Annotated in this window: 84 protein-coding genes (1 of these 84 running past the window's edge); 46 read left to right on the top strand and 38 right to left on the bottom strand. The window is 49.8% G+C overall.

The window, feature by feature from the left end; translation table 11 throughout:
• The 13 genes from CLV60_RS05740 to CLV60_RS05800 form a co-directional block, all read right to left on the bottom strand.
• On the bottom strand, positions 1-496 hold the 5' portion of the coding sequence (locus tag CLV60_RS05740) for a Uma2 family endonuclease (RefSeq protein WP_106594394.1). 98 nt of this gene lie to the left of the window's left edge; only the first 496 of its 594 coding nucleotides appear in the window; its start codon is at positions 494-496; the stop codon falls past the left edge of the window.
• 30 nt (positions 497-526) lie between these two features.
• Positions 527-856, bottom strand: a complete 330-nt coding sequence (locus CLV60_RS05745; protein WP_106594395.1) for a HigA family addiction module antitoxin — start codon at positions 854-856, stop codon at positions 527-529.
• Positions 857-869: 13 nt separating this feature from the next.
• Positions 870-1,148, bottom strand: a complete 279-nt coding sequence (locus CLV60_RS05750; RefSeq protein WP_106594396.1) for a type II toxin-antitoxin system RelE/ParE family toxin — start codon at positions 1,146-1,148, stop codon at positions 870-872.
• A gap of 126 nt (positions 1,149-1,274) precedes the next feature.
• Complete coding sequence (locus tag CLV60_RS05755; protein WP_106594397.1) at positions 1,275-2,660, bottom strand: putative oxidoreductase C-terminal domain-containing protein; 1,386 nt, start codon at positions 2,658-2,660, stop codon at positions 1,275-1,277.
• A gap of 46 nt (positions 2,661-2,706) precedes the next feature.
• The gene (locus CLV60_RS05760; RefSeq protein ID WP_106594398.1) at positions 2,707-3,483 is read right to left on the bottom strand and encodes a glucosamine-6-phosphate deaminase; all 777 of its coding nucleotides are present in this window, start codon (positions 3,481-3,483) and stop codon (positions 2,707-2,709) included.
• 13 nt (positions 3,484-3,496) lie between these two features.
• A complete protein-coding gene (gene nagA / locus CLV60_RS05765; protein WP_106594399.1) occupies positions 3,497-4,687 on the bottom strand; it encodes an N-acetylglucosamine-6-phosphate deacetylase in 1,191 nt (396 codons plus the stop codon).
• A gap of 176 nt (positions 4,688-4,863) precedes the next feature.
• Positions 4,864-6,186: a sugar MFS transporter gene (locus CLV60_RS05770; protein WP_106594400.1), complete on the bottom strand. Its 1,323-nt coding sequence runs from the start codon at positions 6,184-6,186 to the stop codon at positions 4,864-4,866.
• Positions 6,187-6,386: 200 nt separating this feature from the next.
• On the bottom strand, positions 6,387-7,763 hold the full coding sequence (locus CLV60_RS05775) for a Gfo/Idh/MocA family oxidoreductase (RefSeq protein ID WP_106594401.1): 1,377 nt from the start codon (positions 7,761-7,763) through the stop codon (positions 6,387-6,389).
• 29 nt (positions 7,764-7,792) lie between these two features.
• The gene (locus CLV60_RS05780; RefSeq protein ID WP_106594402.1) at positions 7,793-9,109 is read right to left on the bottom strand and encodes a hypothetical protein; all 1,317 of its coding nucleotides are present in this window, start codon (positions 9,107-9,109) and stop codon (positions 7,793-7,795) included.
• Positions 9,110-9,135: 26 nt separating this feature from the next.
• Entirely contained in the window at positions 9,136-10,503 is a 1,368-nt protein-coding gene (locus CLV60_RS05785) for a neutral/alkaline non-lysosomal ceramidase N-terminal domain-containing protein (protein WP_106594403.1), read from the bottom strand.
• Positions 10,500-11,888 (bottom strand): DegT/DnrJ/EryC1/StrS family aminotransferase, encoded by a 1,389-nt coding sequence (locus tag CLV60_RS05790; protein ID WP_106594404.1) that lies wholly within the window; start codon positions 11,886-11,888, stop codon positions 10,500-10,502. Before CLV60_RS05790 ends, CLV60_RS05785 begins: the two co-directional genes overlap by 4 nt.
• Before the next feature lie 32 nt (positions 11,889-11,920).
• On the bottom strand, positions 11,921-12,940 hold the full coding sequence (locus CLV60_RS05795; protein ID WP_106594508.1) for a Gfo/Idh/MocA family protein: 1,020 nt from the start codon (positions 12,938-12,940) through the stop codon (positions 11,921-11,923).
• Between the two features lie 532 nt (positions 12,941-13,472).
• Complete coding sequence (locus CLV60_RS05800; RefSeq protein WP_106594405.1) at positions 13,473-14,531, bottom strand: LacI family DNA-binding transcriptional regulator; 1,059 nt, start codon at positions 14,529-14,531, stop codon at positions 13,473-13,475.
• A 185-nt stretch (positions 14,532-14,716) separates the two neighbouring features.
• Between CLV60_RS05800 and CLV60_RS05805 the strand changes: the two genes are divergently transcribed.
• The 9 genes from CLV60_RS05805 (at position 14,717) to CLV60_RS05845 (ending at position 25,427) form a co-directional block, all read left to right on the top strand.
• Positions 14,717-15,925 (top strand): sterol desaturase family protein, encoded by a 1,209-nt coding sequence (locus tag CLV60_RS05805; protein ID WP_106594406.1) that lies wholly within the window; start codon positions 14,717-14,719, stop codon positions 15,923-15,925.
• A 212-nt stretch (positions 15,926-16,137) separates the two neighbouring features.
• Positions 16,138-19,233, top strand: coding sequence for a SusC/RagA family TonB-linked outer membrane protein (locus CLV60_RS05810; protein ID WP_106594407.1), 3,096 nt, complete (start codon positions 16,138-16,140; stop codon positions 19,231-19,233).
• Between the two features lie 13 nt (positions 19,234-19,246).
• On the top strand, positions 19,247-20,842 hold the full coding sequence (locus tag CLV60_RS05815; protein WP_106594408.1) for a RagB/SusD family nutrient uptake outer membrane protein: 1,596 nt from the start codon (positions 19,247-19,249) through the stop codon (positions 20,840-20,842).
• Between the two features lie 148 nt (positions 20,843-20,990).
• Positions 20,991-22,430, top strand: coding sequence for a sulfatase family protein (locus CLV60_RS05820; RefSeq protein ID WP_445438689.1), 1,440 nt, complete (start codon positions 20,991-20,993; stop codon positions 22,428-22,430).
• A gap of 55 nt (positions 22,431-22,485) precedes the next feature.
• On the top strand, positions 22,486-22,734 hold the full coding sequence (locus CLV60_RS05825; protein WP_106594409.1) for a hypothetical protein: 249 nt from the start codon (positions 22,486-22,488) through the stop codon (positions 22,732-22,734).
• On the top strand, positions 22,731-23,102 hold the full coding sequence (locus tag CLV60_RS05830) for a type II toxin-antitoxin system VapC family toxin (protein WP_106594410.1): 372 nt from the start codon (positions 22,731-22,733) through the stop codon (positions 23,100-23,102). Before CLV60_RS05825 ends, CLV60_RS05830 begins: the two co-directional genes overlap by 4 nt.
• A 314-nt stretch (positions 23,103-23,416) precedes the next feature.
• On the top strand, positions 23,417-24,862 hold the full coding sequence (locus tag CLV60_RS05835; protein ID WP_106594411.1) for an arylsulfatase: 1,446 nt from the start codon (positions 23,417-23,419) through the stop codon (positions 24,860-24,862).
• Between the two features lie 101 nt (positions 24,863-24,963).
• Positions 24,964-25,173, top strand: a complete 210-nt coding sequence (locus CLV60_RS05840; RefSeq protein ID WP_106594412.1) for a hypothetical protein — start codon at positions 24,964-24,966, stop codon at positions 25,171-25,173.
• Positions 25,164-25,427, top strand: a complete 264-nt coding sequence (locus tag CLV60_RS05845; protein WP_106594413.1) for a Txe/YoeB family addiction module toxin — start codon at positions 25,164-25,166, stop codon at positions 25,425-25,427. The genes CLV60_RS05840 and CLV60_RS05845 overlap by 10 nt, the downstream gene beginning before the upstream one ends.
• A gap of 5 nt (positions 25,428-25,432) precedes the next feature.
• On the opposite strand, the gene CLV60_RS05850 is transcribed toward CLV60_RS05845, so the two are convergent.
• Together CLV60_RS05850 and CLV60_RS05855 are read right to left on the bottom strand one after the other, a co-directional pair.
• Entirely contained in the window at positions 25,433-26,050 is a 618-nt protein-coding gene (locus tag CLV60_RS05850; RefSeq protein ID WP_106594510.1) for a response regulator, read from the bottom strand.
• Between the two features lie 50 nt (positions 26,051-26,100).
• Positions 26,101-28,008, bottom strand: a complete 1,908-nt coding sequence (locus CLV60_RS05855; RefSeq protein WP_229210830.1) for a tetratricopeptide repeat-containing sensor histidine kinase — start codon at positions 28,006-28,008, stop codon at positions 26,101-26,103.
• A 228-nt stretch (positions 28,009-28,236) separates the two neighbouring features.
• On the opposite strand from CLV60_RS05855, the gene CLV60_RS05860 reads away from it, so the two are divergent.
• From CLV60_RS05860 to CLV60_RS05870, 4 genes are all read left to right on the top strand, one after another.
• Complete coding sequence (locus CLV60_RS05860; protein ID WP_106594415.1) at positions 28,237-28,662, top strand: hypothetical protein; 426 nt, start codon at positions 28,237-28,239, stop codon at positions 28,660-28,662.
• A gap of 40 nt (positions 28,663-28,702) precedes the next feature.
• Positions 28,703-29,608: a hypothetical protein gene (locus tag CLV60_RS05865; protein WP_106594416.1), complete on the top strand. Its 906-nt coding sequence runs from the start codon at positions 28,703-28,705 to the stop codon at positions 29,606-29,608.
• Between the two features lie 499 nt (positions 29,609-30,107).
• Positions 30,108-30,230 carry a hypothetical protein gene (locus tag CLV60_RS34845; RefSeq protein WP_262510530.1) on the top strand — a complete coding sequence of 41 codons (123 nt, stop codon included), beginning with the start codon at positions 30,108-30,110 and terminating at the stop codon, positions 30,228-30,230.
• A 33-nt stretch (positions 30,231-30,263) separates the two neighbouring features.
• Positions 30,264-31,343: a sterol desaturase family protein gene (locus tag CLV60_RS05870; protein WP_106594417.1), complete on the top strand. Its 1,080-nt coding sequence runs from the start codon at positions 30,264-30,266 to the stop codon at positions 31,341-31,343.
• Between the two features lie 61 nt (positions 31,344-31,404).
• On the opposite strand, the gene CLV60_RS05875 is transcribed toward CLV60_RS05870, so the two are convergent.
• Both CLV60_RS05875 and CLV60_RS05880 read right to left on the bottom strand, forming a co-directional pair.
• Entirely contained in the window at positions 31,405-32,088 is a 684-nt protein-coding gene (locus CLV60_RS05875) for a DUF4932 domain-containing protein (protein WP_170118713.1), read from the bottom strand.
• Positions 32,046-32,819 (bottom strand): hypothetical protein, encoded by a 774-nt coding sequence (locus CLV60_RS05880; protein WP_106594419.1) that lies wholly within the window; start codon positions 32,817-32,819, stop codon positions 32,046-32,048. The genes CLV60_RS05875 and CLV60_RS05880 overlap by 43 nt, the downstream gene beginning before the upstream one ends.
• Before the next feature lie 140 nt (positions 32,820-32,959).
• Between CLV60_RS05880 and CLV60_RS05885 the strand changes: the two genes are divergently transcribed.
• Positions 32,960-33,397: a DUF1016 N-terminal domain-containing protein gene (locus tag CLV60_RS05885; RefSeq protein ID WP_229210836.1), complete on the top strand. Its 438-nt coding sequence runs from the start codon at positions 32,960-32,962 to the stop codon at positions 33,395-33,397.
• Here CLV60_RS05885 and CLV60_RS05890 read toward each other — a convergent pair.
• Positions 33,324-33,821 carry a DUF1579 domain-containing protein gene (locus CLV60_RS05890; RefSeq protein WP_106594421.1) on the bottom strand — a complete coding sequence of 166 codons (498 nt, stop codon included), beginning with the start codon at positions 33,819-33,821 and terminating at the stop codon, positions 33,324-33,326. The two genes, CLV60_RS05885 and CLV60_RS05890, sit on opposite strands and share 74 nt — an antisense overlap.
• Positions 33,822-34,021: 200 nt before the next feature.
• Here CLV60_RS05890 and CLV60_RS05895 point away from each other — a divergent pair, with 200 nt between their 5' ends.
• The gene (locus CLV60_RS05895; protein ID WP_106594422.1) at positions 34,022-35,041 is read left to right on the top strand and encodes a GlxA family transcriptional regulator; all 1,020 of its coding nucleotides are present in this window, start codon (positions 34,022-34,024) and stop codon (positions 35,039-35,041) included.
• Positions 35,042-35,097: 56 nt separating this feature from the next.
• Here CLV60_RS05895 and CLV60_RS05900 read toward each other — a convergent pair whose 3' ends face one another.
• Both CLV60_RS05900 and CLV60_RS05905 read right to left on the bottom strand, forming a co-directional pair.
• A complete protein-coding gene (locus CLV60_RS05900) occupies positions 35,098-39,273 on the bottom strand; it encodes a carbohydrate-binding protein (protein ID WP_106594423.1) in 4,176 nt (1,391 codons plus the stop codon).
• Between the two features lie 145 nt (positions 39,274-39,418).
• Positions 39,419-39,679: a filamentous hemagglutinin gene (locus CLV60_RS05905; protein ID WP_106594511.1), complete on the bottom strand. Its 261-nt coding sequence runs from the start codon at positions 39,677-39,679 to the stop codon at positions 39,419-39,421.
• Between the two features lie 161 nt (positions 39,680-39,840).
• Here CLV60_RS05905 and CLV60_RS05910 point away from each other — a divergent pair, with 161 nt between their 5' ends.
• Both CLV60_RS05910 and CLV60_RS05915 read left to right on the top strand, forming a co-directional pair.
• Positions 39,841-40,794, top strand: a complete 954-nt coding sequence (locus CLV60_RS05910) for a YjgN family protein (protein ID WP_106594424.1) — start codon at positions 39,841-39,843, stop codon at positions 40,792-40,794.
• A 17-nt stretch (positions 40,795-40,811) separates the two neighbouring features.
• The gene (locus CLV60_RS05915; protein ID WP_106594425.1) at positions 40,812-41,897 is read left to right on the top strand and encodes a M48 family metallopeptidase; all 1,086 of its coding nucleotides are present in this window, start codon (positions 40,812-40,814) and stop codon (positions 41,895-41,897) included.
• Between the two features lie 43 nt (positions 41,898-41,940).
• On the opposite strand, the gene CLV60_RS05920 is transcribed toward CLV60_RS05915, so the two are convergent.
• The 3 genes from CLV60_RS05920 to CLV60_RS05930 all read right to left on the bottom strand — a co-directional run bounded on the left by CLV60_RS05920 (position 41,941) and on the right by CLV60_RS05930 (position 44,821).
• Positions 41,941-42,780: a hypothetical protein gene (locus tag CLV60_RS05920; protein ID WP_106594426.1), complete on the bottom strand. Its 840-nt coding sequence runs from the start codon at positions 42,778-42,780 to the stop codon at positions 41,941-41,943.
• Between the two features lie 195 nt (positions 42,781-42,975).
• A complete protein-coding gene (locus CLV60_RS05925) occupies positions 42,976-43,848 on the bottom strand; it encodes a hypothetical protein (RefSeq protein WP_106594427.1) in 873 nt (290 codons plus the stop codon).
• Positions 43,849-43,981: 133 nt separating this feature from the next.
• Positions 43,982-44,821 (bottom strand): hypothetical protein, encoded by an 840-nt coding sequence (locus tag CLV60_RS05930; RefSeq protein ID WP_106594428.1) that lies wholly within the window; start codon positions 44,819-44,821, stop codon positions 43,982-43,984.
• A gap of 167 nt (positions 44,822-44,988) precedes the next feature.
• On the opposite strand from CLV60_RS05930, the gene CLV60_RS05935 reads away from it, so the two are divergent.
• The gene (locus CLV60_RS05935; protein WP_106594429.1) at positions 44,989-45,780 is read left to right on the top strand and encodes an SHOCT domain-containing protein; all 792 of its coding nucleotides are present in this window, start codon (positions 44,989-44,991) and stop codon (positions 45,778-45,780) included.
• 58 nt (positions 45,781-45,838) lie between these two features.
• On the opposite strand, the gene CLV60_RS05940 is transcribed toward CLV60_RS05935, so the two are convergent.
• Positions 45,839-46,666: a hypothetical protein gene (locus CLV60_RS05940; RefSeq protein WP_146151522.1), complete on the bottom strand. Its 828-nt coding sequence runs from the start codon at positions 46,664-46,666 to the stop codon at positions 45,839-45,841.
• Positions 46,667-46,913: 247 nt separating this feature from the next.
• On the opposite strand from CLV60_RS05940, the gene CLV60_RS05945 reads away from it, so the two are divergent.
• Positions 46,914-47,789 carry a mechanosensitive ion channel family protein gene (locus CLV60_RS05945; RefSeq protein WP_106594431.1) on the top strand — a complete coding sequence of 292 codons (876 nt, stop codon included), beginning with the start codon at positions 46,914-46,916 and terminating at the stop codon, positions 47,787-47,789.
• Between the two features lie 92 nt (positions 47,790-47,881).
• Here CLV60_RS05945 and ahcY read toward each other — a convergent pair whose 3' ends face one another.
• Entirely contained in the window at positions 47,882-49,198 is a 1,317-nt protein-coding gene (gene ahcY / locus CLV60_RS05950) for an adenosylhomocysteinase (protein ID WP_106594432.1), read from the bottom strand.
• A 351-nt stretch (positions 49,199-49,549) separates the two neighbouring features.
• On the opposite strand from ahcY, the gene CLV60_RS05955 reads away from it, so the two are divergent.
• The 6 genes from CLV60_RS05955 (at position 49,550) to CLV60_RS05980 (ending at position 54,865) form a co-directional block, all read left to right on the top strand.
• A complete protein-coding gene (locus CLV60_RS05955; RefSeq protein ID WP_229210831.1) occupies positions 49,550-50,596 on the top strand; it encodes a sensor histidine kinase in 1,047 nt (348 codons plus the stop codon).
• 4 nt (positions 50,597-50,600) lie between these two features.
• Positions 50,601-51,323, top strand: coding sequence for a LytR/AlgR family response regulator transcription factor (locus tag CLV60_RS05960; protein ID WP_106594433.1), 723 nt, complete (start codon positions 50,601-50,603; stop codon positions 51,321-51,323).
• Between the two features lie 149 nt (positions 51,324-51,472).
• Positions 51,473-52,942, top strand: coding sequence for a PKD domain-containing protein (locus CLV60_RS05965; RefSeq protein WP_106594434.1), 1,470 nt, complete (start codon positions 51,473-51,475; stop codon positions 52,940-52,942).
• A gap of 9 nt (positions 52,943-52,951) precedes the next feature.
• On the top strand, positions 52,952-53,683 hold the full coding sequence (locus CLV60_RS05970) for a DUF8737 domain-containing protein (RefSeq protein WP_106594435.1): 732 nt from the start codon (positions 52,952-52,954) through the stop codon (positions 53,681-53,683).
• Between the two features lie 9 nt (positions 53,684-53,692).
• Complete coding sequence (locus CLV60_RS05975; RefSeq protein WP_106594436.1) at positions 53,693-54,016, top strand: hypothetical protein; 324 nt, start codon at positions 53,693-53,695, stop codon at positions 54,014-54,016.
• 24 nt (positions 54,017-54,040) lie between these two features.
• A complete protein-coding gene (locus CLV60_RS05980; protein ID WP_106594437.1) occupies positions 54,041-54,865 on the top strand; it encodes a TapB family protein in 825 nt (274 codons plus the stop codon).
• A 128-nt stretch (positions 54,866-54,993) separates the two neighbouring features.
• On the opposite strand, the gene CLV60_RS05985 is transcribed toward CLV60_RS05980, so the two are convergent.
• The 3 genes from CLV60_RS05985 to CLV60_RS05995 form a co-directional block, all read right to left on the bottom strand.
• Positions 54,994-55,584: a carboxymuconolactone decarboxylase family protein gene (locus CLV60_RS05985; protein WP_106594438.1), complete on the bottom strand. Its 591-nt coding sequence runs from the start codon at positions 55,582-55,584 to the stop codon at positions 54,994-54,996.
• 108 nt (positions 55,585-55,692) lie between these two features.
• The gene (locus CLV60_RS05990) at positions 55,693-56,244 is read right to left on the bottom strand and encodes a peroxiredoxin (protein ID WP_106594439.1); all 552 of its coding nucleotides are present in this window, start codon (positions 56,242-56,244) and stop codon (positions 55,693-55,695) included.
• Between the two features lie 216 nt (positions 56,245-56,460).
• Positions 56,461-57,768 (bottom strand): UDP-N-acetylmuramoyl-tripeptide--D-alanyl-D-alanine ligase, encoded by a 1,308-nt coding sequence (locus CLV60_RS05995; RefSeq protein ID WP_106594440.1) that lies wholly within the window; start codon positions 57,766-57,768, stop codon positions 56,461-56,463.
• A gap of 98 nt (positions 57,769-57,866) precedes the next feature.
• On the opposite strand from CLV60_RS05995, the gene CLV60_RS06000 reads away from it, so the two are divergent.
• From CLV60_RS06000 to CLV60_RS06085, 18 genes are all read left to right on the top strand, one after another.
• Positions 57,867-60,134 carry an FG-GAP-like repeat-containing protein gene (locus CLV60_RS06000; protein WP_106594441.1) on the top strand — a complete coding sequence of 756 codons (2,268 nt, stop codon included), beginning with the start codon at positions 57,867-57,869 and terminating at the stop codon, positions 60,132-60,134.
• 86 nt (positions 60,135-60,220) lie between these two features.
• On the top strand, positions 60,221-61,303 hold the full coding sequence (gene rhaT, locus CLV60_RS06005; protein WP_106594442.1) for an L-rhamnose/proton symporter RhaT: 1,083 nt from the start codon (positions 60,221-60,223) through the stop codon (positions 61,301-61,303).
• Between the two features lie 2 nt (positions 61,304-61,305).
• Positions 61,306-62,544 carry a DUF6786 family protein gene (locus tag CLV60_RS06010; RefSeq protein ID WP_106594443.1) on the top strand — a complete coding sequence of 413 codons (1,239 nt, stop codon included), beginning with the start codon at positions 61,306-61,308 and terminating at the stop codon, positions 62,542-62,544.
• A gap of 119 nt (positions 62,545-62,663) precedes the next feature.
• The gene (locus tag CLV60_RS06015) at positions 62,664-63,263 is read left to right on the top strand and encodes an RNA polymerase sigma factor (protein WP_170118714.1); all 600 of its coding nucleotides are present in this window, start codon (positions 62,664-62,666) and stop codon (positions 63,261-63,263) included.
• A gap of 86 nt (positions 63,264-63,349) precedes the next feature.
• Positions 63,350-64,432: a FecR family protein gene (locus tag CLV60_RS06020; protein ID WP_106594445.1), complete on the top strand. Its 1,083-nt coding sequence runs from the start codon at positions 63,350-63,352 to the stop codon at positions 64,430-64,432.
• 21 nt (positions 64,433-64,453) lie between these two features.
• A complete protein-coding gene (locus CLV60_RS06025) occupies positions 64,454-67,954 on the top strand; it encodes a TonB-dependent receptor (RefSeq protein WP_211302193.1) in 3,501 nt (1,166 codons plus the stop codon).
• Between the two features lie 18 nt (positions 67,955-67,972).
• A complete protein-coding gene (locus CLV60_RS06030) occupies positions 67,973-69,865 on the top strand; it encodes a RagB/SusD family nutrient uptake outer membrane protein (protein WP_211302194.1) in 1,893 nt (630 codons plus the stop codon).
• Between the two features lie 30 nt (positions 69,866-69,895).
• Positions 69,896-73,003: a SusC/RagA family TonB-linked outer membrane protein gene (locus tag CLV60_RS06035; protein WP_170118715.1), complete on the top strand. Its 3,108-nt coding sequence runs from the start codon at positions 69,896-69,898 to the stop codon at positions 73,001-73,003.
• Between the two features lie 15 nt (positions 73,004-73,018).
• Positions 73,019-74,788 (top strand): RagB/SusD family nutrient uptake outer membrane protein, encoded by a 1,770-nt coding sequence (locus CLV60_RS06040; protein ID WP_106594448.1) that lies wholly within the window; start codon positions 73,019-73,021, stop codon positions 74,786-74,788.
• 154 nt (positions 74,789-74,942) lie between these two features.
• Positions 74,943-76,679 carry a hypothetical protein gene (locus tag CLV60_RS06045; RefSeq protein WP_106594449.1) on the top strand — a complete coding sequence of 579 codons (1,737 nt, stop codon included), beginning with the start codon at positions 74,943-74,945 and terminating at the stop codon, positions 76,677-76,679.
• A 273-nt stretch (positions 76,680-76,952) separates the two neighbouring features.
• A complete protein-coding gene (locus CLV60_RS06050; RefSeq protein ID WP_211302195.1) occupies positions 76,953-78,743 on the top strand; it encodes a hypothetical protein in 1,791 nt (596 codons plus the stop codon).
• Positions 78,744-78,857: 114 nt separating this feature from the next.
• Positions 78,858-79,895, top strand: coding sequence for a tail fiber domain-containing protein (locus CLV60_RS06055; RefSeq protein WP_106594450.1), 1,038 nt, complete (start codon positions 78,858-78,860; stop codon positions 79,893-79,895).
• Between the two features lie 270 nt (positions 79,896-80,165).
• Complete coding sequence (locus tag CLV60_RS06060; protein ID WP_229210832.1) at positions 80,166-81,167, top strand: tail fiber domain-containing protein; 1,002 nt, start codon at positions 80,166-80,168, stop codon at positions 81,165-81,167.
• 22 nt (positions 81,168-81,189) lie between these two features.
• Positions 81,190-82,185, top strand: a complete 996-nt coding sequence (locus CLV60_RS06065; protein ID WP_229210833.1) for a T9SS type A sorting domain-containing protein — start codon at positions 81,190-81,192, stop codon at positions 82,183-82,185.
• Between the two features lie 159 nt (positions 82,186-82,344).
• The gene (locus tag CLV60_RS06070) at positions 82,345-85,914 is read left to right on the top strand and encodes a PVC-type heme-binding CxxCH protein (protein WP_106594452.1); all 3,570 of its coding nucleotides are present in this window, start codon (positions 82,345-82,347) and stop codon (positions 85,912-85,914) included.
• Between the two features lie 68 nt (positions 85,915-85,982).
• Positions 85,983-87,155: an FG-GAP repeat domain-containing protein gene (locus CLV60_RS06075; protein ID WP_229210834.1), complete on the top strand. Its 1,173-nt coding sequence runs from the start codon at positions 85,983-85,985 to the stop codon at positions 87,153-87,155.
• A gap of 6 nt (positions 87,156-87,161) precedes the next feature.
• Positions 87,162-88,007, top strand: coding sequence for a sugar phosphate isomerase/epimerase family protein (locus CLV60_RS06080; protein WP_106594454.1), 846 nt, complete (start codon positions 87,162-87,164; stop codon positions 88,005-88,007).
• A 108-nt stretch (positions 88,008-88,115) separates the two neighbouring features.
• Positions 88,116-88,706 (top strand): Uma2 family endonuclease, encoded by a 591-nt coding sequence (locus tag CLV60_RS06085; protein WP_106594455.1) that lies wholly within the window; start codon positions 88,116-88,118, stop codon positions 88,704-88,706.
• A gap of 53 nt (positions 88,707-88,759) precedes the next feature.
• Here CLV60_RS06085 and CLV60_RS06090 read toward each other — a convergent pair whose 3' ends face one another.
• The gene (locus tag CLV60_RS06090) at positions 88,760-90,286 is read right to left on the bottom strand and encodes a malate:quinone oxidoreductase (protein WP_106594515.1); all 1,527 of its coding nucleotides are present in this window, start codon (positions 90,284-90,286) and stop codon (positions 88,760-88,762) included.
• 243 nt (positions 90,287-90,529) lie between these two features.
• Positions 90,530-91,123, bottom strand: coding sequence for a collagen-like protein (locus tag CLV60_RS34470; protein ID WP_211302196.1), 594 nt, complete (start codon positions 91,121-91,123; stop codon positions 90,530-90,532).
• Between the two features lie 287 nt (positions 91,124-91,410).
• Here CLV60_RS34470 and porU2 (CLV60_RS06100) point away from each other — a divergent pair, with 287 nt between their 5' ends.
• Both porU2 (CLV60_RS06100) and porU2 (CLV60_RS06105) read left to right on the top strand, forming a co-directional pair.
• Positions 91,411-94,365, top strand: a complete 2,955-nt coding sequence (porU2, locus tag CLV60_RS06100; RefSeq protein WP_106594456.1) for a putative type IX secretion system sortase PorU2 — start codon at positions 91,411-91,413, stop codon at positions 94,363-94,365.
• Positions 94,366-94,415: 50 nt separating this feature from the next.
• On the top strand, positions 94,416-97,724 hold the full coding sequence (porU2, locus tag CLV60_RS06105) for a putative type IX secretion system sortase PorU2 (protein ID WP_106594457.1): 3,309 nt from the start codon (positions 94,416-94,418) through the stop codon (positions 97,722-97,724).
• Between the two features lie 16 nt (positions 97,725-97,740).
• Here the strand turns inward: porU2 (CLV60_RS06105) and CLV60_RS06110 are convergent, their stop codons facing one another.
• The 8 genes from CLV60_RS06110 to gcvT all read right to left on the bottom strand — a co-directional run bounded on the left by CLV60_RS06110 (position 97,741) and on the right by gcvT (position 107,091).
• Positions 97,741-99,675 (bottom strand): asparagine synthase-related protein, encoded by a 1,935-nt coding sequence (locus CLV60_RS06110; protein ID WP_106594458.1) that lies wholly within the window; start codon positions 99,673-99,675, stop codon positions 97,741-97,743.
• A 41-nt stretch (positions 99,676-99,716) separates the two neighbouring features.
• On the bottom strand, positions 99,717-99,872 hold the full coding sequence (locus CLV60_RS34965; protein WP_106594459.1) for a lasso RiPP family leader peptide-containing protein: 156 nt from the start codon (positions 99,870-99,872) through the stop codon (positions 99,717-99,719).
• Between the two features lie 135 nt (positions 99,873-100,007).
• Entirely contained in the window at positions 100,008-100,724 is a 717-nt protein-coding gene (locus CLV60_RS06120; RefSeq protein WP_106594460.1) for a hypothetical protein, read from the bottom strand.
• A 22-nt stretch (positions 100,725-100,746) separates the two neighbouring features.
• Positions 100,747-101,400: a uridine kinase gene (gene udk, locus CLV60_RS06125; protein ID WP_106594461.1), complete on the bottom strand. Its 654-nt coding sequence runs from the start codon at positions 101,398-101,400 to the stop codon at positions 100,747-100,749.
• A gap of 48 nt (positions 101,401-101,448) precedes the next feature.
• Complete coding sequence (locus CLV60_RS06130) at positions 101,449-103,275, bottom strand: PorZ beta-propeller-like domain-containing protein (protein ID WP_106594462.1); 1,827 nt, start codon at positions 103,273-103,275, stop codon at positions 101,449-101,451.
• Positions 103,276-103,284: 9 nt separating this feature from the next.
• Complete coding sequence (locus CLV60_RS06135) at positions 103,285-105,246, bottom strand: PDZ domain-containing protein (RefSeq protein WP_106594463.1); 1,962 nt, start codon at positions 105,244-105,246, stop codon at positions 103,285-103,287.
• Positions 105,247-105,267: 21 nt separating this feature from the next.
• On the bottom strand, positions 105,268-105,978 hold the full coding sequence (locus tag CLV60_RS06140; RefSeq protein WP_106594464.1) for a 2-phosphosulfolactate phosphatase: 711 nt from the start codon (positions 105,976-105,978) through the stop codon (positions 105,268-105,270).
• Positions 105,979-106,008: 30 nt separating this feature from the next.
• A complete protein-coding gene (gene gcvT / locus CLV60_RS06145; RefSeq protein ID WP_106594465.1) occupies positions 106,009-107,091 on the bottom strand; it encodes a glycine cleavage system aminomethyltransferase GcvT in 1,083 nt (360 codons plus the stop codon).
• A gap of 184 nt (positions 107,092-107,275) precedes the next feature.
• Between gcvT and CLV60_RS06150 the strand changes: the two genes are divergently transcribed.
• Entirely contained in the window at positions 107,276-108,421 is a 1,146-nt protein-coding gene (locus CLV60_RS06150) for an FG-GAP repeat domain-containing protein (RefSeq protein WP_170118716.1), read from the top strand.
• Positions 108,422-108,550 lie beyond the last annotated feature (129 nt).

Below are 108,550 nucleotides of genomic sequence, written 5' to 3' on the forward strand. Positions count from 1 at the left end.
TGCCGGTTTCATCGAGCAGGTACACTAGCACAATGCGGTCATTCGGCTCCACCAGCCAATATTCTTTCACGCCATTTTCCTGGTAGATTTCAAACTTCTCGTTCATCTCCCGGTCCGTGTTTCCGGGAGAGAGCACTTCCACGATCAGGTCCGGCGCGCCGATGCAGCCTTTTGCGTCGATTTTGGCCGGGTCGCATACTACGCATACGTCCGGTTGCACGACGGTGTAAATCTTGTCCGATTCGGCTTTGTGAATGGGTGTCAGGCGCACATCGAAAGGTGCCACGAATGCTTTGCAGGAGCTGCGATGCACGTGGTTGCTAATCTGCCGGAATATCTCGCCGACGTATTGCTGGTGCTTGGTCGCAGGTGCAGGCGACATTTTGAAAATCTTGCCTCTGATCAACTCAATGCGCTCCTCGAACTGCCATTTCAGGTAGTCGGCGTAGGAGTAGGATGCATTTAAATCAAGCTGATTCAGGTTTGTGATCGTCATGGCCGCAATTTCTAGTTGATATAGTATGTGTCAGGCCGGCTGTAATGCATTGCTCTGCAAGGGCCGAAAGTGTTGAATCGTTTTACGCTCTACGGCTCTCTCGGCATGCCATAGATCATAATTACGTTGAATATCCAGCCAGAACTCCGCGCTGGTGCCGAAAGCTTCTGAGAGCCTTACACACATTTCGGAACTGATCCCTTGGTGTTCATTCAAAATATTTGAGAGTGTTTTGCGAGTGATTCCAAGGCCCTTTGCAATTTCAGCCTGGGTGTAGTCGTGACCGGTCTCCTCTTTTAGTCCCTCGATAGTTTCCTTTATCAATGCCCCAGGGTGTGCTGGTCTCATTCCTCTTTTCATAATTCTACTGTTGTTAATGATAATCCAGATAGTCGACATCGAAAACGTTGCCATCGTCAAATCTGAATATGATCCGCCAGTTGCCGGATACGTTTACGGCGTGGAATCCTTTCAGTTTGCCCGACAATGGGTGCAGCCGCGATCCAGGCGTGCCGATATCGTCTAGCGATTTCGCAAATTCTAACCGAGTCAGAACATTGCGAATTCTTATAATGTGTGTAGCGGGTAATTTGGTAATGTCTTCATCTTCAAAAAACAACCGTAACCCTTTGTGTCGGAAGCTTTTTATCATTAACACAAATGTAACAGGGTATGTTACATTTTGCAAAAATGGCACGCAACAAAAAAGGACGAGCAGCAATGCGCCGCTCGTCCCCCAAAATCCATTTCCGTCGTCTTAAGACGACGGCTAAAGGGATTATTTCCCGCCCTTCGCCTGCTTCAACGCCTCGGTCGTCAACCAATACTTGGCAATCATATTAGGCACCTCCCATTCAGGCAACTTGCCTGCTTTGAGATACTCCATATATTTATTGGCCACCTGCGCGAAGTGAGATTCGTGACCGGTATCGTATTTGGCATCAATAACCACTTCCCAACCAGCAGCAGTCTTTTTCAGCTCCACACCGGGGAATTTGGCTTGTACGGTTTTGAATGCAGCCGCAACAGCGTCTTCATAAGCCTTGCTCTTGTCGGCAGTTTCAATGTAAAGGACAGGCTTATACTTCTGGTCTTTGCCCTGGCGGACGATCAGGTTGGCTTTGGAGCCTTTCATGATCGAGTAATGCGTGTCGCCGGTGCCTTCGGGGGCCTGGAAGTTCCAGATCACGGAAACTTTCGCGTGGACGCCTTTCAGGGTATAGTTCATTTCGCCATTGGAATACACATTCAGCAAAGTGTCCTTAATGTCCTTTTTAAGGAAATCGGGATAGGTTTCGCTTTTGGTGACGAGCTTGAACTGCGACGGCGTGAGCTGGGTAGCGGTGCGCTTGGTCGATAGCAGTTGAATGTCCTTTTGATAATCCAGGGATACATTCGGGAAACAGCTCCATTGCACGAGGTCCACGAGGTGGGTCGTCACATCTACCATTCCTTCGCCTTGTTGGTTTACATCAAAAAACCAGGTAGGGCGCACGAGCGGTTCGCCGGAGATGTATTTGAAGAAGTGGTGCACGCTTTCTTTCGATACCGCGGGGTTCTCGGGCGTGCCTTTTTGCAGTTCGCCGAAGATCTCGGGTAGCAATGCGAGCTCGCGTTGCAGAGTGTTGGTGATCTCGTAACGCTCGGTCATGATGTCGTACAGGAGCACCTTGTTCTTGTCGGCGCTGGCGAATGCTTCTTTCAGCTTGTCGAAGCCTGCTGCATCGATGGCCATTGGTTTGTCGGCCAATACGTTCAGACCTGCGTCGACGGATTTTTTGATGAAATCGGTCTTTTTCTGGTTGTTACCGGCCAGTACCACCACGTTACCTTTTTTCTCCGAAATCATTTTTTCGAAGAAATCGGTGCCGGTGTACACTTCTTCTTTCCAATGCGTCGGGTCCTCGGGGCGGGTGTTGTACTTCTCCACCTTGTCGAGGTAGGCCTTCACATCCGGGCCTTCGGACGCGTACACGTGCACGACGGAATCAACGTCGGCATACATGGATTTCTGAACCAGCGCCGCATGGAAGTGGCCGGGCTCCACCACGATCAGGCTCAGCGGTTTCTTCTCCTCATTCTTGGCCTCCTCTTTCTTCGAATTACATCCCTGATTGAATACCATTGCGCTCAATAAAGCGATTGTCAAGAGTTCTTTTCTCATTTGAATGGGTTGAGGTAATACATTGCAAGATAGCTCCGGTGCGGAACTATGCCTGCGAGTATGACGAAATTTCTTTGAGCTTCCCTGAACTAGCCTGGTCGATGAACAGGATCGCGTGCGGGTGCTTGCGGAGGATGGTCGACGGGTAGGCTTCCTGGATGTCTTCGGCAACGGTGTGGTAAATGGCTTGTGCCTTTTTCTCGCCGGGGACGATGCAGAAGGCATATTTGGCCTTCATCAGGGTCGGAATGGTGAGGGTCAATGCGGTTTGCGGTACTTCGTCGAAGGCGTCGAAGCATTCATCATTTACCTGCTGCTGGCGGCAGGCGTCGTCGAGTTCCACCACTTTCACTTCCAACGGATCATCGAAAAACGCCACATGCGGGTCGTTGAATGCCAAATGTCCATTCTCGCCGATACCGAGGCATACAATATCGATCGGGTTATCGCGGAGCAGCTTTGCGTAATGTTCGCATTCCGCAGCAGGGTCGGTAGCGTTACCGTCGAGATAGGAAACTGAATGCACGGGCACGTGATCGAACAGCCGTACTTTCAGGAAGTACCCGAAGTTCTGCGGCGCGTCGGCGGCGATGCCGATGTACTCGTCCATATGAAATGCATTGATTTTCTCCCATTGAATGCCCGGCTCGTCCTTCAACGTTGCGAGAAACTCGTTCTGCGAAGGCGCGGAGGCGAAGATGATATTCACAAACTCTTTGGTATCCTGTATCTCCCGGATTTTGTCCGCCACGGCTTTGGCAGCGGCTTCGCCCATTTGCTGGCGGGTTTCGGAGATATTGATTTCCAGTTGGTCGACTTTCATTTTTTGTGGTAGGTTAAGATTGGGGTATCGCGTTTAGGTATATGGTTTTTCCTTTAATAATGGTCCTGTGAATGCGGATATCGGCATCGAAAATGACGATATCGGCGTCTTTGCCTGCCACGAGCGTGCCCTTTCGGTCGTGTACGCCCATAATGCGTGCGGGCGTGGCGCTGGCCATACGCACGGCGTCGAGCAGCGACACATCGGCCATATTCACCATCGTGCGCACGAGGCGATCGGCCGTGGAAACGCTTCCGGCGAAGGAAGTACGGTCGGGCAGCTTGGCTACGCCGTCTTCGACGATCACTTTCAACCCATTTTTGAGCGAGCCGAGCGTACTTTCGCCTTCCGGCATCCCGGCGGCGCGCATGGCGTCGGTGATCAATGCAATGCGGTCGGGACCTTTGATTTTAACAATGAGTTTCAATAGTGGCGCAGGCAAATGCACGCCGTCGGCGATGATTTCTACGTCCATATCGAGCAAAAAGGCGCTCTCGATCGTGCCTGCGTACCGGAAGGCATTCCTGCGCGTCACGCCCGACATGGCCGAGTACAGGTGCGTCGCGAGCGTGTAGCCGTTTTCATAGGCTTCCAGCACATCTTCATAAATAGCGTCCGTATGCGCTACCGCCGCCAGAATGCCTTTTTGTTTTAATCTTTTTCCAAAATCAATGGCCCCCGGCAGCTCCGGTGCGGCGCTCCATCGGGTAATGGAGTTGGAGTATGCCAACACTTCCTCATATTCGGCAGGATCGGGATTGCGGATGTACCTCGGGTCCTGTGCGCCCCGCTGGCTCAATGCGAAATACGGGCCTTCCAAATGCATTCCGAGGAATTGGGCGCCATTTGTATTGGCTGCATTGGCCTTTTCATAGAAATCCAGGGTTTCCAGTAAATCCTCTTTTTCGGCTGTCAGGGTGGTCGGCACCATAGCGGTGGTACCATATTGGGCGTGTGTTTCGGCAATTTTCAGAAATGCTTCTGCGCTTCCGTCCATGAAATCATGCCCGCCGCCGCCGTGGATATGCAGGTCGATAAAGCCCGGCGCTACATAATGTCCCTCAGCGTCTATCACCTCCGCGCCCGGGAAATCGGCATCCCGCGTTTCAATCCCCACAATCACCCCGTTTTCAATCAGAACCGTTCCGTTCCGGATGTAGCGGTAGGGGGTGATAATGGTTCCGTTTGTTATTTTAAGTCTCATTTGTTTCTAAATATTTTACTTCGCTGAATTGGCAGTAATGTCACGCTGAGCGAAGTCGAAGCGCATGCACCATGTCACCGTACGGCCCGTCTTCGACTGCGCTCAGACTGACATCCTTCGCATTCATCCTCTCATTCTTTTATCCTCCCTTTCCTCCATCCTCGTTCCTCCCAAATTCAAATACGCCACTTCCGCAACTTGTGCCCCTTCACCGCATAAAAAACCAGATACAAATAGCAAGGAAACAACACCCAATAAGCCTCCCGAACATTCACCGTATCGGCGAAATGTCCATAGAAAAGCGGCATAATGGCATTTCCGCAAAGCCCCATGATCATCACCGATGCGCCGAGTTTGGTAAACCGGCCCAGATCGTCGAGCGCGAGCGGCCATATGCCCGCCCATACGAGCGAGTTAGCGAGCCCGAGCAGCACCACGAACCAGATGGAAATGTCGGTGGTGTGGCCGAGGAAGTTGACTTGTCCGTGCGTGAAAATGATCAGTAATGTAAAAATGGTCCCCAGCAATGTGCAGATCCGCAGCGCATTCACCTGGCTGATGAATTTTGGAATAACAGTGATGCCAATCAAATACCCGCAAATGGTGCAAAACAGCGTGTAGGAAGGAAATACCTTCGCTTCCAGCAAATCAATACCCATGGAATTGGCATAACCTATAATGGTATCGATCGCGATTACCTGGGTACCTACGTGCAGGAAGATCGCCAATGCACCGAGAATAAGGTGCGGGAAGTCGAAAATGCTCTTCTTACCCGCATTAGCCGAGGCTATTTCCTGGCTTTCGTGCTCGGTATCGATCTCAGGTAATGGGGATTTGAATACCAGATAACCTAAAACAAAAAGGAATGTCCCGAGGCCGATATAAGGATTGATCACCCGCCGGATCAGCTCGTCCAACGCCGCGCTGCGTTCGGCGTCGCTCATGGTGCCGAGCTGGGCAAACAGGTCGGTGTCGGTAGGTTTCAATATCACGGCTGCGAAGACGATCGGGGAGAGGATACCGGCGGCTTTGTTGCAAATCCCCATCATGCTGATCCGCTGCGCCGCGCGTTCTTTTGCGCCAAGAATGGTAATGTACGGGTTAGCAGCAGTTTGGAGAATGGCCAGGCCGATCCCGATCGTGAAAAGGCCCATCAGGAATATCTCGTAGGTCCGCGACATGGCGGCGGGTACGAATATAAATGCCCCCAAAGCCATCGCCCAGAAGCCGATCATCATGCCCTTTTTGAAACCCACAGCCTTCAACAAATACGACGAAGGCACCGACATCACGAAGTAGGCAATGTAAAAGGCAAATGCGACGAGGTAAGCCTGAAAGCTCGTCAGTTCACAAGCGATTTTGAAATAGGGGATCAATATCGAATTGACCCACGACACAAAACCGAAAATAAAGAACATCAGGCCGATCAGGAAGATCGAGATTGTCGTTTCCCGCTTCGTCAGGTTTTCTACTTTGATGGCAATGGCTTCGCTTTTCATTAAGGTTTTTGGGTTTGGCTAGGACCAGGGGTTGAAACCCCTGGTTAAAAAATAGGGTTGCCTTTTCTAGTCTTTTCCGCCGGGTAGGCCAACGGTAATTAATTTCCTAGTCTTTTCCGTCGGCTAAAGTCGACGGTAACTGATTTTTGCTGATTAATCTATTTCCGTCGACTTAGTCGACGGGAGGCGGCTTGCTCCTTCTACACCGTCGGTTCCCAGCCCTTCTGATACTCTCGTTTCCAGAACTTCTCAGCCGCTTTGCTACCCTTGATATGCCCGTTCGTCGGGTCAATATTGAGCGTCTCGCCGGAGCGGATCGCGATATTGCCCAGCTGGGCGAGCAATGTGCTCTGGTGCCCGCCTACGATCTCCGCTGCCAGCGGTGTGCCTTTCTTGATACCATCAAAGAAGTTCTGGATATGGAATGCGTCGAGGCTTTGCGAAGGATTCATCTTATTGCGCGGGTCGATCACCAGGTCGTTCTTTACCTCTTTTACCAGCTTGTTATCGAGGTCGTAAATTTTGTAATTATTACCCTCGCCGATTTGTACCGAACCTTTTTCACCATAAAATACCACACCCACAGAGCTGCCTTCGATCGTGCGGCCATTGCAGCTGCGGCCTTCCCAGGTCATACCGGTGTTATTCGCGAATTCGAGGTTGATCACTTGCGTGTCCGGCGTTTCCCAGTCGTCTTTGTAGCGAAAACGGCCGCCTGAGGAAGTTACACGTGTTGGAAAATCGACCTGCAAGCCCCAGCGCATGAGGTCGAGCATGTGGGTGCCGTTGTTGAGTGCCTCACCGGTACCCCAGTTCCAGAACCAGTGCCAGTTATAATGCACCACGTTGTCCTTGAAAGCGCGGCGCGGCGCAGGGCCCTGCCATAGTTCGTAGTCCAGCCAGGAAGGAACGGCGGTTTCTTTGCCTATTCCAATGGAAGCGCGGTTGTTGGTATACCAGCCTTTGGCAAAATACGCCCGGCCGATCACGCCGTCGTGGACCTCCTTAATACCCGCAGCCACATTCGGCCAGGAGCGGCGCTGGTTACCCATTTGGATCACATTCTTGTATTTTTTCGCTACCGCCACAAGCAGTTCGCCCTCGTGCGGGTTATGGCTGCAAGGCTTTTCGAGGTAAACGTGCTTGCCTGCTTTGGAAGCCAGAATAGCCGCCGGTGCGTGCCAGTGATCCGGTGCGGCCACCACCAATGCGTCCATATCCTTGTTTTCGAGTGCCTTGCGGAAGTCCGGGATGTTAGCGGGTTTTGACTTTTGGGTATCATTCACAACGCCAATGCATTTCTCCGCAGCGCGGGTATCGACGTCCGAAATGGACACCACTTCGCAGTTCGGCTGCAAGGCATAGTTGGTCGCCAATGCGAGCCCGCGGCTATTCACGCCCATCATGCCCACGCGTACCTTCTCGTTTGCGCCGATGATTTTGGCATAGCTTTTCGGACTGAAACCGGGTAATACGCCGCCGAATGTGAGCAATGCGCTTCCGGCCAGTGATTTTTTAAGAAAGTCGCGGCGGTCGTCGTTACCACTACGGTCGTTATTTGAGTTTAGATTTTCCATTGAGAAAAAGGTTAATATCTGGTTTAGTATTAAAACGGGCTTGGGATCCTGACGAGGTCCTGGATAATCTTGCCCTCATGCTCGAACCTTGCGAGTGTATAAACAGTACCATCGGCACCGACGGCAATAGAGTTTACATAAGTAGGCCGCTCGCCGTCTTCATAAAAGATCACCCCGTGGTCTTTATAAGTATGGGTAGGCAAATGATAGGTAATTAAATGCAGATTTTCCAGTCCGCGCGCTGCCCCTTTGGCGATCTGATCCTCACCTTTGACGCGTTTGCCTTCCTGATAAATGGGTCCGCCAGTAAGATAATAGATCGTTTCCCCATCCGGACCGAGCTGGAAACCTAGGTAACCATAGCTGAACTGATCGAACATCCCGCTTTTGCGTGAGGGTTCGGAAGTAATGCGTTCCACGATTTCGATTTTTTCCTGACGCGGGTCAAAACGGAACAGGTATCCCGAATTACCATGCACGCCGTAGGCAACCTGCTCTTTGGGGTGCCAGAATATCTTCCGCCAGTTGTAGCACATGCTTCCCGGCCGTGTCGGGTCATATTTGCCGAAATAATCCAGGCGCAGGTCTACGTTTTCGAGTTTGTGCAGGATTTGGGTTTCAGGATTATAGGTGAAAATATCCCCGTCGGCGGTTGAGAAATACACATCGCCCAGCTCCGCGTCGACAAACAACGACCGGCATAGCGAACGGAAATCGCTGCCCGGCGTACCTGCTTCACCTTTGTGCGAAATGGGGCCGAGGTTTTTCAGGACATTGTTTTCAACATCATAATGGACAAAATTGCCATAAGGCCAGCTAATGCCATACAAATGCCCCCGGTCACGGTCCATGGTCATCGATACCATGCCTTCTCCATTCGGAACAATGGCCAGGTCTTCGAATGCGCCGGTTTGCAGGTCATAGGAAAGGAAATGGCCGCCCGGATACAATGCATAACCCTCGGGTGCCTGCTCGGGAAGGCGGTCCATGCCGTCGATGAGCTGGTAATAGCCCACGTGGGTCGAGAAATAGAGCTTTCCGTTCCGTTCATAAAAACGCACGTGGCTTTTTCCTTGCGGAATGGCTTTCAGATCCTTTTCGCCACAAATGTCGGTCAGGTCGCCGAGGAAAGTAATATCATCGCTCGCCGGGTCGTAGACGAACATTTGCCCGCCGATTTCATGGTTGTCGGAGGACAGCAGGTAGTAAATCTTCCCGTCGCTCGCGGCCGAGAGCGCGTTATATGTGTCGTGCGCGCGTGAGAAGCCGGAGTAGTAATGTTTGGCAATCAATGGTTTCGGGTCGGTCAGGGGCTCGAAGGCTATGGAATAATCGATACTGTTCACGGGTAGAGGCACACTTTGGGTAAACACTAATTTTTAATAACCTTCGATTCCGGTTTGACGACCCCGGCTTGTTTGGCCAGTTGCACCATTCCATTTAATATTTCAATTTCGACGTCCGATGCCCAGGTGGCGGGCAGGCCGTACACAATGGCGGCTACTTCGCCCTCATACCCGCCCTCGCGGAGGATAGTCGTGCTGGGAATGTAGGTCATCACATCATTGGAATAGCCCATTACAAACGTGTCCTGGCCGAATATCTTTTTCAGATTGATCGCGTAATCCACCACCAATTCGCCGCCGAGCGTCATAATAGCCTGATTGCCGAGCTTCCATACTTGCAAGGGGAAAGGGTAGGTGGTTTGAAACGGCTTCTTTGAGTCGATCTGCGCGATCATCCGTTTGGCCCATCTTTGCTGGAAGCCGGTTGCTTTTTCGGCCATTGTTGAAAGTTGCTCACGGGTGGGAGCGGTGGTTAATGAGAGCGTCACTTCGTTATATGCTGTCGAAAGTTGCGGTGCCAAAGGCTTCATTTCTTCACTCAATACCCTTTCCACTGCCGCTGCGAGCGTTTTCCCATATTGAATGGCGAGCGGAACCGTGTGGCGCGGTAATGGATTCTGGTCGGCGCCTGCTCCCTGAAAAAACAATGCGGTAGCGCCCGGGTAGAGTTTTTCCAGCTCGATCTGCGCCCAGCCGGGGTAATCTCCCGACCACTGGTAACCGTCCAGAACGGTAGGATGGCAGGCATAGCCGAATGCAATGGCGATCATTTTTCCTTTTGCGTCCGATACTTTCAGCACAGGCACAGCCGGATCGCCAGGACCGGTGATTTCGGTGAGCCTTTCCAATGTGGCCGCGTCGTTGTTCCGGCGGTTCACCTGGAAGCGCGTCACGCCATTGCGCGTTTCGATAGTCGCGGGTTGCAATGCTTTCAAAGCATCGCCGGTCAGCGTTACGATTTGCTCGATGAGTCTGGCCGAGTATTGATCGATCTTCTTCTGGTCACTTTCATTAATAGGGTAAATATCCGACAGCGCAGCCCCGAGCACCGGCCCGGAATGCGTATGCGAGCTGTTGAGGATAATCTGCGCCTTGGTCAATTTATAGCGGTCATTGATTTTCGTCCGAATCTCGTCTGACATCGCTTTCGGAAAACCCAGTAAATCGGTCGTGATCAATACCGCCTGCTTGCCGCCGGCATCCTGAATGGCCAATGCTTTGGCCCAAATATCGTGCAGCTTACCCTCGGACGCGTGCGTGCGCGCGGCGAAGCCCGCCATCCACATCGGTTCGGCCGGGGTAATCGCTACTTTGGCAACGCCCGCTTTCCAGCCCTGCGCATATGCAGGGAGAAGCGTCCAGAGCAGCAGCGACAATGTGAAGGCTATCCTCATTTCTGTCCGAGCGTTTTGATCTTGTCGACGTTGTGGTGCACTTTTTCAATAGCCGAGGCGATCGCTTTCATGTCGTCTTTCGTGCCGAGGAGCATGTTTTGGGTAAGCCAAACAGCCTCTTCGTTACAGATCGTATCATTCACGGGGCATTTGTTATGCTCGTTGTATTGGTTGATGTCGAGCATTTCGTTCGGGTACATTCTCCGGTAGTTCTCCGTTTTGAAAGTTTCTCCTAAAAACGGCTGGGTATTCAAAGTTGAATAGCCACTCATGCAAGGCACACCTTCGGCCTTTACCGCTTTGATGAAGCTTTCACGGGAAAGCCCTTTGAACCCATCCTTATGGTACCGGAATGCAAATAAATGGAAAGCACCGCGGTTGACCTTATCATATAACTTATAAGGAACAATGCCGGGAATGTCTTTGATCAGTGATTTTAAATATGCTGCATTTTCATTGCGCGTAGTCGTTTGTGCATCCAGCCGTTTCAATTGTGCAAGGCCAATGGCCGCCTGGTATTCCGAAAACCTCAGCTTGGTACCCGGCATCACGCTGCCGGTACTCACCGAGCCGACAGCCGTACCATACGGGTTCCCGAAATTGTGATAGGAATAGCACAAGTCCATGAAATGCTCATCATTGCTCACAATAGACCCACCTTCGCCAATAGGAAGGTTTTTGGAATTCTGAAAGCTGAAACAGCCGACGTTGCCAATCGTGCCTACCTTCTTTTTATCATATTCGGCTAAATGCGCCTGGCAGGCATCTTCGATCACCAGCAGCTTATGCTTTTTGGCAATAGCCATAATGCGATCCATATCTACCGGCAAGCCGAGCACGTGCACCGCCATAATAGCTTTGGTACGAGGCGTGATTTTGGCCTCAATTTTCACAGGGTCAATCTGAAATGTTTCGGCATCGATATCGACAAAAACCGGCATCGCGCCATTTGACAAAATCGAGGAAACCGATGCGATAAACGTGTAGGGTGGCACCAATACTTCATCGCCCGCCCCGATACCGAGTTGGTTAATCGCGATCACGAGTGCATTGGTGCCGTTGACCACCGCAAGACTTCTTTTGACATTCAGAGCTGCCGCCCATTCCTTTTCAAATTGTGTTACCACATTCGCCCGCGACCAAACCCCGCTCCTTACCACTTCCAGCAGCTGCTTTTCGTCCGTCGCCGGGTTCCATTGCGGCCATATGGGCCATTTATCTTCCGCCCAGGCCGACGGCCCGCCGAGTATTGCCGGCAACTGCGCCGACTTCGACCCGATCACCGGCAGCGCCACGGATGAGGAAGCGAGGGCCACACCCAGCCCTGCCAGTGAATTCTGTTTCAAAAACGTTCTTCGCGACAATCGGGAGCTGAATGCTTTCATGGGACAATGGATAAAAGGTTGATTTTGGGAGCTTATTTCTTACTGGCTTTGGCGAGCACACTTTCCAGCGTCACGCTCTTACCGCCCTGGCGTTTGCTTTCATCGGCAGCTTCCATGAAAGCGAATATTTCAATGGTTTCTTCGGGCGTAACCGGTACCTCGCCGGTTTTGAAATACTTGATAATATCGACTAAAAGCGGTTCATAACCGCCATAAGGACCTAAAACTTTGTTGCCGTCTTCGGTGAAAACGGTGCCGCCGTAGTCGTGCTTGCCTGTGCGGGTGCCGCGGAAGGTGCCCGTGCGGCCGTCGCCCCAGATGCCTACGACGATGTCCGTATTAGGCGTATTCACACGCGTTACGCTTTTACAGCCCGTGCCCATCACGGTGTAAAGTGTCTCGACACCGTGGATGCCGTACCAGAAGAAATCAGGGTGTGTTTTTTCGAGAACGGCAGGGCTATACGTATCGGCGCCAAGGACCTTTTTCTTATCAATACTCTCGATGCCTTTAATGTAGCGGAGTGAGGATGCCGTGAAAATGGGGATATTGTATTTTTTAGATGCCTCGTAAATTTTCAGGGTGTCCGACAATGAAGCTGCTACGGGCTTGTCGATGAACATCCGTTTTCCCGCTTTGAAAACTTCCAGCGCCTGCTCCAAATGCAGGCGGCCGTCGTTGGTTTCAAGCAATATCACATCCGTTTTACCCAACAACTCCTTGATCGAACCGACGATCTCGACACCCATTTTCTTTACTTCCTCAATGTAGCCGGGAATGCGTTTCGCGCTCGATTCGATATCCTTGCTGCCGTAAGGGTAGGCGGCCACCACTTTATAGCCATCATAGACCGGGTTCGGCTGTTCGGCATTCAGTGCTTTCGCAAATGCGATGGCATGCGAGGTATCCAGCCCGATAATTCCGACTCTTTTACCGTCCGCCGCGCTGGCCAACACAGGCCGCGCCAGTGCAGGCAACTGATTAATCAAACCCAGACTGATACCGGCTGTTGCCGATTGAAAAATAAACTTTCGTCTGCTAAGCGAATGCATAAAACAAAGGGAAAAGAGTTCAGGAATAGCCAGCCCGTTTTTGATTTCGGGTACGTACCCGTAAATATACACACATATTTTAATTTACAAGTATTCGGGGTTATTGTTTACAGGAAATTTTGTGATGTGGACAATGCGGGGAAGTAAATATGGTTGAGGGTGCAAATTGCGATGTTTGTGGGGCGGTAGGGGATTCGCTGTTTTGTTGTGACATGCCTGACGGCATTTACCGGAATGACCCTGAATGATTGTTTGCTACCAATGTTATATGCCTAACGGCATTGCCTCTGTACTTCAACAGCAACGGAATCGCGTAGCGATGTAACATTGGTAGTTACCCGGATTAGTCCCGATTCGTAAATCCCGTAGGGGTGGAACAGCATAACGGTAACCGGTCTTTGGTACAAATCTCAGGAATTTGTACCTACTATTCGCAGGCCTCTGGGCGGTCGGAGATGCCATATCGTTTTTTCGGCGCTGACCGGCCGGAGGCCTGCGAATAGTTGGCACGAAGGTGACCTTCGCGCCATTGCTAGTTCTGATAAAACGCCTGGTTCTCTTTCGTCACAATATCGATCGGCATGAAATGCGTCTTTTCCACCGGTGCGCCAAGGACGAGCGTCTGGTAAAGCGCCATGAGGCCGCGGTAGCCCTGTTCCTCGGGTTTGTGACAGATCAGGAAGTCGATGAACTCCTTGTTCAGGTAGGCGATGTTTTCTTTTAAATAGTCGTAACCAATCAGCGAAATGTCGGAGCGCTTGTTTTTTTCCAGGAATGCGGCGACGGAGAAAACGCGGGAGTTGGTGACGAAAATCGCTTCAATATCCTCGTGCTCGTGCAATGCGCGCGTGAGGTCGCGGGTGACCGACAGGCTGTCGGTATCTTTAATATCGATCCGTATGATTTCGATCGGCAGGTTGCGGTCCTTGAAATAGCTCCGGAAACCTTCCTCGATTTGCAGGTAATTGTAGCTGTCGGTCTCCTTGGAAATATTCACGACGGCCACTTTGTGCTTCTCTTTCAGGCGGTAAGTCGACAGTTTCGCTCCTACATAACCGCTCTGAAACAAATGCGGGCCGATGTAGCAAAGGTTATCCTCGTCGGGCACGTCGGAGTCGATGAATACGAACGGTACTTTTTTCTCCCGGCACGCACGGACAAACTTCCGGGACTCCTCGATGAACGACGGGGCCAGCAATACCCCTTTGAAATGACCGTCGAGAATGGCTGCGGCCTGTTCGTTGAATGTCGCGGGATCGTTGAGGTCGAAATAGAAAGTGCTTACCTGTACACCATACTTTTTGATCTCCGAATCGGCGCGGGAAATACCTTTCATCGGCGCTTCCCAGAAATCGGTTTCCTCCGAAACGCGTGGTATGAGCACGGCCAGCGAAATGATTTTCTTCGAAGCGAGGCGGCTGGCGAGGATATTGGGCTGGTAGTCGAGCTCCTTGATAATGTCGTTGATCTTCTTCTTCGTCTTTTCCGAAACGCCCGAGCGGTTGTGCAATACGCGATCAACCGTCGCGATGGAGACGTTGGCACGGCGGGCGATTTCCTTCACGCCGTAGTAGGTATTTTCTTTTTCCATCCGGAAAAGGGAGGTTTGGTATCAGTGGTTAGTCCGGCAGGCTGACGTACCTGCGTTGTAAAAGCACGAATAAAAGGGTTTTAGATTTTATTTAATGGTTTTCCCTCAAATTTTTGGCAAATACAATCGCGCATTCAATATTTGTATATATAATCTATTAATTAAATATAGTAAAAGAATCGGTTATGGCGCTGAACTACATGGCATTGGCCGTTCCATTGTTCCTATTGCTGATCGGTATAGAATACTGGATATCAAAGCGGCTGGGGCGGCAATTGTTCAATTTCAACAGTTCTATCGCCAATATGAATGTGGGGGTAGCCGAGCGGCTGATCGATATGTTTACGGCCGGGTCGTTCTTCTTTTTTTACGATTACCTCCAAAAGAATTATGGGTTGTTCGAGATCCGTCCGACGTTACTGGTCTGGATCGCATTGATACTGGCGACCGATTTTGTGTGGTACTGGTATCACCGTGCCGGGCACAAAATCAACCTCTTCTGGGGATTTCACGTCGTGCACCATACGAGCGAAGAGTTCAACTACACAGCCGGCACGCGCATTACAATTTTCCAGGCGGTTGTGCGGACGGCCTTTTGGTCGGTGCTGCCGCTGATCGGCTTCCCGGCGCCGATGATCACGACGATGCTCATCGTGCACGGCCTCTACCCGTTTTTCACGCACACGCAGGTGATCGGCAAGCTCGGCATTTTGGAATACATATTGGTAACGCCCTCGCATCACCGCGTGCATCATGCGAGTAACGAAGCTTACCTCGACAAGAATTTCGGAGATATGTTTATCATCTGGGACAAGCTTTTCGGCACATTCGCAGAGGAGAAGGAGCAGCCGGTTTTTGGCCTTACTAAGCAGCTCGACAGTTACAGTTTCCTTTGGCAGCATTTCCATTTCCTGGTCGAAATCTGGTATTCGGCACAGCAGCAAAAAGGCATCATCGCGAAGCTGAAAGTCATTTTCGGGAGCCCTGAAAATTTTGACCCAACCGTGAGGCGGATTGTCGAAAAGCGATTTTTATCTAAAAACAAAGTTCGCGTACGCTCGCAGAAGTTCAGGCGTTACGTGCTGGTGCAGTTTACGGTGACGGTTATCACATTGTTCTTCCTGCTGCTTTTCGAACATCAAGAGGAAACATTCCTGCAAGTAATGGTCGCGCTCGTGATATTTGTGACCCTCATCAACTGCGGGGCCATCCTCGAACAGCGCCGCTGGGTATTCTACCTCGAATTCGCCCGTGGCGCATTGGTATTTATCACCGCCTACCATTATTTCCCGCACCCCACGCTGCTGTTCCTGATCTGGGCTGTACTCATTGGAGGCGTGCTGTACTTTTCGACACTCCAAAAGCAATATCTGCAAACGATCTATGGCCGATGAGTAAAATAGGTATTCTTGTATTTTTTACATAACAAGTAGCAGTAATCCTTAAAAATCGCCCGATTTGTGCAGAATAAGTTAACACAGGTTGCTTGTTGCTGATTCTGTATTTTACTTTGCCTATATATTTAATAGGATTTATAGTTTATTCTGAACCCATTTACAACCACCAACCCCGCTGCCAGATCCCGGCACCATTTTTACTAATTACTATGTTCCAAAATCTATCCAGAAACTCTCTTTTGAGCAGAGGCCGGCTACTTGTGGCCTTGCTGCTCTTCGGCCTCAGCGCCGTCGCCCAGAACCTCACCGTGAAGGGCACCTTTACGTCCGCAACCGATAATGGTTCGCTGCCGGGCGTCAATATTGTGGTTAAAAATACGCTTACCGGCACATCGACCGACGCCGATGGTAAGTTCGAGATCAATGCGCCGTCGAATGGCACCCTCGTTTTCTCCGGAATCGGGTACGTTACCCAGGAAGTGGCTGTGAATGGCCGCGCTACGATCGACATCAAACTGGCTGCGGATACGAAGCAGTTGGAAGAAGTGGTCGTGGTGGGTTACGGCACTCAGAAACGCAACAGCATGACCAATTCCGTGTCCCAGATCAGCGGAGTAGCCATTACCAAACGGCCGGTATCGAATATCCAGCAATCCATGCAGGGGCTCATGCCGGGGGTAACGGTACTCGACCAGGGCGGTTCGCCGGGTAAGTCGAATACCAACATCAGGGTGCGAGGTATTACCACATTCAACATCAATGGCAGCAGCACCAGCGGTTATGACCTGGGTAAGAATGATGCATTGGTGATCGTGGATGGTATCGAGCAGCGTTTGAGCGACATTAACCCGGACGATATCGAGTCGGTTTCGGTTTTGAAAGACGCTTCTTCGACTGCCATTTACGGTTCGCGTGCGACAAACGGGGTTATCCTCGTAACGACCAAACGCGCCAAAGGAGGCAAAGTGCAAGTGGATTACAATGGGTACTATGCCATTCAGAAGTCGAATAATGTGCCTAAAATGATGGGAATAGAGGCTTACATGCGCGAGCAGGTGGCTGCGTACACGAATGCGGGCCTGGCGGTTCCGGCGCGGTTTACCGAGGAATCCATTCAGGCATATGTAAACGCGACCGACCGCGAGAAGTATCCGATGCCTAACACCTGGTTTGAAACCATGCTCCGTTCGGCTCCCCAGCAGAACCATACCATTTCCGTAGCGGGCGGAACGGACGTGATCCGCACCCGTCTGAGCGCCCGTTTCCAGGATCAGCAAGGTGTCATTGCAGGTTATTCCAATAAAATCGGAGAGTTTCGCTTGAATACGGATTATACGGTTTCGAAACGCATCCGGGTGAGCGGAGATATCAACTACCGTTACGCCCGCGCATTAAACCCGACGGTGAACAACACCGGCAACAACCCGCAGCCTTTGAACAACTTCTTCCACGGTACATTGTGGGCGGTTCCCAAGTATGCGGATGGCACGTACGGGTTGAGTACACAGGGAAACAACCCTTTGATGTTTAACGAAATCGGCGGGCAGTCGCGGCAGGTGACCGATTACCTGGCGGGTTATGTCAAAGCGGAATTCGATATTGCGGAGGGGCTGACGTTCTCCACGCAAATCGCAGGCCGGGGTACATTCACGAATCAGAAGAACTACACCAACGCCTATACCAATACTGATAAGAACACTAATATCACCAAAACCGTCGCCATTAATTCACTCACAGAGGTTCGTAACACGCTGCGCGAGTATACGATCAACAACTTGCTTACCTATGAAAAGAGCTTTGGCGATCATGGTCTGAAAGCATTGGTGGGGTATTCGCAAATCGGGAACACGCAGACGTTCCTTTCTGCTTACCGTGAGCGATTCTATAATAATGATATCGGGTCGATCGGCCAGGGAGCAAACGATGGTACCAAAAGCAATACCGGTAACGATGCCGAGTATGGCCTGCGTTCGTATTTCGGTCGTGTGAACTACGATTACAAAGAGAAATACCTGTTTGAAGCGAATGGCCGCTATGACGGCTCTTCCAAATTCACCGGTCCCAAGCAATACAGCTTTTTCCCTTCCTTCTCGGCGGGATGGCGTATCTCGAAGGAAAACTTCTGGCAGGGACTGGATAAGACGGTCAATGATCTGAAACTCCGCGGCTCGTGGGGTATTACCGGAAACCAGTCGGTAGATTTGTACAGCTACTACTCCGCATTGACCTCCCTCGGTTACAGCTTCGGCGGTACGCCCGTGCAAGGTTACCGCCCGACGACATTGGCCAATACCAATCTCGGCTGGGAATCGACCACCCAGCTTGACCTGGGTATCGACGCGACGTTCCTGAACAAGCGGTTGACATTTACGGCCGACTATTACCGCAAGCTTACCGACGACATTCTCCTGAACCTCGACATTCCTGCCACGATCGGTCTGAAAGCACCGCCGCAGAATGCCGGATCGGTAGAAAACAAGGGTTGGGAGTTCAGTTTGAACTACCGCGGTGCAGCCAGTGCTTCCGGCTTCCGTTACACATTGGGTGGGAATTTGAGTATTAATGAAAACAAAGTGGTGGACCTGAAAGGGACCGGGCCGTATATCACCGGTTCGGATATCGACCCTCGCTATATCATTGCGAAAGGGCTGCCGATCAACACGCTGTGGGGGTACCAAACCGACGGTCTGTTCCAAACCCAGCAGGAAATTACCGAATACAAGGCTACTTATGCGGCCAATACCAAGCCCGGCGACGTAAAATATGTTGATCGCAACGGAGATAAGAAGATCAATGCCGACGATATGACGGCGATCGGTAACTCGTTCCCGAAATACACATTCGGCTTGAATGGCGATTTCTCCTACAAGGGTTTCGACCTGAGCATTCTCTTCCAGGGCGCAGCGAAAGTGGATGCGCGCCTCGCAGGCGCATTGGCCGAAATGGGGAACCAGGAAGGTTTTACCCACGAGATTTACACCAATGATTACTGGACGCCCGAAAATACCGGTGCACGCTTCCCGCGTCCGGTGAAATTCGACCTCCGCAACGTGGCGACCTCGGACCGGCTGGTGATCGACGGCTCTTACCTGCGCCTTAAAAACGTGCAGCTGGCCTATAACATTCCGGCGGAAATCGTGAGCAAGCTGCGTGTGAGCCGCATTCGCGTTTACACATCGGCTACCAATCTGCTGACATTCTCGAAACTGAATGAATGGAACCTCGACCCCGAGGTTCCCTCAGGCCGCGCGGTATACTTCCCGCAAACAGCCTTGTACACATTTGGGTTGAACCTCTCATTCTGACCGCATTGATTTTATGAAAACAAATACATTCAAACATACCATTTACGCAGGTATCGCTGCGCTTACGCTCGGTCTTGCCTCCTGCGATTCCGGCCTGCTGGAAACCGTTCCCAACGATCGCCTTTCCGAAGATCTGTTCTGGAAAACCGAAAGCGATGCCAAACTGGCTGTTAACTCACTTTACACTGACCTCGACAGCACCACGGCTGTCACCTGGGACGGTATTACTGACCTTGCGCACACCAACCAGAGCTTCAACGTGGCTGCGTACATCGAGGCGGGGAGCTATGATGCCACGAGTTCAGTGATTTACGACGAATGGAAAAGGGCCTACCGCGGTATTCGTGGTGTGAATTACTTTCTTGAAAATGTGGATAAAGTGCCCAGCACCAATACCGCATTGATTAATCAACTCAAAGGCGAGGCGAAGGCATTACGCGCTTACCATTACCTGAGACTGGTCGGATTGTTTGGACCGGTACCGCTTGTTACTTCTTCCATCAGCATCGATGAAGGCCGCGCATTGACCAATACGCCGGTGGAGGAAATCTGGAATTTTGTGGAAAAGGAACTGACAGAAGCTGCGGCATTATTGCCGACAACCTATGGTGCTGCCGACAAAGGCCGCTTTACCAAAGGCGCTGCATTAGGTCTGCTCGCGCGTGCGGACCTGTATGCGGGACGTTACCAAAAAGCCGCCGATGCCGCGGATCAGGTGATCAAGCTGGGCATATATAACTTGTATGACTCCTACGAAAAGTTGTACAGTTATGCAGCGGAAAATAACAAGGAAGTGCTTCTGGATAAACAATATTTGAAAGATGTTTATCAAAACAATGTCTTTAACTTGCTCGCACCGTACAGCCAGAAGAATGCGCAGAGCACCTATGTTCCGACAAAAGCATTGGTAGATACCTATGAAACACTCGAAGGCAAGAAAATCACCGATCCTTCGAGCGGGTATGATCCGGCAAAACCCTATGCTAACCGTGATCCGCGTCTGAAATTCTCGGTATTTCTGGAAGGCGACGCATTGCCAAGCGGTATCACCTTCCAGCCCCGCCCGACGAGCTCCACCGCGGACGCGATCGGAAGTACTTACATAGCTTCCACGACAGGTTTTAACATTAAAAAGTATATCAATACCGAAGATTTCGCGAACCCGACCAACAGTGGCATCAATATTATCCTGCTGCGCTACGCCGAAGTACTGCTGACTTACGCCGAAGCGAAGATCGAGCTCGGGCAGACCGACGCGACCGTGCTGGCGGCGATTAACCAGGTTAGAAATGGCCGTACGGATGTGAAGCAACCTTCGGTAACGGCTACCACCCAAGCCGCATTGCGCGAGATCGTGCGCCGCGAGCGGACGGTGGAGCTGGCATTTGAAGGGCAGCGTTTGTATGATATCCGTCGCTGGAAGGTTGGCGAGCAGGTGATGAACGGGCCGGTATACGGTATTACCTATCCGGATGCTACCGGTAAATTGGTTACCGTACAGGCTGCGTCGTCTGATCGTGTTTTCGATGCAGGCAGGCATTATCTCTGGCCAATGCCGCAAAAAGAGCGGGATTTGAATCCGAACCTGAAACAAAATCCGAACTGGTAATTACTTTTGAGGATATGGCGCCAAGCTTAGCTTGGTGCCGCCTATTATTCAGCCTCCGGCTGACGGACACAACTCCGGCCAGAGGCCTGCGAATAGTAAGCACCAAGCAGGAGCTTGGCGCCATTTTACCTAAAACCACCTTAAAAATATGTTTAGAGTACTCTCTCTGCTGCTGGTAACAACAGGCCTTTGCCTGCTGATGGCCTTTCAATCCGGGAAACCGGCAGCAAAAACACCCAACATCGTTCTGTTTTTTATCGACGACCTCGGTTACGGCGATTTGTCCGTGAATGGCGCATTGGGCTACAAAACGCCTAATCTTGACAAAATGGCCACAGAAGGCACGCGTTTTACCAACTTTATGGCTGCACAAGCCGTGTGTAGCGCATCCCGTGCCGCATTGCTCACAGGTTGCTATCCCAATCGCTTGGGCATTTCAGGGGCATTCGGGCCAAATGCTGGTGTGGGCCTCAATCCCAAAGAAGAAACCATTGCCGAACTCGTGAAAGCACAGGGTTATGCGACAGGTATTTTCGGGAAATGGCACTTGGGAAGTGATCAGGAGTTTTTGCCTTTGCAGCAGGGCTTCGATGAATACTATGGTGTACCTTATTCGCACGATATGTGGCCGCTACACCCGTGGCAGGAGAGAGCCAAATACCCGCCGCTGCACTGGATCGACGGAAACAAGCAGGTGAAGGAGATTAAGAACCTGGAAGATGCCAGCGAACTGACACCGGTAATTACCGAAAAGGCGATATCATTTATCAAAAGAAACAAAAACAAGCCTTTCTTCCTCTACGTGCCGCACCCGCTTCCGCACGTGCCGTTGGCTGCTTCGGCCAAATTCCGCGGTAAAAGCGAAAGAGGCATTTTCGGCGATGTGATGATGGAGCTCGACTGGTCGGTAGGGGAGATTATGAAAGAACTCAAAGCGCAGGGGCTGGATAACAATACGCTCGTGATCTTCACCAGCGACAATGGTCCGTGGCTCAATTATGGCGACCACGCAGGTTCTGCGGGCGGTTTCCGCGAAGGCAAAGGAACCTCTTTCGAAGGCGGCCAACGCGAGCCATGCATCATGCGCTGGCCAGGTGTAATTCCGGCGGGAAGGGTTTCCAATAAACTCCTCTCGACGCTCGACGTCCTTCCTACCATCGCCAAGCTGACGGGCGCCAAGTTACCGAAGGAGAAAATAGACGGCCTCGATTTTACCGCATTGCTCAAAGGCGACGAAAGCCAGACACCGCGCGAAAGTTTCCTTTATTATTACCGCAAAAACAGCCTCGAAGCCGTCCGCAAAGGCGATTGGAAACTCGTGTTCGCTCACCCGGGCCGTACCTATGAAGGCTCATTACCCGGAAAAAATGGCCAGCCTGGCCCGGCACCGGAGGACCATCAGTTCCCGAAAGCGCTCTACAACCTCGCCCGCGACCCAAGCGAGCGTTACGATGTACTGGAACAGAACCCGGAAATCGTAGCGGAACTCGAAAAAATCGCCGACGCGGCGCGTGAGGATATGGGAGATGATTTGCAGCAAAAGACGGGGAAAAACGTTCGGGAGATAGGACGTACCGTTCGCAAATAGGGATTGGATTTCAGGAGTACTTATCTTAAATTTACTTAACATGTAAATTCAAGCCATGGGTACTTCTGTCATTTCTCGAAAAGATTTCGATGCGTTGAAAAAGGAAAATGAATTGCTTAAAAAGCAATTGGAAGCCTTGCACGACAAAGAATTTAGAGATAAACTGGAATGGGCATATCACCTATTTCAGGAGTCTTCGAATGCGTCAAAACTGGAATTGAAAAGAGGCTCTGGCAAAAGCATTATATCTCGCGTTCCCGATAATTTCACGGATGAGCTAACGGATTTTAATGCACTTGAATGAGAATACTGCTTGATACCCACATTCTTCTCTGGTTCTTGACAGACGACGACATGTTGAGCCAAACACAAATCGATCTTATTGAGGATCGTCAAAACGAATTGTTTTTCAGTATCGGTTCACTTTGGGAAATTGCTATTAAAGCCGGTTTGCTGAAACTCTCAATTCCAAGTCCTATCGATTGCCTCGTGCCGGCGGAAGTCCAGTTGATTGACATTAAGATTCCACACCTGGGCGCATACCAGCAACTTCCGCTGATCCACAAAGATCCTTTTGACAGGTTGTTGATCGCGCAATCGCAGGTAGAAGACTTGTGGCTGCTGACAGACGATCGTAAATTCGACGACTACCCGGTGAAATTGCTTAAATAGGCAAAGATTAACCGTCAAAAAAACACAAATTCTTTTTGGAAGCATTTGCTTGTTCAAAGTATTTATCCTTACTTTGTCTATCAAACAAGTAGATTATATATAGCTCCTGCTTCACAATATTTCAGAACGTATCTGTTTTCCGATACCCTAAGAGACAGTCCAGGCGCGACTTGCCGGAATTTTCGGTGGTTGTCAATTCATGCCAGTCGTCCGGGCTGTCGTAGGGTATCGGGAACAAAGATACGGCCCCCGCGTTAAATTCAAGTAATCCAAGGGTTGCAATGTCTTTCTGAAGTGTATTAATCTACTCCACAATGAAAAAGTATCGTTTTCTGGTTTCCCTCCTTGCCACATCGTTCTTCTGCCACCATTCCCAAGCACAGGCGCCAAAACCGGCGCGCCCGAATATTGTGTTCATTCTCGCCGACGACCTTGGTTACGGCGATGTAGGTTTCAATGGACAAAAGCTCATTAAAACACCCAATATCGATCGTCTTGCAAGGGAAGGGATGATTTTTAACCAGTTTTATGCCGGTACTTCCGTGTGCGCGCCTTCGCGATCGTCGCTCCTGACGGGCCAGCATACGGGTCACACGTATATCCGCGGGAACAAAAGCGTTGAGCCGGAAGGGCAGCAACCGATTGCTGATTCTGTTTTAACGGTTGCAGAAGTCCTTAAAAAATCGGGATACGTGACCGCGGCTTTCGGGAAATGGGGGCTGGGGCCTGTTGGCTCGGAAGGTGATCCCAATAAGCAGGGCTTTGATCGTTTTTATGGTTATAATTGCCAGAGCCTGGCACATCGTTACTATCCTGAGCACCTTTGGGATAACAGTAAGAAAATACTACTGGAAGGAAACAAAGGCCTCATCCATAATAAGGAATATGCTCCTGATCTGATCCAGAAAAAGGCACTCAGCTTTGTAGATGCGCAGGATGGTAAGCAGCCTTTCTTTTTGTTTTTACCTTACATTCTTCCCCACGCCGAGCTGATGGTGCCGGATGATAGCCTGTTCAGATATTACAAGGGCAAGTTTGAGGAGAAACCATACAGAGGAGCCGATTACGGCCAGGGTGCCACAGATGGCGGCTATGCATCACAGGAATTTCCCCATGCGACTTTCGCGGCAATGGTGGCACGTCTGGACTTGTACGTAGGACAGGTAGTAAACAAATTGAAGGAAAAAGGTCTCGACAAAAACACACTGATCATTTTCACAAGCGACAATGGTCCGCATATCGAAGGCGGCGCTGATCCGAATTTCTTCAACAGCAGTGCAGGCTTCAGGGGTGTGAAAAGGGATTTGTATGAAGGCGGTATCCGGGAGCCATTCGCAGCCCGCTGGCCGGCGGTTATCAAACCCGGTTCCAAAAGCGACTACATAGGCGCATTCTGGGATATACTTCCCACTTTCGCGGAGCTGGCCAATGCGCCGACGTCCCGCAATATTGATGGCATTTCATTTACGGATGCATTGAAAGGCAAGCCTACCCAGAAAAAACATGACTACCTGTATTGGGAATTCCATGAGCAGGGAGGCCGACAAGCCGTGCGGCAGGGTAACTGGAAAGCGGTTCGGTTGAAGGCAGCCGGTAATCCCGACGCCCTGGTAGAGCTTTATGATCTTTCAAAAGACCCGCAGGAAAAAACTAACCTGACCCCGCAATTCCCTGATAAAGCCAAAGAGCTCGGCCAGATCATGAACCGGGCGCATGTGTCATCGGCCATTTTTCCGTTCGGGAGTTTGGCTACTAACTGATTTGTACAACAATGCCTGATCCATTCAGGATAGATCAGGCATTGTTGCGTTAAGTTTGATTGTGGTAAAATTGGTATATTTGATTTTCAATCGAATGCGCTATGGCAACATTGATTATCGAAGGCGACAACGATCAGATCGCAACCGTCAAGGCTTTTTTGAAATCGGTCGGGATCAGTTTCCGGACTGAACAGGATGCCACCGATTACCTACTCAGCAATTCTTCTAATAAAACCGAATTATTAGACTCTATCAAAGAGGCCCGGGACAATAATACCCGAAAAATTGGCCTCGATGATATATGGAAATAGAGTTTACTCCCAAGGCACTATCTCAACTTGATTATTGGAAACAGACAGGGAATGAGGCCATTCTGCGCAGGATCCGTGCCCTGCTGGAATCAATAGCATACTCTCCTTTTTCTGGAATAGGCAAACCGGAGGCGCTGAAACATCAACTTTCAGGTTTTTGGTCACGTCGCATTAATGACGAACATCGATTAGTATACACGATTAAGGATGATAAAGTTATCGTCGTTCAATGCCGGTTTCATTATTCGAAATAACACTATTATATTAACCCCAATCCCGCAGCGAGCTTGATCAATGATGCGGTGTTCGATACTTCGAATTTGATCAGGAGGTTCTGGCGGTGGCTGTTCACGGTTGTGACGCTGATGAACAGTTGTTCGGCAATCTGGGGATTGGTAAGCCCCTCAGCGATTAACACCAGTACTTCTTTTTCGCGCCTGGTCAGAAACGGTACCGTCTTCGGCGCGGTAGCGGGGGTTACCTGGTCGAATTGGACATTCATAAAATAGCCGCCTGCCTGCACCTGCGCAATGGCTTCGAGGATGTCTTCCTTCCCCGAGCTTTTGATCAGATAGCCCGATGCGCCGTTCTGGATCATACGTGATACGTACGCGCGCTCGTTGAATGTGCTCAATGCGAGTGTTTTCACCTCCGGGAACTGGTCTTTTACCTTTTTGCAAAGGTCGATACCGCTGATGTCCGGCAGGTTGATATCGAGAAATGCGATGTCTACTTCGTTGTTTTTCAGGAATGCGATCGCCTCAATGGCGTTGGTAGCGGTTCCGACAACCTGCACCTCTTCCACGTCGGCGAGCAGCGATTTTAATCCTTCCAATACCAGCGGATGATCGTCCACGATGAGGATTCTGACACTCATAATTTCTTGTTTATTTAGGTTAAAGCCATTTCTGGCATTGATATCGGTCATTAAAGCACAATTTCAACCAGTACCGATGTTCCTTCGCCCGGTTTCGACTGGATGTCGAGTGTACCGTTCAGGTAATCCACGCGGGCCTGCACGTTGCGAAGGCCGGCACCTTTATTCTGTTCGAGGTTTTTAATGTCAAAACCTTTGCCATTATCCTCCACCGTTACACTCACATGGTTTTCGACCCAGGTAAGTTGTACCTGCGCTTCACTGGCATCGGCGTATTTGAGTACATTGTTGAGCAGCTCCTGGATGATCCGGTAAAGGACAACTTCCACCTGCGAGTCGAGGCGCTTGTCGTCGAACCCGAAGGCCTGCATGTGTACTTTCAATCGGCCGGAAGCGCTAATGCCTTCGCAAAAGTCGCTCAGCGCGTCGATTAATCCGAACCGTACGAGCGATTCGGGCATCATACTGTGGGCGACGCGGCGCATTTCGCTGATCGCGCCGTCCAATTGGGTTAGGGCCCTGGTAAACGTCATGGCGCTTTCTTCGGGCAGGATTACATTTCCTTTCACTGAGTTCAGAGTTAGTTTGATGCCTGATAATAGTCCGCCCAGACCGTCGTGCAGGTCGCGGGCTACGCGGGTGCGTTCTTCTTCCTGTCCTTTCAAAATCGAATTGGTGGCGACCAATTGCTTTTCCTGCTGCAATTGTAACACCTCCTGCTCGGCCACGCGCTTGCGGAATGCAATGTTCCTGTAAGCGAGAACGGCAATTACAAGCAGCCCTACAAGACCGGCTACGAGTCCATAAATCAATGTGTTACGTGTCTGTTTTTCTTTTTCGAGTGTAACGATCTGATTTTCCTTCTGCGCGGTCAGGTATTTGGTGTCGAGCTCCTGCAATTGTTTTTGAATATCGATTCCCTGAATGGAGTCGTTCAGGATCGAGTACTTCATCAGGTAGTCGTAAGCGCCTTTGTAGTTGTTCTGGCGGGCGAGATCGGTCGCGTAGTCTTCGTAGAGCTCCACCAAATGGTCGGTCATGTTATTGGCCTCCGCAATGGTGAGCGCTTCTTTGGTGTATTTGGCCGATAGGTCGATTTTTTTGGCATCCTCGGCTAGGAACATCAGCGCTCTCAGGCAGTCGAGTTCAAGAAACACATTGCCCGATTTTCGTGCGAGGTCAAGCCCTTTCTGGCCGTAAACCCATGCCTCGTCCAGATTTTTAAGCAGGCGATTGGTACGGCAAAGTCCCGCGTAAGCTTGTGTGATGAAGATGTCCGAATGGATTTTTTCAGCCACAACCAGTCCTTCTTTGAAATGGGCGAGGGCCTCATTGTATTTTTTGAGGTTGAAATAACATCCGCCGATATTGGTCAAAATGTCGGTCAATTGCAGGCTGTCCTTCATTGGTCGGGCAAGCTGTAATGCTTTTTGCTTATAAACTACCGATTTGTTGAAAAGATTGGCATGCTCGAAGGCCGTTCCGATACTGATATAAAGCCGTGGCAGAAATTCCTTCATCCCCAATTTATCAAACTGGCTGGCCGACTGCTGGTAATATTTGATTGCCTCCGTGAAATTACCCATATAAGTGTAGCTGGCCGCGATATTGGCATAGCTCTTGCCGATATTCACCTGGTGCTTCATCCTTTTGGCTATTTCAAGACTCTCGCGGTTTAGTTTCAGTCCCTCTTCGAATTTTCCCTGCAAATTGAGGATATAGGTGTAGTTCGACCGGAACTTGAACCGGCCGATATCATAATTCAATTGCTCACTGAGGGCATCCGCTTTCAGGTAGTATTTGGCGGCGCTATCGAGATTCTGGTTTTCAAGGTATTGCCCGTACTCAATATACGCAAGTACGCGGTTGGTGTCCTGCTTGCTCGTCTGAATGCGTTTCAGAATGGCATTAGGATCGGGGCTCTGGGCAAGCGCCGGAATGCATAAAAGGACTATCAAAAGTGTTCGTAAATATAATTTCATCGGACCCGGAGAGTAGAATGGATGGGAAAATTACGGTGGCAAAAGTCTGAAATAAAACCTTTTAATAATATCCTATAAACATATGATTTTCGAAAAATCATGCTTTTATAGGATTGATCTGCGGCTTCCGGACAGGCTACCTTTGTCATGTCGAAAGGCAAAAAATTATCTCATCCATTATCCATTTTTAAATCCAATACAGCCATGAAAAAAATTACATTCCTGAAAAACATTTTTGCTCTGTTGCTGCTTAGCACATTGATGTTCGCTTGTGAAGACAAGGACAAAGACGTATCCCCGGAACTAAGCTCAAAAGTGGCAGGAACTTATAAAGTGACCAAGTTGACGGTCGACGGCGATGACTATCCGCTCGATGTAGCCAAGGCGAGCATTACGATCCAGCTCGACAAGTTTTCTTCGGAAGTGGTGACGGGAAAAATGAAAGTAACGATCGACGGCGACCGTGAGCCGGATGAAGACCTTGGAACCCTGAACCTGAAAAATGCCGGCAGCACAGGCATTGATATTTACGAAAACACCGAGAAAGTTGGGAACCTGAAAGATGACAAACTGAACATTTTCGTCGTATTCGAAGGGCAGGAAGTTGAGATGATCGCGACAAAGCAATAAGCATTACCCATACAGATTACCCTTGATTACAATTACAGCCATGAAAAATAAAATCATCCCCTTTTTCCTCTATGCGTTTTGCATTGCATTCCTGAATTTCACTTTCAGCGATGAGTTTGAAGAATACGGAATCAGCCAGAAGGACATTCAGAATCGCCTCTGGAACGTTTTGCAGGCTCCGTCGGTAAGTGTGCCATATTTGGGCAGTTCTGTAAAATCGGCGTGCCGTTCGCTGGCACCTGAGGCCCAGTCGACGGCGATCAAGAAAGCAGGTGCGTTTGTGAAGAGCTATTTCAACTCAGAGGATTTTCAGAAACGTTACACCGACGCGATAGCGAAGAAGTATCCGAAACTGGAAACCACCGTGAGCGAGCAACGCAAAGCGGAAATCAGGGCAAACCGCTTGAAAGGCGTACAAGGGTTGCAAGCGAAAGATATGGAGCCGGTGGTGGATATTCAGATTCAGTCGGCAGAGACATTTGTGGGGATGGAAAGCATGCTCAGCAGCATTCCCGCCGACCAACGGGCCGATTTCAAGAAGCAGATCGAGGACGGGAAGCGCAATGCGGCGTTCTTCAAAAAGATCAAACCGCTTTTGAAAACCAATATGGAGGAGTTCAAAAAGCAATATGCCGAGTACCTGGCGGCCGACGAGATCCGGCAGTCGGAGCAGACCCTGGCGCGCAATGCGAAAAGTAATACAGACGAGTACGAGAAATTAAAAGATCCGAAAAAGGTACTCACGGCGCGCCTTACCGACTTCCTGAACCAGAGCAAAGGCGTGGATTTCGCGGCGCAGACGAAAGAAATGAACGGTCGCAAGAAGTTCGTGAACGCGGCCTACGAAGGCAAAAGTGATGTGTGGAAGTTCTGTTACCGAATGGGCGCGACGCCTACCAATACTGCCCGTGCATTCGCGCAGCAGTGGCTTACCGAGTTGAAATAAATTGGTTTATATAAGGATGTACAGAGAGGCGCTACTGGCTCCTTTTCTGTCTGATCCGTGGCCGGCAGCGCGTTACTGTCGCCACGGATTTTTTTATTTTCAAGAAAATTGAGGGAAGCTATTGCATTTTAAAAAACATTAAACTTACTTTGTCTATCAAATAAGTATACTATTAAAAACAAAGCTCCTGAACCACCCTGAGCTGAGTATTAATCCAGGCATCTTAGATATGAGCGCGGTTAATTTACTTTGTAAGGCCCCCGTGGGGGATGTGGTAGGGCATACCTTCAAGCTTTGTTTTCATTCCAATTGCTGTTGTTGAAACGGCGACCCATACCTGACATTTCACGGAAATATCCCGCCTGACAGTCATGGCCGATCATCTGAAATTTTCGGTGGTTGGCGATTTCAGTTGCCGGTTGTGCTGTCCCGGGGTATTTCCGTATCCATATCTCATGCTGCGTTTATACTAAACCGGTACTACTACACTACTTGTAATATGTTTACATTCTCAGACGTGGTGCTGCTCGCGAGGAAGATCGCCGTCGGCATTCTGCTTACATTAATTCCCTTTGTACTGATCGCCGGAGGCATTTGGCTGGCGTGGAAATTCTTTATCTGATTGCTCATTTCACCATAAAAAATCAAATCACGCATGAAAGTGGATAATGCATTGGCCCGGAAGATTACCCGAGACGGCCTGATCAGCGTGGTGCTTTACCTCGCGCCCATCGTTTTGATGTTTGCCAGCTTCCAGGTATTCGGTTACCGCCCATGGGAGGGAAGCAACGAGTTTCCTTTCAAAGCACCTGCATTTGTTGAGGCGGTTTTCAAAAACCTGAGTAGCTGGGGGTTGCCGGTGATTGTGCTCGTGCTGGGTGTGATCGAATTTGCAGCCGGCTTGTACGAAAACAAATGGACCAAGAACGAGCGGATTCTGGACATTGTCTGCTTTGTAGTTCCTAAGCTGATTATCCGGCCGTTTGTGGCTTATTTCGGATTGAAATTCCTGCCGCTGGTCCTGCCCGAAGCAAAAAATGCATTTGAATGGGTGCCATTCTGGTGGGCATTCCTGATCATAGCGGTGGCCGATGACCTCACACAATACTGGTATCACCGCCTGCACCACCAGGTCCCCTGGCTCTGGCGCTTTCACCGCACGCACCATTCCGCTAATTACATGGGAATGGCCATGGCAAGCAGGCAGAACGTGATTTACACGTTGTTTTTCTCGCAAACCTACCTGACCATCGCATTGACGTACCTTGGCCTGGGCTACGCCGCCTTGTTTGTGAAAGTCATCAAATCGTTCATCACCACCGGCGCGCATTCGAGCATTCCCTGGGATAAGCCTTTCTACGAAATCAAATGGCTGAAACCGATCGGTTGGGTGTTGGAGAGACTGATTTCCACTCCGGCCACACACCATGCACACCACGCCGACACGACCGACGACGGGATAGGCTATTACAAAGGAAACTTCGGTAATATGTTCTTCCTCTGGGATATCATCTTCGGGACCGGCATCATTACCCGCAAATACCCGTCGTCTTACGGCATCAAGCATTACCAGGAGGAGGAATGGTACGCCCAGTTTATGTGGCCCATTTTTAAATCCAGGAAGGAAGGCAGCGAATTATCGCACAATGGGCCGGTTGTTGGCGACGCGGTACCGGACACGCCGGAACCCATTGCGCTTAAATCTGAACTTACAACTACTACGGCAGTCGCTTAAAATTCCCAGATGACCATTGGCCCGACCGGTGGTCATCTTTTTTTATCCTGATTTTACAGGATTATCTGTTTTCGGAAGAATTGGCGAGGCACCAATCAATAATTTGGGGATACAAATCCGTGATGGGTGCTTGTGGAGGCCTGCGACGATACAATTCAATCAGGAATTGATTAAAGCTATTAAATTTTTTGAATCCTCTTTCGGCCATTTTCTTCTCTACCGAGTTCACAAGAGGGGAGAAATCTACGTCAGGCGCATTGTCAAGATACCAGAGGGATACCAATGCCCAATTCATGTATTCATTGAAGCATGAGGCCGGATCCATACTCCTGGCTCCGGGCTTGGACATGTCTACCCAGGCTGGGACGTTATTGAAAGCCCTTTTAATTTTCAATGCATATAAATCCTTTTCGGAAATTGGATTAATGAAGGCGTGATTGAGCTCCGTGAATGCCGTTGTTGCGGACCTTAGCTTTTTATAAGTGAGGTGCGACGATGTGCTGTCACCGATTTCCCGGAAAGGAAAATTAACATGTGCATGAATTTCTTTGAATGTATCACTTTCGAGCCAGTTGACGCTCTGGGCATAGCCGGTCAGGGGCGACAGGATGATTTTATATGAATTAAAAGCGATACCCGGCAATCGCGAAGTCAGCCAGGTTTTGATTTGAGCGATGTCAATATACTCACTGTAATTATGGATCAGCGAATCATAATAATGTTGGTTCGCATCGTACAAGTCCAAAATCTGATACTATCTGCAAAATTTTGCAGGTGATGAATGTAAGGACGGAGGGTGTTTGTCCTTTCCCATCCTGTTCTGTCATACGTTTTGGTAGGTACTATTTTTCCCGTTTGATCAAACTGAAAAGAGTAGGCGTCCATTTTGAGATTGAAGTATGCTCTTCGATTTATGTTAATCAGGGAGTCCGCGATGTCAACAATCTTGCTTCGCGTGTTTTTAGGGAGACGGGCCAGAATGGTTTGATAGTAGTTTGTGCTTTTGTAAACCAGTCCGTTTTCTTTGTAAACCAGAGGCGTTATTGCCAACACCAGGTTCATCAGTTCGCAGACCTTCGGTATTTCAATGGATATTTTGTCGTTATTGAGGGCGATGTAGTTGACGTCGAAATTTGCGCTTGGGATTTCAGTTTGTGCCACAATTAGTGTTTGAGCAGTATCCTTGCCGTTCAGGAGAATGGAAAATCTAACGGTTTGTCCAGGCCCAACATTGAATTCCAGGGAGTCGGTGTCGCTGATGAACGAGACCTTTTTTGTTTCGCCTGTTTTGACATAAGTTTCATATATGTCCTGCTTTATTTTCGGGTCTACTTGCCAATAGTCCGATTGGTAAACCTTACCATCCCTGATGCTGATCAAATTTCTGCTTGATCGTAGCACGGGGTTCTGAGCGTATGCGGTGCCGAAAGCCCAGTAATAGATAGAAATGATGATCAGTGTGGTGAATCGTGCCATCTTACATTGTCGTTTTGAGAATTTTGCCGTTTTCCGGTTTGGGGAGCAAATCACTAAAATTCAATTTAGAGCAATGATGACCAGATGTCTTTCAGCTAGTATGCATGAGGTTCCTCTCGGTTATTATGCGGCGGTGGCGGATGGTTTGTACAACACGCCTGCAACACAGTGCTTCTAAGGCAATCAACAGGTATCTAACCATTCGTAATTGGCTGATCGACTTTCACATTGTAGAATTTGAACAGAATGGCGAATACAGTGCGCGGTATGGACAGAGATTGGTTGAAGAGATGGCAAAAGCCTTGGATGCCGTTGGGCTAAGCGTAAGGAGCCTGAAACTGCTCAGGCAGTTCTATTTTACATATCCTCAAATTGTGCAGACAGCGTCTGCACAATTGAACGGTTTAAAACTGGCAACTTCGGATAAGCTCCCCGGGCCGATTGGTAAAACTGATTACGATACCCGCGAGGAACGTAGCAGAATGAACTGGCACAAATGCATGGTCAACCAATGCGTTTATAAACCGTTTCTGTCGCCTTGTCTTCCTGGCCTTCCGGCGAAATGTTGTAAGCCGTGATGATCAATGTGTCCGGATCCGTCAGTTCTGCAACGGTGCGCCAGTTCCAGGGAGCGGGGTATTCGGGGACGCTGTATTGTCCCAGGACCGAAAAGCCATTTCCCGTAGGCGTGCCGTTGGAAAGCATCATGCCGGTACCCATATGAAAGCTGTCGATCCAGAATGCCTGTGCGTTGCTGTTGGGAATGTCGAAACCGTAAATGGCTATGCCCTGGAATGGTTTGCCGTTGAGGCTGCCCTGATATTCGTGCAAAAGGAAACTGCCGCCGAGGATGGCTTTGATAGTCCCCTTCATTTCGGACTCGTCGGCGAGGACGTCGGGTTCGAACCAGGTTTTGGTAATGCCTTGCCAATTGCCGGTCAACGCCTGCAATTGGTGATGTACTCCGGATTCCAGCGAGGTTTCAAATTTCGATTTAGACATAGGATTTAGATTTAGTTTGCCGGGGCTCTCAGTCGCGGTAGTTGCGGCAGGCAATTTTTGTGAATATAATAATTCAAAATTTAATAAAAATGGGATATGAGACAACTGCTTAAAACGCCAATAGGAAGGGGTATTTGGGACAAAATTTCTATATTGGTGCCCGCTTTGGCCTGAATGTCAAAGATTAAACCATCAACAACATGTTACAACTAGGACTATTAATTACCAACCGGCACCGCTTATTGAGCGTCGCGGCGATTCTCGACGTGTTCGAATCGGTGAACAGCTTCTATGAGCGGGCAAATCAGCCGCATTTTTTTAACATCACGCTGTTCTCACCGGACGCAGAACCGGGAAAGTTTTACGGAGCTTACCCGATGCAATCGATTCATGAATTTACCAAGCAGGACCTCATACTTATTCCGGCATTCGGCTCGGGGGACGTCCAGCTTTCGATTATGAGCAACCAATGCTGCATTCCGTGGCTTTGGGAGCAATATAAAAATGGTGCCGAACTGGCCAGCTTCTGTACGGGGGCATTCCTGCTCGCTGCCGGGGGCCTGCTGAATGGCAAGCACGCCACTACGCACATAGATGCAGCAGAGGCATTGGCTTCCAATTTTCCGGATATTATCATGAAAAGCGATGCGGTAGTAACGGAAGATAAGGGCATTTTCACGAGCGGAGGCGCTACGAGCAGCTTCCACCTGATGCTGTACCTGATACAGCGTTTTTGCGGAAAGGACCTCACCTTACGGACCGCTAAAATGTTTGCCATTGATATGGACCGCGAGCAGCAGACCTATTTCGGCACTTTTGCTCCGCCCCAGAACCACGGCGACGGGCTGGTGAATATGGCACAGCAGAAGATCGAAAAGGAATATCAGGAAGGCAGTACGATCGAAGTACTCATTCAGGACATTCCGGCAAGCCGGAGAAATGTGGTGCGGCGGTTCAAACAGGCAATCGGCGTGACACCCATCGAGTACTTGCAACGGACGCGCATTGAAGCGGCTAAGAAGTTGTTGGCTCAAACGGATCAGAGCGTGCTCGAAGTCATGCTTAATTCGGGTTATAACGATTTAAAATCATTCCGGCAGCTGTTCAAGAAAAGTACGGGCGTGACGCCGAAAGAGTATCGCGACAAGTTTAATATCGCCAGGCTGGAAACAGGAGGGCGCTGGAACCGACGCATGAGCGGAGCCTCTTATCTCGATTAAAATCAAAAGCCCGGACCTTAACGATCCGGGCTTTTGATTTTAATGCCATTCCGACGTTAGTTAAGCTTGGCAATCTTGCGGAATGCCCGCTCGTTGCCTTGTTTGATTTCGACAATGCAAACACTTGCAGGCAGGTGCATAATGTTCAGTTGATGCGAGAATTTGGTAGCCGTTTTATTCACCTGCGTATTCTTGTAAAGCGTTCCTGACTTCGCGTCAAAAATGCGGATTTCAATTTGACCGGTTTTCTCGTTGGCAAGATCGATGCTGACGAAGTCGGAAGTGGGGTTAGGGTAGACTTTTGCTTCGGCATGAAGTGATACCTCCTCTTTTGCAACTGGTACCGCCATTTCTACGGCTGCCTGTCTCGCATTCTGGCCGTCGGCAGCGAGAACGAAAATCGGCGTTTCTCCGGCTGTAACGGTCACTTTGCCATCCACGATCGGTAACTCGGTCATCGCCATATTGTCTGCACCTGCGGTCGGCGTGTAAATCCGCGCAACGCCTGCCTGGTTCAGATTGACGGTATACTCCGCCGTTCTTCCCACTTCATCAGGCACGGTCAGAATGAACAGAGATTTGCCATTCAGCTCATACCGGTCGACGATCGGGTCGTTGTGGATCGTTTCCTTGTATTCGTACTGGCCGAACAGCTTCTGTGTTTGCAGGAAATAGTCGGCAGATGGCCGGCGGGTTTGATCGTTATTGACAAACCCAGCGGATGCGAACATGCCGCCGCCACCATTGTCGTCATACATTTGATAGAAAAACAATTTCTCAACACCATTGCGGGCCGTGAATAGCGAGGTGCGCAAGATCCAGTCGGCCTGCGTTTGCAATGCAGATTTGTTGCCGATAGGAATCGCTTTCAACGGGCTGTCCTGATGTACATCGTAGCCGGCCTCGGTGTTCCAGATTGGAAGGTCGTTCGATAACTCGCGGGTTACTTTGACAAAGTTTTCGAGGATTTGTTTTGCATTGGTAACCTCCGGGGCCGCGCCGCGCGTGGAGGTACCGCTCTGGCTCGATGATGCATTGTCGGTATAAAGGTGGAAGTTCACCACATCCCAGCAGAGATTCACCGTGCCGTCGGCATTATATCCACGAAACTCCTTGCACCAGTCTACCATTCCTTTTACGAAATCGGGGCCGGTAACGAGTCCGGCGATGACCACTTTCATGTTAGGATCTGCATTTTTAACACCTACGCCTGCGCCCATCGTATTCTTGTGGCCATCGTAAAATGCCGACATATTAGCTGCATATTCACGGGCAGTCTGGTAGCCTTTGCGGCCTTTCCACCATTTGTCGCGCTCATTGTCGCATTCGATGTATTTGATCAGGTTCAAGCCGATCTTTACCTCGTTAACCGGGTCGTTGGTCCATCTCGGAGTCGTTGAAACGCTCAGCAGCGAAGGATTCACATTGGTATTGCTTCCATAACGCGCTGCATATTGAAATGCAACCTTAGCTTGTTCAATGTAAGAAAGGGGATCAGCGAAATTCTTACCAAAGCGTACGGGCACGTTTTCGGGGTCGCGCTGGTCTTCGGGATATGTCTCGCGCATCCAGGCGGGCTGTGTTTTGAGGCAAGCCAGTACTTCAATGCCTTCCTGTTTGCAGCGTTGGTAAATCAGGTCATAATTCCAGCTTCCGCTTAGTGTAGGGTTGTAGGAATAAACGCCCTCCGAAGATTCGAGCTTTTCCCAGTCCATATAATGCCGCAAGCCCGTAAAGCTTTTGGCAACCTGCACCTTCGACTCCACCAGCGACTCGGTATGTGCGCCATCCTGGAAATACCACTCATAACCATTCACGCCGAGCATGTCATTCAAGGTGATATGCTTGGTCCGGGCAGGTTTCTGAGTTTCGGTTCCGGGGGTGTAGCTTCCGTAGAACTCAATTTCGGTCGGTAATGTGTTGGACATCGTCATGACCAGATACCGGATATTGCTCATCGGCTGATCAAGCTTGAACTGCGCGTCGCCGGATAGCTGGCGATCGGGGTAGGGGCCTACCCATCCATTGTATATTTCGCCGGTAAATGTGGCGACAGGAATGCGCTCCCATTGATCGTTGATGACGGAAAGTACCAACGGAAAATCCTGCGCGGTACCTGTGAAGTCAAAGAATTTGACGCCGTTGAGCGTAATCTGCTCCCCTTCTTTCAATGGGTAATAGGCCTCATAGTTGTTGATCACCTTACCCCAGCCGGTAAGTACGTTCTCCTGTGTATTGCCGTCGAACAGTCCGTCGAGGCCATTGGCCGCATTGGTGAGCTGGTACCAGCGTTTCGGATCGATCGGGATTTTGGTGCCGAGGGCCGGGTTGTTGGGGTTCGAGTTGTCGGAAACAGTAAATGTCCTGGCTACGTTGTCGGCCGTTAGATAATTGTTATTGCCAGCTTGCGAGGCTGTGATGGTCACCTGGCCAGCAGTGTGAATGGTTGCTTTCCAGATGCCGGTCGCGTTCGAAACGGATACAATCGACGAATTGGAGGAGGTAAACTGAACGGGTGTTTCCGGGTTTGTGCTGCTGGCGGTTAGGTTGAATGAAGCATCGGTCAGGTTTTTGTCTGAAATCGCTTCAAACGTAATCACCGATTGTCCCTGAACAGAGCCGGGTATTACCTCAAACCAGTTGAAATTGAATGCGCCGCGGTTGGCGAAGATGCGAAACACTTGGCTACCGGCTTCCAGCTGCACGGTTTTGCGGACGGTGGTGTAGTTCTGCCAGCCACCCGTTTGCGGTACGTCCACGCTGCCGAGCACGGTGCCGTTTGTATTTTTGAACTGAATATTTCCATTGCCCCATTGGTTGGCCACCCTGAAATTGATTGTGTAAGTGCCGGCCGTTGGTACATTCACGTTGTAATCCATCCAGTCGTTGTCGTCGATGTAATTCACATTGATGTTTCCATCTACATCGCCCGTAGTTTCCGTACGTACGTCCGATGCAACATCGAATGTTTCTGCTTCGATCCGGCTTGTCAATGCGCGGGATTCTTTGGCTTCAAACCAGTTGAAATTCCAGCCGCCCTTTGTGGCGAAGACCCTTAGTCTCTGGTTTCCGGCGGGGAGCGACGCCAGCATGCTGACAGTCTTCCAGCCCTGCATACCACCTGTTTGTGGCAGCAAAATACTGCCTAGCTCTGCGCCGTCGCTGTTTTTTAGGGCGAGCGTGGCTTCGGGGCTGTATCCGTTTGCAATGCGGTAGTTGAATGTGAAAATGCCAGCCGCAGGAACATGTACATCATACTCCATCCAGCTGTTGTCCTGGATCCACTCTACGTTCTGGCCACCGTCGGTATCCTCCGTATTTTGAAGCTGTACGCTGTAAGAATCGTTAAAACTTTCCGCTTCGACTTTCGCAGGCAGGATTGTGCCCGTAATGCGCGCGCTCGCCGAAACAAATGAAAACCAGTTGAAATTGAATGCACCGCTTCTCGCAAAAAGCCGGATGACCTGGCTTCCAGCCGGCAGGGGAACGGTAGCATTGATCGTCACCCAGTTTTGCCAGCCACCTGTTTGGGGTACATTTACCTGGCCCAGCACAGTACCTGCCGCATTCTGTATTTCGATAACGCCGTTTCCATATGCATTGGCAACCCGGAATTGCATTTCATAATCCCGCGCATTCGGGAGGCTGATGTTATAGTCCATCCAGTCATTATCGTCGATATAGCCGACATTCAGACCACCTCCCTCGTCACCCGTGGCTTCGGTACGCACCTCGTACATGGCATCAAAGCTTTCTGCTTCAACTTTTCCCGCCGATATTGAGCGTGAGATGTTTACCTCGAACCAGTTGAAGTTCCAGCCGCCTTTTTCGGCAAAAATGCGAATTACTTGGTTTCCTTGTGGAAGTAATGCGATGAACGACACCGTTTGCCAGCCTTGCATTCCGCCGGTTTGCGGAAGCACGACCCGGCCGAGTGAGGCGCCGCTCGCCGATTTCAGAACCAGCGTTGCTTCGGGACTGTAACCGTTCGCAATGCGGAACCTGAACGTGTAGTAGCCCGCCGACGGCGCCTGGACAGCATAGTCCATCCAGCTTCCATCCTGAATCCAGCCAACATTCTGGCCTCCGTCGACGTCAGAAGTGTTTTCAGTGCCAACGGCGTTCATTGCCGTGAATTCCTCTGCTTCGATCTTTCCGGGGAGTAGCTTACTTGACTGTGCCTGAATAGAGAAGGAGAGGAGTAAAAAACAGAGTGTAAAAATTTTAGCCATTCGTCGGGTCTACAAAGAAATTTGAGTGAAGATACAACGAATTTAATTTCGGCTACAATTTTTGTAGTAGTTTTTGTGACGGCAATATGAAAGATAACTGCTTTGTTATGAAAAACTTTAAAATAATACACTTTGCAAAAATCGGTTACTTAAATGCCGGTATACCAGGCTCTTCCCCCGGCAGTGGTTCTACTTCGGGGACCACGGGCTCTACCGGCGGCAGCTCTGGCTGCGGCTCTACCGGCGGAGTCTCCGGTTCCTTCTCATAAGGCGGGGTTTCCTCCGGTATATCGGGAGAAGGTACCTCCGGCCGGGGATCGAATGGAGGTGTTTCGCGCGGATCACCGGGATCGCCGCCGCCATCCATAGCGCCCAGGAATTCGTTTGCCAATTGATAAATATCCATGATTTCCAGTTTTTTTGATGAAATGATTGTCAATCCATTACTAAAATAACTATGCCGGAAGGTAAATGACTCGCTGTTTTTTGTGCCTGATAATGTACAATTCATATAATAGCACGTTGAAATTTTTATATTTGACCTTCTCCAAATTCAAATCTAACTAAATGGAACAGCAAGAAACCCGCCAGCTTACCTTTCATGGGGAAGGGGCTAAACTCTTCGGAATTTACATCGTCAATATTCTTTTGACTATCGTGACGTTCGGGCTTTATTACCCTTGGGCAAGGGCCGCATTGTTGAAATACATGTATGAAGAATCCGAGTTCGAAGGAAGCCGTTTTACATTCCATGGCACGGGCAAGGAAATGTTTATCGGTTTCATTAAAGCGATCGGGATTTTCTTGGGGCTCTATGCCATTCTTTTTGGAGGGATATTGTCGCAAAATGCGACCCTTATGATGCTGGGCCTCGCTGTTTTCTATATTGGATTACTGTTGTTGATCCCGATCGCCATTCATGGTGCACTTCGATACAGAGCCTCGCGGTCGTCCTGGCGGGGTATTCATTTTGGCTACCGTGGCGATAGAAAAGAACTGTTGAATACGTTTATAATCGGCAGCATCATTACCCTCGTTACCTTCGGCATCTACGGTGCATGGCTTATTATTGAGCTGAGAAAGTATATTTTCAAAAACCTGCGGTTCGGTAATATTACATTTTCATACGAAGGAGAGGGCGGGGCTTTTTTCTGGCTCAATATAAAGGGGTATTTCCTGACGATCATCACTTTTGGAATTTATGGTTTCTGGTGGGTAAAGGACCTTTTCAACTATTACGTGAATAATATCCGGATGTATCAGGGAGAAACGCGGCTGGCTTTCCGCTCGACGGCCACTGCCGGTGGATATTTCAAGCTCCTGATCGTTAATGTACTCATTGTCGTGTTGAGCCTTGGTCTGGCCACGCCCTGGGCGATTGTGCGCACGATGCAATTTGTATTCTCAAATATCCATATCGACGGACCACTGGATGTCGATGCGATCATTCAAACCGAGGCCGACTATACCGATGCAACCGGTGAAGATCTCGCGGATATGATCGATATTGGGATTGTTTAACTGACCTTTAGGCCTTCATGTACAATTTTAGTGTCCGTTATCACGACGGTCGGCTGTCCATCGCGCACGACGCGACGCTTACGCTCATGCCGGATCACTGGCTTATCCATTATCGTGATCCCTCGGGCGAGCTCGTTTCGGCGCGGTGGGCATTGCACAGCATCGTGACAGACGAGAATTTCAGTAACCTCTTCATCTTCCGGTACGGCGAATTCCCGCAGCAAACCATTGAATGCAAGGACGATCGTTTACCCGAAACGTTAAAAAAGCGTTACTCGGAAAAGGTATTTTTTAAAAGGCGTATCACGGATATTTTCAAGCTGAATAATACCACCATCGTAGGCGTGGCTTTGGCAGTACTCGCGTTGATGGGTCTGGGGTACTGGTTCGGGCTTCCGTGGTTGGCAGGGGCTGTTGCGTCGCGTTTTCCTGTCAGTACGGAAGTGCAGATGGGCGACACGATGTACGAGAACATGATCCGGGCTTATGACGTGGATGAGCGCTTGACGGCCGTCACCAGTGACTTTGCGAAAGCTATTGATTTTAAAACGCATTACCCTATACGTATCACCGTCGTAAAGAACAAGGAAGTCAATGCATTTGCCTTGCCTGGCGGGCGCATTGTGGTATTCGACGGCATTCTCCGGAAAATGCATACGAAGGAAGAGCTTGCCGCATTGCTGGCGCACGAAGTCTCGCATGTGCATTACCGGCACTCGCTGCGTAACATTTTCCGAAGCCTGGGCGGCTACTTGTTCATTTCGCTGTTGTTAAACGATGTCAACGGCGTCGTCACCGTCCTGGCCGACAACTCCAACACCCTTGCAAACCTGACCTACTCACGCGAGCTGGAAACCGAAGCCGACAGCAAAGGAATGGCGATTTTCAAGGCAAACGGGCTGGATTTGAAAGGATTTGTGGATTTGTTTACCGTGCTTAAAGGTGAACATGGAGATGTGGAGGCTTTGAAGTTGCTGAGTACGCACCCGTTGACGGAAGATCGGCTGCGGGCGGCGGCGGCGATGGTGAAGGGGCAGGGGGCTGTGAGGGACGATGGTGATTTGGAGAGGAAGTGGGAGGTGATTGAGAATGAGTTGAAATGAAATCGGGCCGTTGGTGAGACGGCCCGATTTTAAGATAAGGGTCTTACAGCCCAGGCCAGGCGGTCACGTAGCTTAGACTGTCCGTTGAGATGTCAAAAGCAGGCTCATATATGCTGGCATAATATGTGTCAGTCCTTGTTGTTACGTATCCGTCAGCATTCAGGGTGTAGGTATAGTTGTTGGAAGATGCCGTTCCATCTAAATAATCCGTAATAACTGTCTGGACCAGCTTGTCGCTTAATGTTCCAAAGATTCGTAGATATTTATCCAGCTGAGTGTGATAGGGATTCAGAAAGTATTTGTCCTGAAATGCAGAATAGCTGAACTTGTATTCCATAAACGGGCCTGACTCGCCGATATATGTGATCTTATCAAGCCGTTGGGTGTTTGGTAAGGTTGTCTTGTAGGAAAACTGTTGTGTGAGAACGTGCGCCCCGAAGTGCCTTTTAATTTCAATCAATGATCCTTGTGAATTGTATTTGTATTCATAAGTAAATTTAGAAGTCAAATCCTTGCTTGCCACACATCGCCCATTTACTATGTGATATGTTTTATGGTTTGTGAGCTTGTTGTTTACTTTGGCGTATTTCTTGCTTGTAATCCACAAGTCGCCCGAACCATCATCGTAGGAGTATTCAGTGTAATCGTAAGAACCATATACCTTCCATAATTTACCCGCGAATTTTCCGAATTTTAAATATTGCAACGAATTCTCTCCATCTTTTACTAAAAACACATCCGCCGTTATTTTTGCATTTTTATTATTGTTTATGCTACTTGCGGCGTTGGGAGAAGGAGCGAGAGGATCATTTTGGCACCCGGTTAATAATGCGTCCAATGCTAACCCTTTCAGTGCCTTACCTGCTGTTTGAAATGAATTCATGATTTTAGCTATTAATAGGTTGAATGAAAATAAAATCATTTCAAACTTAGCAGGAAGTGTAAAGCGCTGAAAATTCGATTGCCTAACGGCGTGGATTGATAAGTATTTGGTTGAAGACTTGGAGCTATTGTGGCCTTTGGAAATAAAAAACCGGCAGTCAGATAGACTGCCGGTTTTAAGTGAATCAACACTATACTAAATTCCACCCCAGTTTGTGGAATAATCTAGCCCACTGTAAAAACTCTGTTTTCCTGCTTCATATCCATAGCCAAGTGGAAAAAACTCTTTATTTCTTCCAATTGCATATCCATCCGCATTAAGGCTATAAAAATATCGATAATATGGCTTGGCCTGATTGGTGTAAGGAAGAGGCGTTATCTGTACTTGTTGGATAAGGACATCGCTAAACTTGGTAAAATAGGGTAAGTATCTATCCAATCCAAGGTGTTCGCTGTTCAAGTGATACTTGTCTTTCTTTTCTGCGATGAGACCGTAAGTATAAGTGAAATTGACTTGCTGATATGCTCCGGTCGGCGTGGAGAATACAACTTGTTTTAGACGCTCGGTACCTGTGGCTGAATTATAATCGTATGTGAATACCCGTTTCTGCGTAAGTGCCCCGGATGACAAATTGATCTCGTTCAACCGGCCAACTTCATTGTATACAAACTGTGATGTCCAATTGGTGCTGACATTAATGCTGGTGATACAGCGCCCGTTCACAATCTTGTATTTTATCTCTTCTACCAATGCGTTAGTGTTTTTGTTGTACCGTTTGCTGGTAACCCAAAGGTCGCCGGTGCTGTCGTCGTAGGAATACTGGGTATAATAGGCGGTTTCCGAAACTTTGGAAAGTTTGCCGGTAAAGCGCCCTTGTTTGACATATTGCACTATGGTCGTGCCGTCTTTGACGAGCTTTAACTCAGCATTAATTTTTGCATTCTGATCGTCGGCGGTCACTCCGATGGTTTCCTGAGGCGACAGTAGGTCGTCGTTCTGGCAGCCGGTTAATAGTGTGCCGAGCAGTAATACCTTTAATAAATTTCCAGGGATGTGTAATTTTTTCATAACGTTTTTATTAAATGTGTGAAATTGATAGAACTCGATTGGAAATAGATAGTCGTGGCGAACACCTTGGAAATTGGATAGTGAGTGGCTGAAACGGATAATTGGCGATTAGACGGAAGTCATTAGGCCTTTGTTACAACTTGGGAGTGGTATATGTGCGGCTGGTGACAGTAGTCATACCGTTCATACTGTTTGTTGAGTTGATTGTCTTGGCATACCCGTCGGCATTGAAGAGATATGTCAAACTGTATCCTGGGAATGGATCCCCATTCCACGGTAAATTTTTTGTAGACTCAAAGGTGGGTAAATAGGAGTGAAATGTTCCGAAAATAGGCAGGTATTTGCTGGTTACTCCAAGCGCGTCCGGATTGGTTGGGTACTTGTTTTGCATGGGATTTCCACCTTGGACTATATAGCTGAAAATAACTTCTTTTGTAGCTGCATTCGACTGATTGAAGAAATTGACGCTTTTTAATGCTGTTGTGGTGCCCTGTTCGTATCCAAACTCCATTCGCTCATTCGGATTCGCTTTGTTATAAGCTTTTATCAATCTGCTGAGTTGCCCATACTCGTATTTAAAGGATTTATTAGTTTCGGTGCTTAGACTTTCCATGCAGCGTCCCAAACCATCGAGTTGATAGGTGACCTGATAAATCATCGCATTCGTGAAACTATTTCTTCGTTGTGCGATGATTGTTGATCCGTCGTATTTGTAATCTGTGTATACATTCTCGATTGTATTTGTTAGCTTTTTAAGCTTTCCTCGATTTACATCATAGTCTCCGTAATACTCCAATTCATTTGCACCTTCTTTTAATAATTGAGGTGTAAAAATAGTTTTAGCATTTCGATCCTCTGATGTAATAACAGTTTGTATATTTTGTGTTGCCAGTTCTTCATTTTGGCAGTTGGAAAGCATAGCAATTAATGCTAATCCTTTCAGCAGATTTCCGTTTAACGTAATTCTTTTCATAACGTTTCGTGATTAAATGGTAGACAAATTGATTATGTCGATTCAAACTTAATTTGCTTGTAGAAGTCGCCGGAAATCCGATGCGTGAATGGCAGTGTTGAATGTGTAGCCGGTTTAGAGCTTGCTTATGGCATCGTTTTTGTGGCGTTCTTTCAAAACTTAATCCTATGAAAACACTAAGCGCTGACGGGCAGCAGAAAGTGGATGAGATCGCTGCCCGATATAACTTGAAGGCCGAGACGGTGGAGTCGCTTTTGAAGGCGATTATCCGTGGCAATGGTACGATGGCCCAGTTCAACCTGCCGGAACTCGGGGGACAGGGGCAATGGATGAGCGGGGGCATGACAATGGTGGGCGATATGTTCAACAGCTCGCTCCGCGGCACCGTCGACAAACTATGCAACGAACTCGCGAAACTGGCGACCAGCACGGTGCTTTTCGAGCACAATGATGATCCTGCGAACGTCATTCCCGCACGCGGGGATGTGTCTGCCGGCACGGGCGCCAGTTTTTTTAGCAAACCCAGCAGTTCCTGGCCGGCGATTTTCGGCGAGCCTACTTCGAGCGGTTCGCAGAATAATTTTCGGTATGCCTATTTCGCGCCGGTGCACCGGCTGGTGATCGAGGATGGTGGCAAAAGGACGATCTACGATACCAAACACCATCAGATTACCGGCGTCTCACAGCAGCAAGGTTCCGATAGTCTGTACCGTTTTACAAGCCAGGAGGGCGTTGTTGATTTAAACTCCCTGGAAAAGGTTTCGGACCCGGATCGGCAACAGCCAACGCCCGAAATTTTGTATGATCTGACGGAGAATGCGAACCTCCGATCACAGGATAAAAGTCCCGAAGATATAATCCTTGCAACGATTGAAAAGTTGAATGTACTTTTTGAACGAGGGCAGATTACCGAGGAGGAATTTAAGGCGAAGAAGAAAGAGTTGCTGGAAAGAATATAGGAAACCTTGATGCACTTGTACGGCCCGCGATTATACGGGTCGTACAAGTGCATCGCTGCTAAAAGTTATACGTTGGAGCAGAGTATGTTCTGTCGGTCGAGGAGACCTGTGTGCCATAGATTTTCTTCACGGTAATATTTTTGGCCTTACCTGCATAGTCCAGCGTATAGCTATACAGGTATTGAGTACTGGATAATTTCTGACCGTTCAAAAGGTATTTATCTTCGGTCATCGTTTGAACAAGATTGGTACTGAAAATCCCGAAAATCGGCAGATACCTGCTGATTCCGCTCGGGAGTAGATCCGGAGTTACAGGATATTTGTCCGGGATTAGAGCTCCTGGTGCGCCGTAGGTGAATTTTAATTCCTTGGTTTTTGTGCCCGACCCATCATAGAATGTTACCGTGCTCAGGGATTTTTTCCAGCCACCGGCATCCACTGCATACTTAAATAGTCTTTGCTCATTCGGATTATCCTTGTTGTACCATTTGGTGAGCTGCCCGCTGGCATTGTATTCGTAGATGTAAGTCTTGTTTGTGAAAGACTGAACGCAACGTCCGAACGCGTCGAGCGTGTATTTGGTTTCTGATGACAGGTTACCATATTTATACCCTTTGGCCGTAATCAGTTGGGGTGCGTAGATGAATTCGGAGTAAGCGTTCGTGTAAATCTCTTTCCATAGAGCGCCTGACCCCTGATAAGACAGATCAACCACACCATCCTTAATTAAAAGACCTGCTGCCTGCGTAGTTCTCGCGTTGCGGTCGTTGGTTGCCTGCGGCGTCTGCGTTACGGGTATCGCATCGTTTTCAGGCTGGCAAGCTCCCAGTATTCCCGCGAATAGAAGTCCATTGGCTGCAATGGCCATGTTTCGAATTAGTTTCATAAATTTCCTTTTAAGTGTGAATGAACTGATTTTGAACGGGTCCAAACATAAGACGCCTTCGAAATTCCGGGAAAAGCGATGGGCAAATGGCGGGGCTTGAAAAACCTTCGGTCAAATCGTTGTCGACGGGAGCCGTGGATTTCGCAGGAGGTATTTTTGCAAACCACACAACATTTGCGAGTTTTGCCTTGTTTATAAGTGGCCGGCTCCATATTAATTCGATTGACCGGGCGTATTAATAGCACTCATGATTTTTGCACAAATTTCCAAAATAGTAGATCCCATTGCCGTCAAGGTCGACCGCTGGACGGTGGACGCTTACCGTCTGTTGCCTAACCTGTTGATAGCCATTATTATCCTCGTTATTTTCAGGTTTCTGTCCCGGCTGGGCGGGAAGTTTATAGAAAGGATATTGGGTCACGCGTCGCAGAATGTGGCGCTGGTTGGTTTGATTTCAACTATTACCCGCATTGCGATTATCACAACCGGCTTCTTTTTTGCATTAGGTGTTTTGGGACTGGATAAAACGGTAACGTCACTTCTCGCAGGCGCGGGCGTGCTTGCGCTGGCGCTCGGTTTTGCATTCCAGGATCTCACGACCAACTTCATTTCCGGCGCATTCATTGCCATTCAGCGACCCATTCAGGTAGGGGATGTGATAGAGACAAATGGCTTTACTGGCAAGGTTTTGTCGATCGGGTTGCGCTCTGTGAAGCTGGATAACTTCGAAGGACAGCAAGTGGAATTGCCCAGCAAGGATATTTTCCAGAAACCGATCGTCAACTTCACACATTCGGGTGAAAGACGTGTAAGGATGGAAGGCAGCATTGGCTACAAGGACGATCTCGTATTGGTGGAAAACCTTGCGGTGAGCGTTGTGAAAAAACTGGACTTTATCGACCCGCTAAAAGTGATCGAATTCAACTTCACACGTTTCACTGAAAAGAGTATCGATTTTGAAATACTGTTCTGGATCCGGCAGGACAAAACAGGGCCCGGCCCGGCGAAAAGCGCGGCTATGAAAGTGGTGAAGCGGGTTTTTGACGAAAACAATATTTCTTTCCCTACGCCCGCGCGGCCGATAGATCTTACGCCGCCAGCGCCTGGAAAATCAGAAGCATAATGCAGTCAAAATATGACTGATAAGCTGCATTGGCACAAAAAAAAGACCGGCCCGCTCAAAGCAGGCCGGTCTTTTCAATATCAATCCTATTATTAATAACGGTAAGTCTCCGCTTTGAAAGGACCTGCAACTGTCACACCGATGTAAGCAGCTTGCTCTTCGGTCAGTTTGTCGAGGTTCGCGCCTACGTGTGCGAGGTGCAATGCAGCCACTTTCTCATCCAATGCTTTTGGAAGAACGTATACTTTCTTCTCGTAAGCAGCGGTGTTAGTCCAAAGCTCGATCTGCGCCAAAGTCTGGTTAGAGAATGAGCATGACATTACGAACGACGGGTGGCCCATTGCGCAGCCCAGGTTCACCAAACGGCCTTCTGCCAGCACGATGATGTCTTTGCCTTCCACGTTGTAGATGTCAACCTGTGGTTTGATCTGCGATTTGGTATTGCCGTAAGTTTTGTTCAACCAAGCCATATCGATTTCGTTATCGAAGTGGCCGATGTTACAAACTACCGCTTTGTCACGCATCGCGAGGAAGTGACGGTCGGTGATGATTTTATAGTTACCGGTTGCAGTAACGAAGATGTTAGCGCGATCAGCAGCTTCGTCCATCGTTACTACTTCGAAACCGTCCATAGCAGCCTGCAATGCGCAGATCGGGTCGATTTCAGTAACGAGTACGCGGCAGCCTGCACCACGAAGTGATTCGGCAGAACCTTTACCTACGTCGCCGTAACCAGCTACTACTGCTACTTTACCAGCCAGCATGAGGTCGGTTGCGCGGCGGATAGAGTCAACCAATGACTCGCGGCAGCCGTATTTGTTGTCGAATTTAGACTTTGTAACTGAGTCGTTTACGTTGATGGAAGGCAGGTGAAGCGTTCCGTTTTTGTAGCGCTCGTACAAGCGGTGAACACCGGTTGTAGTTTCTTCGGAAAGACCTTTGATGCCGTCGATCAGCTCAGGATACTCGTCGAATACCATGTTGGTAAGGTCACCACCGTCGTCGAGGATCATGTTAAGCGGCTTGCGCTCTTCACCGAAGAACAAAGTCTGCTCGATACACCAGTTGAACTCCTCTTCGTTCATTCCTTTCCAAGCGTAAACAGGGATACCCGCTGCTGCGATAGCTGCTGCTGCGTGGTCTTGCGTAGAGAAGATGTTACACGATGACCAGGTAACTTCTGCGCCCAGCGCTGTAAGGGTTTCGATCAAAACCGCAGTTTGGATCGTCATGTGCAAGCAACCTGCAACACGTGCACCTGCCAGGGGCTGCGACGGACCGTACTCGGCACGGATCGCCATCAAACCAGGCATTTCAGCTTCTGCCAATGTGATTTCTTTACGGCCCCATTCGGCCAGCGAGATGTCTTTTACCTTGTACGGAATGTACGTTTCGGTTGACGTTGCCATTATTTTACAGTTTAGTTAATATCTTGATTTTACCACAAAACTAAGTAGAAAAACCACCGTAGGGAATAAATGCAGATACAAATTCTGATTTAGGGGCCTAATTTGGATATTTTATCTTTCAAAGGCTGCATATGGCCGTGTTATGAAGTGAGCACCCTGTGATTCACCGGTTAAGGAAGATATTTTGTCTGTACACCAAAGAATTATCCCAAATGAGTCGTTCGTCGACAATAGTATGACATTGGTCGACAATGCTTTTCAAAGCCGGTATTGGCCTCCGAAATCGTTATCTTTGTTTCTATGCGCCCTGTTTTCCCGGTCTTGAAAAAAAGTAAATATCAAAGAGTTTTCTTGCATATCCTGTTTTGGATCTCCGTGCTGACGATCCTGACGATCATTTACGGCGCAGGAATGCCCGATTACTGGCTTACGATCGGAATTGTTGCCCTTTTCATGCCTATACACATCGGCTATTTCTACCTGATCGCCTACGTGATCATTCCGCGGTATTTCGATCGCAAGAAATACGTACAGTTCGTGCTGCTTTTTCTGCTGATTGTGCTCGGTTCTACGCTGGCATTCCGGTTGATGGAAATACTCGTGGCCGACCCGATCATTTACAACGCGGTAAAGAAAAACGACCCCACTTTTGTCTGGCGGAAGCTCGAAGGGACTTTCCGGGAGCAGCTTGCCAAGCCGACGTACCTGATCAGCGCGTTCGAGCAGACCAACATTTTCGTCTGGATCGCATTGTCGGTGAAGTTTTTCAAAATGTGGTTCGACAGGCGGCAGGCGGCGATGGAGGCCGAGCTGAACTTCCTCAAAGGGCAGCTGCACCCGCATTTTTTGTTCAATACACTGAATAACCTCTATGCACTGACCCTCAAACAGTCACCGCAATCGCCCGGTGTGGTGATGGGGCTGGCGGAAATATTGCGGTATATGCTTTATGAGGCCAATACCGAGGTTGTGCAGCTGGAAAGGGATATTAGTATACTTAAAAGTTATATTGAGCTCGAAAAGATCCGGTACGAGGAGCGGCTGGATATTCATTTCAGTATCAATGGGATGGCGCCGGAATACCGCATTGCGCCGCTGCTGATATTGCCGTTGGTAGAAAATGCATTCAAGCACGGCGCCAGTGAGCAGATCGGGCAGGCATGGATCAATATGGATTTGCGGGTGAAGAGTAATGCGCTGAAATTCAAGATATCAAACAGCAAACCCGAAACGGCCACGCCCGACGATCGCCCGCACCACGTGAGCATAGGTCTTGCGAACGTGCGCAAACGGCTGGAAATCCTGTACCCTTCGGCGCATAACCTGAAAATCATGGATGAAGAAGATGTGTTCGCGGTGATCCTGGAAATTGACCTTGACAAACGACTGGAAATCTGATATTATGAAGCTGAAAGCCATTCTGGTGGACGACGAACCCCACGCGATTGAAGTACTGGACAACTACCTCGCCAATTTTACGGAAATAGAGGTCGCGGCACGCTGCCAGGATGCGATCCAGGCGTTTCAGGTATTGCAGCAGCAAAAGATCGACCTGATGTTCCTCGACGTGAAAATGCCCGGCCTGAAAGGGACCGACCTGCTCAGAAGCCTTAAAAATCCGCCAAAAGTCGTTTTTACCACGGCCTATCAGGACTACGCCGTCGAAGGTTTCGACCTCAATGCGGTGGATTACCTTTTGAAACCCATTCCATTCGAACGTTTCCTGCGGGCGATGGATAAGGTGTTTACGGGTTTGAACATTTCCAATCAATCTGTTTCCGTCGCGCAAAAGGCTGCGCCGGCCAGCCAGGATGTGTTTTTGTATTTAAAAGTAGATCGCAAAATGGTGAAGGTGAACGTCAACGATATTTACTGGATCGAAAGTTTGCGTGACTATATCAAGGTCGTTTTGAAAGACAAAGCCCTCATCTCCAAACAGAAAATCAGCCTGTTGGAAGAACTGCTGCCCGAGGATGGTTTCATCCGCATTCACCGGTCTTTCATCGTGTCGGTGGACAAGGTTGAGAGCTATCATTCCCACAAGCTCGAAATCGCGGGAAAAGAGTTGCCTATTGGCCGTAACTTCCGTAATGACTGTCAGCGCCGCTTCAAGCTGACCTTTTAAATGGCACTGCAAATGGCGTTTGTCGACAAAACCCGCTGTTGATCGACAGCCCTTCCCTAACCCTTCCCAGGCTCACCAAATCGGTTTAACATTGCACCGCCATTGAAAAATGGAAGTGAAATTCATTTAAATCATTTGGATTATTAGCCATGTTAAAAACAAGAAGAATTCTTTGGGCAGCCTTGTCCTTTGCCCTGTTGCTGGGTAGCTGCAAGGAGGACGAAGATGTAAAACCATCCAACACATTGACCGCCAAAGCAGGCGCGGACCAGAATGTAAATGCAGGCTCTGTTGTGAACCTCGACGGTAGCGCTTCCAGCGACAGCGAGGGTAAGCCTTTCGAATTCAGCTGGGCATTCAGCAAAAAGCCGGCCGGTAGTGCCGCCAACCTCGCTTCGGCGACCACTGCGAAACCTGCTTTCACGGCCGATCTTCCCGGTGAGTACGAAGTGGAGCTGACCGTCAGCAATGCGAACGGCCAGAGCAAAGACAAAGTCGTGATTACCGCGACGGTCATTGAACCAATCGTGATCGACGCCAACATCCGCACTAAACTCACTTTGACCGACCGTATCAACAACCCGGCTATTCCTGATTACATCGTGAATGCGAACGTGTCGGTGAATGCGGAGCTCGAAATCAAACCGGGCGTGGTGATCGCGTTTGCACGGGATACCCGCATCGAAATCAACGACGGCGGTGGTGTATTGCTCGCGAAAGGCGATTCAGCGAAACCGATCCGTTTTATCGGTAAGGAAACTACCAAAGGTTTCTGGGCAGGTATCGTATTCCGCTCGTCAAGCAGCGCGAATACCCTCGAATACGTGCAGGTAATGCACGCGGGCAGCAAGCCGCTTTACGCCACTACCAAAGCCGGTATGGCGGTTCTCGGAGCGGGTCGTGCGGAAGTAAATATCAAAAACTGTCTTTTCGAACAGAATGCGGGCTATGGCTTGTATCTCGAATATTCAGTGATCCTGGGCTCATTTGAAAAGAACAATTTTAAAGACAATACCGAAGCGGGCATCCTGATGGGCGCCGAAAACGTGAAGAACCTGGATACGGATTCCAAATTCACCAACGGCAATGGCCGCAATGTGGTTGAGATCTTCGGGTCGTCGCTGCCTAAAAACACTACGACAGAAGTGGTTTGGAAAGGATTCAAAGACAAAACCCCTTACCGCATTCTTGAAAATATCGCTTCGGACGCCAACTGGAAGCTTTTGCCAGGCGTGATCATCGAAGTAGGCCGCGCAGGCTTCATCACCATCGAGGATGGCTATTTCAATGCAGTGGGTACCGAAACCAACAAAATCATCATCCGCGGCGCTGAGAACACAGCCGCTTACTGGAAAGGGTTGCTATGCTTCTCTACCAGCGACAAGAACGTGATCGAAAATGCGGAGGTATCCGGCGGCGGCAACATCGCGATCGTATCGGGTAAGAAAGCCAACATCGCGATCTACGGTGGTCAGTCGCGCATGACGATCAAGAAATCGGTGATCTCCAACAGCGGCGGTTACGGAATCTTCGTCAACTACCAGGGCACTGTCAATGCCGACGTAGAAACCGTGAATACTTTCAAAGACAACGCACAAGCGAAGCTGCTGAAAGAGTAGGGAGTTGTAATGGACAGTTCCACGTATTGTACCAGTATCATATTCGGCCTGATCACACTCCTGGTGGTATTTACCTTCCACCAGGCTGTGAGAGGCTCCCGGCTCTTCGCCGCACTGGTCGCCCTCTGGATAGCGATACAATGCGGGACCGCCCTGGCGGGATATTTCAAAGTTACCATTTTCCCAAGGCTGCTATTACTGGTGGTCCCACCCGCTCTCCTGATGGCCTGGCTCTTTCTGAGTGGGTCCGGGAAAGCGCTCATCGACCGCATGAACGTTGACCTGCTCACGATGATCCACGTGGTGAGGGCTCCTGTGGAGGTGGTGCTGTATTGGGCGTTCATCGACAAAATGGTGCCGCACGAAATGACTTTCAGCGGCGGTAACCCCGATATCCTGGCCGGACTTTCGACGCCTTGCATTTACTACATCGGTGTGATGCGCAGCGGAATGAAATGGCGGCTGATGGTGCTCTGGAACTTCCTGTGCCTGGGATTGCTGCTCAATGAAATGTTTCGTGCCGTATTGTCTGTACCGTTCGTGTTCCAGTCGATCGGTCTCGACCAGCCTAATGTGCTGTTATTGCAGTTTCCGTTTGTGCTTTTGCCCGGCGTAGTGATGCCGATCCTCCTGTGCGCGCACATGGTCGTGATACGCAACCTCGTGAAAGCGCATTGGCAGGAGCCGAAGTTTATGAGCTCAGGCCGGGCGGTGATCAATCATTTTTTTCAGTTGAAATGAAATGTTGTCATGAATAGCATCACACAATATCTGTTGGCAGGCTTCCTGGTCGCAGCGGGCCTCCAGTATCAGGCTGTGAGCAAGGGTACCCGCTCTGCCCGGCAGCCATTTCCCGAAAGGGGGTTTTGGGTGGCGGAAACTGCTCCGGATAAGAAATCGACGGTCGTCAGGTATTACGCCCATAGCAATCACCTGGTGTCGGAAACGACGGAGCAGGAGGTGCTCGACATCCGGAAGCTCTCGGTAAGAAAATACCTGAATGCAAAGCTTCGGAAGGAGCTGGAAAAGGACACGACAGGCCAGTCGGCCATCAAGCTTTATGAAATCAATTGAAATCTAAATAATCTGAAATTTGCCATGAAAACTAAAATTGCACCCTCAATGGTCATCAGCCGATTTGCCAAATCGGCATTGGCCCTGGCCGTTCTGGCCATGTCGTTTACTGCTTGTAAAGACGACGACGATCCAAAGCCCGACGGCGGGGACGGCGGCGAAACCGAGAAAGTATTTATCCCTACGAAAGGCAAGACTTACAGCTACAAGATCACCGACTCGGACGGTGAAACCGGCGACATTATCACCAAGGTAGCAAGTACCAAAGATTCGGCCGGACTGACCGTTCATACGATCGAAAATTTCGTTCGTGAAAACGAAGAACAAAGAACATACTTGTCCAAGGCATATGCCAAGGGCGGTACCACCACCAATGTGCTGCCATATCCCGTTGTGCTCAAAGAGCTTCAAAACCAGATCAACGACATCGCCTATATTTCAAAATTCGAGGTGACCGGCTTCCCGCAGTATCAATTCCTGGAAAACAATGGTAAGGTCAACAGCGCACTTACGTTCCAGGGGGACCCGATCAAGGTACTTATGGAGCTTGAAATCCCTGTCGGCGACGAAGGTTCGGTGCTGGGTAAACTGGAAGCCCGCATGACCAACAAAAATGGCAAGGCGGTGGCCGAAGAATCAATCACCACCCCGGCGGGCGAATTCAAATGCACCAAATGGGAATATTCGTACGATGTTTATACCAAGTTTGAAACAGAGGTGACTGCTCCGGAAATCTCTACGGAAACCATTCAGGTGACGCTTTGGACTGCTCCGGGCGTAGGTATCGTCAAAACGATCGAGAAAGGGGAGGATGGCTCTTCTACAACGGAACTGCGTAAAGTAGAGTAACGCAGGATTTAACGCGGCCTTCGTGCATGCTGACGTGCGAACCGCGGCATTCAAAAAAGAGAAACAATAGAGAAATAGGATGGATAATTTGGGACTAGCCAGATCTTAAAGACCTGGCTAGTTTTGTTTTATATCAAAACAGAAAAGCTCTTGAAAATCGCTCCGAGCCTAACTGCATCGAATATACGCGCCTGAGTGCCGCCGTGGTTCAGCACCGATTGCTCGTGCGAAGTCACGCACATTTCGCAGCCGTTCAATGCCGATACGACGAGGCTCAGCAATTCGAAGAACTCCTTGCCAAGCACGGGGTTCACCATAATGCTCATTTTGATGCCCGCAGGTGCATTATCGTAAAACTCCTTGTGCATGAAGTGGCGGAAACGGTAGAACACGTTGTTCGCATTCATCAATGAAACACAGGCTGTTACCTCCGCGATTTCCTTCTCGTCCGCACCTTCCTGCGCCGCGAGCTCTTCCAGGGCCGCGATCAGCGCCGCATTCTTTTCGTTCACTGCCACCGACAATGCGAGCAGCAATGCTTCCTTGCGGTTCAATGTCTGTGATTTCAAAACATTACCTACATTGATTTTCAGATCTTTGAGGTAACGGTGGTCAAGCGCTGCGAGCTTGTTGATCAGCACGCTTTCGAATTCCGCAGGCAAATTGACCTCTTTATACAGGGACTCTTTCGTGTTCCCTGTGGCTGCAAATGGATACATGTTGGTTTGAATTTTGGTCGGGAAGGCTTTCCCGTGGGTGGTAAAAAAGCAGTTCACAGAACCGGCGTACGAATGACTTACCGCTGTGAACTGCTTTGGATTGACTGATTAGGCGATAGTCGCTTCGCCTTTTTGCCAGTTGCAAGGGCAAAGTTCGTCGGTTTGCAACGCATCGAGTACGCGCAATACTTCCGGTACGTTACGGCCTACTGAAAGGTCGTTTACAGATACCCAACGGATGATACCTTGTGGATCCACGATGTAAGTTACGCGGTAAGCGATTTTCTCGTTTGCTTCGAGGATACCCAGCTCTTCTGCCAAAGATTTAGAAGTATCGGCCAGCATCGGGAATTGCAGGTCGCGCAGGTCGTCGTGGTTTTTGCGCCATGCCAGGTGCACGTATTCGCTGTCGGTAGAAGCACCGATCAGGATCGTGTCACGGTCAGCGAAGTCTCCAGTGTGTTTGTTGAATTCTGCAATCTCGGTAGGGCACACAAAAGTGAAGTCTTTTGGCCACCAGAACATTACCATCCATTTCTCAGCGTTTTTGTGGTCTTCTGAGGTAATATCGTAGAATTCGTTTCCTTTTTCAAGCGATACTACGGATGTCTTTTTGAATTCCGGGAAAACCGATCCCACTGATAACAGTCTATTAGCCATGATTGCTCGTTTGTTTATAAATTGTATTTTTTGGTGTTACAAAACTACGAACGGTGAGTACATGGGACAAACCCTGGCCTGGTACTATGCCAGGAAAGAGTTGATTTAATCAAATGAATTTAGTTTTATTTATAGGAACGGAGTTATTATAGATGGTATTTATATTGCCATCAATTTCTGCAATATAATTATACTAATAATAACTGTAATTATAAATTATTTATCGGGCATCACGCTAAGTACCGTTTCCAGCGACATCCCGCGAGAGCCCTTGATGAGGAAATATGTATTTTCTTGCGGATTATCCATAATCCAGTTGTGCAGCGAGAATTTATCGGGAAAATAGTACGCTTTTGGCAATGCGGGCAGCGCGTGCTGCATGAGTTTTCCTGCAAGTATTACGACGTCGAACTTCTCACCGGCGATTTGTTTTCCCAAGGCCAAATGTTCCTCCGGCGCGGCTTCGCCCAGCTCGAACATATCGCCCAGAATGAGAATCTTGCGCGGCGCCTCCATGCGTGCGAAGTTCGCCACGGCAGCCGCCATCGACGACGGATTCGCATTGTAAGCGTCCATAATCACCGTATTCGAACCTTTTTTGACGATCTGTGAGCGGTTGTTGTCGGGCTCGTACGTCGCAACGGCCTCATAGGCATCCGCATCCTCCACACCGAAATGCTTCCCGACGGCCAGCGCGGCGCAGATGTTATCGAAATTGTACCTTCCCGGTAGATGTGTAGTCACGGTCTTGCCGCGGTTGCTGAAAACGACGTTCGGATTCTCTTCGACCAGCGTCGGGTTCACCGGGCTGTTTTCGGAGCAATAGAATACGATCTCACCAAATGCCCGGCGCTTGCTCACCATGTCCATGATCACATCCTGCGTGGAGTTCACAAACACGGTCCCTTTCTTTTTGGAAAGGTAGTCGAACAACTCGCCCTTGCCTTTGATAATGCCTGCAACGCCTCCAAAGCCTTCCAAATGCGCCTTGCCGATGTTGGTAATGAGCCCGTGGGTAGGCTGGGCGATGCTGGCGAGCAAGGCAATCTCCTGCTGGTGGTTAGCACCCATTTCGATCACCGCCATTTCATGCTTCGCAGCGTCGATGCTCAGGATCGTGAGCGGCACGCCAATGTGGTTGTTCAGGTTCCCGCGCGTAGCGTAGGTGTTGAACTTCATCGAAAGCACTTTTGCGATCAGCTCCTTGGTGGTGGTTTTGCCATTCGAGCCGGTCAATGCAACCACCGGGAATTCGAAGGTCTTGCGGTGGTGCCGAGCCAGGTCCTGCAAGGCGGTAAGGCCGTCTTCGAACAGCAAAAAACGATCACTGACAGCCACGTTCGCGTCGTCGACTACGGCATAGGCCGCACCTTTTTGCAATGCTTCCGCGGCGTACTGGTTACCATCGAATTTATCGCCTTTCAATGCGAAGAAAATGCAGCCCTCGGTGATCTGACGGGTGTCGGTGGAAACTTTGGCGCCCTTGCGGAAGATATCGTAAAGTGTTTCTATGGAAGTATACATGAATTGACCGATCGTTATAAAGTAATGCAGGCTTATTTCGTTAGGTTTAGGACAAACTAAGCCGGAAACCTGCAAAACTAATAGATTATTCCTCAACGATGCGAACCAAATTTACCTCCTTTATTCTCTGCCTCATCTGCTTTTGCAACCCTTCCCAACTGCTGGCCCAGCAAGCCTGGTTCAAGCTCGATACGCTCGCAAGCGTAACGTCCGGCGGCGTGAAAATGACGAATCCCTGGGGCGGGGGCCTCAATGCGTCGCAGTTCCTGAAAATGCATCTGAATAACGACGCCGATGAGGACCTGGTCGTTTACGATCGTACCAACAGCAAGGTTACTACTTTCGTGGCAGCACCCGATCCAGTGAATGCGGGTAAAAAGACCTTCATCCATGCGCCGTACTACGAAACGCTATTCCCGCAGGTGGATAACTGGATGATCCTCGCCGACTACAACGGCGATGGCCTGAAAGACCTTTTCGCGAGCACGTCACTGGGTATTGTGGTTTATCAGCAGGTCAAAACGGGCAATGCCTGGTCGTGGAAAAAAATGCGTGATGTTTTGTATACCAAAGGCTTCTCGGGTAATATCAATATGCAGGTGTCCGGTACCGATATACCGGCCATTACCGATATCGACGACGACGGCGACCTCGACCTGCTAACCTTCGATTTTTCAGGAAATTACATTGAACTCCACCAGAATCTGAGTGTCGAGAAATTCGGCGTGCGCGACAGTCTTGGTACGCAGGCAAGCCCGGTTTTTCAGCGCAATGGCGATTGCTGGGGGAATTTTCACAAAGGCGATGCCGAAGATTTCGTAGTCGGGGTGGATTGCGGCGTGGTAACGGATCCTTCGAAGCGGGAGGCCTCGCCCATGGGGATCCGGCACGCGGGGAACTCGATCCTCCTCCACGACCTGAATGGCGATGGTAGCAAAGACCTCCTCGCCGGCCACGTGAGTAACGACCATATTTCATTCCTGCCGAACTCCGTCAAAGGCATTATCGCCAACTTTACAGGTTTCAGCAACAGTTATCCGGCGGTAGATCCGGTAGCGCTGCATATTTTCCCTGCTGGTTTTTACGAAGATGTGGATTTCGATGGCGTCAAAGATTTACTCATCGCGCCGAGTATTCCGGCCAACGATGCGAATATGACCGATTTCAAATCCTCGGGCTGGTACTACCACAATGAAGGCACAAGCGATAAACCTGTTTTCAAACTGGTGCGGAAAAATTTTTTGCAGGATCAGATGATCGACGTCGGCGAGAATGCCGTGCCGTCCTTTTTTGATATTGACGGAGACGGCGACCTCGATATGCTCATCGGTACGGGCGGAATGCCTTATGCGGGCGGATTCAAGGGAAGTTTCTGGCTTTTGAAAAACACCGGAACGGCTACGGAGCCGAATTTTACATTCGAGTCGCAGGATTATCTCGAACTGCTCCCGAAACTTTCGGTTTATAACATTAAACCTCAGTGGGCCGATTTTAATGGAGATGGTGTTCCCGACCTCGGTTTTGCAGCCACGGCTTCTTCCACCCTGAAACTTGAATACCGCTATATACCCAACAAAGGTACAAATGGCGGTGCTGCGCAGCTGAACCTCGCCGATGCCGTCACCATTGCATTGCCATCAGATCTGCAAATCGGCGATTCACCCTATTTCTACGATGCCGACGGCGATGGCGATCTCGACATGCTCATAGGGAAAACGCAGGGCAATATTTACTACTATACCAATACCGGCAGCAGCAAGCAGTATACGTTCAAGCTCGAAACCGACTCCTTCGCCGGTGTGGGCATCAATTTCGCAGGCCGCTTCTCGCAGGTAGCCGTGGCGGATTTCGACCTCGACGGCAAGCCCGACCTCGCGACGGTGGATCACACCGGCACGATTCGTGTCTTCAATAATGCCGACTGGGGCAAATGGACCGACCGCGCCAGTTCCATCATCAGCGTGAACGGCAAGGCAGGTAATCCGTACCTGGGGAACTACCTTTCGCTGGCCGTTGCCGATTTGAATGGCGATAAAAAGCCGGACGTGGCGATTGGGAACAATGCCGGTGGCGTGCGGTTGCTGACCAACATTTTACCCGTTTCCATTACGGGGGTAGAACCGGGCGATCCTGCGGAGGTAAAGGTTTTTCCCAATCCATCGGTCGATTATTTCAGGATTCAATCTTCCAAAACGGGTACTTTCGATGTACTTACTGCGGGCGGTGTGCGCATGCTTCGGAACCGCAGCATCAGAGCCAACGAACCTCAGCAAATATCGACTGCGCAATGGCCCGCAGGGTTGTATCTGGTGGAACTGAAAGCCGGTAACAGCCGGGTTGTCAGGAAGGTTGTTGTGGGCGATTGAGTGTCCCATCAATTTTAAAGACTTACCTGGCTTGCCAGTAGATACCCGGAAGAACGCTCTTACATGATAAAATCCAAAAAATATTCATGCAAGCTCTTCTGGGTGTTATCTTCCATTTCATCGGTGGCTTCGCCTCCGGCAGTTTTTATATTCCTTACAAGCAGGTCAAAGGCTGGGCCTGGGAGTCTTACTGGATCGTCGGAGGGCTTTTCTCCTGGCTGATCGTTCCGCCGCTCGCGGCTTATCTCACAATCCCCGGTTACACCGAAATCATCGCCCACACCAACGGCGGCATTCTCTTCCTGACCTATTTCTTCGGCGTGCTCTGGGGCATAGGCGGCCTTACCTACGGGCTGGGCGTGCGCTACTTGGGTGTCGCGCTCGGGAGCTCGATTATCCTCGGGCTTTGCTCAGTCTTCGGCGCATTGATCCCCTCGGTTTACTACGAATTCAACCCGCAGCCGGGCAAGGATACCATTTCAATGCTTTTCAGCAATGCCTGGGGGCAATGGGTGCTTATCGGCTTGCTCGTTTGTGTGATCGGTATCGTGATCTGTGGTAAGGCGGGCGCGATGAAAGACGCCGATTTGCGCAAAACCGGCCACGTAGCAGCAGATAATACCGAGTTCAAAATCGGCCTTGGGCTCACAGTATCGATTATTTCGGGTATTCTCAGCGCCTGTTTCGCATTCGGGATCGACGCCGGCAAGATCATGGCGCAGGAGGCGAACGAGATCTGGAAAGCGGCCAATCCGGGGCAGGGCGAGTTTTTATTCCAAAACAATGTCACTTACGTCGTGATCCTCTGGGGCGGGCTTACTACGAATTTCATCTGGTGTATGCTTCTCAATGCACGCAACAAAACCTTCGGCAACTATACCGATTCATCCACGCCGCTGCTTTCGAACTATATTTTTTCCGCATTGGCCGGTACGACGTGGTTCCTGCAATTCTTCTTTTACGGCATGGGCGAGAGCAAGTTAGGCAATGGGCCGAGCTCGTGGATCCTCCACATGGCGTTCATTATCCTGGTAGCCAACTCGTGGGGACTAGTCCTGAAAGAGTGGAAAGGCGTATCTAAAAAGACCATTTCCTCGATCATCATCGGTATCCTGGTGATCGTGCTCTCGGTGCTGATCGTCGGTTATGGTAACTATTTGAAGGAATAGCCATGAAAGCGCATTATACTGCCGTTTTGGTGATGATGGTGGCGGCTACGGGCTGTTCGTCGGACCATAAAAGTGATCAGAAAAAATTGGAAACACAGCAAACACAGGCAGCCGGTACTTTCGGCTACGACCTGGCATTTTTGAAGAAATATAAAGAAGCTGTCGTGCTCGCTGCGCCAGATAATGCAGAGGCACAAGCTATCATTATTCCGGCATATCAGGGCCGGGTGATGACCAGTACGGCCAATGGCGATGGCGGAAACAGCTATGGCTGGATCAACTACAAGCTCATCGAAAGCGGCCAGCACCAGCCGCATATGAATGGTTTTGGTGGAGAAGAGCGTTTCTGGCTTTCTCCCGAGGGCGGGCAGTTTTCGGTGTATTTCAAAAAAGGACAAAGCTTCGATTTCGAAAACTGGCAGACGCCGGCGCTGATCGATACGGTTGCCTATAAAGTGGTCGAATCGGATGCGCATTCGGTGAAATTCCAGATCAATGCGATGATCGAGAACTATTCGGGCAAAATGTTCGTGATCGACATCAGCCGGAAAATTCAGATGCTGACAAAGGAAGATATTGCCAACCTCCTCGATTTGCCTGCATTAAGCGGCGTCAAAGCGGTGGCGTACCGTTCCACCAATGTCGTGACCAATCAGGACGAAACCTGGAAGCCTGAAACGGGAATGCTGGGTATCTGGCTGCTGGGGATGTTCCGGCCGTCGGACCAGACGACCATCATCGCGCCCTTTTCGAAAGCATTATCCGCAAAGCCGCTCATTACCGACGATTATTTTGGACAGATACCGGCCGACAGGCTCGTTGTCAAAGACTCGGTGTTGTTCCTCAAAGCCGACGGCAAACACCGCAGCAAAATTGGTATCGCCCCGAAATCGGCCCGAAATGTGGCCGGGAGCTATGATGCCGAAAAAGGCATGCTCACCATCATTCAATACGATCTCGACCCCCAAGGCCAATACATGAAATCGACCTGGGAGCTACACAAAGATCCTTACAATGGCGATGCTTTAAATGCCTACAACGACGGTAAACTGGCCGACGGTACGCAAATGGGGCCGTTCTATGAGCTCGAATCGAACTCATCGGTGAAGGCGTTGAAAGAAGGCGAAGCCATTAAGCACAGGCAGAGCACGTTCCACTTCGAGGGCGACAAAGCAGCGTTGAATGCCATCGCGCAAAAGGTGCTTGGAGTAAATATTGACCAAATCGGAGAAATTTTTTAAATAAAACATGACAGGGCAGGATAGTTGAGGAATAGTCAGTACAGATATTTACGTATCGATGAAGGGAGTTTCCCCGACATCAAGGAGCGTATTTCAGACCGCTGACTATTCCTGATCCTGTGAAAAATTCAGAACGTTCACCAGAAACCTATCTGATCACACGCTGGCAGCAGTTTTGTGCAGGGGATAAAAGTGCGTTCGGTGAGCTCACCGAGCTGAACTATGCCGCGCTTTACCACTACGGCACACGTTTCACGCCCGACGGCGACCTGATCAAGGATTGCTTGCAGGACCTTTTTCTCGAAATCTGGGAAAAACGTGAGACGCTCTCCTACATCGCGGCTATTAAGCCCTACCTCTTCCAATCGTTAAGGAACAATCTCATCCGCCGCATCCGCAGGCAATCGGTTTTCTCCGACATCCGCGACGACGACGTGCAGGACGACATTTCACCCGAATCGGACTGGATCATTCAGGAAACGGACCAGCTTACGAGCCACCGCCTGAAACAAGCCATTGACGCATTGCCCAAACGCCAGAAAGAAGCCCTCTACCTCAAATATTACGAAAACCTGTCCTACGAAGAAATCGCGACCGTAATGGGGCTGCAACGACAGGCCGTGGCGAATTACCTGCAATACGGCATCCAGAAATTGCGCGAATACTGGCAGCACGCCACTATTTTCCTCGCATTATGCTCAGAAATTGCCTGGCACTGAAAAAATCTGAAATTTTTTTGAAACTCATGGGTACTATTTGCAGCCTTGCTACTCATCGTATCAAAGCAAATAGTTAAAGAAAATCCATGAATAATTATAGTTATTTCCAGGTGAAGGATTGGCTCGACGATCCGGCATTTCAGCGCTGGGTCTATCATGGCGAGCAGGATGCATTTTGGAAAGAATTTATCCAGGACAATCCCGGCCAGCTTTCTAATATCGAGCAAGCCCGCGAGCTATTGTTGGCTGTTCGCGGCGAGCTCGACGCGTTGCCCGATTCGGAAGTGAAGGCGCGTGTGAGCGAGATCCTGAATGCTATTCCGGAAGAAAAGCTGCGCGCATTGCCTTGGTGGAGAAGTAATTGGCTTAAAATAGCGGCTGTGCTGCTGCTGACGTTAGGTATTGCCACCGCATTATTCAGGGAAAAAGAAAACCTTCAAAACCTGCAATCGTTGGTAGCCGGTCTCGGCGATGGCGACCAGCCGGGGCAGTTGGAAATTCACAACGAAACCAACGCCATACAGCTCGTAACCCTGCCCGACGGTAGTTCGGTAATCCTGAAAAAACACGCCAGGATCAGCTATCCGGCCGCATTTGCAGCCGATCGCCGGGAAGTCAGGCTGCGAGGCGAAGCATTTTTTGAAGTAGTGAAAAACCCGGAGAAGCCGTTTCTAGTGTACGCTGGCTCGATGGTAACGAAGGTCAAAGGCACAAGTTTCAGTATCAAGGCCAATGACGATGAGGAGGATGTGCAGCTGGTCGTAAAAACGGGGGTAGTGGAAGTGTCGGCGCTGGAAGAGGACGGAAAAAGCGAGGTTAATGCCGGTAAAAAGCTGATTTTGAAACCGAACGAGCAGGTTACTTTCAATCGAAAAAGCCTGAATATGGTTACGAAAACAGTACAGAAGCCGGTCCTGCTCAATCTGCCGGCGGAAAGTCAGAATTTCGAATTCAAACGAACGCCCCTGGCCGAGGTGTTTGCCGAGCTGGAAACAACATACGGAATCCGCATTCAGTTTGACGCGCGCGCCATTGCGCATTGTACGCTCACGGCCCGGCTCGGTGACGAGCCCGTGCACGAAAAGCTCGACTTGATTTGTACGGTCGTCAATGCGCGTTACCAGGCACAAGGCAACGAGGTGGTAGTCGCCTCGGAAGGCTGCGAATAGCATTACTTAACCTTTTTACTTATGGGAAAACATTACAAGGAGATCATTTGGCAGATCATGAAAATCAGCATTGTCCCGTGTTTGCTCTGGATGCTCTGTGCGCAGCTCTCGCTGGCGAAAGACCTGCGTGCACAGGAGATTTTGAGTCAGCGTATATCAATATCCGTTACCGATATGGATATGGAAAAAGTGCTTGAAAAAATAGAAGGCCAGACCAAGGTCCGGTTCATTTATAGCGCCGAGGTAATCCACGCCGAACGAAAAGTAACGCTCGATTACCAGAACCAACGCCTGGATACCGTGCTGGAAACGCTGCTTGGCCCGCTGGGCATCGAATACAAGGTATCCAAAAAGACCATTCTCCTGCGTAAAGCGGCGGAGAAGAAAACGTCTTTGAAAACAGAAACCTTCGAAAATAGCATCCCGGGAGCACAGGCCGACCGGGATATTACGGGCAAAGTGCTTGACGAAAAGGGAGAGCCCATTCCCGGTGCGAGTGTGGTGGTGAAAGGAACAACGGTGGGTACTTCCACCAATATCGAGGGCATTTATCAGCTTTCCGTGCCCGAGGATAAGGATATTGTGATATTCAGTTTTGTGGGTTATATCAGCCAGGAAATCCGCATCGGCAATGCGGCGAACCTGGACGTTACCCTGAAAGTCGATGAAAAAGCATTGGAGGAAGTTGTCGTGGTAGGTTTTGGCGAGCAGAAAAAGGTATCAGTGACCGGCTCGGTATCGTCGGTCACGTCGGAAGTACTGCAGCAGAGTTCATCAGCAAGCTTGGCCAATTCTTTGTCGGGACGCTTACCGGGCCTGACCTCCATTCAATCGGGTGGGGGCCAGCCGGGACGCGATGACGCCACGATGTACCTCCGCGGCGCAGCCACGACCAACGGCCGCAGCCCGCTGATCCTCATCGACGGTGTGCCGCGCGACAACATCCGCACGCTCGACGCCAACGAGGTAGCCTCTGTATCCATTTTGAAAGATGCTTCCGCGACGGCCGTTTTCGGCGTGAGGGGAGCCAACGGGGTAATCCTGATCACCACCAAGCGCGGCAGCGCAGGCAAGAATGAGCTGACGATCAACGCCGAGCAAAGCTTCACATCCTTCACACGGGAACCCGAGCGCCTGCATTCGCTCGAATACATGGCCCTGCGTAACGAGGCTTCCAAAAACGATGGCATTACACCTTTACCTTTTTCCGAAGAGGTTATGGCGAAATATGCCAATCCGTTAGCCGGACTCGATCCGAGCGACCCGGACTATGCCAGAAAGGCGATGGTGCGGAAATATATGTATCCCGACCACGACTATTACCGCGAATACATTTCCCGTTACGCGCCGCAAACACGCGTGAACATGAACGTAACCGGCGGCACCGACAAGGTTTCCTATTTCGTGAATGGCGGCTATTTGCACCAGGGAGGTAATCTCAATACCGAACCGAAATCGGTCCTGGGCTATGACCCCGCTGCCAAAATGGATCGCTACAACTTCCGCGCGAACCTCGATTACAAGGTTACCAACTCATTGAAATCGTTCCTGAACATCGGCAGCTACATTGAGCAGGTGAATATGCCTGCCGCGTGGCTCTACGGCAACAGTGATACCGGCTGGATGATGAGCGACCTCATTTACCAGGCGCAAACGATATTACCCATTACGCCCGGCCCCACGACCATCGACGGCTTCGGCGTGGCTCCCGGCCAGATTGTGGATCCGGGTTATATGGACCGTTCCGCATTCGAGATCATGAACCGCATGGGAGCACGCAACGAAGTCCGCTCGAACCTGAATGCGTCGTTCGGTGCCGAATGGGATTTGAGTAATGTGGTCACAAAAGGTTTGAGCCTGAAAGGAATGCTTTCATACGATTCCAAGGCCACCACGGCCATGCAGGGCAAAAAATCCGAAAGGCTTTACCTGGCCGAGGTGGATATGGTGAACGACAAACTGAGCTATGCCGTGAAACGCTCCGACGAATCGCTGCTGACGCTCACGAAAGGCGCCGATTCGCGCTACAATATCAATGTGCAGGGCTCCATTAACTACGCCCGGGCTTTCGGCAAGCACGACGTGACGGGCATGATCCTCGGCCAGCGCGATACCTGGGAATCCACCGGCGGTGAAATCCCATTCAATGTATTAGGTGTGGCTGCCAGAGCTACTTATGGTTACGACGAGCGCTATCTGGCGGAGGTCAATATGGGCTACAATGGCTCCGAGCAGTTTGCTCCGGGGCATCGTTACGGCTTCTTTCCTGCATTTTCGGCCGGCTGGATCATCAGCAATGAGAATTTTCTCAAAAACAACCGCTATATCACCAATCTGAAATTGCGGGCTTCCTATGGCAAAGTGGGAAATGACAAAATGGGGAGTGCGCGGTTTCTTTACCAGAGCAACATTACGCTTGGCGGCGACGGGCCGTTGGGTAGCCTGGGGTTGGGGCAGACAATCAACCAAGGGTTGCTCGGCAATCCGAATATCACCTGGGAAATCGCCAAAAAGCAAAACTATGGCCTCGATTTGCAGATTTTGCGGGACCTCAATCTCTCAGTGGATGTATTCAAAGAGCGCCGCAGCAATATCCTGATCTCCCGGGGAACAGTGCCGGAGTTTCAGGGCGTGCCGCTGGGCAATATCCCGAAAGTGAATATGGGATTGGTGGATAACAAAGGTTTTGAACTGGAATTGTCCTACAACAAGGCGCTTTCGAAAGATTTTAAAATCATGATTTCCGGAAATTACGGCTACAACCGCAATACCGTGAAGTTCCTCGACGAGTCGGTGCGGGACGAAAGTTATGCTTACCGCTATCGTTCCACGGGCTTTTCGCTCAATCAGTCGTGGGGTTATAAAATCGATTATAGCAATGGAAACGGATATTTCAATTCCAAAGAAGAGCTGGATAGCTACCTCAAAACCACCACTTATGGTTTCGGTGAACCGAGGATAGGTGATTTCAAATACATCGACCTGAACAAGGATGGCGTGATCGACGACAAGGACCAGGCGCCGATCGGCTATTCCAACATTCCACGTGTGATCTACGGCCTCTCGCTCACTTTCGAATACAAGGGCTTCGATCTTACGACATTCCTTCAAGGGGTAGGTAAGTATTCCAGTAACTATTCCCAGCAGGGCGTGTATGAGTACATTATCCGGGGAACCTATTTCGATTACCACAAAACCGCCTGGACACCTGAACGGTATGCCGCCGGCGAGAAGATCACTTATCCGGCCCTCAGCACCCACAGCAATACCAACCACACCGCGAACGACTTTTTCGTGATGAACCGCTCTTTCACGCGCCTGAAAAACCTGGTACTCGGCTACACGCTGCCTGCGGGCGTATTGAAGGCCGTAGGCGTGAGCAAAATGCGGGTGTACGTGAGCGCGCAGAACTACTTCACCTGGGCGCATTTGAAAATGGGCCACCTCGACCCCGAGAACGATGCTTCGCTCGGTTACCCCGTTACCAAAATGGCCAATTTCGGTTTGAATATCACTTTCTAACAGCGCCGCAATATGAAAATGAAAGCTTTACGATATGCATTGATACTGGCGATGCTCATGGTCACCTCCTGCAAGGACGTACTGGACATGGCCCCGGATGGCAAGCTGACAATGGACGAGATTTTCGCGGACAACGACAAAACCGGCGCATTTCTGAACAGCTGCTATGCCAATATTCCCGTCAAAGGCACGCGCTACTTCTTTTGGAGCCGCGGGCCGGTGAATTGGAGCGACGAGAGCTGGGATACCGACGCGGAGGCCGAATCGTGGATTATGTCGGGACGGATGTACAACGGCGATGCTTCCGCCGGCAACCACCCGATCACCAACATCAGCGCGGATGCCGGCAATGGCGAGTACTGGGCCCGCTACTGGAACGCCATTCGCAATTGTACGCTGTTCATCAGCCGCATCGACAAGGCCACCGTCCGTAACCCGGCCGACCGCGCCCGCTGGAAAGCCGAGGCGCATTTGCTCCGGGCCTATTATTATTCCGAACTGCTGAAATGGTTCGGCGCCGTGCTGCCGATCGAGCGTGAGCCGTATGACTTTCAGCAAGACTTTTCGAATGTTACCAAAGCCGGTTATTACGAAGTGGTCAAGTTTATCATGGAAGATTGCGACGTGGCATTAGGCACTGCCGAACTGCCCTGGCGTATTACCACCGACAGTGAAGGCGGCCGGGTGCACAAGGCGATGGCCGAGGCGATCAAGTCTAAAATGATCCTTTTCGCGGCGAGCCCGTTGAATAATGCAGGGAAGGACTACTGGCAGGAAGCCTATCAGGTGAATAAAACTTCGCTGGAAAACCTGCGGACCAACGGCTATGAGCTGTATAACAAAGTGAATCTGCCGCAGACCTATTTGTCGGATGTAGCATTCCTCGGACCCGACAAGAACGAGAAAACGGCGCTCTATAACGAGTATTTCACCCAAACTATGAAGTATGCGCCCAATCCTGTGGATCGTGAAACGATTTTCCAGAGCCGCGAGAACCAGGGGAATATCTGGAATATCGATGGAATAGGCTCGCAGGACGGCTACAAATCGGGCACTTGCCCCACGCAGGAGCTCGTGGATGCTTACGAAACGGCCGACGGTCAGCCCGTGCTCGACCTGGACAAGCCCTACCTCGACGACCAGCATTTACAGCCGAATTATAACACCGCCAACAAAACCTACGATCCGAAAAACCCCTATGCCAAACGCGACCCGCGCTTTTATGCCTCTATTTATTACAATGGCTCGAAGAGAAAAGCGATGTGGAATTTTGCCGAAGCGCCGGAATCGTTCGAAAACTACCCTGCACCGATCGGTAACCGAACCCGTGTGATAGCTACTTATAAAAACGAGCCGCAAACGGGCATTCACCCGAGCACGCGCAAGGCTACCCGAACCGGCTACTACGAACGGAAGTTCCTGCACCCCAACTCGGGCGGGGACAATCCCATTGCCGGTGCCAACTGGAAGCTCTTCCGCCTGGGCGAGGTAATTCTCAATTTTGCGGAGGCCGCCGCAGAGGCCGGTCAGCTGGCCGATGCCGCCAAGGCCGTGAACGAAATCCGCGCCCGGGCAGGAATGCCTGCATTACCTGCCTCGCTTTCGAAAGCGGATCTGATCAAACGCGTTCACGCGGAAAGACGGGTGGAGCTGGCCATGGAGGAAAATCGCTATTTCGATCTCCGCCGCTGGTCGAAGCCAACCGATGATCTGTCGAAAACGGACCGCTGGGTAACTGCCATGGAAATTAGCCGCAATGCCGACGGTTCCTTCGCATACGCCCGCAGGACCGTCCGCGCGACCGAACGCAAGAACTACACCAACAAGTTTCTGTGGGTACCCATTCCGCTGAACGAAGCAAACCGCCTTCGCTCCATTACCGGGGCCGACTGGCAAAATGCAGGTTGGTAATCAATGGCTTCAAAGACTAGATCCAAGAATATGATACATTATATCAAATCGAAATTAACTGTGGCACTGGCTTGCCTGCTGGCAGGTGTGCCGCTTTACGCGCAGGAGCTTGCCGGGTCGGTGGCGGGTACGGTGCTGAACGAGTACGGCCAGCCGCTTGCAGGCGTGACCATCCTTTCCGAAAACGGCAAAAACGGAACCTCTACCAATATCAAAGGTGAATTTACCATGACCGTCGACGACGGCAGCCGGGTGCTGGTGTTCTCGCTATACGGCTACGGCAACGAGAAAGTAGCCCTTTCGGAAAAGCAGGAAATCGACGTGCGCCTGAAATGGGATGCGCATTTGAAAGATGAGGTGGTGCAGCTTGGTTATACCTCCCAGCTCCGCAGCGAACTCTCGGGGGCGGTATCGACCGTGAAAGGGGAGGAACTGGAAAAATCGCCCGTCGCCAATCTCACTCAGACGCTCGCGGGCCGGCTTTCCGGCCTGATGACGCAAGAAGCATTCTCGGAGCTTTCCCGCGCCACGACAAACCTTTCGATTCGAGGCCTTTCCGCAGCGCGCACCAATGGCCCGCTGGTCATCATCGACGGCATTATCAATGCCTACAACAGTAACCAGACGTTGGAATACATTACCGCCAATGAAATCGAGTCCATTACCGTACTGAAAGATGCTTCCACGCAGGTATTGTACGGTATTCAGGGTGCGAATGGCCTTTTGGTGATTACCACGAAACGGGGCCGAAGAGGTCCTTTGCAAATCAAAACACGCTTCGACCAATCCATGCAGCAGGTCACCACGAAGCCCGCTTTTTATAATGCCGCCGAATACGCCGAAATGCGTAACCAGGCCGCATTCAACGATGGCCTGGGCGCGAATTACCTGTTCAGTCAGCAACAAATCGATGGCTACCGCTCGGGGGAAAACCGCGATTTGTATCCCAATAACAACTGGTATGACCGCTATCTCAAAAACTTCGCGGCCATGCAGCGGGCGAGCGTGAACGTGACGGGCGGTAATGATAAAGTCCAGTTTTTCTCGAATATCAACTTCATGCACCAGGGAGGCTATTTTAAAACCGACCAGCCGCGCTACGATCCGAATGCGAATAATATCTGGGTCAATTACCGCTCGAATATCGATATGAGCCTGAACCGGTATCTGAAAGCATTCATCCGCCTCGCGGGTAACGTGAAGCGCGAGCGCACCCCTGGCGGCGCGAGCAATGCAGATGTGTACAAAAGCATTTTCCAGATTCCGCCGACCGTGTATGGCCCGGTAACGCCGGAGGTAACCAGCGCATCGGGCGAAGTGCTCGACGCCGGAGGAAAAGTGATTACGACCGAGCGTGTAGAGTCGCCTACCTATGGCATGCTCAACCGCACGGGCTACACGAGGCATACCGTCACCAATATCGTGTCTCAATTCGGTCTCGACCTCGACATGGGTTTTCTCACCAAAGGCCTCAACCTGACGGGTACCATGGCTTACCAGACCAATTCCGTAGGCAGCCTCTCCACCAAGCAGGAATATGAGCGATGGGTGCAAACCAGTGACTCTGCATTGGCATTTACCAAAAAAGGGGCACAGAATAACACGCCGCTAGCCTATTCCAAGTCACATTCCTACTATTACCACCTCACCTACAACATCGCGATGAACTATAAACGTGATTTCGGTCGGCACCGGGTGGGCGGAATGGCTTATATGTTTTATCAAAACCTGACGAAAGCCGATAATTCATCGCCCAACTTGCTGCCTTACAATCGCGTAAGCTCCGGGTTTGAGGTTTCTTACGGATTTGATAACCGTTACCTGTTGAAGCTCGACCTCGGCTATTCGGGCTCGGAGCAATATGCCCGGAATGTGCGATATACGAGCACGCCGGCGGTTTCGGCGGCGTGGGTGGTGTCCAACGAGCCGTTTTTGAAGAACAATGCGTTCCTGACCAACCTGAAACTCCGTGCTTCCTACGGCAAAACCGCCAATGACCAAAGCGGGCTGATGCGCTTTGCCTATCTCGATAATGTGACCGTCAAGGGTGGCGGGCCGATCGGTTCCCTGCAATATCTGGTGGAAGAAGGACAAGTGGGTAATCCGAATATCCGCGCGGAGGTTTCCAAAAAGCAGAACTTCGGTATTGATATCGGTTTGCTGAATGCGCTCACGGTTTCGGTGGATGTGTTCAAAGAACGGATGGACAACATGGTAGTCGGGGCGCTGTCGACGATCCCGCTTTATCAGGGTATTCCATTAGAAAATTATCCTAAAATCAATGCGGGAATTTTCGAAAACAAGGGCGTGGATATCAATGTAAGTTATGTCAAAAGGTTTAATAAAGACATTTCCGTTCACGCGGGGCTGATGCTGAGCTATGCGAAAAACAAGATTATCAGCTGGAATGAGGCACGTAAAACCGAGGATTATGCCTATCGTAAGTGGGAAGAAGGTTATGCATTCGGGCAGGCATTCGGCTACCGGGTGGATTACAGCAATGGCAACGGTTTTTTTAACTCGCAGCAGGAAATCGATAACAGCAAGCTCGCATATAGTTTCGGAACGCCGCGGCCCGGTGATTTGAAATACCAGGACCTCAATGCCGACGGTAAGATCGACGAGCGCGACAAGGCGCCGATCGGCACCGGTACGCTCCCCAGCGCGATTTACGGCATTTCCGCAGGCATTACCTATAAGAATTTTGACCTGAGCGTACTCTTCCAGGGCGTTGGGAATTATTCGACCATTTACGGCGGAACCGGCGTTTTCGAAACCGATTACGACGGCGTGTTCGGCTCGCTGCACCGCAATGCGTGGACGGCCGAGCGCTATGCGGCGGGAGAGAACATCACTTCGCCCGCATTGTCGCTGGCGCGGACCGTGAACCACGAGGCAAGCGATTACTACCTGTACGACCGCTCGTATGTGCGGCTCAAAAACGTGGAGCTTTCCTACACGCTGCCGCTTTCCGTCTCCAAATTGATCCGGGCGGATAAACTGCGTGTGCTGGTAAGCGGGCAGAACCTCATTACCTGGGACAAAATGAAATCCGGCGATTTCGGTCCCGAAGGCAATGGCTACCTGGCCTTTCCGGTGTACCGGGTCTACAATGCGGGTATCAGTGTGACTTTCTAAATCAGGTTTTTGGATATGAAAAAATATAAACTACTTCTGCTCACTTCGGCGATTGCGGGCCTGCTGGCCGGTTGCAACGAGCAGCTCGACCTGCCCACCGACGGTCGTATTACCATGGACCAGGTTTTCAGTGATTACAACCGGACGCGCGGCTACCTCAATTCGTGCTACGGTTTCGTGCCCAAACCCTACATGGATCGCGCGTCATTCACCGATGAAGCCCAGGACGCCGACGACATTACGCCCGGCTCACGCTACATCGTGTGGTATGGCGGCAATGTGACTTCCAATACCTACGCCCAGAATTCCGCCGACAAAAGCCCGTGGGGAGATTTGTACGAAGGCATCCGTAAATGCAATGTATTTATTGAGAACATCAAAACTGCCCCCGTGTATGCGAGCGAGGGGGAAAAGAATGCCTGGACAGCGCAGGCGTACACGCTCCGGGCATTGTATTACCTGCAACTGATCAAACGCTACGGCGGCGTACCGATTTTTGACAAGCCGTTGGGCATCGACCACGACTTTTCGACTGACAAACGCGCGAAGTTTTCAGAAGTGGTGACATTCATTTTGTCGGATTGTGACAAAGCATTGTCGTACCCGGCCACCCGCGAAGGACTGCCTTGGGAGATTTACGACAACCAATATGGCATTATGACGCGGGCGGTGGCCTATGCTATCAAAAGCCAGGCAGTGACCTATGCGGCTTCCCCATTGTGGAGCGACGGGACTTACACCTGGGCGAAGGCGACGGAGATCAATGCGGAGGCACTGGCGCAATGCCTCGCCAATGGCTATCGCCTGTTCGATGAGAAACCGGCGGCCAACATTGCCCAGAATGCCTACGCACTGTTTTTCTTTACCAGTTCCAACGACCAGCGCGCTACCGACAAGGAAACCATTTACCACGTGGGCGATAAAATGCAGGTGTGGCGCTACGCGGGCATGCCTACCAACGCGGGTATGGAGCGTACCGGCCCGTGCCCGACCCAGGACCTGGTGGACGCCTACGAAATGGCGAACGGCGAAGCGCCTGTTACCGGTTATTCCGACGATAGCCGGACGGTTCCGATCGTCAATGCGAAATCAGGGTATAAGGAAGATGATCCTTATGCAGGCCGTGACCCGCGTTTTTATGCTTCTATTTATTACAATGGCGCTGTCCGTAACCTGGATCAGCCGAATGGCAGGAAAGTGGAAACTTTTGCAGGCGGTGCCGAGGAGATTTCGGATATCAACCGGAAACATACCCGCACGGGCTACTATTTGAGGAAATTCAACAACTTCCGCTCGGGACAGAATAATGATGCCGATGGCGCAGTGCGTTTGCTGAGGCTGGCGGAGCTATACCTGAATTTCGCGGAATCGGCTTACCAGTCGGCCGGGCCGGATGTGGCTGTGAAGTCGGGTGCATTCTCCATGTCGGCCCGCGACGCGGTGAACGCCGTGCGCACCCGTGCCGGGATGCCGGGCTTTCCGCTGGGCATGACCAAGGAGGCATTTGAGAAGAAGTACCGTAATGAGCGCCGCATTGAGCTGGCGTTTGAAGAACACCGCTTTTTCGACGTGCGCCGCTGGAAAATCCTCGACCAGACCGATCGTTTCGTGACGGGCATGCGCATTACGAAAAACGGTTCCAACTTTGTCTACAAGCGTTTTAAATTCCAGAACCGCAATGCATTTTCGGATAAATACCTCATGTACCCGATCGACCAGAGCGAGGTAGACAAGATCATCGGCCTCTCGGGCAGCGACTGGCAAAATCCCGGCTGGCTGGATTGACCACTGAAGGCCGACCACCGACCGCGGACCGCCGATGGGTAGGGCTCATTCATAAAGCCTCCGGCCGTCGGCCGTCAGTGGTCGGCGGTCTAAGATGGTCATAATACCAGACGCCGCAGTAATGTCTCAGACGTTCACCAAAAGGCTTACATCAATGCAAAAACACATAACGCTATCTTTCCTCATTATTCTGGCAGCCATGACCCGTACCGTGCTGGCGCAGCCGCTTGCCGGTACGGACGACCTTGGGCGTACATTGCCGCAAAACGACGCGGTGGGCAATCCGAAAGCCAACCGGCAGGTAGGCATGTTCTATTTTTTATGGCATGATGTGGCCCCGGCCAAAGCCTGGGACCTTAATGAAATTGTTTCCAGGCACCCCGAAGTGCTTGAAGATTTCGATCACCCCAGCTGGGGCGGCGACCCGAAGCATAATGTGGGGATGTATTACTGGGGACAGCCTATTTACGGATATTATAAGGCCGATGATTATTGGGTACACCTCCGCAGCATTCAGCTGCTCACGGATGCCGGGGTGGATTTCCTGGTTATCGATGCTACCAACCGGCTTACTTATCCCAAACAGGCCGACGTGCTCATGAAAGCCATGGACGCCGTGCGCGCGCAGGGGCGTAACGCACCTAAAATTGTGTTTTATACCAACACACAATCCGGGGAAACCATGCAGGAAGCCTATGATATGTTTTACAAGGAAGGTGCTCCCTATCGACATCCCGATTGCTGGTACCTGCTCGACGGCAAGCCGCTGATCATCGGCATTAGCAGTGAAGCCAAAGGCAAAAATTTCGAGCCCTTTTTTACATTCCGCGAGTCGCAGTGGCCTACCGAAAAACAGAAAGTGAATGGCTGGCCGTGGATTTCTTTCACGCGTCCGCAGAAAGTACATTATAATACAAAAGGTGAGGGGGAAATCATCAACATCTCCGTGGCTCAGCATCCGAACCCGACGGCAGGAATGGGGGGCTCGGCGTTTTACGGTAATATGGATAACTGGGGTCGCAGCTATCGTAACGGCTCGCACGGCGATCCCAAAAAGGACATCGCTTATGGTTACAATGTGCAAGAGCAATGGGATTACGCCATTAAACAAAACACACCATTTATATATGTAACAGGCTGGAATGAATGGATCGCCGGTAAATTCCCGAGCCACGACAAGAACCCGGAGCACTCATGGTTCTGCGACCAGGCCAGCCCCGAATACAGCCGCGATATCGAGCCCTCGCTGACGGCTGGTTTGAAAGATCATTACTATATGCAGCTCGTAAGTAATGTCCGCCGTTACAAAGGTGTGGAAGCTAATGCGGCATTGGGGCCTGCCAAAACCATCAAAACGCTCGAAGATTGGAATGACGTGGCGCTCACCTACCACGACTACACCGGCGACACGCAGGCGCGTAACCATCCGGGCGCGCAAACCGAGCCCGCGCATACGTACGTGAACAAAACAGGCCGGAATGATTTTGACCAGTTAAAAGTGGTGCAAGATGCCAAAAACCTCTATTTCTACGCCCAGACTACCGCTGAAATAACCCCTAACTCCGGCGACAATTGGATGCGCCTCTATCTCGACACCGACCGTCGGCCGAATACCGGCTGGAAAGGTTATGACTACCGAATTGTGGCGGGTAACACTTTACAGCAATACCGCGCCGGCAACTGGCACGATGTGAAGAAAGTGGCCTATCAAGTACAGGGTAACCGTATGATGGTAATTATTCCAAAAGGCTACCTGGCGAATTTGAAAATCCCCCTAAATCTGGAATTCAAATGGTCGGACAATATGCAGGAGGATGGCAACCCGCTCGATTGGTACGTCAATGGGGATGTAGCGCCGGGAGGGAGATTTAATTTTATAGCAAATCAATGATTTTATTAATGATTTCTTGCGGTGCGATGCACCTGAATTTCATATGCCATTTCAATCTACAAGTATTGCGGGGCTCTGCCCCTTTACATTCGGGAAAGTTGCAACGGTCGGTGCAGCGCACCGCAAGATTTGTAGAACGGCGAATCAGAATTCAGCGAAGGTGCAGCGCACCGCAAGATTTGTAGAACGGCGAATCAGAATTCAGCCAAAGGTGCAGCGCACCGCAAGATTTGTCGCAACAGTCCGAGTTAGTGTTGAACAAAATTCCAGGTTATGGATGCAAAATACGTCTGTATATTTCTAATTGTTTTTTTCGGGCATTTTCGGGTAAATACATTTGCCCAAAACTACACCGCCGACGTCACCGCTACCGACGCCGTGGGGCGTAAGCTGCCGGGCCATGATGAAGTCGGCGATTTGAAAAAGGACAAGTTCGTAGGCCTTTTCTACTGGACCTGGCACACGCAGCAGGCCAAGAACAATCCTCCGCTGAATGTGATGGAATACCTCGCACGGGATCCAAAGGCAGTCCACGATTTCAAGAACCCGGTCTGGCCGAAGCGCAATAGTCCATGGTTCTGGGCCGAGCCGTTGTTTGGGTATTACATCGATACCGACGAATGGGTGCTGCGCAAACATGCCGAAATGTTAGCCGACGCTGGGGTGGATATGATCATTTTTGATTGTACCAACGGGAATATTACCTGGAAAGAGTCGTACATGAAGCTTTGCGAGGTGTTCACGCAGGCAAGAAAAGATGGTGTGAATACCCCGCAAATTGCATTTATGCTGCCGTTTTGGGTGACCGACGGCGGGAAAGAGATCATCCGGGAAATCTACCGAGACCTGTACAAACCCGGCAAATACAAGGACCTGTGGTTTCAATGGAAAGGGAAGCCGTTCATTATGGCGGACCCGGCATTCACCGAGACGATCAAAGGGCAATCGGCGCAACCGGAGCTGGAAAAGGAAATGCGGGAGTTCTTCACATTCAGGCCCGGTCAGCCGGTGTACAACAAGGGCCCCGAAAAAGCAGATCATTGGGGCTGGCTGGAAATTTACCCGCAGCATGGTTTTAAAAAGAATGCAGACGGTAGTTTCGAGCAGGCTACCGTAGGTGTTGCACAAAACTGGACGAAAGAACGTGGCCTCACCGCATTGAATGCAACGGGCTCGTTCGGGCGCAGTTACACGCACGCGAAGGGGCACATTACCGAGGTGGGCGCGGTGAACTACGGCCATAACTTTCAGGAACAATGGGATCGCGCCAGGGAAATCAATCCCGAGTTGATATTCATCACAGGCTGGAACGAATGGATTGCTGGCCGTTACGACGTATGGCAGCAACAAACCAACGCGTTCCCCGACGAGTTCGACCAGGAAGGCAGCCGCGACATCGAGCCGATGAAAGGCGGGCATGGCGATAATTATTATTATCAGATGGCCGCCAATATCCGGCGCTTCAAAGGCTTGTCTGCGCCGCAGCGGGCCTCGGCATCGGTTACGATTAAAGTGGACGGGCAGTTTAAGGAATGGGAGAACATTTTACCGGCATTCAAGGCTCACAAAGGCAGCACGCTCCATCGCAACAGCCCGGGTTGGGGAAGTATGGTCTACCGCAATACCACAGGGCGCAACGATATTGTCCTTTCCAAAGTCGCCCGCGATCAGGACCACATCTATTTTTATGTAGAAACCGCCAAACCGCTCAGCCCGACCACCGACCCGGGCTGGATGCGGCTTTTTATAAACACGGATCGCGACAAGAATACCGGCTGGGAAGGCTACGACGTCGTGATTAACCGCATTAATCCAACACAGAAAGCCATGGTTGAAAAAACGGACGCCTCCTGGAACTGGCAGAAAGCCGGGGAAGCGGAATATTCGGTGTCGGGGAACAAGCTGGAAATCAAAGTCCTGAAATCACTCCTGGGCATTTCCGGCGAACCCGATTTTGAGTTTAAATGGAGTGATCATATGCAGCAAGATGGCGAGGTGACGGACTTTTGGCTGAACGGGGACGCCGCACCGGCGGGGCGGGGGAACTATCATTACAAGCCGTAATTCCGATAAATAAACGGTCAGTACCACTTGGGTATCGATGAATGTGATTGTAAATCAATTGGTTGACATTGGGGTATTTGTTGTCAAAATGTTAAACTTTTACAATCACGCACGATGAAACATTTAAAGAATGCAGGGTGCATTGCATTGGGTGCAATGGCTTTGAATTTGATTACACACTTTTCCGAGGCTCAGGTTGGGATTGGGACTACAACTCCGCAGGAGAAGTTGCATGTTTATGATGGGTCAATAATTGGTACTACTCCTGAATTGCCGGCTGAAAACGATCCGTATTATGATCCTGACTTCGCAATACCATTGCATTATGGCTTCATGTGGCTGCATGATAAAAGTGCCTTGCGAGCCGTTGGCGAAAGATCGGGTACGGGGACCCTTGACAAACAGGGGATAGGTCAATTTTCGTTTGCCGCAGGATATGAAAATTTGGCCAGTGGGTTGGGTGCGGTTTCCTTCGGATTGCGTTCTTCGGCCGCAGGAACGGCATCCTTTGCCGGTGGTGAAAAGTCCTATGCTTCGGGCTCATTTGACTTTGCTTTTGGTACGGGTGCGGTTGCAAGCGGAGGGCATTCGGTTGCGATGGGTGATCAGGTATCAACAAATGGCCAATACTCGTCGTTCGTCTTTGGATCGGGAGGTAATTCGAGTTTGAAGAACGACAAAAGCTATCAAATGGTCATGGGCTTTTCGGGAGGGTACAAATTGTTTACAAATAGTGCGCAAACAATAGGAGTTCAATTGCAGTCGGGAAGTAATGCCTGGTCAGTCATCTCCGACGTCAACAAAAAAGAAAACTTCGCCCCGGTCAATGGCGAAGACTTCCTCCAAAAAATCAGCAAAATGAACCTGACTTCCTGGAACTACAAAGGCCAGGATCCTAAACAATACCGGCACTACGGCCCTATGGCGCAGGATTTCTATAAGGCATTCGGGCAGGATGCTTATGGCACGATTGGGTCGGATACGACCATTAATCAGGCTGATTTCGATGGTGTGAACCTGATCGCAGTCCAGGCGCTGATCCGGAGAATGGAAGAAATGAGCGTCGAGATTGCCACCATCAGGGCGGAGTTGGCGGAGGCTCGATCTGAGCAGGGAAGGAAGAAGAAACGTATAATGGCGATTCAAAAGTAGTGCGGTAGATGCCTCTACATTCCGGCAAATAAACGTGAAGTACCACTTGGGTATCAATCAGTGTGACTGTGAGGCAATTGGCTGACATTCGGCATCAAAATGTCAAATGTTAAACTTTTACAATCACGCACGATGAAACATTTAAAGAATGCAGGTCGCATTGCATTGGGTGCAATAGCTCTGAGTTTGATTACACACTTTTCTAAGGCCCAGGTTGGGATTGGGACTACTACTCCGCAGGCTAAGTTGCATGTGCATCACGGGGCAATCATGTCCACGACCAAAAATTTCGATCCCGCATTTGATCCGTTCTATGATCCTCAGCTACCAGGAGATTCAATTCAGTTTGGGCTAAAGTGGATTTACGACAAAGGAGCTTTAAGAGCAGGCGGATTCAGGGAAGGTAAAAGCGATTTCGATGCACCAGATGTAGGATTGTACTCTTTCGCTTCCGGTTACGAGAATTCTGCTACCGGGCGGGCCGCAACCGCGATCGGCCTGCAAAGCATGTCGACTGCTACGGGATCGTTTGCCGTCGGGTTCGCGTGTAAAGCCTTCGGTAGCTATTCATTTGTACATGGAAATCAATCGAAGGCAAGCGGACTAAATGCTGTTGCGATGGGAAATGGTGCGGTTGCGGATGGGAATAATTCTGTTGCGATGGGAAATGGTGCGGTTGCAAGCGGGAGTAATTCCGTTGCGATAGGCAATGGCTCGACTAACAGCAAAACCGGATCCTTTGTTTTGGGCTATGGAACGACCACAGTCAAAAGTAATGGCAATAATGAAATGGCGATGGCATTTACAGGAGGATACCGTTTGTATACCGACGCCATGGCCACTGTCGGGGTTTTACTTCCATCCAACGGAAACGCCTGGCAGGTTACTTCCGACGTCAACAAAAAGGAAAACTTCGCTCCCGTCAACGGCGAGGACGTTTTAAATAAAATCGCCAGGATGAACCTCACGTCCTGGAATTATAAAGGGCAGGACCCAAAGACGCTTCGGCATTATGGCCCGATGGCGCAGGATTTCTACAAGGCTTTCGGGCGGGATTCGTATGGAACGATCGGGACGGATACGACGATTAACCAGGCTGATTTCGATGGCATTAATCTGATTGCGATTCAGGCGTTGGCTAAAAGAACTGAGCAATTGGAAAAGCAAAACAGTGATCTGCTGGTAGAGCTGGCGGAAATAAAAGCTCAATTGGCAGGGAATGCACGGACACGGGGCACAGGCAAACGGAAGGGTGTTATAGCGAACAGATAATTCACACACAAAACTTTTTCAAATGAGAATCAAAACATCAATTGCATTGGCACTGTGTTGCATGTGGGCGATGGAGGGGCGTTGTCAGTTTGTTACGGGTAGCGATTTGTATGTAAAAATAGGAACGGTATTCTCCGTGGATAGCCTCGTACTCGTCCCCACCGAAGATCTCAACCTAGGCAACAACTATTCCCTCACAGTATCGCACACCGCAGTGCCGGGTAACCCGAATGCGAGTATTAAAAAGAAGTACGTTTTCAACAATCCGGTCAATTTTCATGGTACCCTGGGCATTATCTATGATCCGGCGGAGCTGAACGGCAACACGGAATCATTGTTGGAATTGGCGAATTCGTGGTCGGACGAATCGGGGTTTACGACAATGTCTAGTTCGACGCGCGACTTAGGTTTGCATTATGTATCCAAAGATGTAGCCGACCTGGATATCAGGTTGCTCACGCTCGTGAATGCACAAAGCGCGCTGCCCGTAACGCTCGCTGCATTCGATGCCGAAAAGGATGAAAAGCGTGTAAAGCTGACATGGAGAACCTCTTTTGAGGCTAACAGCGATTTCTTTGAAATCCAGCGAAGCCGGGATACGAAGAATTGGAAGGTATTGGATCGTGTGGGCTCGGCAGGGGAAAGTAGTCAGCAGGTAGACTACGCCTATACTGACACGGATCCGATTGCCGATATAGCCTATTATCGGTTAAAAATGATTGACCGTGACGGCACTTTTGCATTCAGCCAGATCAGGAAGGTGTCGTGGGATGGGGCGGATCTGGTTGTTTTTCCGAACCCGGCGGGCGACCGGCTCGAAATTGACGTGAAAGACTGGTCAAAGGTAACGAAGGTAACGGTATTGAATGCCGGTGGTAGCATTGTGAGAGAAACTGCGGGAGCAACAGGTTCAAAAGAGCAATATGTTCCGCTAACCGGCATCCAACCGGGCAGCTACATGCTGCAAATTGAGTACCGCGACGGAAGTTCTGAACGTTCGCATTTTGTCAAGTATTGATATTTACCCGGTCCGGGCTATGGTGATGCCGTTAACGCACACAGTGGCCCGGATTCTTATTTTAATCCAAATTATCATAGTAAAATTACCGGCTTGCCGGGTTTAGTACGAGTACATATTCAACGAGATTCCTTAACCCTAGCTTTCCTGTTCGATCGTATGCTGCCATTCCGAAGTAGTTTCAGAATCGGTCTGCCATTGCTGACCGCCTCCCTGCTGTTTAACACACAAAGTTGTAAACCTCCCCAAAACAAGTCGGGCCAGAATGTGACAGTGGCTCACACTGCTCAAAAGGTTGAGACGGACATTTATGCGGAACATATCCGGACAACCGGTTTCCAAACGCCGGAAGAAGAACGCCTCAGTTTTGTGCTGCCCGAAGGTTTTGAAGTAACGCTTTTTGCTTCCGAACCTGACATTACCAAGCCAATGAATATGGAGTTCGACGACCGTGGCCGGTTGTGGGTGACGCAGTCGTCGGAATATCCGGTGGCGGCGGGAGAAAGCGACGGAAAGGACCGTATTACGATTCTGGAAGACAAAAACGGCGATGGCCGCGCGGACACTTTCACGCATTTTGACGATAATCTCAATATCCCGATCGGCATTATGCCGGTTGCAGACGGGGCAATCGGGTACAGTATCCCAAATCTTTATCATTTCAAAGACACCAACAACGATGGCAAGGCTGACAGCCGGGAGATACTGCTCGGCGGCTTCGGGCATAAGGACACGCACGGGATGGTGAACAACCTCATGCGCGGATTCGACGGCTGGCTGCATGTATGCCACGGTTTTTCCAATGTTTCGAATGTTGCAGGAACGGATGGCGATTCGATACGCATGAATTCGGGCAATACTTTCAGAGTGAAATTGGACGGGAGTCATGTGGAGCAGACGACGTTCGGTCGCGTGAACCCGTTTGGTTACGCCTATGACGAGAAAGGGTATCTGTATTCGGTAGATTGTCATACCAAACCCATTACCCAGCTGATTTTTGGCGGGGATTACCCGCATTTTGGCAAGAAGGCGCCCGTCGGACTGGGTTTCGCCCCGGCGATGATGACGTACGACTTGGGTTCGACCGCATTGGCGGGGCTTGTTTACTACACGGGGAAACAGTTTCCGGAAAAGTACCGCGGGAGTTTCTTTACCGGCGACGTGGTCACCTGCCGCATTGACCGGAATACGGTTACGTTCAATGGCTCGACGCCATCTTCTAAAAAGGAAGAGCCGCTTCTGGTCAGCAAGGATCCTTGGTTCAGGCCGGTGGATATCAAAGTCGGGCCGGATGGAGCCCTATATATCGCCGATTTTTATAACCGGATTATCGGGCATTATGAAGTTGCGCTGAACCACCCCGGGCGCGACCGGATTAGCGGACGGATTTGGAAAGTGACTTACAAAGGCAATGAGCCGCATGAGAATTTGCCGGTTACCGACTGGTCGAAAGCATCGATCATACAATTGCTGGAAGGGCTGAGACACCCGCAGCTGAATACGCGCCTCAAAGTGGCCGACCGCCTTGTTGATAGCTGGAAAGGCCAGGCGATTGCACCGGTAAAGGGTCTTTTGAGCACTGCCGATGCAGTTGTTCAGGTGCACGCATTGTGGATATTGCACCGCCTCGGCGCGCTCGATGATCGGGTGCTCGATGATGCACTCATTAGCAGTGAACAGGTAGTGAAAATTCACGCATTACGTATTCTGGGTGAACGAAACACCATTGTTGATACCCATTACCGTAGGGTTATGGAAGCATTAAAAGCCGATGATCCGTTTATACGGCGAGGGGCAGCGGAAGTTTTGACGCGCTTTCCGAAGCCGGAAAACCTGGCGCTGTTGATGGATTTGTATGAAAAAACGCCGGCTGAGGATACGCATTTGCGCTATACCGCCATGCTGGGTGTTCGAAACAACTTGAAAAATGCCAGCGTGATGTGGCGTGTTCCCGCCATGCGGTGGACGGATGCACAACTGGCATTGCTGAACAAGGCATTGCTCGACATACCCTCGTCCGCGGGCGCCGCATTCGTGCTCGACTACACGCTTACGCACGAGCTCGATTCCCAAGATCTTTTGAACAACCTCGAATACATTGGCCGGCTCGCAGCGCCCTACCAGATCGAAAAGGCTATCGGCCTGATCAATACGAAATTCACGAATGAACCGGAAAAGCAACTTTCGTTGTACCGGACGATTCAGGCTGGGATTCGGCAAAGCGGGGCAGCTCCAAGCGCGAAAATGGTTGCCTGGGGTGCCGAATTGGCCGGAAAGTTTTTGAACAATATATCCGCCGGAGCCGAAACGTGGAAAATCAGGAAGGTTGGCAAGCATGTCGATCCGGTGAATTCCTGGACGGTGTCGGATCATTTTCTTGTGGATATAATGCCTGCATTCCGAATCGTTTTGAGTGAAAAAGGAGGTTATGGCCCCCAATCGGCATTGTACTCGGTGCCGTTCCGGCTACCGGCGACATTGAAAATGAATGTGTTTGATAATGATGTCCATAACCGCGCGGAGAAAAAGGGTATTTCAAAAAACTCGGTCAAAATCCGGTTGGCCGACAGCGGAAAGGTTGTCGCGGAATATCGGGTTAATCAAGTGGAACCTATGCAGTTCAAGGAGTTGATTCGTAGTGCGACCTTCAATCTGGCGGGGTATGAAGGGCAAATGGGGTATATCGAGGCGGTGGATAGTTCACAGACGGGGTCCGTAGGGGTCGGGCAGTTTGAACCGGCAGTGATTACTAATCCTGAGAAGGGGCCATCCATTATTTCGGAACAAAGGATTGCGGCAGTGGAAATAGCTGGAGCGTATCGTATTCAATCTCTTCAACCTGCATTAAGAACTATTTTGCAAACCAAATGGATGGATCATACAGTGAGGAGTGCTGCCGCGGGCGCCTTGATGAATATAGATCCGAAGGGAAATGTGAATGTACTTTCGGAGGTATTTAATGATCCGTCGGAATTGCCAGCTTTACGCGAGAAACTGGCTGTGTCGATGGGGCAAGCGGCAGCTCCTTCCGTTTACGAGACATTGAAAAAGCAACTGGCAAGTGGCGCGCGCAACCTCCAGATCGTGATTGCGAGTGTATTGGCCAATACCTCCGAAGGTATCGGTTATTTGCTGAATGCATTCAAAGACGAGGAGCTTGGAGCAGACATTGCTACCGAGGTGCCCGTGCAGGAACGGCTTACCAACAATGCAGATGCTTCCCAGCAAACACAAATGCGGCAGCTGCTCATGGCCGGCGCATCCGAGCGCGCGGAACGCCAGAAACTGATCGATACGCGTATTGCGAATTTCAAACCGGCGACTACGTTTTCGGATGCGGGAAAGGTCATTTTCGTGCAAAATTGCAGCGGTTGCCATCAGATCCAGGGTTCAGGAGGGCTCGTGGGGCCGCAGCTCGACGGTATCGGAAACTGGGGCCACAAGGCATTGACTCAAAAAATCCTTGACCCCAACAGGAATATAACTGAGGCATTTCGTACTTATAATATCACATTGAAAAATGAAAAGACCCTCACGGGCCTGTACCGCAGGACAGAAGGCGAGACGATCGTGTTCGCGGACATGACGGGGCAGGAGTTTTCGGTGGCGAAAGGCGATATGAAAGAGTACCGGGCATCCAAATACACGCTAATGCCCGACCAGTTCCGGAACATCATTCCTGAAAACGACTTTTACGCCTTGCTCGACTACCTCTTAGGGGTAAAATGATATTTGAGTGTTAATCCTAACCCATAAATCCGATGCTGTTAACCGGAAGAGTTTTGAAATGGTTTTGTTTGATCAATATAATTGCTTTTGCCTGGACCAATGCGTCAGCGCAGAAGAAAGGGAAGAGCGGATCAGCGCTCGTGTTTAAGAAAACGGAACTTACCAAACGATTCATCGCCGAAGGTGCCGCGATGGGCGATGTGAATAAAGATGGGAAAAAGGACATTCTCTCGGGTGCCTATTGGTTCGAAGCGCCCGACTGGAAGGAGCATGAACTCGCCAAGCCGCAAGAGTTTATTGTGAATGGCAGTTACAGCGATTCTTTCCTGGATTTTGCCATGGACGTGAACCAGGATGGCTGGATAGACCTCATCCGCATCGATTGGCCCGGAAAGGCTGCCGCCTGGCACGAGAATCCGCAAAACAAACCCGGGCATTGGCCGGTGCATACCGTTTATTCTTCGGTTGGAAACGAATCGCCGCAGCTCGTGGATATCGATGGTGACGGACGGCTGGATTTGCTTTGCAACGATCCGACGGGTAAGAAGGTGATCTGGCTGAAATGCCCGTCCAAAAAAGGTGACACGACCTGGGAGAAATATGTGATCAGCAACGATCCCAACAACTCCACACATATGTACACGCACGGGATCGGCTATGGCGATATTAACGGCGATGGCCGTAAGGATGTGCTCGTAAGAAGCGGATGGTGGGAGGGACCGGCGGAAGGACCTGCCAAATACCCCAAAGACAAGGATTGGAAGTTCCATCCGGCAGACCTGGGACAGGATTGTTCCCAAATGTATGTGCTGGATTTGAATGGCGATGGCCTGAACGACGTACTCAGTGCCTCCGCGCATAACTACGGCATCTGGTGGCACGAACAGCGGAAGGAGGGCAACGAAACCGTCTGGATTCACCATGACATTGACAAAACTATTTCGCAGACGCACGGTCTGGCGCTGAAAGATATGAATGGCGATGGTCACCCCGACTTTATCACCGGCAAACGCTACTTCGCGCACAATGGAAACGACCCTGGTGAATTCGAGCCTGCATTTATCTCATGGTTTGAATATAAGCCCGGTAAAGTTCCGACGTGGATCAGGCATGATATTGATGACAATTCTGGCGTGGGCCTGCACGTGACCGTCGAAGACCTGAATGGCGACGGGTTGCTCGACATCGTCACCGGTAACAAAAAGGGCGTGCGCATTTTCACACAGCAAAAAGGGAAGTAATCACTGATGAAGTTTGGTATCAATACCTACCTGTTTTCTTCACCGTTCACGAACGAGAGCACCACGTTTTTCCCACAATTCAAGGATTGGGGATTTGATTTTGTTGAAATAGCTTTGGAAGACCCGGGCAATATTGATCCGGATTTTGTCCGGAAAGCATTGGACGATAGCGGGCTCGAATGCAGGTCCGTATGCGCGGCTACGGGCCCCGGGCGCGACCTGCGCGGTACGCGTAAAGATCAGGTGACAGCCATTGAATATGTGGAAGCATTGATCCGCATTGCGCCGGTATTGGGAAGCAAGCTCGTCGCCGGGCCTATTTATTCTGCGGTAGGCCGGGCGGAGATGGTACCCGATGATCAGAAACGCAAACAGTGGGACCTCGTTGCCGGTAACCTGACAATATTGGCAGATTTTGCCAGTAGGCACGATGTTAAGCTGGCCATCGAGCCGTTGAACCGCTACGAGACCGATTTTATCAACACCTGCGAACAGGCGTTGCGGATGATCGAAACCGTAGGCAGCGATGCATTACAAGTGCACCTCGATACTTTTCACATGAACCTGGAAGAAAAGGACCCGGCACTGGCTATCAGGAAGGCAGGAGATTGGTTGGGGCTTCTGCATGCTTCCGGCAGCGACCGCGGCACTCCGGGCGGCGACCAGATCAACTGGGACCGCATTTTCGCCGCGTTGGACCATATACATTATCAGGGCGACATTGTGATCGAATCATTCACGCCGGATGTGAAGGTCATTGCCAAAGCAGCTTCGATATGGCGGCAAGTAGAGCCGTCGCGCGAGGCTATCGCGGTAGACGGGTTGCGGTTTTTGAGGTCGCTGGCGTTTTGAACGTTTGATTATTCAGCCGATGTTTTTGCACATTGCAGCCGCTCGATTGACTTACATTGGTGGGAATAGGCGCAGGGATTTGGTAATATTGTAAAAACGAATCGGCTCATGATCACAAGTTTTGACCAACTGGACCTTACCAAGCAGTATACTTACGCTGATTACCTGAAATGGCAGTTCAAGGAGCGTTTGGAGCTGATTAAGGGACATATTTATGAAATGTCTCCGGCTCCGTCAAGCCAGCATCAAACTGCTGTCATGAATATAAGTGGTATGATTTGGACACAGTTGAAAGACACCCGCTGCCGGGTCTTTCCGGCACCATTCGATGTAAGGTTACCTATCACGGATAAGAAGAGTAATCAGGAAATTACAACGGTCTTACAGCCAGATATCTGTGTGATATGTGACTTGGGAAAAATAGATGACCGAGGCTGTTTGGGTGCGCCAGACCTTGTGATTGAGGTGCTTTCGCCCGGAAATACATCAAGCGAAATGAGCCAGAAATTCACTATCTACGAAGAGAGTGGCGTCCGGGAATATTGGATCGTGTACCCGGAGTATGGTCATGTGAATATCTTTTTGTTGAACGAACTTGGCAAGTTCGTGGGACAGCATCCCAAAATAAACGGAGAGATATTACAGTCAGCAGTCTTCCCCGGTCTTTCCATTGATCTTTCCGAGGTTTTTGTATATTAAAATAGTAAAGCCCCGGAACGTTCCGGGGCTTTACTATTTTAATACTAACGAAATCAGGCAGTCACTTCTTCTTCCAAATGAGAGGCACTCAGATGTAGTACCTCTGTAGTCCAGGCGCGGGTTTTGGCGGCCAGATCTTTTTCTTTGGAAAGAGATTTGCCGAATGAAGGGATGATCTTCTTGAATTCGCGCTGCCATTCCGGGGATTTGGCTTCGGCGAAACATTTGTGAATCAATTCCAGCATGATCGATACGGCAGTAGAAGCTCCCGGGGACGCACCCAGCAATGCTGCCAGTGAACCGTCCGCGGCGGTAACCATTTCGGTACCAAATTCGAGCACACCGCCTGCTTTTTTATCTTTTTTGATCACCTGAACACGCTGTCCGGCGGTTTCGAGGTCCCAATCTTCGAGTTTCGCTTCCGGGAAATAGTCTTTCAATGCTTCCAGTCGGTCTTGTGGTGATTGCCGAACCTGATCGATCAGATATTTGGTCAGTGGAATGTTGTGCAATCCCGCGGCCAGCATGGGTTTGATATTGTTCAGCTTAATGGAAAGCGGGAGATCCAAATAGGAGCCGTTTTTCAGAAACTTGGTTGAAAAACCGGCATATGGTCCGAAAAGCAATGCTTTCTTACCGTCGATAATACGGGTATCGAGGTGGGGAACCGACATCGGCGGTGAGCCCACAGACGCTTTGCCATACACCTTCGCCTGGTGTTTTTCAATAATTTCGGGCTTGTTGCACACCAGCCATTGTCCGCTTACAGGGAAACCACCGAATCCCTTGCCTTCGGGGATACTCGATTTTTCGAGCAATGGTAAAGAGCCGCCGCCTGCACCGATGAACACGAACTTAGTGTTGATCTTGCTTCCTTTTTTCGAAGCCCGATCCTTGACCTCGATAAGCCATGAGTTATCCTTCTTGCGTGAAATGTCGTCTACCTCGTAGTTAAGGAAAAGATTTACACCGTCCTGCTTTTCCAGGTAGCTGAACATCGCTTTCGTTAATGCGCCGAAGTTAACGTCGGTACCGAGCTCCATGCGGGTTGCAGCTACCTTTTCATCCGCATCTCTGCCGTTCATGACCAAAGGTATCCAGCTCTCGATCGTTTCCTTGTCCTCGGTGTATTCCATTCCGTGGAACAAATGGTGGCTGGTCAAGGCCTTGTAGCGTTTGCGGAGATACTCCACGTTTTCCTCGCCCCATACAAAGCTCAGGTGAGGAATATTGTGGATAAATTCGTCAGGTGAATCAATCACACCGTTTTCAACCAGGTAGGCCCAAAACTCTTTCGATACCTCGAATGATTCGGCGATTTTGACAGCCTTTTTGGTTTCAATGGAACCGTCGGCCAGCTGTGGCGTGTAGTTCAACTCGCAGAAAGCGGAATGGCCGGTACCGGCATTATTCCACGGATCTGAGCTCTCCGCCGTTACGCGGTCAAGACGTTCGAAAACGGAGATGGTAATGGATGGATTAAGCTTTTTCAGTAGAACCCCGAGCGTAGCGCTCATAATGCCTGCCCCAATCAAAACCACGTCAGGTGAGCTCGTTTTTGAAGACTTTTTGGTATTCATCACGAAAAAAAGAAATATGGTAAGAAGGCCTAAGCCCGGAAAAGTACAAATCACTGTTAGGTAACAATCGTCCTAACAATATTTGTTTCGAAAATAGTATAATTTCAAAAATAAAAGTTATGACGGGCAGTAAGTTCTTGGCAGGGGGCAATTAAAACTTTCTTTGTTGCAAAACTCAGGTTGGGGAAAACAAAAAGCTGCCTGGTGAAGGCAGCTTTTTGTGCTGTCGGCGGCAGAGCTTTGTTAGTCTGCTTTGATCGCGTCAGATTCGTTAAGGTTCAGGGCTTTGACAACTGCATCGTAATTCTTCCAATCGATTGCTGCACTGCGTCTGAATTTTTCTGTCGGAACGAGGATTACCCTTACAGATTCAAGGTCTCTCGTAGGTGCTGTAGGTGAGCCGCCTGTCCAGCTAACCGGCTTGATTTGAACGAAGAAGGTCCGTCCATTGCGAAGAGCGTAGCGGAAGTGGAACGTGGTAGTATCTGTTGCCGTAAAGCCCACCGGACCTGGAATAGACCACCAATAGTTCTGGCTTTTGATGTACACGAACACCCCTGCGTTTGTAAGCATCGTTGTGTCGGCAGGCGTTAAGTTGCTGATACCGAATGCGTAACCTCCGTCTGCGTCTGTTTTCAGTGCACCGGTTGTAATGATTCTCGCACCGAGCGCGTCCTTACCTGCTACGCCCGTATCACCTTTCGGGCCTTGAGGTCCTGCGGGCCCAGTGGCCCCATCTTTACCTGCTGGTCCTACATCGCCTTTATCGCCGTCACAGTTTACGAGTGTCACGCCGATTAAGACAACCGAAGCAAAGAAAATTAGTCGTTTCAACATACTGATCGTTGGTTTGGTTAGAATATTAGAGTACTTGTTGCGGACAAATATAAGGATGAAATTATTTGTCGGTTGAAAAAATCATGCCTGCGGTAACATCATTCCGCTTTTGTCGAAATGATTCATTCTTTAAATGTGCGGGTTTGCAGTTCATTGTTCTGTTTTGAAATTATTGTATTTTTGTTTAGTTATAATACTGTTTCAATTCTCACGTTGCAATCATTAAAGAGTTTATCGTTTATTATATACACTAACGGTGTAATGTATGCACTATTAAATTTGAACTTATGAGGTTAAAAAATTTTACTTCTCTTTTTGGTGTGCTTTTACTGGTTTTTGGTCTTGGCATATCCAATGTATTTTCCCAAAAATGGAGCGGAGTTAATGGGAATGAATGGCTTGCGGGCAAATACGGACAACAGTGGGTGCGCATAGGCGTGTCCGCGAAGGGTATTCATCGCATTGCCATTTCCTCACTACCCGCGGCGTTTCAGTCGGCCGATAAAGCAAAGCTACAACTGTGGCATCGCGGAAATCAGGTAAGCATTCTGAAAGCAGATAATACGGAAATACTTTTTTACGGGGTCCCTAATGACGGGGCGTCCGATGAATTGTTGTATCGGTTGCCGACTTCACGTAAGAACCCATATTTCAGTACCTATTCCAATGTAAGTGCCTATTTTTTAACTATCGGTGCCGATAATGGTTTACGTGCTGAAGTGGAAAACACCGCCGTGGATAACGGAGTACCTGCGTCTGAATTTCACAATCAGGTTGAACTGAAGACTTTCCAGACTGAGTACACTCACTTCACTTTCTATTCGACGCGTCCGGCTACCTTAAACAGCTTTTTTGAAGATGGGAAAACAGGAACTGGAACACGCCTTCCGGTTGGTGCTCAGGCTACAAGCCCGGTCTATACGGCTAACCCGGTGTCAAATGCGCAACCAGCTACGCCTGCCTCCAATTTCAATTTTGCAGCCAAGAATGTCCACGGAGGCTTTATTCCAAAGGTTAAAATATTGCTGAGCGGCCGGGCAGGAAGTGCCCAGGTGCAGATCAAGGCGGGTAAAAATTCATCGGCGCTTAGACAAGTCACTACCGCCAATACATTTGACTTCGGTCCGTTGGAAGTGAATTTTGACCTCGATCCTGCCCAAGATTATGATGCAAATGGGGGTACCCTCGGATTCCAAAGCGTTATTCCTTCGTCCTGGTTTTCGGTAAGCTATTTCACCGTTTCGTATAACCAGACAGTCGATGCACAGGGATTAAACTCCTATGAGTTCAATTTCCCATCTGCCGCTAACGGGACAAAATCGAGAATTCCGATTGCGAACCCACCGGCCAATGCACTATTCTATGACATTTCAAGTGTTGACGCTCCGCGTATTATCCAGGGGGCTGCTGCGAACCTGATGGTGAGCCGCAACGGTAATGCTTTGAAATTGCTGACGACGAACGATAGCCAGAACATCAATGTTCAGGCTGGGAACATATCGACTGTGACATTTCAGGATATTAATCCAACGTCCTATAATTACCTGATCTTAACGGCTGATAATCTTGTTGGTTCGGCACAGGCTTTTGCTACTTATCGTCAAAACGACTCTCCTGGTGTCAAGTATTCCCCATTTGTTATCAAGGTCAAAGACCTTTACAACCAGTTTAATTACGGGGAGCCAAGTCCTGTCGCCATCAGACGCTTTGTGGATTATATGATTTCGGATGGCAACAAGGAAAAGTATCTGTTGCTGATCGGGAAATCAATTACCCGTCCTGACAAAATTGTGAAAGAATTGCCGGACGAAGTTCCAACGATAGGTTTTCCTGGCTCTGATCTTCTGCTCGTAGATGGTCTCCGCGGAACTCCGGATGACGTTCCTGCGATTCCGGTAGGTCGTATTTCGGGCCTAACCGACGCCGAGGTAAATGGCTATCTTCAGAAAATAAAAGATTATGAAGCGCAAAAAGACATTGCATGGAGAAAAAATGTGATGCATGTAAGCGGGGGTAAAGATGCAGGAGAGATCAATCAATTCGCGAGTTATCTTTCGACTATCGGTAGCACCATTAATACTTCACCTTTTAATGGATCTGTAACCCAGAAAATCAAGACACAAGCTGCGGATGTCATTGAAGAGGTGAATATTGGCACTGAATTGAATGGAGCGGGCCTCGGTATGATCAGCTATTTTGGTCATGGTTCAACTTTTCGGACTGACCTTAACCCCGGTTATGTGACGGATGCTGCGAAAAACTATAATAACACGACAAAGTTCCCCGTGCTCTTTTACAATGGCTGCGGCGTGAATAATATTTTCAGTAACCTTTTTGGTGCGGCACCCAATGCGAGTACTTCACGGCCACTTTCATTGGACTGGCTCATCGCACCGGGCAAAGGAGCAATCGTTGTTTTTGGAAACACCTGGGATGCTTATGCAAGCACTTCGAACGACTATCTGGATCGGCTATATCCGCTGATTTTCTCGAAATCGGATAAAGATCGTGGGACGATCGGAAAGATTCTGCAGGAAGTTGCACTTCAAACTAAACTCGCTAAGGGCTATACGTATAATCCTGGCCAAAATAGTCGTGTAGCGGCGTTCTACGATGCAGATCGTGCGAATATTCACCAGGTGCTTTTGCAAGGCGACCCGGCTCTTAAAATTCTGATTAATGAAGCTCCGCTGCCGGTTAATCTGATCTCTTTCAACGCGAAAGTTGCGGGAACCAAGGTCGAGGTTACGTGGAAGACTGCTTCCGAAAGGAATAACAGCCACTTTATCATCGAAAGAAGCTATAATGCCCGCAATTTTGAGGAAATCGGCAGAGTTGAAGGTAAAGGTGATTCTAATTCGGAAGTTACCTACTCGTTTATGGACTCTAAACCTTTGGCAGGTACGAGCTACTATCGTTTGAAGCAGGTTGATTTTGATTCGGTGGTAGAGGGCTCTGTTCAAAAAGGAGAAGAGACGTTGTCAAGAATCGTTTCGGTGGAGTTCGACAGAACTTCGGCAATGTCGGTTTCTCCGAATCCTTCGACAGAATATTTTGAAATCAAGCTCGATGTTCCCACCAAAATCAGTAAGTGGAGACTGGTGGATATCAACGGTCGTGTGGTGAAAGACAATGGGACTGGCATCCGGGTGAATCTTTCAAACCTTTCTCCGGGTGAATATCTCGTCGAGGTTGTTACTGCCAATGGCGATAAATACATCAAGAAAGTAATCAAATTGTAATATTTGGGGGCATGGGTTGAATACTCATGCCCTATTTTTTTATCTGAGCTATGTCACTGAGAGTTTTACGGTATTTGCAACTTGTTGTGTTGCTTGTGATAGGATTGTGTAGTGAAGCCTTTGCTCAATGGGGAGCGCCATACACTAATTCTTGGATCACGTACGACCAGCCTTACGTTAAGTTGAAAGTGTCCCAGAAGGGAATCTACAAGGTGCCGTTTTCGGCGTTGCCAGCGGGTTTTCCGGTGAACCAGCCTGAGAAGCTTCAACTTTGGCATCGGGGCACTCAAGTTGCGATTCTCAGCGTAGCAAACAATGAAATTCTGTTTTACGGGGTCCCAAACGATGGTGCCATCGATTCCCTTTTGTATCGGCCGATGAGTAGCCGGATGAATCCGTACACGAGCCTTTATTCCGATGAAAGTTCGTATTTCCTTACCGTAGGAAAGGTCAATGGGTTGCGTGCTGAAACAGTCGGGGCAGCGTCAGGAAGTGGTTCGGCGATTGAGTCGCATGTGCGGACGGAGGTAAAGGCTTTTGCCAACGAATACTCCCTTAGTACTCTCAGTGCCATCAGAGCTAATTTTTTTAACAGTTTTTTCGAAAATGGCGCAAGTAAAACCGGTGTTACTGTGTTGCCCGGGAAATCTGTCACCTACAACTTTCAATTGACGAAACGTGTGCCGGGAACAAAACCGCAGGTAAAAATGATGGTGCATGGTCGCAGCAACAACTCGCGATCGATAGAAGTGTATGCGGGGAAAACGGAAAGTACCGTTCGGAAAGTTGGAGCCATTCCCAATGCGAACTTTGTAGCTTCAATATATTCATTTGAACTGGAAGAGGCTGATCTTGCGGCAGACGGTAACGGAGTACTTTTGTTAAAATCTGTGGCATCAGACTCACGTGATAGATTTTCTCTGGCCTACTATACTATCACTTACAATCAAGCAACAAGCATTGGCACTGAAAAGAGCCTTGAATTTAATTTTCCGAAAACGTCGGATGCAAGTACACACGCCAAAATTGCCGGGACTTCGGCCACCAGCAAGCTTTACGACATTTCTAATCCGGATATTCCAAGAATCATTCCTGGTACGGGAGCGGATTTCACAGCGCCCCGTATTAAAGATAAGGCACTTAAATTGCTCCTTACGAACGAAGCGCTGGCGATTGCTGCTGCTAAGATCAGTTCAGTCACGCTCTCTAAGCCGGATGCTAAGAAATATAATTACCTGATCATTACGAACCAGACCCTGGAAGAAGGCGCAAAAACGTATGCGACCTATCGTGCCTCGGCGGAGGGTGGGACATTTGTTCCTCTGGTTATTAAGATCACTGACATCTATGATCAATTCAACTACGGGGAACCGAGTCCTGTCGCGATACGGCGCTTTGTAGATTATATGCTTTCGGATGGTAACCGTGAAAAGTACCTGTTCCTGCTAGGCAAATCGATCACGTTCAATGAAAGAATGGTGCGTGAGCTTCCCGATGAAGTTCCAACAATCGGATTTCCCGGATCTGACATATTATTGGTGGAGGGGCTTGCAGGAGCTCCGAAGGAAGTGCCTGCCATTCCGGTCGGAAGACTTTCTGCGTTAACGAATCAGCACGTGTACGACTACCTGGCCAAGGTAAAGGAGTACGAACATAGCAATGTCCAGGATGTAAGCTGGAAGAAGAATATTCTCCATTTGAATGGGGGTAAATCGTCGTCAGAAATTACTCAGCTGAAGAATATCCTCGCGGGTCTGGCGCCACAGGCTGAGCAAGGATACATCGGAGCAAAAGTTAAGCCTTTCGTAAAGCAACAAGGAATAAGTGAAGTAGAGTCCGTTAATATTACACCGGAAATTAATGCAGGAGTGGGGCTTTTGACCTACTTCGGACATGGTTCCACTACTGTCACGGACCTGGACATTGGTTACATCACGGACGCGGCACGGGCTTATAACAACCAAGGTAAATACCCGTTGCTGTATTTCAATGGTTGTGGGGTGGGGAACGTGTTTAGTGCGCGTTTTAACATGAGCCCGTCATCTTCGGACAGGATAGCATTGTCGCTAGATTGGATATTGGCTCCAAAGAGAGGGACGGTAGCCCTGATCGCAAATACATTTGATACATACGTCTCTTCAACCAGTAACTATCTCGATAAGCTCTACACGACACTGTTTCTTGATGCAAACACTTCAAAACAGTCTATTGGAAAAATTCAGCAGGAAGTCGCAAAACGCATTTTTGCAGAAGGCTACAATGGATATGATGTTGCTAATGTTCACCAAGCATTGTTGCAAGGAGATCCGGCATTAAAAATGATCTACGTCGCTTCACCTGACTACTCAGTTGACCCCGACGAAAGTATCCTGATCTATTCCGAATCTTCTGATAAGACCATAGAAAAATCTGCGACGTTGACGGCCGCCATCGCGATCAAGAACCAGGGTAAATACAACGTTGGCGAGAAACTACCAGTGGAGCTCACTTATGGCTTTCAGGACGGTACCACTGAGGTGAAGAGCCAGATTGTATCCGCGATGCCTTATGCTGATACAATTAAGATTACGTTCCCGAGTAAGGGAGCGTTGAAATTTGTACAGGTGAGGTTGGATAGGGCGAATGTGATTCAGGAATTAAACGAATCCAATAACATAGCCGAACTCGTTGTCGATTGGGAAGTAGCGAAAACGCAGCATATTTACCCCGCGGAGAGAGTGAAGGATATTATTGCGCCGGTACTGAATGTAACCTTCAATGAGCGGGTTATAGAAGATGGTGAAGATGTGGGCGCTAAGCCGACGATCAAGTTTATTCTGACCGATGACCGTCTGATGACGGCAGACACGAATCTCATGGATATCTTCATTAAACCGTGCCTCGACAATACTTGCGATTTTCGGAAATTGGCTTACAAGAATCTGACAGTTACAAAATTGGGAGATCGTGTGGTTCAGGTAGAATATCGCACAGACTTTTCAACAGTCGGTGACTACGAACTGCTAGTTAACACGCAGGACGATTCGGGCAATGCGGCCGCAAATCCTTATCAGATTAAGTTCAGAATAGGTGAGGGAGGGGAGGGAATAGCGCTGATAGCTTCGCCTAATCCGGCTACCGATTATGTTCGGTTCCGTATTAAGGGTATTAAGCTGGAAGCTGTTCAGCAGGTTCAGTACGTCATATACGACTCACGGGGTATTAAGCTCCTGGATCATAGCTTCAAGCCGGTTTCGACTCTCTCCGACTGGTATTGGACGCCCGGTATAGGTTCGGGAATGTACGTTTATAAGGCAATTGTAAGCAAGAACGATGGTTCGGAGCAAATAATCACCGGGAGAGTGAATATTCTTCGCTAGCGGAATTTTCCAGCATTTATTGCAGGATTTTTTCTGATTTAAGCCATTCTAGCCAAACTGCAACCGAAACCGTTCTTGTTACATGGAAGAGGCTTCGGTTGTAGTCTTCAACAGGTAAATGATCTGTTTGGAGGAATTTGATTGTGTCGTCAAATTTTCTTCTATCAATGTATTGCCAGATTTCGTCGGTATCGTAAAGCATTTCCTTCGCCTGCGCGTAAAGTTGAAGCGTAGCGCTCTTCCCCCGCCGTCCCACGTGTGCTTTCTGTGACCTAAGTCTTACATTATCAGGTAATATGTCCTTCATAGCCTCGCGGAAATGCATTCGTCCCGAACCGTCGCCAAACTTGATGACCTCTGGAATCGAGAGGCACAATTCGAACAGCTCTTTATCTAAGAAAGGAGAACGGTTCGTAAACCCGTAATGGCGCCCAAAAATAAACCTGCTCTCGTTCTGGGATATACTATGTTGACTAAAAATTTCCTCAAACGATTGACGGAAAGCAGGTGAAAGATTACTGTGCAAAGAAGCAGAAAGTAGTTTTGAGTCATGGAGATCGGCATTGCCGATTTCCAGAAAATCTCGCTTCAACAGGGATTTAGGCGGAAGGGCATATCCTTTCAATTTTTTAATAAAGGATGCTAAGGCGCGGGTAGCGAAATAGCCAGGAGTTAGCTCAAAATGATCTGAAATTTCCCGGTACATAGCACTCAGCTGGCGAAAGCTCATTGTTCTGATGGAGCTGGAAAGCCTGCCGTAAAGAAAGTTTTGTTCTACTATCTTATTCTGTAGTTCAAAATTGAGCTGATCCCAGTTTTTATGTTGATCCGCTTTGGCATAGTACTGGGTTCGTTTGGAAAGTAGCTCTTTCAAAAGCGGCCATTTTTTTTCTTGGAAAAGCACCGTTAGGTATTCAAAACCACTGCCCACGATAGAGTCGCCCCCATTTCCATTCAAAAGTGTCTGGCATCCGAGTTGTGTTGCACGCTTCAAAACTCCGTCATAAAATGTGGGTGCTATAAATGCGGGTTGAGGAAATCCTAGTATGTTGGTATGCGATGCGACTGTGCTAAGAGGCTCGTTCGATACCACAATTTCCTGATGACACGAAGCGATATTCCGGGCGACTTCCAGGGCATAATTTTTGTCATCGGAACCTGCGCCCTGGGTATCGTAGTAAAACGTATAAAAGGGGTTTTCGGGAGCTAATATTCTGGCAAAAGTACTAACCGACGAAGAATCCAGACCTCCACTTAAATGAGAACCGATCGGAGAAGTGTCGCATGGCAGGGAGCAGCGAACGGAATTCTCAAGAAGTGCCTTGAAATGCTGTGCATATCCCGGTAACGTGTCAGCACTTTGCGAAAGCTGAAATTTAGTATACGGTGTAGAAGAACATTCATGAGGCGTTATCGACAGGATATGTCCGGGTAATACACATTTCACTTCCTGGTAAAATGTTTGCCCATCGTAGTCGACAAACTGATCGCGCCCAAAAGTTAAAAAAGAGCGAAGACGACTTTCGTTAGTCGTAAGGCTTATCCCTCCATCCTTCGCGGATTTCAGAAGGGTATGTAAATCAGTAGAAAATAGACAGAATTGGCCGGGAACAAATAGATAGTACAATGGATGAGTACCAAAAAGGCTTCTGGCAAGATGTAGGGTTTTCTCCGCCTCTTGATACCAAACCCCTACGCCGAGTCTGTTTCCTGATGATTTAAGATAGGCTTTGAAATCAAAAAACGATGTCAAAATAAGAGAGTCTGAACTCCATATTTTGACATCGTTCTGATGATATCCCTCGAAACCAAGAACTGTGGTCTCGTAAGATGAATGCTTAGAAAAGCTTGAATACTCTAAGGTGCCTGTATTCCAGTTAATTGACTGGTCTGAATTTGATTTTTTTTTCCTAAACGCTGCTCCCAAGAAAATAACACCTTGAATCAGCATTGGTACAAATTCAGAGAGGGAATACCTCAGATAGCTCTAAATCAAGCATCTGGCGAATAGTTCATTTCGCTAGTATCGTCGTCGAATTGGCTACCCAATTTACCTTTAGTCAACTTGCTAACACTTCCGTGTTGAACGAGAACCGGCTTGCGGTAAGACTTTTTTGTCTGTGTAGAGTGCGATGTCAATGTTTTCATTGTTTATCGGTTAATGAATGATTAATACCAGTATCCGTCGTAAATTTATACAGATAAATTGAATTTGCAAACATTATTGTAAACGAATATGAAAAAATCAAGTTTTGGCTGGCTGAACCAAGCAGGTTTCGACGATTACCGGCTGCCAAATTCTATGATTTTGCGCGTTTTGTAAATGCCGGATTCTACTTTCCCCGATCCAATGCAATCGTCGTTTTGGCAAAATTCAAAGGCAGTCTCATCGTCAGAGATTAGCCCCACGCCCACACTATATTGTTTGATGGTTACATATTTGTTGATGATCGAGGTGTCGCTTCGTTCAACGACAGTCAGCACGTTGTCGAACAATTGCTCCCCGATTTTCACCGACTTAAATCCAGGTTCATAATAACAGTCCTGCTTGTCCAGATTGTTATAACTGTTACCGTTCCACGTTGTACGTGAATCGATCGGAAACGTAAGAGACACGAATGGTTGATTGTCAATGTTGGTCAGCAGCTTATCGGGGTATTTATGAATGGTGTACTCTTTCACCTTTTGCCAATAATCCGTCGAAGAGCTGCGTGTAGATCTTGCAATAATGTATGTGGCGATCCCGGCCGAGTCGGAAGCAATCCGATCTACTTCATCCTTTTCCTGCCACTGAGTGACCACGGGTGCCGTCTGACCGGCCGAATAAACCTCCTGATTGACATCATAGACGGTATAGTGGCCGATTTCCAGCGGATAATACTCGTAGGGATCAAGTGATTCGGTAGTGTCTTCGCACGCGGAAAAAGCGATTGAAGCAATTGCAAGAATAGTAATGTGTTTAGCGAAAGTCCCGCAAATTGTCCGTAAAGAATTCTTCATTAACTCGGTTAAATTTTGATGACTATGACGAATGTTTGTATTGTTCTTCCAATTTCCCTTTCAAAAAACCAATCAGCACCTGTAAACCAGTGTCAAACCGGGAATTGTTGTTGATGATCATATCCGCTTCTGCGCGCAATGGAAGTATAAATTTATCGTAAGTCGGGGCGACGTGATGCTCCCAACGGTAAAGGACATCGTCCAGATCGTAGCCGCGCTCGTTATTATCACGAATAATCCGCCGTTTTATTTTAACGTGCTCCTTGGCATCTACAAAAATTTTCAAATCAATGAGCCGGGCAATTTCGGGAAAATAAAAGACAAAAATCCCTTCCACGATAATGATGGGCTTCGGCTCGAAATGTAATATCTCGGGTTTGATCAGCGGATTGTTGAACGTATATTCCTTTTGCTGCACGGATCGGCCGGCCCGGAGTACGGCAATATGTTCCGCGAAGAGGTGGTGATCTATCGTCTCCGGCAAGTCGAAATTCTCTACCCCATTTTCGTCGCGAGGGATTTCGTGAATCGGCCGGTAATAATTGTCTTGCGAGATCCGCGTTACTTCGTCCTTACCAAACGCGTCGATGAGGTTTTTCATAAAATAGGTCTTGCCCGACGCACTTCCGCCGGTGATACCTACAATGTAGGGTGCTTTTTCCTGATTCGACATCATACAGTCTGCGGCGCCCGCTAGTCTGAACGCCTGGATTAATTTATGATTTTAATTAATAATTGCCAATTTACCGGCCTGTTGCTCAGTGCCGTCGGCCGATACGATGAGCACCATATATATTCCGGCCCGCGCCCGGCGACCGGTATAGTCGTTGAGGTTCCACGAGGCAAGGCCTCCTTCCGAACGTGTTTCGAATACGAGCCTGCCTGCCAAATCGGTGATCTTAACGGTTGACTGGCTGCTCAGGCCGCTGATACCTACATTACCCGAATAGCCCGGCCGGATGGGGTTGGGAAAAATGGTAACACGGCTGATGTGTTCGGACGCAGCCTTGGCGTCGCTTTGATAGGAAACCATACCCGCTGGTGTATCGACGAACAGCAGGCCGGTTTCGGCTTCAAACCGGAGCGCGTTGATTACATCCGAAGGTAGCGGGCTGTCGGCTGATGTGAATTTGCGGATCAGCTCGGTACCATCTGCATTAAAAAGGTAAAGTCCGGTCCGTGTGCCGATCCATTTTCGGTTTCCCGGTTCAACCGCCAATGCGGTACATTCTTCATTGTTAAAGAGCCTTCGCTGGCCGTAAATGGGTAAGATAGCATCCACACGGGTTGCCTCCAGAACGCCGTCAGGGATAAAATAGCCAACTCCTCTTGCTCCGGCAAACCAGACAAATCCGTCCTGATCTAGTGCGAGGCTGTTGATCTTTGAGGCGGGCAGTGTACCGGTGCCTATCGATGTTGAAAGGACTTTTTTTCGAGAACCATCCTTGTTACTGACCAAAATGCCTCCGCCTAGCGTCTCGGGCAGGCGGGTCCATGATAACCCGTTGAGGTCGGTGATCGTCGAATCGGAGCGAGGTGAAATGGTTGTATCCCCTTGCACGGGCGAAACCTGTTTGAAATCAGAGAATTGATTGGTGATCAAACCATTTTTGTGATCGGCGACCCAAAGTGTTGTCGAGCTTGTGCGAACCCCCGACCGGATATTTACCCAAAATGGACTGCTGAAAGTCTGGGCCTTGTAGCCGGTATCGAGTGTAATAACCGTGTTTTGGGCCGAGATGGTCAGAAAGTCGCCCGTGTCGAGAATTCGCATGGCAGAAGCACTGGATGCGTAAACCAGTTTCCAAGCTCCCTTCTCATATTTAAAAAGGCCTTTTCCGGGAACAGCTGCGTGAATTGCTCCCGCAAAAAATGCCATTCCGGAAATGCTGCCGGGGCTTGTTACCGGTTTCCAATTGCCGAAATATTGCCTGTTTACATCCCCGTTCATAGAGGTGGCCAGCATGCCCTGGGAGGTTACCAGATAAAGCGAATCTCCCGAAAATGCGAGGTCGCTCACGGCAAGCTGCGAGCCATTTGGACCAATGTAGCGATAAGTTTCTTCTACCTGCCGAAGTTGGGTGTCCACAACGAGCACCCCGAAGCTGGTTGCCAGGTAGGCCAGTTTTTCCTTGAAAACAATGCGTCGAATCGCCTTATCGGCGGGTAGTCCCTGGGTTTCGTTCAAAAGATCCCACGTGTCGATCTGGTCAGGCTGGGCCTGTTCATTAAGATATACAAAATCGATTGTGCCGTTGCGGTAAGCCAACATGAGAAGCTTGGCTTCCGGGAGGTAACCCATTGCACTGATACCCGTATGGCTGAGGCCGTCGGCTTTGGACAGAGCGCGGGTCTCTCCGTTTCCAGGATTGACAGAGAAAAGGCCATTGTAGGAGGCGCAATAGACTAATGGGTCGGCATCAATTACCTGCCTGGCAGAGAAGTAATTGAAATGGCTTTGCCATTGACCCAATGGTAAAGCCTGCCCTAGTATGCGCGTGGGACCGAATACGGCAGCCAATAAGAAAATAAGTATCCTCCCTTTGCGCATGGCTATATGTTAGTTTTCTACCGTCACAACGGCGGAGCCCCGCCCGGTTCCGGTTCCGCACCCACTTTTCAGTGAACTGATGGTATATTCCGTGGTAGAGGAAGGCGAAACGGAAATCAGGTACGGGTTAAGGAATGTACCGTTGATCGCCGTGCCGTCAGAAAGTGTGAATGACCATGGAGGAAGCCCGTTTTTGAAACGCAACTGAATGCGGGTAGAACGTCCGGCCGAGACCGTACCGCGTCCGGAAACCTCTGCGACAGCCTTGTCAGGGGCAACCACTTCCAGTTCTTCAATCGCGCTGGAAACGGCCGGAGAGGATGAAACAATACGAATCTTCTGGATCTTGGTCGTATCTCCCGGTGCTGCCGCGGCGATTTTAACCTGCATCGCGGTAGGGGTTACCGTCGTGGGCAACGTCACAAAACGACCGGATTTATCGGTCATTTGGACTGTAAATTTGTTGTTCGGGTTATAGCGCCCTTCCGTTTTGTAGGGAATGTCAATGGTTGAGCCTGCGCAAACCATATTCTGCGGCAGCTTGTCGAGCGTAATGCTTGCCGGAGGGGCTTTTACGGTAACTTTCGCTGAGCCCGAGAATTTGCCTACACCACACAAACCACCAGCTGAGCTGATCTGGTAGTTCGTATCATAAAATGGTTTCACCTTGATCTTGTGCGGGGATTCCTGAATGTTGTTTTCATAGGTTCCGTCCGAAAGCAGCACGAACCAGGGCCCGCCGCCTGTGAATTTTACTGTGAGCTCACCCGATTCGTTTTCGCCCAATCGCAATGAATCCTTTTGAAGGGTTGCCACGGTAGGCGAAACGATCGAAACGTTGGTCGTCTGGCTCACGAGATAAGGTGCCGTGGAAGTCACACGCAGGCGATATTCACCGGGTTTGTAGCTGTCGGGAATTTGTGTGGTAATATAGCCCGACGAGTCAGGGGTTGAAATGCTTTTAAAGGCACCGCTGCGCTCCGCGATTTGAACTACGAATTTATTCCCCTCTTTATACTTGCCGGTCGCATTGAAAGGCACTTGAAATGGCACACCCGCGCAAAGCTTCGCGATTTTCTCCACCTCTTTCAGTTCGAGTTTTGGCTCGGGGTTGTTATTCACATTCACAATAGCTTCGCCGGAAGTCGTACCGCTTCCGCAGGCATTAGAAACGGCCGTTACGCGATAAGCCTTTACGTCTGTCGGCTTAACAGTAATGTAGTGCGGGTTCGAAAGCGTTTGCAATACCGTAGTGCTGTCCGAGAGTCGGAACGACCACGGTGCCGCGCCTGTGAGGTTTATGCGCAAATGCGCTTCCTGCCCGGGCATAATGCGTACGGTTTGTGTTCCGTCGATCAGGTCGATCTTCGCTGCGGGCGCTTGCAGCAGCCTTAGCGGTACTTCCTGACTTTTGATAACCGGAATAGAGGAGATGATTTGAAGTCGGTACACTTCGCCGCCCACTTTATAAGAAGGTATCACCGCTTTGGCAGGGCTTTTCTTCACAGGAAGCGAAATAGGCACCGATTTGCCGGTAGCATCTATAATATGTACAATAAAAGTATTGTCCTCGTCGAACGGGCCATCGGTTTTGAATGGGATGGTGACATTAGTGCCCGGGCAGACCGAGAGGTATGAAATATCTTCGATGGTGATCTTGTAGGCATGCATGCTGTCGGCTTTTTCCACCGGGAGCTTGGCCTCGTTCGCGGCTTCGGTGAGTGTGTCGCCGGTGGCAGAGATCCCGCTGGGCATGGTGGTATCGGCCACAGCAGCGTCGCCGGCAGGAACCACGGGAATCTGCGCCTTTGTCGTGTCCTTGGCAGCCGGTGCCTGCGGTCTGGCTGGTTCGGGGGCTTTTTTCTTGGGAGCAATGAGCTGTTTCCTTGGAGAAGTTGTCCTGCGCTGGGCCTCTGCGTGACCAGCCATTAGAAATAACCCTAGAAAAATGACAAAGACGAATCGGAACATGCAAATGGGATTGAGTAAATATTAATTCATGGAAACCAGCGTGCTGCCTCTGAGGACGGGAACAACGTCGTACAGGTCGGTTTGCAGGCAGTAGGAAATGTCTTTCTGAATGCCCAGCCGTTGCAGGCGTCTTACGTGCGAGGAGTTAGAAACACTCGCCAGCAGGTTGTCGCGGCTTTGCAGGTATAAACGCTGCGCCATCAGCGTTCCGTCTTCTAGCAGCATAAATTGGTCCTTCAACGCTTCTGCTAATGCCCCGGCAAACAAAGTATCTTCGAGGTTGGGACGGCCTTTCCAGCCCGCGCATAGTACAAGCACATCATAAGGTTCAGTTTTCAAATGATTGGCCAATGCACCCAGGTTCAGGAACGAGCCGATCATCACTTTCACCGCGGCAGATTTCGCTTTGGAAATAGATAATGTCCCATTGGTGGTCGTCATCGCGATCTGCGCGCCGATGAGGCTTTCATGCATGTAGCTGAACGGCGAGTTATCCAGGTCGAAACCTTCTACTTTCCGTGCATCACGCTCGGCAGCGGCTATATATCCTTTGTCTTGCAGGAATTTACATTCCTCTACACTCGCCACCGGAGTAATGCTTTTTACCCCGTAAGCGAGGCCGGTTACCATGCAGGAAGTGGCCCTGAAAATATCGGCCACTACCACTATTGAATTATCGAGTTTGTGTAAATGAAGTAAATCCGGAGTAAGACAAACGTCAAGTTGTTTCATAAAAATGCAATCGGACTTGAATAGGAGGGATTAGTTTTTTACAAAAGGCGTTTTCACAACCTGCGCTTTTAACAGTCTGTCGCGGACTTTTACGAAAATTTCGGTGCCGGCTTTGCTGAATTCGGTCGGAACGTAGCCCAATCCGATGCCTTTCTGCAAAGTAGGCGACTGGGTACCGGACGTGACCTCGCCGAGTTTGTTACCCGCTGCATCGCACAGCTCATAATGCCCGCGTGGAATGCCGCGGTCGATCATTTCGAAACCGATCAATTTCCTTTTCAATCCGGCTTCTTTCTGCGTCTTCAATGCTTCGGAATTGATAAAATCTTTGGTGAATTTGGTTACCCAACCGAGGCCGGCTTCCAAAGGCGACGTTTCGTCGTCGATATCGTTACCGTAGAGGCAGAATGCCTTTTCCAGTCGCAGCGTATCGCGTGCGCCGAGGCCAACCGGCTTGATACCGAACTCGGCACCTGCTTCGAAAATGGCGTCCCACATTTTCTCGGCATCCTCATTCTTTACATATATTTCAAAACCTCCCGCACCGGTGTAGCCGGTTGCGGAAATGATAATGTCTTTAATACCCGCCATTTCGCCGATTTTGAAGGTATAGTACTCCATTGAAGCGAGGTCGACATGGGTTAATTTCTGTAACGCCGCAGTAGCACCAGGTCCTTGCACTGCCAGCAGGCAAAGCGAATCCGACAGGTTTTCCATTGCCACGCCTTCGGTATTGTGGCTCTGGATCCAGTTCCAGTCCTTTTCGATGTTCGATGCATTCACGACCAGGAAATAATCATCCTCGGCAATGCGGTACACGAGCAGGTCGTCCACCACACCTCCGGTAGCGTTCGGCAGGTAACTGTATTGCACTTTTCCGTCATACAAAGCAGTAGCGTCATTTGCGGATACTTTCTGGATCAATGCGAGCGCACCAGGCCCTTTTACGCTGAATTCGCCCATGTGCGATACATCAAAAACACCCACGGCATTTCTTACGGTGTGATGTTCATCCAGATCCGACGAGTAGCGGACAGGCATTTCAAAACCTGCAAACGGGACCATTTTTGCACCTAAACGGATGTGGAGCTGATGTAAAGGGACTGTTTTCATGAAGGATATTTGGTTTTACAATAATTCACAAAAGTAGGGAATGCAGGTCAAAGCGACACAAAAAACTGTTTTTTCAATGTCCGTAGAGTGCATTTTGAAGTATATTGTTAAAAAATAGGTCAAAACTTTTATCCATCGGCGGCTGCCGGTTTTCAGGAATATGAATAAACGACTATTGTTCTCGATGGCATTTTCAATAGCGGGCAGTGCATTTGCGCAAACGGCCACTTTCAAAGGCGAGACGATCGACGATAAGGTGAGTATCGGCTACGGGGTAGCTTCCGGCGATGTGGATGGCGACGGGAAACTGGATATTCTCATGGCCGACAAAAAGGAAATTGTATGGTATAAAAATCCCGGGAAAAAGGACGGCGCATGGACGCGCTACGTGATCGCGAAGGATCTCACCGAGCAGGATAACGTCTGCATTGCTGCCCGTGATATCGACGGCGACGGCAAGGTGGAAGTGGCCGTTGGGGCAGGTTGGAACCCGTCCGAGACCAAGGATTTGAAAACCTCGGGCGCCGTATTCTATATGGTAGCCCCGGACGATCGCACGAAACCCTGGGAGCCGGTGCGCCTGCATCACGAGGTAACCATTCACCGGATGCATTGGGTTAAAACGGCCGACGGTCCGTTCCAATTGGCCGTATTGCCATTGCATGGCGAGGGAAATACCGGAGGAAACGGGGTGGGCGTGAAGCTGATCGTTTTTGACGTTCCTGAAAATAAAAAGGGAATCTGGACTTACAATTTGATCGAAACCAACATGCATATGACCCACAACTTCCAGCCCATGGAAATCCCCGGTAGAATGGCCGGATTGTCCATTGCGAGCAAAGAGGGGGTGCAGGTGTTCCTGAACGGAGCAGATGGCTGGGCGCCTTCGGGCAACTGGATGGTACCGGAGCGTGGGGTAGGAGAGATCAGAACGGGAAGTTTGGGTAAAAAGCAATTGTTTACCGCCACCATTGAACCCATGCACGGTACTGCATTGGTAGTTTATACCAAAGATAGCCGCACCGTGCTCACCGACCGTATTAAAGAAGGCCACGCATTGGCCTGCGCCGATTTCTTCGGGCAAGGCCGCGACCAGGTGGTAATGGGCTGGCGTAACCCGAACGTGACCGGCGAAACCGGCGTGCGCATTTACGTGGGCTCCGATCCCGAAGGCAAGAAATGGACGGAATACACTTTGGATGAGAGCATCAAAATCGCATGCGAGGACCTGTTGCCTGCCGACCTGGATGGCGATGGAGACCTGGATATTATCGCGGCAGGCCGTGCGACGCATAACCTGGTAGTGTATTGGAATCAGCGGAAGAAATAGAATGGTTTAAAACGATTGTCAGCCTGAGCGAAGTGAGGGTGACCCAAAAGCAAAAGCCCTTTTTCTACTATGTAGAACGAGGGCTTTTTTGTATTTTTAATTACGACATTAGAAATACATGGGCAAGAT

This window comes from Dyadobacter jiangsuensis (assembly GCF_003014695.1).
GTDB lineage: Bacteria > Bacteroidota > Bacteroidia > Cytophagales > Spirosomataceae > Dyadobacter > Dyadobacter jiangsuensis.

Excerpts from the sequence above, each read along its gene's own strand:
- CLV60_RS05900 (WP_106594423.1), bottom strand. The coding sequence starts at position 39,273 with ATGGCTAAAATTTTTACACTCTGTTTTTTACTCCTCTCCTTCTCTATT.
- CLV60_RS05885 (WP_229210836.1), top strand. The coding sequence starts at position 32,960 with ATGGTTTGTACAACACGCCTGCAACACAGTGCTTCTAAGGCAATCAAC.
- CLV60_RS05985 (WP_106594438.1), bottom strand. The coding sequence starts at position 55,584 with ATGTATCCATTTGCAGCCACAGGGAACACGAAAGAGTCCCTGTATAAA.
- CLV60_RS05965 (WP_106594434.1), top strand. The coding sequence starts at position 51,473 with ATGTTAAAAACAAGAAGAATTCTTTGGGCAGCCTTGTCCTTTGCCCTG.
- CLV60_RS06110 (WP_106594458.1), bottom strand. The coding sequence starts at position 99,675 with ATGCTGATTCAAGGTGTTATTTTCTTGGGAGCAGCGTTTAGGAAAAAA.
- CLV60_RS05845 (WP_106594413.1), top strand. The coding sequence starts at position 25,164 with ATGGAAATAGAGTTTACTCCCAAGGCACTATCTCAACTTGATTATTGG.
- CLV60_RS05940 (WP_146151522.1), bottom strand. The coding sequence starts at position 46,666 with ATGAAACTAATTCGAAACATGGCCATTGCAGCCAATGGACTTCTATTC.
- CLV60_RS06140 (WP_106594464.1), bottom strand. The coding sequence starts at position 105,978 with ATGAAACAACTTGACGTTTGTCTTACTCCGGATTTACTTCATTTACAC.
- CLV60_RS06020 (WP_106594445.1), top strand. The coding sequence starts at position 63,350 with ATGAATAATTATAGTTATTTCCAGGTGAAGGATTGGCTCGACGATCCG.
- CLV60_RS05990 (WP_106594439.1), bottom strand. The coding sequence starts at position 56,244 with ATGGCTAATAGACTGTTATCAGTGGGATCGGTTTTCCCGGAATTCAAA.
- CLV60_RS06085 (WP_106594455.1), top strand. The coding sequence starts at position 88,116 with ATGATCACAAGTTTTGACCAACTGGACCTTACCAAGCAGTATACTTAC.
- CLV60_RS05930 (WP_106594428.1), bottom strand. The coding sequence starts at position 44,821 with ATGAAAAGAATTACGTTAAACGGAAATCTGCTGAAAGGATTAGCATTA.
- CLV60_RS06040 (WP_106594448.1), top strand. The coding sequence starts at position 73,019 with ATGAAAAAATATAAACTACTTCTGCTCACTTCGGCGATTGCGGGCCTG.
- CLV60_RS06035 (WP_170118715.1), top strand. The coding sequence starts at position 69,896 with ATGATACATTATATCAAATCGAAATTAACTGTGGCACTGGCTTGCCTG.
- CLV60_RS06090 (WP_106594515.1), bottom strand. The coding sequence starts at position 90,286 with ATGAATACCAAAAAGTCTTCAAAAACGAGCTCACCTGACGTGGTTTTG.
- ahcY (WP_106594432.1), bottom strand. The coding sequence starts at position 49,198 with ATGGCAACGTCAACCGAAACGTACATTCCGTACAAGGTAAAAGACATC.
- CLV60_RS05750 (WP_106594396.1), bottom strand. The coding sequence starts at position 1,148 with ATGATAAAAAGCTTCCGACACAAAGGGTTACGGTTGTTTTTTGAAGAT.
- CLV60_RS05995 (WP_106594440.1), bottom strand. The coding sequence starts at position 57,768 with ATGTATACTTCCATAGAAACACTTTACGATATCTTCCGCAAGGGCGCC.
- CLV60_RS05790 (WP_106594404.1), bottom strand. The coding sequence starts at position 11,888 with ATGAAAGCATTCAGCTCCCGATTGTCGCGAAGAACGTTTTTGAAACAG.
- CLV60_RS06135 (WP_106594463.1), bottom strand. The coding sequence starts at position 105,246 with ATGTTCCGATTCGTCTTTGTCATTTTTCTAGGGTTATTTCTAATGGCT.
- CLV60_RS05850 (WP_106594510.1), bottom strand. The coding sequence starts at position 26,050 with ATGAGTGTCAGAATCCTCATCGTGGACGATCATCCGCTGGTATTGGAA.
- CLV60_RS06050 (WP_211302195.1), top strand. The coding sequence starts at position 76,953 with ATGGATGCAAAATACGTCTGTATATTTCTAATTGTTTTTTTCGGGCAT.
- udk (WP_106594461.1), bottom strand. The coding sequence starts at position 101,400 with ATGATGTCGAATCAGGAAAAAGCACCCTACATTGTAGGTATCACCGGC.
- CLV60_RS06120 (WP_106594460.1), bottom strand. The coding sequence starts at position 100,724 with ATGAAGAATTCTTTACGGACAATTTGCGGGACTTTCGCTAAACACATT.
- nagA (WP_106594399.1), bottom strand. The coding sequence starts at position 4,687 with ATGAGACTTAAAATAACAAACGGAACCATTATCACCCCCTACCGCTAC.
- CLV60_RS05830 (WP_106594410.1), top strand. The coding sequence starts at position 22,731 with ATGAGAATACTGCTTGATACCCACATTCTTCTCTGGTTCTTGACAGAC.
- CLV60_RS05775 (WP_106594401.1), bottom strand. The coding sequence starts at position 7,763 with ATGGAAAATCTAAACTCAAATAACGACCGTAGTGGTAACGACGACCGC.
- CLV60_RS05870 (WP_106594417.1), top strand. The coding sequence starts at position 30,264 with ATGAAAGTGGATAATGCATTGGCCCGGAAGATTACCCGAGACGGCCTG.
- CLV60_RS06150 (WP_170118716.1), top strand. The coding sequence starts at position 107,276 with ATGGCATTTTCAATAGCGGGCAGTGCATTTGCGCAAACGGCCACTTTC.
- CLV60_RS05825 (WP_106594409.1), top strand. The coding sequence starts at position 22,486 with ATGGGTACTTCTGTCATTTCTCGAAAAGATTTCGATGCGTTGAAAAAG.
- CLV60_RS05840 (WP_106594412.1), top strand. The coding sequence starts at position 24,964 with ATGGCAACATTGATTATCGAAGGCGACAACGATCAGATCGCAACCGTC.
- CLV60_RS05755 (WP_106594397.1), bottom strand. The coding sequence starts at position 2,660 with ATGAGAAAAGAACTCTTGACAATCGCTTTATTGAGCGCAATGGTATTC.
- CLV60_RS05770 (WP_106594400.1), bottom strand. The coding sequence starts at position 6,186 with ATGAAAAGCGAAGCCATTGCCATCAAAGTAGAAAACCTGACGAAGCGG.
- CLV60_RS05915 (WP_106594425.1), top strand. The coding sequence starts at position 40,812 with ATGTACAATTTTAGTGTCCGTTATCACGACGGTCGGCTGTCCATCGCG.
- CLV60_RS06000 (WP_106594441.1), top strand. The coding sequence starts at position 57,867 with ATGCGAACCAAATTTACCTCCTTTATTCTCTGCCTCATCTGCTTTTGC.
- CLV60_RS05975 (WP_106594436.1), top strand. The coding sequence starts at position 53,693 with ATGAATAGCATCACACAATATCTGTTGGCAGGCTTCCTGGTCGCAGCG.
- CLV60_RS34470 (WP_211302196.1), bottom strand. The coding sequence starts at position 91,123 with ATGTTGAAACGACTAATTTTCTTTGCTTCGGTTGTCTTAATCGGCGTG.
- rhaT (WP_106594442.1), top strand. The coding sequence starts at position 60,221 with ATGCAAGCTCTTCTGGGTGTTATCTTCCATTTCATCGGTGGCTTCGCC.
- CLV60_RS05895 (WP_106594422.1), top strand. The coding sequence starts at position 34,022 with ATGTTACAACTAGGACTATTAATTACCAACCGGCACCGCTTATTGAGC.
- CLV60_RS05925 (WP_106594427.1), bottom strand. The coding sequence starts at position 43,848 with ATGAAAAAATTACACATCCCTGGAAATTTATTAAAGGTATTACTGCTC.
- CLV60_RS05920 (WP_106594426.1), bottom strand. The coding sequence starts at position 42,780 with ATGAATTCATTTCAAACAGCAGGTAAGGCACTGAAAGGGTTAGCATTG.
- CLV60_RS06010 (WP_106594443.1), top strand. The coding sequence starts at position 61,306 with ATGAAAGCGCATTATACTGCCGTTTTGGTGATGATGGTGGCGGCTACG.
- CLV60_RS05945 (WP_106594431.1), top strand. The coding sequence starts at position 46,914 with ATGATTTTTGCACAAATTTCCAAAATAGTAGATCCCATTGCCGTCAAG.
- CLV60_RS05860 (WP_106594415.1), top strand. The coding sequence starts at position 28,237 with ATGAAAAAAATTACATTCCTGAAAAACATTTTTGCTCTGTTGCTGCTT.
- porU2 (WP_106594456.1), top strand. The coding sequence starts at position 91,411 with ATGAGGTTAAAAAATTTTACTTCTCTTTTTGGTGTGCTTTTACTGGTT.
- CLV60_RS05815 (WP_106594408.1), top strand. The coding sequence starts at position 19,247 with ATGAAAACAAATACATTCAAACATACCATTTACGCAGGTATCGCTGCG.
- CLV60_RS34965 (WP_106594459.1), bottom strand. The coding sequence starts at position 99,872 with ATGAAAACATTGACATCGCACTCTACACAGACAAAAAAGTCTTACCGC.
- CLV60_RS05980 (WP_106594437.1), top strand. The coding sequence starts at position 54,041 with ATGAAAACTAAAATTGCACCCTCAATGGTCATCAGCCGATTTGCCAAA.
- CLV60_RS05835 (WP_106594411.1), top strand. The coding sequence starts at position 23,417 with ATGAAAAAGTATCGTTTTCTGGTTTCCCTCCTTGCCACATCGTTCTTC.
- CLV60_RS06130 (WP_106594462.1), bottom strand. The coding sequence starts at position 103,275 with ATGCGCAAAGGGAGGATACTTATTTTCTTATTGGCTGCCGTATTCGGT.
- CLV60_RS05880 (WP_106594419.1), bottom strand. The coding sequence starts at position 32,819 with ATGGCACGATTCACCACACTGATCATCATTTCTATCTATTACTGGGCT.
- CLV60_RS05795 (WP_106594508.1), bottom strand. The coding sequence starts at position 12,940 with ATGCATTCGCTTAGCAGACGAAAGTTTATTTTTCAATCGGCAACAGCC.
- CLV60_RS06055 (WP_106594450.1), top strand. The coding sequence starts at position 78,858 with ATGAAACATTTAAAGAATGCAGGGTGCATTGCATTGGGTGCAATGGCT.
- CLV60_RS05910 (WP_106594424.1), top strand. The coding sequence starts at position 39,841 with ATGGAACAGCAAGAAACCCGCCAGCTTACCTTTCATGGGGAAGGGGCT.
- porU2 (WP_106594457.1), top strand. The coding sequence starts at position 94,416 with ATGTCACTGAGAGTTTTACGGTATTTGCAACTTGTTGTGTTGCTTGTG.
- CLV60_RS05785 (WP_106594403.1), bottom strand. The coding sequence starts at position 10,503 with ATGAGGATAGCCTTCACATTGTCGCTGCTGCTCTGGACGCTTCTCCCT.
- CLV60_RS05970 (WP_106594435.1), top strand. The coding sequence starts at position 52,952 with ATGGACAGTTCCACGTATTGTACCAGTATCATATTCGGCCTGATCACA.
- CLV60_RS05800 (WP_106594405.1), bottom strand. The coding sequence starts at position 14,531 with ATGGAAAAAGAAAATACCTACTACGGCGTGAAGGAAATCGCCCGCCGT.
- CLV60_RS05865 (WP_106594416.1), top strand. The coding sequence starts at position 28,703 with ATGAAAAATAAAATCATCCCCTTTTTCCTCTATGCGTTTTGCATTGCA.
- CLV60_RS34845 (WP_262510530.1), top strand. The coding sequence starts at position 30,108 with ATGTTTACATTCTCAGACGTGGTGCTGCTCGCGAGGAAGATCGCCGTC.
- CLV60_RS06070 (WP_106594452.1), top strand. The coding sequence starts at position 82,345 with ATGCTGCCATTCCGAAGTAGTTTCAGAATCGGTCTGCCATTGCTGACC.
- gcvT (WP_106594465.1), bottom strand. The coding sequence starts at position 107,091 with ATGAAAACAGTCCCTTTACATCAGCTCCACATCCGTTTAGGTGCAAAA.
- CLV60_RS05960 (WP_106594433.1), top strand. The coding sequence starts at position 50,601 with ATGAAGCTGAAAGCCATTCTGGTGGACGACGAACCCCACGCGATTGAA.
- CLV60_RS05905 (WP_106594511.1), bottom strand. The coding sequence starts at position 39,679 with ATGGATATTTATCAATTGGCAAACGAATTCCTGGGCGCTATGGATGGC.
- CLV60_RS05820 (WP_445438689.1), top strand. The coding sequence starts at position 20,991 with ATGTTTAGAGTACTCTCTCTGCTGCTGGTAACAACAGGCCTTTGCCTG.
- CLV60_RS05760 (WP_106594398.1), bottom strand. The coding sequence starts at position 3,483 with ATGAAAGTCGACCAACTGGAAATCAATATCTCCGAAACCCGCCAGCAA.
- CLV60_RS05810 (WP_106594407.1), top strand. The coding sequence starts at position 16,138 with ATGTTCCAAAATCTATCCAGAAACTCTCTTTTGAGCAGAGGCCGGCTA.
- CLV60_RS06025 (WP_211302193.1), top strand. The coding sequence starts at position 64,454 with ATGGGAAAACATTACAAGGAGATCATTTGGCAGATCATGAAAATCAGC.
- CLV60_RS05745 (WP_106594395.1), bottom strand. The coding sequence starts at position 856 with ATGAAAAGAGGAATGAGACCAGCACACCCTGGGGCATTGATAAAGGAA.
- CLV60_RS05890 (WP_106594421.1), bottom strand. The coding sequence starts at position 33,821 with ATGTCTAAATCGAAATTTGAAACCTCGCTGGAATCCGGAGTACATCAC.
- CLV60_RS06045 (WP_106594449.1), top strand. The coding sequence starts at position 74,943 with ATGCAAAAACACATAACGCTATCTTTCCTCATTATTCTGGCAGCCATG.
- CLV60_RS05935 (WP_106594429.1), top strand. The coding sequence starts at position 44,989 with ATGAAAACACTAAGCGCTGACGGGCAGCAGAAAGTGGATGAGATCGCT.
- CLV60_RS05805 (WP_106594406.1), top strand. The coding sequence starts at position 14,717 with ATGGCGCTGAACTACATGGCATTGGCCGTTCCATTGTTCCTATTGCTG.
- CLV60_RS06065 (WP_229210833.1), top strand. The coding sequence starts at position 81,190 with ATGAGAATCAAAACATCAATTGCATTGGCACTGTGTTGCATGTGGGCG.
- CLV60_RS06060 (WP_229210832.1), top strand. The coding sequence starts at position 80,166 with ATGTCCACGACCAAAAATTTCGATCCCGCATTTGATCCGTTCTATGAT.
- CLV60_RS06080 (WP_106594454.1), top strand. The coding sequence starts at position 87,162 with ATGAAGTTTGGTATCAATACCTACCTGTTTTCTTCACCGTTCACGAAC.
- CLV60_RS06030 (WP_211302194.1), top strand. The coding sequence starts at position 67,973 with ATGAAAGCTTTACGATATGCATTGATACTGGCGATGCTCATGGTCACC.